The 115343-nt window shown below is 71.1% G+C and carries 94 protein-coding genes and 1 pseudogene (2 of these 95 running past the window's edge); 63 read left to right on the top strand and 32 right to left on the bottom strand.

The window, feature by feature from the left end; all coding sequences use genetic code 11:
- Both O3438_RS15545 and O3438_RS15540 read left to right on the top strand, forming a co-directional pair.
- A protein-coding gene (locus O3438_RS15545; RefSeq protein WP_269680640.1) for a ribonuclease HII crosses the window boundary here: on the top strand, positions 1–576 show its 3' portion. Its footprint begins 237 nt before the window's first position; only the last 576 of its 813 coding nucleotides appear in the window; the start codon falls outside the window, past its left edge; the stop codon is at positions 574–576.
- Positions 573–896, top strand: coding sequence for a DUF2469 domain-containing protein (locus tag O3438_RS15540; protein WP_007075222.1), 324 nt, complete (start codon positions 573–575; stop codon positions 894–896). Before O3438_RS15545 ends, O3438_RS15540 begins: the two co-directional genes overlap by 4 nt.
- Positions 897–950: 54 nt before the next feature.
- On the opposite strand, the gene O3438_RS15535 is transcribed toward O3438_RS15540, so the two are convergent.
- Positions 951–2111, bottom strand: a complete 1161-nt coding sequence (locus tag O3438_RS15535; RefSeq protein WP_269680639.1) for a sulfite oxidase — start codon at positions 2109–2111, stop codon at positions 951–953.
- A gap of 139 nt (positions 2112–2250) precedes the next feature.
- Here O3438_RS15535 and O3438_RS15530 point away from each other — a divergent pair, with 139 nt between their 5' ends.
- Both O3438_RS15530 and O3438_RS15525 read left to right on the top strand, forming a co-directional pair.
- Complete coding sequence (locus O3438_RS15530) at positions 2251–2697, top strand: DUF4240 domain-containing protein (RefSeq protein ID WP_269680638.1); 447 nt, start codon at positions 2251–2253, stop codon at positions 2695–2697.
- 130 nt (positions 2698–2827) lie between these two features.
- A pseudogene (locus tag O3438_RS15525) lies at positions 2828–3418 on the top strand (murein hydrolase activator EnvC family protein); the annotation flags it as partial.
- 78 nt (positions 3419–3496) lie between these two features.
- On the opposite strand, the gene O3438_RS15520 reads toward O3438_RS15525, so the two are convergent.
- The 5 genes from O3438_RS15520 to O3438_RS15500 all read right to left on the bottom strand — a co-directional run bounded on the left by O3438_RS15520 (position 3497) and on the right by O3438_RS15500 (position 9162).
- Entirely contained in the window at positions 3497–4678 is a 1182-nt protein-coding gene (locus tag O3438_RS15520; RefSeq protein WP_269680637.1) for an aminotransferase class V-fold PLP-dependent enzyme, read from the bottom strand.
- A gap of 44 nt (positions 4679–4722) precedes the next feature.
- Entirely contained in the window at positions 4723–5763 is a 1041-nt protein-coding gene (locus O3438_RS15515) for a tyrosine recombinase XerC (protein ID WP_269680636.1), read from the bottom strand.
- A gap of 286 nt (positions 5764–6049) precedes the next feature.
- Entirely contained in the window at positions 6050–7255 is a 1206-nt protein-coding gene (locus O3438_RS15510) for a DNA-processing protein DprA (RefSeq protein WP_269680635.1), read from the bottom strand.
- On the bottom strand, positions 7252–8772 hold the full coding sequence (locus tag O3438_RS15505) for a YifB family Mg chelatase-like AAA ATPase (RefSeq protein WP_269680634.1): 1521 nt from the start codon (positions 8770–8772) through the stop codon (positions 7252–7254). Before O3438_RS15505 ends, O3438_RS15510 begins: the two co-directional genes overlap by 4 nt.
- 30 nt (positions 8773–8802) lie before the next feature.
- Entirely contained in the window at positions 8803–9162 is a 360-nt protein-coding gene (locus O3438_RS15500) for a YraN family protein (protein WP_269680633.1), read from the bottom strand.
- A gap of 283 nt (positions 9163–9445) precedes the next feature.
- On the opposite strand from O3438_RS15500, the gene O3438_RS15495 reads away from it, so the two are divergent.
- From O3438_RS15495 to O3438_RS15460, 8 genes are all read left to right on the top strand, one after another.
- Positions 9446–10606, top strand: a complete 1161-nt coding sequence (locus O3438_RS15495; RefSeq protein WP_269680632.1) for a hypothetical protein — start codon at positions 9446–9448, stop codon at positions 10604–10606.
- A gap of 423 nt (positions 10607–11029) precedes the next feature.
- Positions 11030–11914, top strand: a complete 885-nt coding sequence (gene rpsB / locus O3438_RS15490) for a 30S ribosomal protein S2 (RefSeq protein WP_269680631.1) — start codon at positions 11030–11032, stop codon at positions 11912–11914.
- A gap of 134 nt (positions 11915–12048) precedes the next feature.
- Complete coding sequence (gene tsf, locus O3438_RS15485) at positions 12049–12876, top strand: translation elongation factor Ts (RefSeq protein WP_145785067.1); 828 nt, start codon at positions 12049–12051, stop codon at positions 12874–12876.
- A 161-nt stretch (positions 12877–13037) separates the two neighbouring features.
- Positions 13038–13805 (top strand): UMP kinase, encoded by a 768-nt coding sequence (gene pyrH, locus O3438_RS15480; protein WP_030335195.1) that lies wholly within the window; start codon positions 13038–13040, stop codon positions 13803–13805.
- A gap of 79 nt (positions 13806–13884) precedes the next feature.
- Positions 13885–14442 carry a ribosome recycling factor gene (gene frr / locus O3438_RS15475; protein WP_088991032.1) on the top strand — a complete coding sequence of 186 codons (558 nt, stop codon included), beginning with the start codon at positions 13885–13887 and terminating at the stop codon, positions 14440–14442.
- A gap of 341 nt (positions 14443–14783) precedes the next feature.
- Positions 14784–16238, top strand: a complete 1455-nt coding sequence (locus O3438_RS15470) for a phosphatidate cytidylyltransferase (RefSeq protein ID WP_269680630.1) — start codon at positions 14784–14786, stop codon at positions 16236–16238.
- 104 nt (positions 16239–16342) lie between these two features.
- Positions 16343–17500, top strand: a complete 1158-nt coding sequence (rlmN, locus tag O3438_RS15465) for a 23S rRNA (adenine(2503)-C(2))-methyltransferase RlmN (protein WP_269680629.1) — start codon at positions 16343–16345, stop codon at positions 17498–17500.
- 31 nt (positions 17501–17531) lie between these two features.
- Entirely contained in the window at positions 17532–18686 is a 1155-nt protein-coding gene (locus O3438_RS15460; protein ID WP_269680628.1) for a DivIVA domain-containing protein, read from the top strand.
- A gap of 84 nt (positions 18687–18770) precedes the next feature.
- Here the strand turns inward: O3438_RS15460 and O3438_RS15455 are convergent, their stop codons facing one another.
- Positions 18771–18992 carry a DUF2631 domain-containing protein gene (locus O3438_RS15455; protein WP_088991027.1) on the bottom strand — a complete coding sequence of 74 codons (222 nt, stop codon included), beginning with the start codon at positions 18990–18992 and terminating at the stop codon, positions 18771–18773.
- Between the two features lie 198 nt (positions 18993–19190).
- Here O3438_RS15455 and O3438_RS15450 point away from each other — a divergent pair, with 198 nt between their 5' ends.
- Both O3438_RS15450 and O3438_RS15445 read left to right on the top strand, forming a co-directional pair.
- Positions 19191–20771, top strand: coding sequence for a Rieske 2Fe-2S domain-containing protein (locus O3438_RS15450; RefSeq protein WP_269680627.1), 1581 nt, complete (start codon positions 19191–19193; stop codon positions 20769–20771).
- 188 nt (positions 20772–20959) lie between these two features.
- On the top strand, positions 20960–21604 hold the full coding sequence (locus O3438_RS15445; protein WP_269683656.1) for a TMEM175 family protein: 645 nt from the start codon (positions 20960–20962) through the stop codon (positions 21602–21604).
- A gap of 21 nt (positions 21605–21625) precedes the next feature.
- On the opposite strand, the gene O3438_RS15440 is transcribed toward O3438_RS15445, so the two are convergent.
- The 3 genes from O3438_RS15440 to O3438_RS15430 all read right to left on the bottom strand — a co-directional run bounded on the left by O3438_RS15440 (position 21626) and on the right by O3438_RS15430 (position 25880).
- Positions 21626–23227: a phytoene desaturase family protein gene (locus tag O3438_RS15440; protein WP_269680626.1), complete on the bottom strand. Its 1602-nt coding sequence runs from the start codon at positions 23225–23227 to the stop codon at positions 21626–21628.
- A 93-nt stretch (positions 23228–23320) separates the two neighbouring features.
- On the bottom strand, positions 23321–25189 hold the full coding sequence (locus O3438_RS15435; RefSeq protein WP_269680625.1) for a HAMP domain-containing sensor histidine kinase: 1869 nt from the start codon (positions 25187–25189) through the stop codon (positions 23321–23323).
- Positions 25179–25880, bottom strand: a complete 702-nt coding sequence (locus O3438_RS15430; protein WP_269680624.1) for a response regulator transcription factor — start codon at positions 25878–25880, stop codon at positions 25179–25181. Before O3438_RS15430 ends, O3438_RS15435 begins: the two co-directional genes overlap by 11 nt.
- A gap of 113 nt (positions 25881–25993) precedes the next feature.
- Here O3438_RS15430 and O3438_RS15425 point away from each other — a divergent pair, with 113 nt between their 5' ends.
- From O3438_RS15425 to O3438_RS15410, 4 genes are all read left to right on the top strand, one after another.
- The gene (locus tag O3438_RS15425) at positions 25994–26596 is read left to right on the top strand and encodes a hypothetical protein (protein ID WP_269680623.1); all 603 of its coding nucleotides are present in this window, start codon (positions 25994–25996) and stop codon (positions 26594–26596) included.
- The gene (locus O3438_RS15420; protein ID WP_269680622.1) at positions 26583–27716 is read left to right on the top strand and encodes an efflux RND transporter periplasmic adaptor subunit; all 1134 of its coding nucleotides are present in this window, start codon (positions 26583–26585) and stop codon (positions 27714–27716) included. The genes O3438_RS15425 and O3438_RS15420 overlap by 14 nt, the downstream gene beginning before the upstream one ends.
- A gap of 65 nt (positions 27717–27781) precedes the next feature.
- Positions 27782–28453 (top strand): ABC transporter ATP-binding protein, encoded by a 672-nt coding sequence (locus tag O3438_RS15415; protein WP_269683655.1) that lies wholly within the window; start codon positions 27782–27784, stop codon positions 28451–28453.
- Entirely contained in the window at positions 28450–29661 is a 1212-nt protein-coding gene (locus tag O3438_RS15410; protein ID WP_269680621.1) for an ABC transporter permease, read from the top strand. The genes O3438_RS15415 and O3438_RS15410 overlap by 4 nt, the downstream gene beginning before the upstream one ends.
- 89 nt (positions 29662–29750) lie before the next feature.
- On the opposite strand, the gene O3438_RS15405 is transcribed toward O3438_RS15410, so the two are convergent.
- Positions 29751–30599, bottom strand: coding sequence for a YhjD/YihY/BrkB family envelope integrity protein (locus tag O3438_RS15405; protein WP_269680620.1), 849 nt, complete (start codon positions 30597–30599; stop codon positions 29751–29753).
- A 51-nt stretch (positions 30600–30650) separates the two neighbouring features.
- Here O3438_RS15405 and O3438_RS15400 point away from each other — a divergent pair, with 51 nt between their 5' ends.
- Together O3438_RS15400 and O3438_RS15395 are read left to right on the top strand one after the other, a co-directional pair.
- The gene (locus O3438_RS15400; protein ID WP_269680619.1) at positions 30651–31202 is read left to right on the top strand and encodes a GNAT family N-acetyltransferase; all 552 of its coding nucleotides are present in this window, start codon (positions 30651–30653) and stop codon (positions 31200–31202) included.
- A 373-nt stretch (positions 31203–31575) separates the two neighbouring features.
- Entirely contained in the window at positions 31576–35547 is a 3972-nt protein-coding gene (locus O3438_RS15395; protein WP_269680618.1) for a CARDB domain-containing protein, read from the top strand.
- Here O3438_RS15395 and O3438_RS15390 read toward each other — a convergent pair.
- Positions 35534–35887 (bottom strand): hypothetical protein, encoded by a 354-nt coding sequence (locus O3438_RS15390; protein ID WP_269680617.1) that lies wholly within the window; start codon positions 35885–35887, stop codon positions 35534–35536. The genes O3438_RS15395 and O3438_RS15390 overlap by 14 nt on opposite strands.
- Entirely contained in the window at positions 35884–36123 is a 240-nt protein-coding gene (locus O3438_RS15385; protein WP_269680616.1) for a hypothetical protein, read from the bottom strand. Before O3438_RS15385 ends, O3438_RS15390 begins: the two co-directional genes overlap by 4 nt.
- A 215-nt stretch (positions 36124–36338) precedes the next feature.
- On the opposite strand from O3438_RS15385, the gene O3438_RS15380 reads away from it, so the two are divergent.
- From O3438_RS15380 to O3438_RS15365, 4 genes are read left to right on the top strand one after another with little or no spacing between them, the layout of a single operon-like run.
- Positions 36339–37220, top strand: coding sequence for a helix-turn-helix domain-containing protein (locus O3438_RS15380; RefSeq protein ID WP_269680615.1), 882 nt, complete (start codon positions 36339–36341; stop codon positions 37218–37220).
- A complete protein-coding gene (locus O3438_RS15375; RefSeq protein ID WP_269680614.1) occupies positions 37210–37401 on the top strand; it encodes a DUF397 domain-containing protein in 192 nt (63 codons plus the stop codon). Before O3438_RS15380 ends, O3438_RS15375 begins: the two co-directional genes overlap by 11 nt.
- A 39-nt stretch (positions 37402–37440) precedes the next feature.
- Complete coding sequence (locus O3438_RS15370) at positions 37441–37878, top strand: hypothetical protein (protein WP_269680613.1); 438 nt, start codon at positions 37441–37443, stop codon at positions 37876–37878.
- A 16-nt stretch (positions 37879–37894) separates the two neighbouring features.
- Positions 37895–38737: a hypothetical protein gene (locus O3438_RS15365; RefSeq protein WP_269680612.1), complete on the top strand. Its 843-nt coding sequence runs from the start codon at positions 37895–37897 to the stop codon at positions 38735–38737.
- A 184-nt stretch (positions 38738–38921) separates the two neighbouring features.
- Here the strand turns inward: O3438_RS15365 and O3438_RS15360 are convergent, their stop codons facing one another.
- The gene (locus tag O3438_RS15360; protein WP_269680611.1) at positions 38922–42038 is read right to left on the bottom strand and encodes a DNRLRE domain-containing protein; all 3117 of its coding nucleotides are present in this window, start codon (positions 42036–42038) and stop codon (positions 38922–38924) included.
- Between the two features lie 445 nt (positions 42039–42483).
- Between O3438_RS15360 and O3438_RS15355 the strand changes: the two genes are divergently transcribed.
- From O3438_RS15355 to ispG, 6 genes are all read left to right on the top strand, one after another.
- Entirely contained in the window at positions 42484–50241 is a 7758-nt protein-coding gene (locus O3438_RS15355; RefSeq protein WP_269680610.1) for an RHS repeat-associated core domain-containing protein, read from the top strand.
- On the top strand, positions 50238–50591 hold the full coding sequence (locus O3438_RS34325) for a DUF6086 family protein (RefSeq protein ID WP_408630524.1): 354 nt from the start codon (positions 50238–50240) through the stop codon (positions 50589–50591). The genes O3438_RS15355 and O3438_RS34325 overlap by 4 nt, the downstream gene beginning before the upstream one ends.
- Before the next feature lie 1076 nt (positions 50592–51667).
- On the top strand, positions 51668–52327 hold the full coding sequence (locus O3438_RS15350; RefSeq protein ID WP_269680609.1) for a Uma2 family endonuclease: 660 nt from the start codon (positions 51668–51670) through the stop codon (positions 52325–52327).
- A 172-nt stretch (positions 52328–52499) separates the two neighbouring features.
- A complete protein-coding gene (gene dxr / locus O3438_RS15345) occupies positions 52500–53711 on the top strand; it encodes a 1-deoxy-D-xylulose-5-phosphate reductoisomerase (protein WP_269680608.1) in 1212 nt (403 codons plus the stop codon).
- On the top strand, positions 53711–54961 hold the full coding sequence (locus O3438_RS15340) for a M50 family metallopeptidase (RefSeq protein ID WP_088991004.1): 1251 nt from the start codon (positions 53711–53713) through the stop codon (positions 54959–54961). The genes dxr and O3438_RS15340 overlap by 1 nt, the downstream gene beginning before the upstream one ends.
- 9 nt (positions 54962–54970) lie before the next feature.
- Complete coding sequence (ispG, locus tag O3438_RS15335) at positions 54971–56143, top strand: flavodoxin-dependent (E)-4-hydroxy-3-methylbut-2-enyl-diphosphate synthase (protein WP_088991003.1); 1173 nt, start codon at positions 54971–54973, stop codon at positions 56141–56143.
- 160 nt (positions 56144–56303) lie between these two features.
- On the opposite strand, the gene O3438_RS15330 is transcribed toward ispG, so the two are convergent.
- The gene (locus tag O3438_RS15330) at positions 56304–56903 is read right to left on the bottom strand and encodes a PadR family transcriptional regulator (protein ID WP_269680607.1); all 600 of its coding nucleotides are present in this window, start codon (positions 56901–56903) and stop codon (positions 56304–56306) included.
- Between the two features lie 112 nt (positions 56904–57015).
- Here O3438_RS15330 and O3438_RS15325 point away from each other — a divergent pair, with 112 nt between their 5' ends.
- Entirely contained in the window at positions 57016–58356 is a 1341-nt protein-coding gene (locus O3438_RS15325; RefSeq protein ID WP_269680606.1) for an MFS transporter, read from the top strand.
- Positions 58286–59125, top strand: a complete 840-nt coding sequence (locus O3438_RS15320) for a GNAT family N-acetyltransferase (protein WP_269680605.1) — start codon at positions 58286–58288, stop codon at positions 59123–59125. Before O3438_RS15325 ends, O3438_RS15320 begins: the two co-directional genes overlap by 71 nt.
- 393 nt (positions 59126–59518) lie before the next feature.
- On the opposite strand, the gene O3438_RS15315 is transcribed toward O3438_RS15320, so the two are convergent.
- Positions 59519–60082: a hypothetical protein gene (locus tag O3438_RS15315; protein ID WP_269680604.1), complete on the bottom strand. Its 564-nt coding sequence runs from the start codon at positions 60080–60082 to the stop codon at positions 59519–59521.
- A 956-nt stretch (positions 60083–61038) separates the two neighbouring features.
- Between O3438_RS15315 and O3438_RS15310 the strand changes: the two genes are divergently transcribed.
- Positions 61039–64770, top strand: coding sequence for an ATP-binding cassette domain-containing protein (locus O3438_RS15310; protein ID WP_269680603.1), 3732 nt, complete (start codon positions 61039–61041; stop codon positions 64768–64770).
- 82 nt (positions 64771–64852) lie between these two features.
- On the opposite strand, the gene O3438_RS15305 is transcribed toward O3438_RS15310, so the two are convergent.
- From O3438_RS15305 to O3438_RS15290, 4 genes are all read right to left on the bottom strand, one after another.
- Positions 64853–65920, bottom strand: a complete 1068-nt coding sequence (locus O3438_RS15305; protein ID WP_269680602.1) for an NADH:flavin oxidoreductase/NADH oxidase — start codon at positions 65918–65920, stop codon at positions 64853–64855.
- 76 nt (positions 65921–65996) lie between these two features.
- Positions 65997–67289, bottom strand: coding sequence for a dicarboxylate/amino acid:cation symporter (locus O3438_RS15300; protein ID WP_208745213.1), 1293 nt, complete (start codon positions 67287–67289; stop codon positions 65997–65999).
- A 150-nt stretch (positions 67290–67439) separates the two neighbouring features.
- Positions 67440–68156 carry a DUF998 domain-containing protein gene (locus O3438_RS15295; protein ID WP_269680601.1) on the bottom strand — a complete coding sequence of 239 codons (717 nt, stop codon included), beginning with the start codon at positions 68154–68156 and terminating at the stop codon, positions 67440–67442.
- Positions 68149–69114 carry a glutathione S-transferase family protein gene (locus O3438_RS15290; protein ID WP_269680600.1) on the bottom strand — a complete coding sequence of 322 codons (966 nt, stop codon included), beginning with the start codon at positions 69112–69114 and terminating at the stop codon, positions 68149–68151. Before O3438_RS15290 ends, O3438_RS15295 begins: the two co-directional genes overlap by 8 nt.
- A 107-nt stretch (positions 69115–69221) precedes the next feature.
- Between O3438_RS15290 and pcaF the strand changes: the two genes are divergently transcribed.
- From pcaF to O3438_RS15265, 5 genes are all read left to right on the top strand, one after another.
- Positions 69222–70427: a 3-oxoadipyl-CoA thiolase gene (pcaF, locus tag O3438_RS15285; protein WP_269680599.1), complete on the top strand. Its 1206-nt coding sequence runs from the start codon at positions 69222–69224 to the stop codon at positions 70425–70427.
- Positions 70428–70528: 101 nt separating this feature from the next.
- Positions 70529–71341, top strand: coding sequence for an SAM-dependent methyltransferase (locus O3438_RS15280; protein ID WP_269680598.1), 813 nt, complete (start codon positions 70529–70531; stop codon positions 71339–71341).
- Between the two features lie 4 nt (positions 71342–71345).
- A complete protein-coding gene (locus tag O3438_RS15275; RefSeq protein WP_269680597.1) occupies positions 71346–73565 on the top strand; it encodes a putative bifunctional diguanylate cyclase/phosphodiesterase in 2220 nt (739 codons plus the stop codon).
- Positions 73566–73676: 111 nt separating this feature from the next.
- The gene (locus O3438_RS15270; protein ID WP_269680596.1) at positions 73677–74177 is read left to right on the top strand and encodes a DUF456 domain-containing protein; all 501 of its coding nucleotides are present in this window, start codon (positions 73677–73679) and stop codon (positions 74175–74177) included.
- 378 nt (positions 74178–74555) lie between these two features.
- Positions 74556–76142, top strand: a complete 1587-nt coding sequence (locus O3438_RS15265; protein WP_269680595.1) for an amino acid permease — start codon at positions 74556–74558, stop codon at positions 76140–76142.
- An 18-nt stretch (positions 76143–76160) separates the two neighbouring features.
- On the opposite strand, the gene O3438_RS15260 is transcribed toward O3438_RS15265, so the two are convergent.
- The gene (locus O3438_RS15260; RefSeq protein WP_269680594.1) at positions 76161–77291 is read right to left on the bottom strand and encodes a PQQ-dependent sugar dehydrogenase; all 1131 of its coding nucleotides are present in this window, start codon (positions 77289–77291) and stop codon (positions 76161–76163) included.
- A 91-nt stretch (positions 77292–77382) separates the two neighbouring features.
- Here O3438_RS15260 and O3438_RS15255 point away from each other — a divergent pair, with 91 nt between their 5' ends.
- The 6 genes from O3438_RS15255 (at position 77383) to O3438_RS15230 (ending at position 86217) form a co-directional block, all read left to right on the top strand.
- Complete coding sequence (locus tag O3438_RS15255; protein WP_269680593.1) at positions 77383–78747, top strand: glutamine synthetase family protein; 1365 nt, start codon at positions 77383–77385, stop codon at positions 78745–78747.
- 15 nt (positions 78748–78762) lie between these two features.
- Positions 78763–80118, top strand: a complete 1356-nt coding sequence (locus tag O3438_RS15250) for an aldehyde dehydrogenase family protein (protein WP_269680592.1) — start codon at positions 78763–78765, stop codon at positions 80116–80118.
- A complete protein-coding gene (locus O3438_RS15245; RefSeq protein ID WP_269680591.1) occupies positions 80118–80891 on the top strand; it encodes a 3-oxoacyl-ACP reductase in 774 nt (257 codons plus the stop codon). The genes O3438_RS15250 and O3438_RS15245 overlap by 1 nt, the downstream gene beginning before the upstream one ends.
- Positions 80892–81064: 173 nt before the next feature.
- Complete coding sequence (locus O3438_RS15240; RefSeq protein ID WP_269680590.1) at positions 81065–81856, top strand: gamma-glutamyl-gamma-aminobutyrate hydrolase family protein; 792 nt, start codon at positions 81065–81067, stop codon at positions 81854–81856.
- Complete coding sequence (locus O3438_RS15235) at positions 81816–82367, top strand: pyridoxamine 5'-phosphate oxidase family protein (RefSeq protein ID WP_269680589.1); 552 nt, start codon at positions 81816–81818, stop codon at positions 82365–82367. The genes O3438_RS15240 and O3438_RS15235 overlap by 41 nt, the downstream gene beginning before the upstream one ends.
- Positions 82368–82560: 193 nt before the next feature.
- Complete coding sequence (locus tag O3438_RS15230; RefSeq protein WP_269680588.1) at positions 82561–86217, top strand: SpoIIE family protein phosphatase; 3657 nt, start codon at positions 82561–82563, stop codon at positions 86215–86217.
- 21 nt (positions 86218–86238) lie between these two features.
- On the opposite strand, the gene O3438_RS15225 is transcribed toward O3438_RS15230, so the two are convergent.
- The gene (locus O3438_RS15225) at positions 86239–86553 is read right to left on the bottom strand and encodes an STAS domain-containing protein (RefSeq protein WP_269680587.1); all 315 of its coding nucleotides are present in this window, start codon (positions 86551–86553) and stop codon (positions 86239–86241) included.
- 95 nt (positions 86554–86648) lie between these two features.
- Here O3438_RS15225 and map point away from each other — a divergent pair, with 95 nt between their 5' ends.
- Both map and O3438_RS15215 read left to right on the top strand, forming a co-directional pair.
- The gene (gene map, locus O3438_RS15220) at positions 86649–87506 is read left to right on the top strand and encodes a type I methionyl aminopeptidase (RefSeq protein WP_088990983.1); all 858 of its coding nucleotides are present in this window, start codon (positions 86649–86651) and stop codon (positions 87504–87506) included.
- Entirely contained in the window at positions 87503–88216 is a 714-nt protein-coding gene (locus O3438_RS15215) for a VIT1/CCC1 transporter family protein (RefSeq protein WP_269680586.1), read from the top strand. The genes map and O3438_RS15215 overlap by 4 nt, the downstream gene beginning before the upstream one ends.
- Positions 88217–88222: 6 nt before the next feature.
- Here the strand turns inward: O3438_RS15215 and O3438_RS15210 are convergent, their stop codons facing one another.
- The 7 genes from O3438_RS15210 to O3438_RS15180 all read right to left on the bottom strand — a co-directional run bounded on the left by O3438_RS15210 (position 88223) and on the right by O3438_RS15180 (position 94811).
- The gene (locus O3438_RS15210; RefSeq protein WP_269680585.1) at positions 88223–88960 is read right to left on the bottom strand and encodes a nucleotidyltransferase domain-containing protein; all 738 of its coding nucleotides are present in this window, start codon (positions 88958–88960) and stop codon (positions 88223–88225) included.
- A 152-nt stretch (positions 88961–89112) separates the two neighbouring features.
- Positions 89113–89613: a nitroreductase/quinone reductase family protein gene (locus O3438_RS15205; protein WP_269680584.1), complete on the bottom strand. Its 501-nt coding sequence runs from the start codon at positions 89611–89613 to the stop codon at positions 89113–89115.
- Positions 89614–89698: 85 nt separating this feature from the next.
- The gene (locus O3438_RS15200; RefSeq protein WP_269680583.1) at positions 89699–92467 is read right to left on the bottom strand and encodes an FtsX-like permease family protein; all 2769 of its coding nucleotides are present in this window, start codon (positions 92465–92467) and stop codon (positions 89699–89701) included.
- Complete coding sequence (locus tag O3438_RS15195) at positions 92464–93198, bottom strand: ABC transporter ATP-binding protein (RefSeq protein ID WP_442929609.1); 735 nt, start codon at positions 93196–93198, stop codon at positions 92464–92466. Before O3438_RS15195 ends, O3438_RS15200 begins: the two co-directional genes overlap by 4 nt.
- Positions 93195–93797 (bottom strand): PadR family transcriptional regulator, encoded by a 603-nt coding sequence (locus O3438_RS15190; RefSeq protein ID WP_269680582.1) that lies wholly within the window; start codon positions 93795–93797, stop codon positions 93195–93197. The genes O3438_RS15195 and O3438_RS15190 overlap by 4 nt, the downstream gene beginning before the upstream one ends.
- 52 nt (positions 93798–93849) lie before the next feature.
- Complete coding sequence (locus O3438_RS15185; protein WP_145785013.1) at positions 93850–94287, bottom strand: ferritin-like domain-containing protein; 438 nt, start codon at positions 94285–94287, stop codon at positions 93850–93852.
- Positions 94284–94811, bottom strand: a complete 528-nt coding sequence (locus O3438_RS15180) for a hypothetical protein (RefSeq protein WP_269680581.1) — start codon at positions 94809–94811, stop codon at positions 94284–94286. Before O3438_RS15180 ends, O3438_RS15185 begins: the two co-directional genes overlap by 4 nt.
- A 155-nt stretch (positions 94812–94966) precedes the next feature.
- Here O3438_RS15180 and rimP point away from each other — a divergent pair, with 155 nt between their 5' ends.
- The 10 genes from rimP (at position 94967) to O3438_RS15130 (ending at position 104929) form a co-directional block, all read left to right on the top strand.
- On the top strand, positions 94967–95656 hold the full coding sequence (gene rimP, locus O3438_RS15175) for a ribosome maturation factor RimP (protein WP_269680580.1): 690 nt from the start codon (positions 94967–94969) through the stop codon (positions 95654–95656).
- Positions 95653–96696, top strand: coding sequence for a transcription termination factor NusA (nusA, locus tag O3438_RS15170; RefSeq protein ID WP_269680579.1), 1044 nt, complete (start codon positions 95653–95655; stop codon positions 96694–96696). Before rimP ends, nusA begins: the two co-directional genes overlap by 4 nt.
- Positions 96697–96712: 16 nt before the next feature.
- Entirely contained in the window at positions 96713–97045 is a 333-nt protein-coding gene (locus tag O3438_RS15165; protein ID WP_088990972.1) for a YlxR family protein, read from the top strand.
- A 93-nt stretch (positions 97046–97138) separates the two neighbouring features.
- Positions 97139–100156 (top strand): translation initiation factor IF-2, encoded by a 3018-nt coding sequence (gene infB, locus O3438_RS15160; RefSeq protein WP_269680578.1) that lies wholly within the window; start codon positions 97139–97141, stop codon positions 100154–100156.
- A gap of 90 nt (positions 100157–100246) precedes the next feature.
- Positions 100247–100543 (top strand): DUF503 domain-containing protein, encoded by a 297-nt coding sequence (locus O3438_RS15155; RefSeq protein WP_145785009.1) that lies wholly within the window; start codon positions 100247–100249, stop codon positions 100541–100543.
- A gap of 126 nt (positions 100544–100669) precedes the next feature.
- The gene (gene rbfA / locus O3438_RS15150; protein ID WP_269680577.1) at positions 100670–101161 is read left to right on the top strand and encodes a 30S ribosome-binding factor RbfA; all 492 of its coding nucleotides are present in this window, start codon (positions 100670–100672) and stop codon (positions 101159–101161) included.
- Positions 101158–102216: a DHH family phosphoesterase gene (locus O3438_RS15145; RefSeq protein WP_269680576.1), complete on the top strand. Its 1059-nt coding sequence runs from the start codon at positions 101158–101160 to the stop codon at positions 102214–102216. The genes rbfA and O3438_RS15145 overlap by 4 nt, the downstream gene beginning before the upstream one ends.
- Before the next feature lie 100 nt (positions 102217–102316).
- Positions 102317–102724 carry a hypothetical protein gene (locus O3438_RS15140; RefSeq protein ID WP_269680575.1) on the top strand — a complete coding sequence of 136 codons (408 nt, stop codon included), beginning with the start codon at positions 102317–102319 and terminating at the stop codon, positions 102722–102724.
- Positions 102724–102933 carry a DUF6186 family protein gene (locus O3438_RS15135; protein WP_269683653.1) on the top strand — a complete coding sequence of 70 codons (210 nt, stop codon included), beginning with the start codon at positions 102724–102726 and terminating at the stop codon, positions 102931–102933. Before O3438_RS15140 ends, O3438_RS15135 begins: the two co-directional genes overlap by 1 nt.
- Positions 102934–103606: 673 nt before the next feature.
- On the top strand, positions 103607–104929 hold the full coding sequence (locus O3438_RS15130) for an MATE family efflux transporter (RefSeq protein WP_269680574.1): 1323 nt from the start codon (positions 103607–103609) through the stop codon (positions 104927–104929).
- Positions 104930–104940: 11 nt separating this feature from the next.
- Here O3438_RS15130 and O3438_RS15125 read toward each other — a convergent pair whose 3' ends face one another.
- Both O3438_RS15125 and O3438_RS15120 read right to left on the bottom strand, forming a co-directional pair.
- Positions 104941–105912, bottom strand: a complete 972-nt coding sequence (locus tag O3438_RS15125; RefSeq protein ID WP_269680573.1) for a hypothetical protein — start codon at positions 105910–105912, stop codon at positions 104941–104943.
- A 10-nt stretch (positions 105913–105922) separates the two neighbouring features.
- Positions 105923–106225 carry a hypothetical protein gene (locus tag O3438_RS15120; RefSeq protein ID WP_269680572.1) on the bottom strand — a complete coding sequence of 101 codons (303 nt, stop codon included), beginning with the start codon at positions 106223–106225 and terminating at the stop codon, positions 105923–105925.
- A 200-nt stretch (positions 106226–106425) separates the two neighbouring features.
- Between O3438_RS15120 and truB the strand changes: the two genes are divergently transcribed.
- The 7 genes from truB to O3438_RS15085 all read left to right on the top strand — a co-directional run bounded on the left by truB (position 106426) and on the right by O3438_RS15085 (position 114296).
- Positions 106426–107310: a tRNA pseudouridine(55) synthase TruB gene (truB, locus tag O3438_RS15115; protein WP_269680571.1), complete on the top strand. Its 885-nt coding sequence runs from the start codon at positions 106426–106428 to the stop codon at positions 107308–107310.
- Between the two features lie 56 nt (positions 107311–107366).
- Positions 107367–108296: a bifunctional riboflavin kinase/FAD synthetase gene (locus O3438_RS15110; RefSeq protein WP_269680570.1), complete on the top strand. Its 930-nt coding sequence runs from the start codon at positions 107367–107369 to the stop codon at positions 108294–108296.
- A 189-nt stretch (positions 108297–108485) separates the two neighbouring features.
- Positions 108486–108755, top strand: a complete 270-nt coding sequence (gene rpsO / locus O3438_RS15105) for a 30S ribosomal protein S15 (protein WP_030337594.1) — start codon at positions 108486–108488, stop codon at positions 108753–108755.
- 229 nt (positions 108756–108984) lie between these two features.
- A complete protein-coding gene (locus O3438_RS15100; protein ID WP_269680569.1) occupies positions 108985–111366 on the top strand; it encodes a polyribonucleotide nucleotidyltransferase in 2382 nt (793 codons plus the stop codon).
- Between the two features lie 47 nt (positions 111367–111413).
- The gene (locus O3438_RS15095; protein WP_269680568.1) at positions 111414–112811 is read left to right on the top strand and encodes a M16 family metallopeptidase; all 1398 of its coding nucleotides are present in this window, start codon (positions 111414–111416) and stop codon (positions 112809–112811) included.
- A 161-nt stretch (positions 112812–112972) separates the two neighbouring features.
- Positions 112973–113740, top strand: a complete 768-nt coding sequence (dapB, locus tag O3438_RS15090; protein WP_269680567.1) for a 4-hydroxy-tetrahydrodipicolinate reductase — start codon at positions 112973–112975, stop codon at positions 113738–113740.
- An 85-nt stretch (positions 113741–113825) separates the two neighbouring features.
- Positions 113826–114296, top strand: a complete 471-nt coding sequence (locus tag O3438_RS15085) for a GNAT family N-acetyltransferase (RefSeq protein ID WP_269680566.1) — start codon at positions 113826–113828, stop codon at positions 114294–114296.
- Between the two features lie 196 nt (positions 114297–114492).
- On the opposite strand, the gene O3438_RS15080 is transcribed toward O3438_RS15085, so the two are convergent.
- A protein-coding gene (locus tag O3438_RS15080) for an amylo-alpha-1,6-glucosidase (RefSeq protein WP_269680565.1) crosses the window boundary here: on the bottom strand, positions 114493–115343 show its 3' end. The gene runs 1261 nt beyond the window's last position; 851 of the gene's 2112 nt are visible here — the last part of the coding sequence; its start codon lies beyond the right edge, outside the window — the gene reads right to left on this strand; the stop codon is at positions 114493–114495.

Raw genomic sequence — 115343 nt, 5'->3', positions numbered from 1 at the left:
GAAGTCGTCGACCGCGCCCTCGCGTACGCCGTGGTGGTCATCCCCGCCGACGAGGTCGACGCCCGAGGGCTGCACGTGTGCAACCTGGCGGCGATGCGCCGGGCGCTCGCCTCGCTCACCACGCGCCCGGAGTACGTGCTGACCGACGGCTTCGGCGTGGACGGCCTGGGCGTGCCCGGCCTGGCGGTGTGGAAGGGCGACCGGGTGGCCGCGTGCGTGGCGGCGGCCAGCGTGCTCGCCAAGGTCACCCGGGACCGGATCATGGTGGAGCTGGACGGGGTGTTCCCGGCGTACGGCTTCGCCGAGCACAAGGGCTACATCACCCCGGAGCACTCGGCGGCCCTGCGGGAGCACGGGCCGTGCCGGGAGCACCGGTTCTCGTACGTCAATGTCGCCGCCGTCTCCGGCCGCGACGGTCGGCCGCCGCGCGCCCGACGGCCCGGCGGCCACGCCTCGGAAGAGCCGATGGAGCGCTCCTGGGCGTCAGGGGGTACCGTCGGCGTGGCGTTGGGCGAGCAGCCTCGGCCTCCGGCGCCGGTGGGGGAAGATGTGGCCATGGAAGGCGGAGTGCGATGAGCGCGGAAGATCTCGAGAAGTACGAGACCGAGATGGAGCTGCAGCTCTACCGGGAGTACCGCGACATCGTCCGTCAATTCTCGTATGTGGTGGAGACGGAACGCCGGTTCTACCTGGCCAACCAGGTCGACCTGCACGTGCGCAACTCCGACGGCGAGGTCTACTTCGAGGTCGAGATGCACGACGCCTGGGTGTGGGACATGTACCGTCCCGCCCGCTTCGTGAAGAACGTCCGGGTGATGACCTTCAAGGACGTCAACGTCGAGGAGCTGGAGAAGCCCGACATCTCGCTGCCCGCCGACTCCGGCTTCGGCGGCTGACCGCACCCGGCCACACCACGGGCCCCCCACCCGTGGCGTAGCACCTGCCGCCGATCACTCGGCCGGCACCACGACCTCGACCCGCTGCACCAGGTTGTTGGCGAAACCGCCACGGTTCCACGGCTGCTCGACGGGCTGGGTCCGCCCGGACGCGTCGGTCGCCCGGGCACCCAGCACGTAGTGGCCCGGGGTGGCGCTCCACTCGTACCGCCAACGCCGCCAGGCGAAGTCCCCGGAATCCGCCGGGTCCAGCTCGGCCGACGCCCAGCTCTTTCCACCGTCGGTCGTCACCTCCACGGCCACCACCGGGGCGTGCCCGGACCAGGCCCGACCGTCGACGGTGCACGGGCCGGGGCGCAGCACACGGCGACGGGACATGAAGTCCGGGAAGCCGGGCGGGCGGACCAGCGCACGCGGCTCGATCCGGGTGACCGGCACGCCCGGGTCGTCGGCGTCCTGGCGTACCCGGTAGGCCACCGCGTTCTGGTACCCCTCGAACGGTTCGGTCCGCACCTCGATCGAGTGCAGCCACTTCACGTGTGCCATGCCGTACCAGCCCGGCACGATCAGCCGCAGCGGCGCGCCGTGCTGCGGCAGCAGGGGAGCGCCGTTCATCTCGTACGCCAGCAGCACCTCCTCGCGCAGCGCCTCGGTGACCGGCAGCGCCCGCTGGTAGTCCTGCTCCACCCCGCGCTCGACGCCGTGATCGGCGCCGGTGAAGACCACGTCCACCGCGTCCGGGCCGAGCCCCGCCTCCCGCAGCAGCGGAGCGAGGGGAGTGCCGGTCCACTCGGCGTTGCCGACCGCCTCGACCAGCCACGGCTGGCTCACCGGCCGGGGATGCAACAGGGCCCGGCCGTTGCCGGCGCACTCCAGGGTCACCTGCCGGGTGACCCGTGGCCGCTCACGCAGGTCGGCGAGGCTGACCGTCAGCGGCCGGTCCACCGCGCCGCCGACGGTCAGCGCGTGCGTCGCGGCGTCGACCTCCGGGATGTCGTAGTGGATCAGTAGGTAGTGCAGCCCGGCCGGGGTGACGTCGTAGCGCAACGCCTCCAACGGGATGCCGTGGTTACGCGCGGCGAGCTGCAACTCCTCGGCGCTGATCGCCTCGTCCGGCGCCGCGAGCCGGGACGGGCCGCTCACGTCCGCCACCGTCGGGCCGGAACCTTCGGCGCCGTCCGCGGGGGACGTCGTCCGGTCGTCGAGAGTGGTCATGCGGGCCTCCCCGGTACAGACGGCGGCACCCCGCCGTACGCGGCCCAGCTTAGGGCCTGTTTCACGACGGCGGTCGAGCCGAGGCGGAGGGGGCCGCCGGTTTCGTATCCGTTCGGCCGCGCGATCATCGGGGACTGTGATGCTCACTGATGAGGACTTCTGGCGGCTCGTCGCGCTGCTCGGAGGTCGGCCCGAGATCCAGGACGACCGGCCGTACGAGCGGTTGACCCTCGTACTGTCGGAAGAGCCGGTGGAACGGATCGTCGGCTTCGCCGAGACGCTCGCGTCGAAGCTCTACCAACTGGACCGTCGGGCGCTCGCTCAGGCTGTGCCGCCCGACGCGGACCACCTGTCCGACGACGGCTTCCTGTACGCGCGCTGCGCGGTGGTGGTGGCGGGTCCGACGGCGTTCGACGCCGTGCTGGCCGATCCGGCGGCGTTCGCACGTTTCACCACCGTCGAGGCCGCCCACGCGGACTCGATCCTCGACGTTCCCTCCAACGCCTACCAGAAGGCGACCGGCAAGGAGTGGGAGCACGTCGAGGAGTACGACTACGAGACCGGATCCAATGAACAGTGGTGGTGACCTGGGCTGCTAGGCGTCGCGCATAGCAGATCATCGAGGGCGTCGGGTGGTCGTCCACAGCGCCGCCGGTTGTCCACAGGTTCGCCGACCGGGCTGGCGTCCCACCCGACAACGGCCGGAGGCTGCCGTCATGCAACAGCCATGGGTCCGCTCGATCCGCCGTACCGTGCTGCTCTGCGCCGCAGTGCCCCTCGCGCTGACCGTGCAGCTCTGCGGTCTGGCGGTGCTGGTCGCGGCGGTGCCCGGCCAAGCACCCATACCGACCGTGCCGGTCGCGTTCCAGGCTTCCGCTCCTGCGCCCGCACCCGCCGAACGCTTCCGCTGGCCGCTCGACGGGCCACCGCGACTGGTGCGCCGCTTCGACCCGCCACCCCGGCCGTGGCTGCCCGGCCACCGGGGCGTCGACCTGGCCGCCCCGCCCGGAGCGGTGGTCCGCAGTGCCGGGCCGGGCACCGTGCTCTTCGCCGGCCTGGTGGCCGGCCGACCGGTGGTCACCGTGGGGCATGCCGGTGGGCTGCGAACCACGCACGAGCCCGTGCAGCCCGGGGTACGCCCCGGTCAGGCGGTCGCCACAGGCGCGCAACTGGGCGAACTGCTGCCCGGCCATCCGGGTTGCCCGGCGGACGCGTGCCTGCACTGGGGCCTGCGCCGGGGCGAGGAGTACCTCGACCCGCTCGCCCTGCTCGGCCTCGGCCCGGTGCGACTGCTGCCGGTCAGCGGGCCCTCTGCCGGTGCCGTTCCGTCGGCAGGCCTCGGGCCGGTGTCGTTCGGTCCGCGAGCCTTGGGCCGCTGCGTTCGGTCAGCGCTGGGCGAGCAGCGGCGGCAACCGTGTGGCCAGCCGTTCGTACTCGTCGGCGGTGTTGTAGACCTGACCGGTGAGCCGCAGCCACCCACGGCCGTTCCAGCTCATCACCGCCACCTCGGCGGCGAGCCGCTCGCCGATCCGCGCCTGCAACGCCCGTGCGGCGTCGATCGTGGTGCCCGTCCCGGGCGGCAGCGGGATGAGACGCAGAGACACCCCCGGTCCGCCGGGGTCGGGCAGGTCGGCGGGCGGCACCCCTAGGGCGTCCCCCACCACCCGCTGGCCGTAAGCGGCGAGCGCCGCGTTGTGCGCCCGCACCCGGTCCACACCGAGACTGCGCATCGTGAACAGACCTGCCGGGGCGGCCAGCCAGGGCGTGTAGTCGAGGGTCGCCTGCCACTCGAGCCGGGCCGGGAAGCCCGACTCCTGCTCCCAGGAGACCACCAGCGGCTCGATCCGGTCCCGCCACCGCGGCGCCACCGCCAGCAGGGCGGTCCCTCGTGGGGCGTACGCCCATTTGTGCAGGTTGCCCACCCAGAAGTCGGCACCGATGCTGGCCACCGTGGTAGGCAGCATCCCCGGGGCGTGGGCGGCGTCCACCAGCACCGGCACGTCGTGTTCCCGGGCCACCCCGACGATCGCGGCGGTCGGGAAGAGCTTGGCGGTGGCCGAGGTGAGCTGGTCGACGACGAGCAGTCGGGTCCGGCCGGGGCGCAGTCCGTCGCGGACGATCTGCACGAGCTGCTCGTCGGTGGCCGCCAGCGGAATCGGCAGGACCCGGCTGACCGCCCCGGTACGGCGGCACTCACGGTGGATGGCCAGGCTCACCGCCCCGTACCCGTGGTCGGTGCTGAGGATCTCGTCGCCGGGTCGCAGACCCATCGACTGGAGCACAACGGCGACGCCGGTCGTGGTGTTGCCCACCAGGGCGCTGCCGTCCGGGTCGGCACCCAGGAAACCGGCGAGGTGCCGGCGGGTGTGCGCGATCCGGTCGACCAACCCCTGGGTGAAGAAGCGCAGCGGGTTGGCCTCCATCTCGTCGCGCAGCCGCTGCTGGGCTCTCTGCACGCCGATCGGGACCGCGCCGAACGAGCCGTGGTTGAGGTGACTGACCGCCGGGTCCAGGGAGAAGAGCAGGCGGGCGCCCGGGATCGGCTCAGGGGGCTGCGGGACGCTCACCCGATGATCGTAACCGCCGGGGATCCCCGCCCCCCGCCCCTTGATCAGGCGCGGGGGTGGGCCTGGCGGTAGGCAGCCCGCAGCCGCTCCACCGAGACGTGCGTGTAGATCTGCGTGCTGGCCAGCGACGAGTGGCCCAGCAACTCCTGCACGGCGCGCAGGTCCGCACCACCCTCCAGGAGGTGGGTGGCCGCCGAGTGCCGCAGGCCGTGCGGGCTCGTCCTGGGCAGGCCGGCGGCCTCGGCGTACGCACCGACGATCTGACGGGCGGTCGTCGGATTGAGCCGACCACCCCGGGCACCCAGCAGCAGCGCGTCCCCGGAGTGGGCGCCCACCATCGCCGGTCGGCCCTGACGCAACCAGTCGTCCAACGCCCGCTGCGCGGGCACCCCGTACGGCACCGAGCGCTCCCGTCCGCCCTTGCCGAACACCCGGATCACCCGTCGGCCGTGGTCGACGTCAGCGACGTCCAGCCCGCAGGCCTCACTGACCCGTACGCCGGTGGCGTAGAGCAGCTCCAGCAGCACCCGGTCGCGCAGCGGCACCGCGGCTGCGCCCGGCGACGGCCCGGCCGCCGGGCCTGTGCCTGCGGGATTCGGGGGTGCCCGGTGCGTGTCCGGTGGGTCCGTGGGTGGCGGGTCGGTGGGTGTTACCCGCCGGGTCGGGCCGTCGACCAGAGCGGCGGCCTGGTCGGCCCGGAGCACACCGGGCAACTCCCGGTGCGCACGAGGGCTGGCCAGCGCCGCACCGACGTCGGCGGGAAGTAACCCGGCCCGGTGCGCCCAGGCGCTGAACGCCCGCGCCGACGCGGCCCGCCGCGCCAACGACGTACGCGCCGCACCGGTGGTGCGTTGCCGCGCCAGCCAACTACGCAGCACCGACAGGTCCAGCTCGGCCAGGTCGACGCAGCCCATCCGTACGGCGTGGTCGAACAGCGAGACCAGATCGGTGACGTACGCGCGGACGGTGTGCGTCGACCGGTTCCGCACCCGGGACAGGTGCTCGGCGAAGTCGTCGACCGCTTCGCGCAGGGCCGGCGGCAGTGCCTGGTGCATGGCCCGGGTGCTCCGGTCACTGCGGCTCATCGCGGACGCGCGGATCCGCCGGCCGGCATGTCGACCCCGGCACCCTCACTGGCTGCTGGCACACCCGTCAGCCTACGACCGATGGGTGCGCCTCACCGGTCACCGTGCCGCCGATTCTCGGACCTCGGCTATCGGCGGTTGTTCCTCTTGGCCAGGAACACCAGCAGGCCCACGGCGACTACAGCGGTCGTGACGAGAAGGCACAGGATGGAGACGTGCCACGGCTTGATCGCACCCATGACTGCGCACCGTACCGGTAACACCGACTGTCGGGATGCCCCGGCACTCACCCTGCCGTGACGGTCGCGCTGCCCCGTCTGGGCGTGACCGGTGCCACGAGCGCGTAGCCGTCGTCGCGACGGACCACCATGGACAGTTCCTCCAACAGGGACAGCTTGCGCATCGTGGTGCGGACGTCGAGCCCGGCCCGGGTCGCGAGGGCGTCCACACCGCGGGCACCGCGACGGGGCAGCGCCTCCAGCAGTGAACGCGCATCGTCGTCGAGCGAGTCGGCGGGCCGCTGCGGGCCCCGCGCCGGCGGCGCCAGGTCCGCGCCGATCCGGCCCACCTCCTCGAGCACGTGGGCGACGCCGGTGACCAGGCGGGTCTTGGGGTTGTCGCGGAGGAACTCGTGCGCGCCGACGGACATCGCCGAGGTCACCGGCCCGGGCACCACCATCGCCATCCGGTTGGTGTAGACCGCTCGTCGCGCGGTCTGGGTCGCGCCACTGCGCGCCGACGCCTCCACCAGGACGGTGCCCACGGTGCCTGCGGCGATCACCCGGTTGCGGATCAGGAACCGGGGCCGCAGCGGCTCGGCGCCGGGCGGCCATTCACTGACCAGTAGCCCGGTGTCGGCGATCCGGTCGAAGAGCGCGGTGTTGCCCATCGGGTACGGCCGGTCCAGGCCACAGGCGAGCACCGCGACGGTCAGACCGCCCGCGTTCAGGGCACCCCGGTGAGCGGCGGCGTCGATGCCGAAGGCGCCACCCGACACGACTGTCCAGTCCCGTTCGGCCAGCCCGTACCCCAGCTCGGTGGCGACGTGCTGCCCGTAACCGGTGGCCGCCCGCGCCCCGACCACAGCCACCGAACGATCCAGGGCCTCGCCCAGCGGCCAACCTCCGCGTACCCAGAAGCAGAGCGGTGGGGCGGTTTCCAGGTCCACCCGGCGGGTCACGTCCGGCAGGCGCAGCATGGCCAGGTCGGCAACCCGCGCCGGCCACTCCTCGTCGTCCGGCGTCACCAGTCGGGCACCGAGCCGGTCCGCGCGCTCCAGCGCCTCGGCCGCCACCGCCCGGGCGTCGCCGCCCGCCAACCGGGCCGCCACCGTGCTGTGCAGCCAGCCGTCCGGACTGCCCCCGTCCAGCAGCAGATCCAGGGTCGCCACCGGGCCGAGCCGTTGCACCAGGCGGTACACCACGCGGGTGCCCGGCTCGGCCAGCCAGGTCAGCGCGACCCGGGCCAACCTGCGCTCGTCGTCGGCGCTCACATCGCTTCTCCCGTCCGGAGTTGGATCGCTTCCCGCACGTCGTCCCGGTCCGGTCGATCTCGGCCGTCCAGGTCGGTGATGGTCCAGGCCATCCGGATCACGCGGTCGAAGCCGCGCGCCGACAGCGAACCGGAGTCGAGCCGACCACGCAGTTCGGCGGTGACCCGGGCGGGTAGCCGCCAGGGCGGTCGACGCAGCTGCGGGCCGTCCACCTCGGCGTTGAGCCTTCGGCCGAGGCCGGCCCAGCGGGAGGCTGCCGCCTGCCGGGCCGCCGCCACCCGCGCGGCGACCGTCGCCGACGGCTCGACATCGCCGTCGGGTGCCATCAACTCCGCCGCCCGCACGGGCGTCAGTCGCACCTGCACGTCGATCCGGTCGAGCAGCGGCCCGGAGAGTCGGCCCAGGTAACGGCGACGGGCCAGCGCGGTGCACTCGCAGTGCGAGTCGCCGGCCGGTTTCGCGCAGGGACAAGGGTTGGCCGCCAACACCAACTGGGTCCGGGCCGGGTACACGGTGCCGCCCCCGCTGCGGCTCAGGTGGATGCGGCCGTGCTCCAGGGGTTGGCGCAGCGCCTCCAACGCGCCCTTGCTGAACTCGGGCGCTTCGTCCAGGAACAGGACCCCACGGTGGGCCAGCGACACCGCGCCGGGCCGCGCCAGCCCTGAGCCACCCCCGACCAGCGACGGCACCGTCGCCGTGTGGTGCGGTGCCTGGAACGGCGGGCGGCGCAGCAACCGGCCGCCCGGCGGCAACAGCCCTGCCACCGAGTGCAGTGCCGTCACCTCCAGCGCCGCTTCGTCGTCCAACTCGGGCAGGAGCGACGGCAACCGTTCGGCGAGCATCGTCTTGCCGGCACCAGGAGGGCCGAGCAGCGCGATGTGGTGCCCACCGGCGGCGGCCACCTCCAACGCTCGCCGGCCGACCTGCTGCCCGGCGACGTCGGCGAGATCCGGCCCACCGACGACGGGTGTCGGAGTGGCCGCCGGTGGCTCGACCAGCGGGGTGCCGTCGCGGACGAAGGCGACCAGCCGGTGCAGATGGTCGACCGCTCGCACGCGTACCCCAGGGATGACCGCGGCCTCGGCGGCGTTGCCGATCGGGACGATCACCCGCTCGACGCCGGCCTGGGCCGCGGCGGCGACCATCGGGAGCACGCCGCGCACCGGGCGGACCGTGCCGTCGAGCCCCAACTCGCCGAGGACCACCACACCCTCCAGGGGTAGCAGCGGCAGCTCACCCGAGCCACCCAACAGAGCTGCGGCGATGGCCAGGTCGAAGGCCGAGCCGAACTTCGGCAGAGCGGCGGGCAGCAGGTTGAGGGTGATGCGCCGGTTGGGCCAACGCTGACCGGAGTTGACCACGGCGGCGCGGACGCGGTCGCGGGCCTCGTGCAGGGCGGTGTCCGGTAGGCCGGAGATCACCACCGCCGGCAGCCCGGCGGCCAGGTCGGCCTCCACCTCGACCAGGTGGCCGGTCACTCCGACCAGACCCACGCAGAGCACCTTCGCGTAGCTCATGACGCCGCCCGAACCGTCGGAGTGCGCATCTCAGAACGCGCCCTTGAGGTGGTCGACCCGTGCCGGGCCGGTCTCGGGCAGCCGCACCGACAGCACGTCGAAACGCACCTCCTCGGCGGTCGTGCCGGTCTCGGTCAGCCAGCGCGCGGCCAGCCCTCGCAAGCGACGGGCCTTGGCGGGCACGACAGCCTCGGCGGGGGTGCCGAAGGCGTCGCCCCGGCGGGTCTTCACCTCGCAGAAGGCGAGCACCGGCCCGTCCCAGGCGATGATGTCGATCTCTCCGGCCGGGCAGCGCCAGTTGCGGGCGATCGGCCGCAGTCCTGCCTCGGTGAGGTGTCGGACGGCGCACCGCTCTCCGTAGGCGCCGACCGCCTGGTTCCGCTTCGTCATGGAGGCACGGTGCCCGCCGAGGTACGCGCGCCGCGACCTCGCCAACAGCGGATCTGTGGACAACCAGCGACCTGTGGACAACCGGACGATCAAGCCCGCGCCGTGCTAGGGGCGACCTCCCGAACTCACCGCCGCCGGCCGCACCATGATCAGGTGATGGTGCGCGAGGGTGGCCCCGGCGCGTCTCCACCGGCTTCCGTTCGATCGCCCGAGCGCCGTGCAGGCGGCAGCGCGGGTCGGGCCGAAATGGCGCGGGCGTGGCCGGTCGCATACGGTGCCTGACGTGGACGGACGACGGAGTTTTCCGGAAGACCAGGAGCCGCGCTGGTACGCCGATGAGCGGGGTCGCGGTTACGGCGAGTCGGAGTGGCGCGGCGCGGGCGAATCGCGGTACCGGGACACCGACGTCCCCGAGCAGCGTGGCCCCGACGAGAGCCACTCCGTCGAGGACACCGGCGTCGGCCGACGCCGCGAGCCGGACTCCGGCCGCTTCGGCGCGGTGGACGCGGGTCGGTTCGGTGGTGCGGCGGAGTCGGATTCGGGTCGGCTGAGCGCCGTGGACACGGGTCGGTTCGGCGGTTCGCCGGAGTCGAACTCGGGTCGCTTCGGCGCCGTCGATGCCCAGTCGGGTCGGTTCGGGGCGGGGGAGCCCGACTCGGGTCGGTTCGGCGCGGTCGACCCCTTGGGGGACGCTCGGCCAGAAATCGATGGATACCGGGCGACCCGGTCACGGCGTGCCGACCGGGATCCTTCGGAGATCTCCGGGGAACTGCCCGGTGGTTGGGCGGCCCCGGAGCCGACCGGGGCGGGAGTGCCGATCACCGTCCGGGATCCTTCGGAGACCTCGGGGGAGTTGCCTGGTCGTCGGGCCGCCCGGGAGTCGACCGGGACTGACGCACCGCTGACCGTCGGCCGCGAGCAGGCCGGCCGTTCGTCGACGCCGGTAGCCGAGACCCCGGCCGGCGCTGTCGCCGACCAGGCTCGTCCCGCCCCGCTCGGCGGGTACCCGATCATCGAGCCCACCCGTGGCGGTGGCGATACTCCGCATCCGCTGGAGATGCCGACCGGTCCCATGCCGGGGATCGGCCCCCGTCCCGACCTGCCCACCACCGAGCCGGCGGTGTATCCGCCGGCCGCCGACGGCGTCTACCGGACCCGTCGGCCGGTGTTGGCCGTACTCTTCGCCCTGTTGGTGTTGATCTTCGAGGTGCCCGCGCTGCGGGTGCTGCTCGCGGGCGTCACCGGCGATCCGGTGGACGCCGGGAACGTCGTGGTGGGCATCGCCCTGGTCGCCGGGCTGCCGATCTTCGCGATCGGGCTCTACGGGCTCCGAACCGGAGGTTTGGCGCTTTCCGACACGGGTCGTGGCTGGTTGCGCCCACCGACGGCCTACCTGACCGTCGGCCTGGTGCTCTTCATCGCCGCCGCGCTCGCCGCTGGCTGATCCGCCGCCCGCCCGGCCCGCCCTGTCCGCCTTGCTCTGCCTGCCTCGCCCGCCCGCATGATCGACTCGGTTTCCTGGAAAGCGCGGTGTCCGTGCCGCCGCGACGCCCCGGTTTTCAGGAACCCGAGTCGATCATGGCACCTGAGGTGCCCCCACCCAGGCCCGGCCCGGCCGGGGCTCACGCCGCCCCGGGACGCGGACGCGCGCACCCCGGGGCGGCTGAACGGGTGAGGGGCGTACACTGGCCAACTGGCGACCGCCTCGTGCGGTCGACCTCGCGTGCCCTCTTCACGAATCGTCGTGGAGCGACGGCCTCCCTGGTCCCGATCCTGATCGGGCCCACCATGGGCCGGCGACCAGGCGCCAGGACGCCCGGCCACCGGCCGGGCGTGACAACCAGGGATCTAGAGGAGTACCCCAACCATGGCCGTCGTGACCATGCGCCAACTGCTGGAGAGCGGTGTCCACTTCGGGCACCAGACCCGGCGCTGGAACCCCAAGATGAAGCGCTTCATCATGACCGAGCGCAACGGCATCTACATCATCGACCTGCGCCAGACCCTCGACTACATCGAGAAGGCGTACGAGTTCGTGCGTGGGACCGTCGCCGAGGGCGGCAGCATCCTGTTCGTCGGCACCAAGAAGCAGGCCCAGGAAGCGATCGCCGAGCAGGCGACCCGGGTCGGCCAGCCGTACGTCAACCACCGCTGGCTCGGTGGCATGCTGACCAACTTCCAGACGGTGTACAAGCGGCTCCAGCGGATGAAGGAGCTGGAGGGCCTGGGTGACCTCAGCGGCACCGCCGCCGGTTACACCAAGAAGGAGACCCTGCAGCTCTCCCGCGAGAAGATCAAGCTGACCCGCACCCTCGGTGGTCTGCGGGACATGCAGAAGCTTCCCGCCGCGGTCTGGATCGTCGACACCAAGAAGGAGCACATCGCCGTCGACGAGGCCCGCAAGCTGGGCATCCCGGTGATCGCGGTGCTGGACACCAACTGCGACCCGGACGAGGTCGACTTCCCGATCCCGGGCAACGACGACGCGATCCGCTCGGCCGAGCTGCTGACCAAGGTCGTCGCCGCCGCCGTCGCGGATGGTCTGATCGCGCGTTCCGGCCGTCGCCGGGGCAACGACGAGAAGCCCGAGGGTGTCGCGAGCGACGAGCCGCTGACCGAGTGGGAGCGCGAGCTGCTCGAGCCGAAGAAGGCTGACGAGTCGACCGCCGCCGCCGCCGCCGAGCAGCCCGCCACCCCGGAGCAGCCGGCGCAGGCCGCCACCGAGCAGCCGGCGGCCGCTACCGCGGAGTGATCGCACCGTCGCTGCCCCGCCGTCCGTTTTCGCGAACGGCGGGCAGCGGCGGTACGCCGGGCACGATCCGCCCGGATCCGGGTAACCGGCACCTCTGACCATCCACACGCCGTCTCAACACCGAAGAGAGAGCCATGTCCCAAATCACCGCCGCGGACGTCAAGAAGCTCCGCGACCTCACCGGCGCCGGCATGATGGACAGCAAGAAGGCGCTGACCGAGGCCGAGGGCGACTTCGACAAGGCCGTCGAGATCCTGCGCGTCAAGGGCGCCAAGGACGTCGGCAAGCGGGCCGGTCGTACGGCCGCCAACGGCTTGGTCGCCCACTCCGGCAAGGCCCTGTTGGAGCTCAACTGCGAGACCGACTTCGTCGCCAAGACCGAGTCGTTCATCGCGCTGGCCCAGCAGCTGGTCGAGCACGGTGAGCGCTCCGGCGTGAACACCGCCGAGGAGCTGCTCGCCAGCGAGCTCGACGGCAAGGTCGTCGCCGACCTGATCCAGGAGCAGTCGGCCAAGATCGGCGAGAAGCTGGTCCTCAACCGGTTCGCCAAGGTCGAGGGCACCACCGCCGTCTACCTGCACCGCAAGGCCCAGGACCTGCCGCCGGCTGTCGGCGTGCTGGTGTCGTACACCGGTAAGACCGACGAGGCCGGCGACGCCGACGCCCGTGGTGTGGCCATGCAGATCGCCGCGATGCGACCGAAGTACCTCACCCGGGACGAGGTTCCGGCCGAGATCGTCGAGTCCGAGCGGCGCATCGCCGAGCAGACCGCCCGCGAGGAGAACAAGCCCGAGGCGGCCCTGCCGAAGATCGTCGAGGGTCGGGTGAACTCGTTCTTCAAGGACTACGTCCTGATCGAGCAGTCGTCCGTCGCTGACAACAAGAAGTCGGTGAAGCAGGTGCTGGCCGAGGCCGGCATCGAGGTCACCCGCTTCGTGCGGTTCGAGGTCGGCCAGGCCTGAGCCGTCACCGGGCGCCCTGGGCGCCCGTGGGCAGGAGACGTCGACGAGGAGGCCGCCGGTGTACGTGACAGGCACCGCGGCCTCCGCGTCACATAGGGTCGGCAGCGGCAGGTTCGCGGTACGCGCCGCACGGGGCGTGCGCGTGGTGAAGGGCGGGGCGGATGACGCAGGTTGTGAGTGACCGGACGCTGGAGCTGGACGATCCGACGGCGCCGCCGCCGGGGCGGGCCCGCCGGGTGGTGCTGAAGCTCTCCGGTGAGGTCTTCGGTGGTGGCGCGATCGGCGTCGACCCGGACGTCGTCCAAGCCATCGCCCGGCAGATCGCCACAGTGGTCCGCCGCGGCGTGCAGGTCTCCGTGGTGGTCGGCGGCGGCAACTTCTTCCGCGGCGCGGAGCTGCAGAAGCGCGGGATGGACCGGGCCCGCGCCGACTACATGGGCATGCTCGGCACCGTGATGAACTGCCTCGCGCTCCAGGACTTCCTGGAGAAGGAGGGCATCGAGACCCGGGTGCAGAGCGCCATCACGATGGCCCAGGTCGCCGAGCCGTACATCCCGTTGCGGGCGATCCGGCACTTGGAGAAGGGCCGCGTGGTCATCTTCGGCGCCGGCGCCGGCATGCCGTACTTCTCCACCGACACGGTGGCCGCCCAGCGGGCTCTGGAGATTCGGGCCGATGTGGTGCTGATGAGCAAGAACGGCGTGGACGGCGTCTACACCGCCGACCCCCGGATCGACCCCACCGCCAGCAAGCTCGACTCGATCACCTTCTCCGAGGTGCTGCGCCGCAACCTGCGGGTGGCCGACGCGGCGGCGTTCAGCCTCTGCATGGAGAACGGCCTGCCGATGCTGGTCTTCGGCGCGCAGGGTGACGACACCATCATCCGCGCGGTGGGTGGCGACAAGATCGGCACCCTGATCACCGCCTGAGCCCCGCCGATCGCGGTGGCGGCGGTCTGACGACTTTCAGCAGAGCCCACGACGAGCACAGAAGGAGGCGAGGAGACCGGTGATCGACGACACCCTCCTCGAGGCCGAGGAAAAGATGGAGCGTGCGGTGGAGCACGCCAAGGAGGAGTTCGGCGCCATCCGCACCGGTCGCGCCAACCCCGCCATGTTCTCCAAGGTCATCATCGACTACTACGGCACTCCCACGCCGTTGACCCAGATGGCGTCCATCGCGATCCCCGAGCCGCGGATGGCGATCATCAAGCCGTACGACAACTCGCAGATCAACGCGATGGAGAAGGCGATCCGCGACTCGGACCTCGGGGTGAACCCGAACAACGAGGGCAGCCAGCTGCGCATTCTGCTTCCCCAGATGACCGAGGAACGCCGCCGCGACATGATCAAGGTGGCTCGGCACAAGGGCGAGGAGGCCAAGGTGGCGATCCGTAACGTCCGCCGCCGTGGCAAGGAGGAGCTGGACCGCATCGTCAAGGACGGTGAGGCCGGCGAGGACGAGGGCCGCCGCGCCGAGAAGGAACTCGACGACCTGACCCAGCGCTACGTCGCCAGCGTCGACGACCTGGTGAAGCACAAGGAAACCGAGCTGCTCGAGGTGTGATCCGTCGGCCGCCCCGGCGGTCGAGTTGCCGCGAGGCCCGTCCCGACGCCGGGGCGGGCCTCGCGTCGTCCGTCGAGGGGTGTGTGCGCCCCGGCGGCCGTGCGGGCTGGGTGGGCGTCGCCGTCACGCGGGCCGCCGACCAGGGCGGGGTCGGTCGGCGTGCCTCGTCCGCCGTGCCGATGCGGCGAGTGCAGTAGGCTCGGCAGGATTCCCGGCCACCGGGTGGTGAACCACGGGAGTCGACCGACCGTCGAGGCGGTCAACCGGAGAACATCGCGCGTGTAGGGGATGCTTGTGGTCGTGCGTCATGTGGTGGTTCTCGCGCCCCGTCGCGGTGCGTGATGTCCCGCCCCGACCCCTACGGCAGCGAGCCTCGCGGCTGGGACCGCCCGGAGCGCCCGGTGGCGCTGCCCTGGCCCGACCAGGAGTTGGACGCCGGCCAGTGGAGCCGCGGTCCGACCGCCGGCCCCGAGCTGTACGCCGACCCGCACACCCGGCCGTACGCCGAGCCGCACCCGACCGGCCCGTACGACGAGCGCGGCCGGGCGGTCCGCCCGGACGACCGGGACCGTTTCGACGACCGTGACCGGCGCGATCGCTTCGACGACCGGGACCGGCGCGACGACGACCGGAACCAACCCGACCGGTACGAGGACAGGGGCCGCTCCGGCTGGCCCGGTGATCGTGCGCCTGTCGGCCCGGACGGCACCCCCACCCGCCCGGAGCGGTACGACGAGCCCGCCCGGTACGACGAGCCCGCCCGGTACGACGAGCCCGCCCGGTACGACGAGCCGGAACCGTTCGACGCTCCGGTCCGCTTCGACGACGACGCGTACCCGACCGCGCAGCTCGCGCCGATCGGTGCCGAGCTGTTGCCGGACCCGGAGCCGGTGGACGAGCCGGAGCCGCCGGTCGGTCGACGGACGAAGGGTCGGCGTCGGGCCAGCGTCGATCGACCGGCCACGCAACAGGTGGGCAACGGACGGGCCGGCCGTAATCTGCCCGCGGCGATCGGGGTCGGGCTGGGGCTCGGCGCGCTGATCGTGGTGCCGCTGGTGTTCTACCCGTTGGCGTTCCTGCCGGTGATCGCCGGTGCCGTCGCCGTGGGCATCTGGGAGATGGCCCGCGCGGTCCGACGCAGCGGTGCCCACCCACCCCTGGTGCCGTTGATCGCCGGCGGGGTGCTGACCGTCGGCCTGGCCTGGTACGCCGGCCCGGACGCGCTCAGCCTGGGGCTGCTCGTCACCGTGCTGGGCACGATGATCTGGCGGCTCGGTGACGGTCCGAGCGGTTTCCAGCGGGACCTCACGGCGGCGACCCTGATCGCCGTCTACGTGCCGTTCCTCGCCGGCTTCGCGGCGTTGCTGGCGGCGGCCCCCGACGACGGTTGGATGCGGATCCTGGCCACCCTGGTCGCTGTGGTCCTCTCCGACACCGGCGGGTACGCGGCCGGCGTCTCGTTCGGCAAGCACCCGATGGCCCCGTCGATCAGCCCGAAGAAGTCCTGGGAGGGCTTCGCCGGCTCGGTCACCGCGGCGGCCCTGGGCAGCGCGTTGCTGCTGTGGCTGATGTTCGAGGTGGCTCCCTGGTGGGGTGCGCTGTTCGGGGTGGCGGTGTCCTGCGCGGCGGTCCTCGGTGACCTGGCCGAGTCGATGATCAAGCGGGATCTCGGCGTCAAGGACATGAGCAACCTGCTGCCCGGCCACGGTGGTCTGATGGACCGACTGGACTCGATCCTCTTCGCGGTGCCGACCGCCTACCTGTTGCTGGCCGTCCTGGTGCCGGTGGTGAACTGAGGCATGGATCACGGCGTTCCGGTCATCCGGCTGCGGGGGTCGCGGCCCGTTCGGCACCTCCGGATCGGCACCTGCCGCCGACGGCGTGACACACTGGACCAGCCATGACGAGCCTGCCGTTGATCCCCGCCATCTCGGATGCCCCCGCCGCCCGCCGGGCCTCCATGCCGCCGAAGCACCTCGCCGACCTGGACCTGGCCGGTCGCCAGGCGCTGGTCACCGAGTTGGGTGAGCCTGCGTTCCGCGCGAAGCAGGTGTCGAACCACTACTTCGGGCGGCTGGTCCGCGACCCGCAGGCCATGACCGACCTGCCGGCGGCGACCCGGGAGCGGCTGTCCGAGCAGTTGATGCCCACGCTGCTCACTCCGGTGCGCGAGCTCGCCTGTGACGACGGCGCGACCCGCAAGGCGCTCTGGCGGCTGCACGACGGTGCGCTGGTGGAGAGCGTGCTGATGGGTTACCCGGACCGGGTCACCGTCTGCATCTCCAGCCAGGCGGGTTGTGGCATGGCGTGCCCGTTCTGCGCCACCGGCCAGGCCGGGTTGACCCGCAACCTGTCCACGGCGGAGATCGTCGACCAGGCGGTGTACATGGCCGGGGTGGCCGCCTCCGGTGTGGTCGCCGGGTCACCGCCGCGGCTGTCGCGTGTCGTCTTCATGGGCATGGGCGAGCCGCTGGCCAACTACAACCGGGTCATCGCGGCGATCCGTCGGCTGGTCAGCCCTGCTCCGGAGGGGCTCGGCCTGTCCCAGCGGCACATCACCGTTTCCACGGTCGGCCTGGTTCCGGCCATCCGCCGACTGGCCAGCGAAGACCTCTCTGTGACCCTTGCGCTGTCGTTGCACGCGCCCGATGATGATCTGCGCGACGAACTCGTGCCGGTAAACCAGCGCTGGAAGGTAGCCGAGGTGCTGGACGCAGCGTGGGACTACGCCGCCCGGACGGGCCGTCGCGTGTCGATCGAGTACGCGATGATCAAGGACGTGAACGACCAGCCCTGGCGGGCCGACCTCCTCGGACGGCTGCTGGCCGGCAAATTGACCCACGTGAACCTCATTCCGCTCAATCCGACGCCGGGCAGTCGCTGGGACGCGAGCCCGAAGCCGGTCGAGCGGGAGTTCGTCCGGCGGTTGCGCGATGCCGGGGTGTCCACCACCGTACGGGACACCCGAGGTCGCGAGATCGACGGCGCGTGTGGCCAACTCGCCGCCGCCGAGGACAACGACACCAACACCGACCGCGCCGGAGAGGCACCGGCGTGACCGGGCGTGGCGAACGAGACCAGGAGACATAGTGGCGAGTCAGGGTCAGCGTTTCCGGCGCAAGGCGCTCCGCCGGGGATACAAGGTCGACGAGGTGGATGCCTTCCTCGACCGGGTCGAGGCGACGCTCGACGGCCGACAGGTCGGTGCGCCGGTGGCCTCCCAGGAGGTCCACGACGTCGTCTTCCGGGTCCGCTTCAACGGCTACGACGAGTGGCAGGTCGACCTTCACCTGGACCGGGTGGAGCGGCAGTTGGCCGAGTTGGAGGAGCGCAACAGCGCCGGGCGCGGTGGCGACCCCCGGATGGCTGACCGGTTGGGCCCACCGGACCGGATGGGACCGCCGATGCGCGACGAGCGGGGCATGGCCCCGCCGATGCCGCCGCGTCCGATGCCCGCCCAGGCTGGCCCGCCCGCCGACCGTTACGGCCGCTACGACGAGCCGACCGGCGCCTTCGCGGGTGGGTACGACGGCCCCCGCGGCGGTTACGACGCACAGCGTGGCCCGGCCGGCCCCGGCCCGATGGGTCCCGGTGGTCCGATGGGCCCTGGTGGTCCGATGGGGCCCGGTCCGATGGGTGGCCACGGCGCTCCGCCGCGCGGTCTCCCCGCCGGCCCTTCCGGCTACGGCCAGGACGACCAGCGCGCGCCGGGTGGCTACGGCCAGGACGAGCAGCGCGCCCCCGGCGGGTACGGCCCGCCGGACGAGCCGCGTTTCGACGGCTTCGAGGCCGGTCGGCACGGCCGCACCGACATGACCGCCGAGATCCGGATGCCCGAGCGGGACCTGCGTGACATGCGCCGGGGCCCGGCTGGTCCGCCTCAGCTGCCCCAGCAGGGCATGGGTGGCCCGCCGATGGCCGGTCCGCCCGCTGTCGCCGGCCCTCCGATGGGCGGCCCTCCGATGGTCGGTCCGCCGATGGCCGGTCCTCCCGGCAGCGACCTGTACCGGGTCGACCAGATCCGCCGCAGCTTCCAGGTCCGTCGGTTCGGCAGCGGGTACGACCCCGACCAGGTCGACCGGTTCTTCGAAACCCTGCTGGGTGGCATGCAGCGCCGCAACCCGATGCCGGTCGACCCGAAGGACCTCGACACGCTGCGGTTCGGACTGGTTCCGGGCGGCTACTTCGAGGCCGAGGTCGACGCCGCGCTCAAGGACGTGCAGGACATTCTCTTCGGGCGCTGACCCGACGCGTACGGACGAGGGCCCGTCCCCGGGTGGGGGCGGGCCCTCGGCGTACGTCGGCCGGTCGTCCGGAGGACGGTCGGGTCAGGAGCGCAGCCCGGAGCGGCGCAGCACGATGTCGCCGATCACGATGATCAGCAGCAGTGCGGCCAGGCCGATCAGCCAGAGGTCCTCGACCCTGCCCTCGTGGTTGCCGCAGATCATCGCCAGCAGCGCCAGCGCCGACAGCACCGCGCCGATCTGCCCGGCTTTGCGGTGCCCGGGCTTGTGCTGGTCTGGCGACGTTACCGGCTCGCTTCCTGCCACTGTCGGTCCTTCCCTCGCGATCGGATCTTTGGTTAGTCTGGCACGCCTCCCGCTCGGGGCGGCGAGGTGGGGGTTTCCTGGCCATCAGGCTCTGCCTACCCGGGCCGGACAGCACTACCGGCGTCGCGGGGCGGCGGTCAGACTCACTCCGGTAGCGTTTGGCGTACACCTGATTGTCTGTTTGAGGGGGACTGTGCGGTGCGAGTGACCGGAACCGGGCACGCCAGCATGCGGATCGACACGGCCGCGGGCAGCATCCTGTGCGACCCGTGGGTCAATCCGGCGTACTTCGCCTCGTGGTTCCCCTTTCCGGACAATTCCCTGCTCGACTGGGAGAGCCTGGGTCAGGTCGACTACCTGTACGTCTCCCACCTGCACCGGGACCACTTCGACGCGAAGCATCTGCGGGACTTCATCTCGAAGGACGCCACCGTCCTGCTGCCCGAGTTCCCCACCTCGGAGATGGAGGACGAGTTCCGGGCGCTGGGCTTCACCAAGTTCCTGAAGGCGCCCAACGAGCAGGTCGTGGAGCTGCCCGGCGGGCTGAAGATCATGATTCAGGCGTTGACCAGCCCGACCGACGGTCCGATCGGGGACTCGTCGCTCTGGGTGGAGTACGACGGGGTGCGGCTGCTCAACCAGAACGACGCCCGCCCGACCGACCTGAGCGTCTTCGCCGAGCTGGGGCACGTGCACGCGCACCTGCTCCAGTTCTCCGGTGCGATCTGGTACCCGATGGTCTACGAGCTGCCGCAGGCGGCGAAGACCGCGTTCGGCAAGCAGAAGCGTGACCGGCAGTTCGACCGGACGTGGCGCTACATCGACGACCTGAAGGCCGACCACGTCTTCCCGATCGCCGGCCCGCCCTGCTTCCTCGACGACGAGCTGTGGCAGTTCAACGACATCCACGGCGACGAGGGCAACATCTTCCCCGACCAGTCGGTCTTCCTCACGGAGTACGCGAAGGTCGGCGGCACCAACGGGATCGTGCTGCTGCCGGGCAGCGTCGCCGAGGTCACCACCGAGGGCGCGAGCACCACCCACCCGGTGCCGGTGGAGGAGTTCTTCGCGAACAAGGTCGCCCACCTGGAGGAGATGCGGGAGCGCAAGCGCCCGGTCATCGAGGCGGAGAAGGCGTCCTGGCGGCACCCCGAGGTGGACGTGCTCGGCGAGATGAAGCGTCGGATCGAGCCGCTGCTCGACGAGTCGATCTACCTGGCCAAGGGCGTGGGTGGTCCGGTCCGTTTCGACCTGGTCGGGTACGACGGCGAGAGCGTCGAGTCGATCGTGGTGGACTTCCCCGGCAAGGAGGTCCGGCCGTACGCCGACGAGAAGGTCCGCTACCGGTTCCGGACCGAACGGTCGTTGATCGAGCACCTGCTCTTCATCGAGGAGGTGGACTGGGTCAACTCGCTCTTCCTGTCCTGCCGGTTCTCGGCGGCGCGGATCGGTCAGTACAACGAGTTCGTCTACGCGTTCTTCAAGTGCCTGTCCGAGGAGCGTCTTCAGTACGCCGAGGGCTGGTATGACGAGCACGAGCGCACCACCGACGCCGAGGACATCACGCTGGGCGACTGGGTGGTGCAGCGGCGCTGCCCGCACCTGAAGGCCGACCTGACCCGTTTCGGCATCGTCGAGGGTGACCAGCTCACCTGCCAGCTGCACGGTTGGCGCTTCGACCTGCCGTCCGGCCGCTGCCTGACCAGCGTCGGCCACAAGGTCCGCGCCCACCGCGTCGACGCGGAGACCCCGGCCCCGGCCGGGGAGGCGCTCAGCTGACCTGGCGGCCGGGCGCCTGAGGTGGCGCCCGGCCGATCCGCGTCCGCGCGAACCCCCGATACGCCACGATGCAGTGGAGGGCGGCGAAAGTCGCAGTCCGGTAGCTACCGGACACCATTGGAAGTGGGGCGGGCGTGGCGGGCGCGGACGCGCGACAGGGTTCGTACCGGTACGGGCGCGGCCGGGAGATGGCCCGCGACGCGGCGCGGGTGGAGACGTTCAGCGACGGGGTCTTCGGGGTCGTCCTGACGGTGATGGCCGTCGAGCTGCTCCAGACCGGTCCGGCCCGGGTGGGCGGGAGGGAGCTCCCCGAGGCGCTCGCCGACGCCTGGCCGTCCTACCTGGCGTACGTGATCACCTTCGGGATCGCCGGTCAGGTCTGGATCGCCCACCACAACATCTGGCGGTACGTGGTCCGGGTCGACCAGATGCTGTTGGTCCTCAACCTGCTCGTGCTGCTCTTCATCGCCACCATCCCGTTCACCGCCGACCTGTTGTCGGACAATCTGCGGGGCAGCGCCACCGAGCAGCGGCTGACCGCCGCCCTCTACCTCGGCACCGTGCTCGGTGAGGCGATCTTCGTCAATCTGAGCTGGTGGTGGGCCCGTCGCGCCGGGCTGCTGCACGCCGACCTGGATCCCCGGCTGGCGCGGGCGATCGCCCGGCGGATACGACTGAAGCCCCTGCTCTACCTGGTCGCGTTCGCCACCGTCTTCGTCAACCCGATCCTGAGCCTCTGCGCGTACCTCCTGCTGGTCGCCTTCTACCTCATCGGTGGCCCCGGTGACCTACGGCCGTACGCGCACCGGGCCGAGGAGGCCTCGGCGACCTGAGGGCCTGACTGGCTGGCGCCCTTATGAAACAGCTCCCAGGTCCGCGAGGATCCGGCGGGCGGCGTTGTGGCCGGCGGCGCCGATGACGCTGCCGGCCGGGTGGCAGCCGGCGCTGCCCGCGTACACGCCGTCGATCCCGGTGGCGTGGGGCATCCGGTCGGTGAACGAGACAGTGTTGTCGACGTGGTGGATGTGCCCACCGGTGATGCCGAAGTGCTCCTCGATGCCGGGCGGGGGCAGGGGCACCGCGTCGGCGATCAGGTCACCGGTGCCCGGGGCGTACCGCTCGACGATCTCGACCAGCCGGTCGACGTAGCCGGGCAGTTCCGCGTCCCAGGTGGTGCCGGCCAGCTCATAGGGGACCGACTGGACGAACAGCGCCGACGAGTGGTGCCCGGCGGCGTCGGAGAGCGACGGGTCGACGGTGGTGTGCAGGTACCACTCGATGGTCGGCTCGGCCGGCAGTCGCCCGGCCTGCACGTCCGCCCACATCGCCCGCAGCGCTGTCATCGGTGAGGTGGCCTCCCCGCCGACCAGCGAGGCGGAGCCGGGCAGCAGGTGGATGGTCGAGCCGAACGGGCTCGGCGTGCCGGCCGGCAGGCAGGAGAACCGGGGCAGCCCGGTGAGTGCCAGGTTGAGCTTGAGGGTGGTGCCGGGGCGGCGGACCGCCGCCATCCGTTCGCCGAGCGGCGCCGGGAGCGCGCCGTCGGGCAACAGGTCCATCAGCCGGTACGGGTCACAAGCGCCGAGCACCACACGGGCGGCGACCTGTCGGCCGTCGGCCAGTACGACACCGCTGGCCGCACCGCCGTCCAGTGTCACCGCGCTCACCGGCGTACCGGTCAGGATGGTCGCCCCGGCGGCGCGGGCGGCCTCGGCGAACGTCCGCGAGACGGTGCCCATCCCGCCCTCGGCGATCATCCAGGTGCCGCCCGAGCCGGGGAGTCTGCACATGTTGTGCACGAGGAAGTTGTGGCCGGTGCCGGCGTCGTCCGGGCCGGCGTTGAGGCCGGACAGCCCGTCGGTGACCGCGTACATGCTGACCAGCAGTTCGGAGCGGAACTCGAACCGGGCCAGGTAGTCGGCGACCGAACCCTGGACAAGGTCGACGAAGACCTGCCGCAGGGCCGGTCGGACGTGCCGCTCGGCGGTCTCCTGGACGCTCAGTGGCTCGGCCAGCCAGGCCGGGGCGAGGTCCTCCCGCAGCGCCGCCAGCTCGGCCTGCATGGCGTCGTCGGCGGCCACGTCGGCGGGGGAGAAGAACTCGGCGAGTTGGGCCCTGGTCGCGGCGGTGTCACTGCCGAAGAGCAGGTACGGCGAGCCGAGGCCGCCCGGCGTGGGCAGGAAGTAGTGCGGGTCGCGGCGCAGCACCGGGATCCGCACGTCGAGGGTGGTGAGCAGTTCCGGGGGCATCAGCCCGAGCAGGTACGAGCCGGTGGAGTGGCGCAGCCCCGGCACCTTCGGGAACGGGTTCTCGGTGCGGGTCGCGCCGCCGAGCACGTCGGCGGCCTCCAGCACCAGGACGTCCAGTCCGGCGCGGGCCAGCAGGACTGCGGAGACCAGGCCGTTGTGCCCGGCACCGACGATCACGACGTCGGCCCGTACCGGAATCTCACTGCTCATGCCGCTGCAGCCTAGTCCGCCCCCACCCCCGGGGCTCTGTTGATCAAGAGGTTTCCGTCAGCGAACGGCGCGAGTCTGACGCAAACCTCTTGATCACCGGCGGCGGGGAGGAGGGGGCGTGGGGTCGTGGTGGGGGAGGCGCAGCGTGAAGGTGGAGCCTTGGGAGGGGGTGCTGGTGGCGGTGACGGTGCCGCCGTGGGCCTCGATCAGCTGGCGGACGATGGCGAGGCCCAGGCCGCTGCCGCCGGTCTGCCGGCTGCGGGACTTCTCCGCCCGCCAGAAGCGGTCGAAGACCCGGGGAAGGTCGTCGGCGCTGATCCCGCTGCCGGTGTCGGTCACCGAGACGACGACCTCGGTGTCGGTCGCCCTGGCGCTGATCGTCACGTGCCCGCCCGACGGGGTGTGTCGTACCGCGTTGGCGACCAGGTTGCCGACGACCTGGCGCAGTCGCACGGGGTCGGCGTCCACCTGCGGGTCGGCTTCGGTGCGTACCGCGACGGTGACACCGACCCGGTCGGCCTGGACCCGGTGCGCCTCCGCCACCTGGGCGAGCAGATCGGTGAGGTAGACCTGCTCGCGGTGCAGCCGCAGCGCGCCCGCGTCGGCCTCGGCCAGGTCCTGCAGATCGGCGATCACGTGTTGAAGCAGTGTCGCCTCCTCCAGCAGAGAGGAGTGCAGCCGGCGGTCGGGAGCCGCCAGGCCGTCCTCGACCGCCTCCAACCAGCCCCGGATGTTGCTCACCGGCGTACGCATCTCGTGCGCGATGTCACTGACCATCGCCCGGCGGAGCTGCTCCAGGCGCTCCCGCCGTTCGGCCATGTCGTTGAAGACCTCGGCCAGGCGTGCGATCTCGTCGCGGCCGGTCACCCGGACCCGGGCGGAGCCGTCGCCGTCGCGCATCCGCTGGGCCGCTCCGGTCAAGGCGTGCAGCGGGCGGGTCAGCCGGATTCCGGCGAGGACGGTGACGCCGATCGTCACCAGCAGGACGAGACCGGCGACGGCGACGATGCGGGTCTGGTTGGCGGGGGAGAGGTCGAAGGTGCTCGACGGGCGACCACCCGGGTCGCTGACGAAGAGGGTCGCGGCCGGGGCGACGTACGGCAGGAGTTGTTCGCGTCGACTGGTGCCGACGCAGGCGCTGATCGCCTGGTTGTGCTCCTGGTCGATTCCTCCGGTGGGTCGGGCGTCGGGCGCGCTGGCCGCCGGCTGCCTCGTCCAGGTCCAGTTCAGGTCCACCTGCACGGCGGACATCCGACGCCGCGCGAGGCACGTGTTGACCAGGGCGTTGAGCTGGGCGAGCGCCCTGTTCTCGGTGGCCGTGAGAGTCGCCAGTGTCGACCTCGACTGGGCGCACACGGCGGTGTCGGCGAGGTCGGTTCCGGGGGTGTCGATGTGTGGCCGTCCGGTGGGGCCGTCGACGACGACGGCGTCGATCCCTGCGCGCAGCCGTAGGCACCGGACCGCCTCGGCGGCCTTGCCGCGCAGCGTCGCCCGCTCCTCAGGTGGAAGGAGGTACGGGCCGCTGGTGCGCGGGTCGATGCGGCTCATGCCGCCCGCTCCGCCGCCCGGCGGGCTGCTCCCGGGCATCAGTGTGGTGTCGACGGCGAGCGCGTCGACGGTCGCGGACGACGTGGTCGGCAACGGACCCGACCCGGGTGCCGAGTCGGTGATCAGGGCACCGGTCTCGGTGGTCAGGGCGATCCGCCGGCCGACGTCCCGCGCGAGCGGTCGCACTGCCGCGTCGACACCGTCCCAGCTCGGGTGGGTGGCGGCGTACGCGAGCAGGGTGTCGTAGATGCGGGCGTCGTCGGCGAGCGCCTGCCCCTGCTCCTGCCGGATCGCCCCGGCGGTGGTGCGGACGGCCAGCCAGGCGGTCGTCGCGATCGAGCCGACGGCGATGAGGACGGCCAGCGCCAGCAGCCGGAGCAGCAGGCTGCGGCGCAGTGGGACCTCACGCGCCACGGGGTGCCTCGTCGACCAGCTTGTATCCAATGCCGTACACGGTCAGCAGGCGGGCCGGCTTGCGCGGGTTCGGCTCGATCTTCCGGCGGAGGTTCATGACGTGCACGTCGACGGTTCGGTTGGTGATGTACCTGTCGAAGCCGTGCAGGTAGCCCAGCAGTTGATCCCTCGTGAACGCGCGGGCGGGTTGCGTGGCCATCGCCTGGAGCAGTTGGAACTCGCCAGGGGTGCAGTCGACGAGGCGTCCGTCGGCGCGGACCTCGTGGCGTACCGGGTCGACGTGCACGGCGCCGACCCGCAGCACCGGGTCCGCCTGCCGCACCGTCCGCTGGCCCCGGCGCAGCAGGCTGCGGGCCCGGGCGACCAGCTCGCGCGGGCTGTACGGCTTCGTCATGTAGTCGTCGGCGCCCAGGTCGAGGCCGAGCAGGAGGTCGTCCTCGGTCGAGCGGGCGGTCAGCATGAGCACGGGAAGGTCGGACTCCCGGCGCAGGATGCGACAGACGTCCAGGCCGTCGACCTTGGGCATCATCACGTCGAGGACGAGTAGCGCGGGCGGTCGCCGTCGGATCTGCTCCAGGGCCGCCCGCCCGTCGGCCACCACCGTCACCTCGTGTCCCTCGCGTTCCAGGTACCGGCGTGCCAACTCCGCCTGCTTCTGGTCGTCCTCGGCTACCAGCACGTACGCGCACACGGCAGCGACTGTACGTGCCTGGGGTCAGCCCCGACGATGTCGTTGAGCTGGGACTACCGGATGACGATCACTTCCTGACAGGTCTCTGACAGATGGGCGCGAGGCTGCCTGCCATGACCACCTCAACGCACCGGGTCGCGGTCGGACTCGCCGCGGTCACCCTGCTCGCCGTCGCTCTCGCCGGCTGCGGCGGTGACGCCGACAAGGAGACCGCCGGCGGTACGGGCGACGTCGCGTCCCTGACCACCCCGTCCGCCCCGGCGAGCACCACCGGCGCTGCGGTGAACGGCCGTCCACAGCTGCGCCTCGACACCACCGACGAGGAGGAGACCCAGCTCTGGGAGACGTACAAGATCTGCCTGCACGAGCACGGGGTGAAGAAGAACGAGGGCCGGGCACCGGGACCGACGGGGAGCGGCACCGGCCTCTCTCTCGACCAGAGCGGGGAGCCGAAGGCGGCGTACGTGGCGTGTGCCGGCAAGATGCCGCTCCAGCCGCCGGAGTTGGATCGGGACAGGAACCCGAACTACGTGAGCCAGTGGAACGACTACGTCCAGTGCCTGCGCGGACACGGACTGAAGATCCACTCGCTGCCGGACGGCTCCGGCTGGACCTACGACGACGGGGTCGCCGACCCGACCAACGGCCTTGAGGGTGCTGCCATGGCCAAGTTGGAGAGGGACTGCACGATGGAGATCTTCGGTGCCAGGAAGTAACCCGACCGAGGGGCGGGGTCGGTGGACGACTCGGCGGACCGCCATCGTCGCTGCCACTGTCACTCTGGTCGTCGCAGTCGGTGCCGGGGTCGGGGCGCTGGCCCTGCGGCGTCACCCCGGCGGTGCCGATGCGAGCGCCCCACCGCAGGTCACGACGACGAAGGTGGCCCGGGCCGACCTGTCGGACACCCGGTCGCTGAACGGCACGCTCGGCTTCGGCCCGGAGCGGATGGTGAAAGGCGCGGGGGAGGGCATCGTCACCCGGCTGCCGAAGGTGGGGGACACGGTGGCCCGGGGCAAGCCGCTCTACCACGTCGACGACCGACCGGTGCCGGTGCTGTTCGGCGGCACTCCGCTCTTCCGCACCCTCGACAAGCCCGGCCTGGTGGGCAGTGACGTGCGGCTGGTGTCGGACAACCTGAGGGCACTGGGCTTCCACACCGGGTCGCAGCCGTCCCGGGGCAAGGACGGCACCAGGATCGGCGCGGGTCAGGCGCTGCTCACCGCGAGCCTCGTCGCCGCGATCAAGAAGTGGCAGCAGTCCATCGGTCTCGAACCGACCGGCACGATCGGTGTCGGGCAGGTCGCCGTGCTCACCGGACCGGCCCGGGTCAGCGCGGTGAAGGCACTGCCCGGTGACGCGGTCGCCGGTGAGCTGCTGGCCGTCACCGAAAAGGTCAAGCTGGTCACCGTCCCGGTCGCCGCCACCGAGGTCGGCACCATCACTGTCGGTGCCGCGGTCGTCGTCGCGCTGCCCGACAACTCCCAGATCCCCGGCAAGGTCGCCTCGGTCTCCCAGACGGTGAGCGGCGGCGGGTCGGACGGGGGCGGTGACCAGGGCAAGCCTCCGATGGTGGAGGTCCTCGTCGCGCCGACCCGAACGGCGGACGTCGCCAAGATCGACGCCGCTGCGGTGCAGGTCCGGTTCACCACCGCCGTGCACGAGAACGTGCTCGCGGTGCCGGTCGGCGCGCTGGTGGCGCTCAGCGAGGGCGGACACGCGCTCCAACTGCCCGGCGGCGGTCTGGTGGCGGTGGAGACCGGGATGTTCGCCCGGGGACTCGTCGAGGTCAGCGGCACCGGAGTGACCGAGGGTCTCGACGTGGTGACCGCGTCGTGAACGGGGTGACCACCCGGGCCGGCGGCGACACCCCTACCGAGGTGATTCCGGCGTACGCCGAGACGGTGCTCAGCGTCGAGGGGGTGAGCCGGACGTACCCGGGCGGGGTGACCGCGCTGGACGACGTCTCGCTGACCGTCCGCGCGGGCGAGATGCTCGCCATCGTCGGGCCGTCCGGGTCCGGCAAGTCCACGCTGCTGAACATCATGGGCACCCTCGACCTGCCGACCAGCGGCCGCGTACGCGTTGCCGGCCAGGACGTCACCGCCCTCTCCGACCGCCGACTCTCCGCGCTGCGGGGCCGCTGGCTCGGCTTCGTCTTCCAGCAGTTCCACCTCACCGACGGGCTGGACGCCGCCGAGAACGTCGCCACCGGCCTGCTCTACGCCGGGGTGCCCCGTCGCCGTCGCCGCCGTACCGCGATCGAGGCGTTGGCCCGCGTCGGGTTGGCCCACCGGGTCGACCACCTGCCGCGGCAGCTCTCCGGCGGGGAGCGGCAGCGGGTCGCGATCGCCCGGGCGCTGGTCAACGAGCCGGCGCTGGTGCTGGCCGACGAGCCGACCGGGGCGCTCGACACCACCAACGGGGCAACGGTCCTGGCCCTGCTCATGAGCCTGAACGCGGAGGGAACCACCATCGCCGTGATCACCCACGACCGCGATCTCGCCGCCCGTATGCCGCGACAGGTGGAGATGCGCGACGGCCGGATCGTCTCCGACACCGGGAGCAGGGCATGAGCGCGTCCCCCGGGGGCATCCGGCCGAACCGGCTCGCCCCGTCCGACGTACTCCGGCTGGGTCTTCTCGGGCTGACCACCCGCCGGATGCGGGCGGTCCTCTCCGCCCTGGGCATCTCCATCGGCATCGCCACGCTGGTCGTGGTGGTGGGGATCCCCGCGTCCAGCCAACGCGACCTGATGAACCAGCTCAGCGCCCTCGGCACCAACATGCTGCGGGCCGAGCCGGTGCCGGATCAGGAGCCGCCCGTCCTGCTCCCCGAGGACGCCGCCGCCATGACGACGCGGATCGGGCCGGTCCAGACGGCGAGCGCGGTGGCGAACACCCACACCACGGTGCGCCGCAACGACCTGATGGACCGGTACGACACGTCCGGGCTCACCGTCCTCGCGTCCCGGCCGGGCCTGCTGGAGACGGTCAACGGCCGGATCCACAGAGGCCGGGCTCTCGACGCCGGAACGGTAGGGCTCCCGACCGCGGTCCTCGGTCACGTCGCGGCGAGCCGGCTGGGCTTCGCGACGGTGGACCCACGGCAACCACCCCAGGTGCTCATCGGCGAACGGTGGTTCACCGTGATCGGCATCCTGGACCCGTTGCCGCTCTCCCCGGATCTCGACCGTTCGGTGCTGGTCGGGTGGGACGCCGCAAAGGCCATGCTCGGCTTCGACGGGCATCCCACTGTCGTCTACCTGCGGGCCAGGGAGGACGCGTTGGAGGATGTTCGGGCGGTGCTGCCGGCCACCCTCAACCCGCAGTTGCCCGGGTTGGTCCAGGTCAGCCGCCCCTCCGACGCGCTCGCCGCGAAACGGGCCACCGAGAGCAGTTTCTCCGGGCTGTTCCTCGGCTTGGCGGCGGTCGCCCTGCTGGTCGGCGGGATCGGCGTGGCGAACACGATGGTCATCTCGGTGTTGGAGCGCCGTCGGGAGATCGGCCTGCGCCGGGCGCTCGGCGCGAACCGGGGCCAGATCCGGGTGCAGTTCCTCACCGAGTCGGTGCTGCTCAGTGCGCTCGGCGGCGGGGCCGGTGCGATCCTCGGGGTGCTCGCCACCGTCGGCTACGCCAGCTACCAGGGGTGGCCGCCCACGATTCCGCTGATCGCGGTGGTCGGCGGAGTCGGCGGTGCCCTCGTGGTCGGCGTCATCGCCGGCGTCTACCCGTCGATCCGAGCAGCCCGCCAAACCCCCACCGAAGCCCTCTCCGCCCCCTGAACCCACCCCACCCCTCGATCCTGCCCTCTGCCCCGGTGATCAAGAGGTTCGCGTCAGCTGAGGGCGCGAAACTGACGCAAACCTCTTGATCAACCCGATTGGGGGGTGCGGGCGGTGCGGGCGGTGCGCCAGGTGGAGAGGGCCAGGGTCGCGGAGTAGCCGGCCAGGACGATCACGTGGAACAGGTACAGCCAGAGGAGCACAGCGACTCCCGCGCCGATCTCGTCGAAGCCACCGAACGGCACCCCCAGGTCCAGGGGGAGCGAGGCGAAGAGCACGAAGCCGTGCAGGAAGCCGGAGAGGTTGGCCGCCGTGAACGACCCGATCGCGAGCGTGGAGAGCCAGTCCGGTGAGGCCGGCCCGACCACCCGGAACACCCACATCAGCACCGGCGTGAGCACCAGCCAGACCGCCAGGAACGACAGCACCACGCCGAGGACACCGAGCCAACCCCCCTGGCGTACGAGGCCGGTGGTGAGCGGGAGCGCCAGCAGGATCGACAGCAGCAGCGCGGGGGCCGGCGCGAGCAGCGGCAGCAGCAGCAGCCGGCCCCGCCAGCCGACCAGGTGCTCGTCGGTACGGGGCGCGGCGACCGACACGAAGGCCCGGCGCAGACCCTCGCCGTAGAGCGACGCGGGCAGCAGTGAGGCCAACGCCAGCAGCGGGGTCAGCTCCACTCCGGCGTTGACCAGAGCGTCCACCGCCCGGGGCGCGCCGATGGCGGTGGGCAGGGCCTCCACGGCGTGCGAGGTGAGCCGGCGTACCCGGTCGGCGCCGGCCACCAGTGAGGTGAGCCAGATCGCCAGGAGGGCGACCGGCACCACAGCGATCGCCCCGTAGAAGGTGATCGCGGCGGCGTGCAGCGACAGATCCCGCCCACGCACCGGGCGGAACGCGGCGCTGGTGATCCGCTTCGCCCGCTGCCATCCGTTGCCCATCGCCGTCTCCTTCCCTGTCGTCCGGGCCCTCACTCCTTAAGATCGCCGGTCATGACTGTTGTCACGACCGAACGCCTCATCCTGCGCGACTGGACCGATGATCCGGCCGACCTGGCGCGGATCTACGACATCTACTCCCGTCCGGACATCACCCGTTGGTTAGCCGTGTCGCCCGGCCTGCCGATGACCGACAGGGCCCAGGCCGCCGAGCGGCTGCGCATCTGGCGGGACCGGCACGCGGCCGACGGCGGCCGGTACGGCACCTGGGCGATCGAGGTACGCGAGACGGGTCAGGTGGCGGGCACGGTGCTGCTCAAGCCGATCCCCGGCGTCGACGAGGCGGTGCTCACCGAGCAGATCGAGACGGGTTGGCACCTGCACCCGGACTCGTGGGGTCACGGGTACGCCACCGAGGCGGCCTCCGCGGTCCTGGCACGGGAGTTCGCCGCGGGCGGCCCGGAGGTCCACGCGTTGGTGTCGCCGGGCAACGAGGCGTCGATGGCGGTCTGCCGGCGGCTCGGGATGACGCACGTCGGCCAGCGCACCGACTGGTACGGCGGCGAGCTGTTGGAGACGTTCGTGGTGCGAGCGCCAGATGCCTGATCGTTCCGTTACGACCTGACGCAAGATCCGCGCAGGTGCAGGGAAGGTGTCGCCTCCAGTCGTCGGAGGCGGCACCTTCCTTCGCGTTGTCGGCGGTCGAGAGTGGGCAACTCCGTCAATAGTTACCGTGGTCGAAGTGTTGACGCTCCCGTAGCACGTCAGTAACCTTTGGTCAAAGTAACGCAAGATTTCGACAAAGACGTGCACGGTTCTGTGCATGCGTGCGGAATATTCAACGGGCCTCCTGGGGGGCCCGTTGATGCTCGGTACCCCTCGACGCCGGCCCGCCTCACCGGCCGGCGACGCACCGCCGCTCACCCCCACCCGTGGTCACCCCCGCCCGCGGCAACCGTCCCCCGACGACAGGACAGTCATGAGACGAACGAATCTGTTCAGAATGGTCGCGGCGACAGCCGCGGCCACGCTGATCGCCACGGCGGGAGCGACAGCTCTCGCGAACCCGGCCGGCGCAGCCCGCCCCGCCGACAAGGCGGCAGCGCCGAGCAGCGGCTTCGCCCCGGCAGCCACCAACCTCGCCCAGGGCCGACCCACCCAGGAGAGCGGCCACGCCGACGTCTACGACTCGTCGAAGGTCGTCGACGGCAACGCGGGCAGCTACTGGGAGAGCGTCAACAACGCGTTCCCGCAGTGGGTGCAGGTCGACCTCGGCGCAGCGCAGAGCGTCAACCAGGTCGTGCTGAAGCTGCCGACCAACGGCTGGGCGACCCGGACGCAGACGTTGAGCGTGCGGGGCAGCACGAACGGTTCGTCCTTCACCGATCTGGTCGGGTCGCAGACGTACACCTTCAACCCGGCGAGCGCCAGCACGGTCACGATCAACTTCAGCTCGACCTCCACCCGCTACGTGCGGATCACCGTCACCGCGAACAGCGGCTGGCCAGCGGGGCAGCTCTCCGAGCTGGAGGTGTACGGCAGCGGCGGCACCACCCCGGACACCACCGCGCCGAGCGTGCCGGGCAACCTCTCGTACACCCAGTCGGGCACCACCATCAGCCTCAACTGGGTCGCGTCGACCGACAACGCGGGCGGCAGCGGCATCGCCGGCTACGACGTCTACCGCAACGGCGCGTTCCTCCAGTCCGTCGGCAATGTGACCACCTTCAACGACACGCAGCCGGCCACGGCGACCGTGTCCTACTACGTGCGGGCGCGCGACGCCGCCGGCAACCTGTCCGGCAACAGCAACACGGTGACCCGCACGGGCAGTGGCGACACCACCGCGCCGAGCGTCCCGGGGACGCTGTCGCAGAGCACGTCGGGCAGCACGATCACGCTGAACTGGGGTGCCTCCACCGACTCCGGTGGCAGTGGCCTGGCCGGGTACAACGTCTACCGGGGTGGCAACCTGATCGCGACGCTCGGCACCGTCCTCACCTACCAGGACACCCAGCCGGCGACGGCGACCGTGTCCTACTACGTGCGGGCGCGCGACGGAGCCGGCAACCTGTCCGGCAACAGCAACACCGTCACCCGGACCGGCAGCAACCCGCCCGCCTGCACCAACGTGGCGCAGGGCAAGAGCATGACCGCGAGCGGCTCCACCTTCACCTTCACCCCGGACAAGGCGAACGACGGGCAGCTCGGCACCTACTGGGAGGGCGCGGCCAGCTACCCGCAGAACCTGACGGTGGCGCTGGGCGCGAACCACTCGATCTCCGGTGTCACCGTCAAGCTCAACCCGGATTCGTCCTGGGGCACCCGTACCCAGACCATCCAGGTCCTCGGCCGCGACCAGGCGTCGTCGTCGTACACCAGTCTGGTGTCGGCGGCGGCCTACCAGTTCGTGCAGGGCACCAACGTGGTGACCATCCCGGTCAGCGCGACCACGGCGGACGTGCAGTTGCGGTTCACCGGCAACACCGGCGCACCGTCCGGGCAGGTCGCGGAGCTTGAGGTGTGCGGCACGCCGGCACCCAATCCCGACCTGGTGGTCAGCTCGGTGACCTGGTCACCGTCGTCGCCCAGTGAGGCCAGCGCGGTCACCCTGTCGGCAGTCGTGCAGAACATCGGATCCGCCGCCGCGGGGGCCACCACCGTCAACTTCAGCCTGGCCGGCGCGGTCGTCGGCAGCGCCGCTGTGGGCGCGCTCGCCGCGGGCGCCTCGACCACTGTGTCGTTCAACGCCGGTACGCGGCCGATGGGCAGCTACGCCGTCTCGGCGGTGGTCGACCCGACGAACACGATCGTCGAGCAGAACAACGGCAACAACAGCTTCACCGCGGCGTCGCCTCTCGTGGTGACGCAGGCGCCGGGCCCGGACCTCCAGGTGCTCAGCATCGCCTCGAACCCGCCGAACCCGGCGGTCGGGGCGTCCGTCACCTTCACCGTGACGGTCCGCAACCGGGGCACCACCGCGACCGGCGCGACCACCGTCACCCGGCTGGTGGCGGGCAGCACCACGCTCAACACCAACACCGCCTCGATCGCTGCCGGCGCGACAGTCACCGTGGCCGTCAGCGGCAGTTGGACCGCCACCAGCGGCGGTGCCACCCTCACCGCCACCGCTGACGCCACCAACGTGGTCGCCGAGACCAACGAGAGCAACAACGCGTTCAGCCAGTCGATAGTGGTCGGGCGCGGGGCAGCCGTCCCGTACGTCTCCTACGAGGCGGAGGCCGGCCGCTACTCGGGCGCGCTGCTGGAGACCGACCCGCTGCGCACCTTCGGCCACACCAACTTCGCGAGCGAGTCGTCGGGCCGCAAGTCGGTACGCCTCACCAGCACCGGTCAGTTCGTGGAGTTCACCTCGGCCAACCAGGCCAACTCCATCGTGGTCCGCAACTCCATCCCGGACGCTCCCGGTGGTGGTGGCATCGAGGCGACGATCAGCCTCTACGTCAACGACGTCTTCTCCCGGAAGCTGACCCTGTCGTCGAAGCACAGCTGGCTCTACGGCAACACCGACGGGCCGGAGGCGCTGACCAACACCCCGCAGGCCGACGCCCGGCGGCTCTTCGACGAGTCGAACGCGCTGCTGGCGCAGTCGTATCCGGCGGGCACCCGCTTCAAGTTGCAGCGCGACTCGGGTGACACCGCCTCGTTCTACGTCATCGACATGATCGACCTGGAGCAGGTGGCGGGGCCGGCGAGCCAGCCGGCCGGCTGCACCTCGATCACGTCGTACGGCGCGGTGCCGAACGACGGGATCGACGACACCGCAGCCATCCAGCGGGCGGTGACCGACGACCAGAACGGTGTCATCGGCTGCGTCTGGATCCCCGCCGGGCAGTGGCGGCAGGAGCAGAAGATCCTGACCGACGACCCGCTGAACCGGGGCATGCACAACCAGGTCGGCATCAGCAACGTCACGATCCGGGGCGCCGGCATGTGGCACTCGCAGCTGTACACGCTGACCGAGCCGCAGAACGTGGTGGGCGGCATCAACCACCCGCACGAGGGCAACTTCGGCTTCGACATCGACAAGAACACCCAGATCTCCGACATCGCCATCTTCGGCTCGGGCCGGATCCGTGGCGGTGACGGCAACGCCGAGGGTGGCGTGGGTCTGAACGGTCGCTTCGGCACCGGCACCAAGATCAGCAATGTGTGGATCGAGCACGCCAACGTGGGTGTCTGGGTCGGCCGCGACTACGACAACATCCCCGACCTATGGGGGCCGGCCGACGGGCTGGACTTCAGCGGCATGCGGATCCGCAACACGTACGCCGACGGCATCAACTTCAGCAACGGCACGCGCAACTCGCGGGTGTTCAACTCGTCGTTCCGCACCACGGGCGACGACGCCCTCGCCGTCTGGGCCAACCCGTACGTGAAGGACCGCACCGTCGACATCGCCCACGACAACCACTTCGTCAACAACACCATCCAGTTGCCCTGGCGGGCGAACGGCATCGCCATCTACGGCGGCTACGACAACTCGATCGAGAACAACCTGATCTACGACACGGCGAACTACCCGGGCATCATGCTGGCGACCGACCACGACCCGTTGCCGTTCTCCGGGACGACGCTGATCGCCAACAATGGGCTCTACCGCACCGGTGGCGCATTCTGGAACGAGGACCAGGAGTTCGGTGCCATCACCCTCTTCCCGGCCACCCGGGACATCGTCGGGGTCACCATCCGCGACACCGACATCATCGACTCCACGTTCGACGGCATCCAGTTCAAGAACGGCGGCGGCAACATGCCGAACGTCGCCATCACCAATGTGCGGATCGACAAGTCCAACAACGGCGCCGGAATCCTCGCGATGAGCGGCGCGCGCGGCAACGCCAACCTGACGAACGTGACAATCACCAACTCGGCCGACGGCAACATCGTCATCCAGCCGGGCTCACAGTTCGTCATCAACGGCGGCTAGTCCGCCGCTTGATCACCACCGTTTCACCGATATCGGGGTGTCCCGTTGCCGGGGACACCCCGATATCGGCGATCTGGAGTCGACCATCGTCGGGGTTCGTGGCGCAGGGTCCGTCGTGGTCGTCGCGGCGTCGGCAACGTCCCGCGCCGTCGATCCTGGCGTCACAGAACACTCGGGTACGCAGGAACTGCGCGTCCTCCTCGCTGAGGGTGGTCTCGCCGAAGTCGACGACGGCGAGGTGACCGAGCGAGTCGCGAAGTGCCACGGCCAGGGCGGTAACCCCTTCGAGGCTGGTCAGCGTGGTCGGGAGGTGGATGATCCACCTCGGTGACTGGCTCACGGCAACGCCACCGTTCCTCCAGCGATCAACGTCTGCACCTGCTCATCGGTCAGGCCGCGCCGCTCCAGGACACGACGGCCCCAGCGGTGCACCCGGCACGGGTGTGCTGCCTCGTCCCTACGGCAGCGCGTACCGTCGGGCCGCTCGGGGGTGTGCACGGTGACCGCCCTCAGCGCCAACACGACGTCCTCCGTGGTGACGTGGGGCGGCAGCGGTAGATCGTCGACAGAGCCCATGGTTCTCCCGTCCGGGCGGCGACCTCCCGACGAGCGTTATGCCTCAGAGTCATATTTATGACTCTGAGGCATAACGCTCCCGACGGTGACCGACCCGATCTGTTGTCCTGGCTGTCCACGATGGTCTTTTCACTGCTGGCGCTAACGCAATCTTTCGCGGCAGAATCCAGACCAAGGGGCGAGGTGTCTTACACGACGACAGTCAGGGAGATGACGTGGACGACTCCGGCAGCACAGTCCCACGGAGGCAGCTCGGCAGATATCTGAGAGAGCTTCGCGAAAACGCCTATGTGACGGTCACTGCCGCGGCCAAGGAATTGGAATGGTCGGCACCGCGAATCTGGCGGTACGAAACCGGCCAGGTCCCCATGCACCCGAACGACGTGGCGGCCATGTGCCGGGTCTACAACGCGACTCCAGAGACGATCGAGACGATGCGGGCGCTGGCCAGGGAGACCAAGGCGCACGGCTGGTGGCACAGCTACGGCGAGGCGATCAAGGACTGGTTCAAGCTGTACGTCGGTCTGGAAGCCGCCGCCACCCGCATCCGCAAGTACGAGGCGGACCTCATTCCCGGGCTGTTGCAGACGGTCGAGTACATGACCGAGCTGATCGTCACCGACCAGCCGCAGATGGCCGAGGCGGAGCGGCAGGCGAAGATCGACGTGCGGCTTCGCCGTCAACGGCTGCTGGTCCGGGCGGTGCCCCGCGCCCCGCGCCTCGACGTCATCCTGAACGAGGCGGTGCTGCGCCGCCCGCTGCGCGACCGGTCGGCCATGGTCCGGCAACTGGAGTCGCTTGTGGTGTCGTCGCGGCAGCCCACCATCGGCATCCGGGTGCTGCCGTTCGACGCGGGGCTGGTGCGCTGGGCGCAGGCTGGCACCTTCACCATGCTCGACTTCCCGTCCGAGGTGCGCCAGCCGGAGCCGACCACCATCTACATGGACGGCCCGTGCGGCGCGGTCTACCTTGACAAGACCCACGAAATCGAGATCTACGACGACGCGTGGCGCTCGCTCAGTGAGCGGGCGCTCAGCGCCGACGAGTCCCGTGAGCTGATCGCGGCCATAGCGAAGGAGATGACCGATGGAGCGTGACGGAGTCTGGCGCACGTCGACCCGATCCGGCAGCGAGGGCGACTGCGTCGAGGTGGCGGGCTTCGCCGAGACGGTCGGCGTACGCGACAGCAAGGACCGGCAGGGGCCGGTGCTGACCTTCACCCCCTCGGCCTGGACCGCATTCGTCGAGTTCACGGTGGTGAGCCAGCCCGTGCGATGATCAAGATCGGCTCGCCGACGGGGAGGCTGACAACTCAGCATGGGCATTGTCACGACCGCGTTCTGCCTCGCCGTACCCACTCTGTTCGTGCTCTGGCTCTGGGGTCGGCCTCTGCTCACCGGCCGCTGGAAGACTCCGGGCTGGTTCGCCGCGACGGCCGGGCTCTCGATCGTCGCCACCGCTGTCACCTGGTTCGTCGGGGCGTTCGCGGGTTCCTCCATGAACTCGGAGGAGTCCTGCCGACAGGCCGGCGTCAGCTACGACAGCGCCTACCGCGCCGCCCACTGGCGTGAGTCGGCGCGATGGTTCCCCCTCCACGACCGATGCAACGCCACCCACGACCTGGTGCCCGCCTGGGTCAACCCAGCTCTGGTGCTGCTGTCCCTGCTGGCCGTGCTCTGCCTCGGCGCGGCGGTCTGGCTGGCCGTCGTGCGCCACCCGCGACGCTATGCGCACCTGTCCACCGATGTGGCGTAGAGGCGGCGAACCCGGGGTGACCAGCGAATCGGCACGCCACGAGACCCTGCCTGTCGCCTTGCCCGGCACGTCTCGACCGTGGCAATACAGTGTCAGCCACTCTGAACTGGAGATCAGAGGCGTTGCCGCTGGGGGTGCGGTAACGCGCAGGTGGATGGCAGGCCCAGCAAACCTCGTTGCGATGGTGGCGCGATTGTCGAAGAGCCGCGGGCAGCACGTCGACAACCTGCTGCGCGCCGCGCAGGTCGATCAGTCCGAGATCGAGGTGTCCGGTCCGTCAGCCCTGCGACGACTCGCTCCGGTGCTCGGTCTGCACCCGGCCGACCTCTTCGTCCTGGCCGGCCTCGACGTGCCGAGTGACCTGGCACCCTGCGCGGCTCCGGCCGGCTCGATCCTGGACCACCTTGTGAAGACCGCCCTTCTTCTGCCCAGCGAGCAACGCGAACACCTTCTCGGGGCGGCCCGATCGATGCGGCCTCCCGAGCCGGCCGTACCGATCGTGCGGGAGCCCGATCGGTTTCCGTACGGACCCGGGGCGGTGATCGTGCGCCTGCTCCGTAACCGCAATCTGGACAGCCTGAACTCAGCAAAGATGGTGTATCGGCTGGCCGGAATCGGGCCGCTGTCGGCGGCGACCATCAATGTGGTGGGCCTCGGCGGTAAAGAACTGGACCCTCAGCTGTTGTCCGGTTTCGCGACGGTGCTCTCCTACCGGGTCGAGGACCTGGCCGCGTTGATCGACATCGAGGTGCCGCAGGCCCTTCCGCCTGCGGACACCGCGTCTCGTCAGGTGGCAGAACTGATCTGGGAGGTGCGTCACCTGAGCGCCGATCAGCTCCGCGCCCTTCAGGAAAGCTAGTGCCGGCCGCCGTACGCCGTCCAGGAGTGGGCGACCAGGCTTGATCGACACGAGGTCGGCGAGGTAAGGGTGTTGGGGAGCGGGGATACCGCCAGGTCGGCGATGTGGTGTCGATCGAGGGCAATAGCCGTACCGCGACAACGGGCCCGAGCGAACAGCTGCTCGGGCCCGTTGTCGTGCGTTCTCAGCCGAAGGACTTGACCCCGCGCCAGTCGTCGCCCAGGACGACCTTCACCGGCCCGCCTGTGTCGGTCTTGGACGGGTGGTAGATCCGCATCATGCCGTCGGTGCCCGACCGGGTCCAGAAGTCCGGAATCCGGTCCCCGCTGACGTCCGGGATGCTGATGATCGCGCTGATGTTGGCCTCGGACCATCCCGTGCCGTACGAGACGTCGCCGTCGCGGGAGCCGGCCGCCGTCTTGAGCGAGTCCAGGTTCACGCTGCCCGGGAGTGAGCCGGGCTTGCCGTGCCGGACGTACATGTTGCCGTTGTCCATGTTTCGCCAGAGCAGGTCCGGTGTGCCGTCCAGGTCGATGTCCGCCACGTTGACGATCTCGCGGCGGGCCCAGGCGGAGCCCTCCATCAGGGTCGCCTCCTGGAAGCTGCCACCGGTGTAGCCGCTCAGTGTCCAGAACGCGGTTCCGGCTCGCAGGATCAGGTCCGGAAGCTTGTCGCCGGTGATGTCACCGACCGCCTTGATCTGGGTCCAGGTCGAGGGTGCCGGTATGGCGGTCCCACCGACGCCGGTGGGCGGCAGGAGGACCCGCAGGCGGCGGTCGACGTCGAAGGTGCCGTACCCGTCGCCCGGGTAGATCCAGAACCCACCGTCGGGGGTACGGACGAACATGTCGGTCGTACCGTCGCCGGGATAGACGTCGGAGTGCTTGGCGAGCAGGGCTGCGTTGCCGGTGGCCGGGTCGAACCAGTGACCTGTCGGGTTGAGCTTGCCGTCGGCGGTGTAGGAGCCGACGAGCCAGGCGTACAACTCGCCGCCCGTGTCGCCGGCGTAGTTGCGCAGGTTGCCCGAGGAGTCCACCAGGAGCAGGTCGGGAATGCCGTCACCGCCCGTGTCACCCGGCCCGTCGGCCGTCGAGCGGGGCGGCAGGTAGAACGTGTAGTCCGTGCGGGCGCTGCGGTTGCCGACCGTGTCGAACGCGTACACGTGCAGGGTGGTGGGCCCGGCGTGCCGGGGTGCCAGGTTGGGCACGGTGGCTGTGCCGTTGGTGGCCGGGACGGCCACGGCGCCGATGCTCTCGAACGAGTACGTGAAGCTCGTGGCGCCGGAGGCGCTGAACGTGATGGGACCGGTCTCGCCGAACTTGATCGTCGCCCACGTCGCGCCGTCCGGGGTGGCCCGCTTGAAGACGTCGCTGGTGACGTCCGGCGCCGGAGGCGCGGAGGCGTCGACGGTGAGGCGGCACGGCTCGCTGCCGGGTGGGAAGAACGAGGACGAGGCGCCGACCGCGTCCTCGGCGCTCACCTCCCAGGAGTAGACCGCCTTGTCCTCCAGGTTGCCGGCGGGGATCGTCAGGCTGGCCCTGCCGTCGCTCGTCGTGGCGACCACGGTGCCCGCCGGAACAGCCGCGCCGTTCTTCCAGAACCGGAAGCGCAGGCTCTTGAGGTTGCCGTCGCCGTCGGAGGAGTTCGCGGAGAGCACGATGTTGGTCTTCGCCACCGTCACGCCCGCGCCGGGCCCGGGAACGCAGGGGCCGCCGGGGGAGGTGGCGCCGTTGACCGGCTCGTTGGGCGGCCGGTTGTAGGTGACGCTCAACACCGCGGAGCTGACCGCGAACTTGCGCCAGGTGATCGTGTCGGACTCGCTGGTGGCGCGCATGCCGAAGGTGAGGTTCGACCAGCCGGCGTTCGCAGCGGCCTGGGCGCCCTTCTTCACGTCGAAGCTCGCGTAGTCGTCGGCGCAGCTACTGCCGTAACCGTAGGCGAAGGACCGCCGGGACTCCTCCTCCACCCACGTCGGTTGCTTGTTCCAGGTGCTGCCGCTGGAGATGGCGCCGGTGCGCCAGAGCTGCATCTCCCGGGCCGTGCACTGCCACGAGTGGTTGTTCAGCACCTTGAAGGTGGCGGAGGTTACCGTCGCGCCCTTGATCTTGGTGTCGTAACCCATGCGCCAGAAGGAGCGGGCGCGCAGCGGGGTGTCCTCGTCGTAGCCCACCCGGGCGTCCGTCGTCCCGGAGTTGAAGTTGGTGCCGTTGTAGGTGTTGGTGTTGGGGTGCTGCGAGTAGACGGTGGCCCAGGCCAGCTTGCCGCTGGTCATCGTCGGATCCAGGAAGACGGGGAAGAGCACGTCCGCGTCGGTGAGCAGCCCGGTGGCGGCGGCGTCGAGGTGCAGTCGGGCGTCACCCGTGCCGTCACCGTCGAGGCGGGTGGGCATCTGGGCCTGGCGTGCGCCGGGCTCGCCGCCGACGAGGCCGGACAGCTTCAGCACGTCGGCGGGCGTGGCGACGGACGTACGGGGGGCGCTGTCCGGTGCCTCGGGATCGCGTCCCGCGGAGTCCCAGGCGAAGGGGCTGGGGATCGAGCTGACCTCTTCCCCGCTGACCTTGTCGAGGGCCCGGACACCGCCGGTCGTCGCGTCGCGACGGAAGACCACCGTGTCGGACCGCAGGCCGTAGGTGAGGGTGCTGACCGCCTGGATGGTGTCGGCCGCACGGTTCTTGACGATCAGCAACTGTCCGAAGCCGCCGTCGTCGCGCGCGACGAGGAGCAGGTCCACCCCCGGTCGGACCTCGGGGTAGAGGGCGCGCGGCCCGTCGAGCACCGGCTTCGGCAGCCGACCGGGCCAGGTGTACGCGATGGTGTGTCCCTCGACGTCCATCTCGGTCAGGACTGTCGACGCGTCGTCTCGCTGGTCCGGGGCGCTGCCACCGGAGAACCGCACGGGCGTGACGGCATTGACGGGACGGATGGTCAGCCCGCCGGCGGCCGTCCCGGCGCGGGTCAGCGTGTTGTCGACGGCCACCCACTGTCCAGTGGTGTTCTTCGTCCGCTGCGGGGTGGCGTGGGTCGTGGTGCGCAGGTGTCCGCTCGGCAGCGCCCAGGTGAGTGAGGTGGCGCTGGTGGCGGTTTCCACGAGCACGTCCGTGCCGGTCCGCAGCGCCTCGGCCATCGCGGTCGCCTCGTCGCGCGGGGCGGGGGGCATCGGCGCGAGGGCGGTGTCGCGAGGTTGGTCGGCCCACGGCGTCGGGAGCGGGATCGCGACGAGTGCGGCCAGCAGGACGCCCAGGGTGAGGATCAGCCTGGTGCGCGTACGCACGAATGGGCTGAGCAGGCGAGGCACGGTCACGGCGCTTCTACTCCCCTGGGGGGCCGGCAACAAGGAAGGCACAACAAGTGGCCCCTTTCGGCGGACCGAGGGGCAAAATGCGAGCACACGATCGCACGACGTGAGGGCGTCTCGTCTATCCCGTGAACGTTATGAATCCGTTACAGGCCGCCTCGGTGTTGCTGGAAGTTCGGGCAGATTTCGATCTTGTGTCGGGTTTGGTGGTGCCTTTCGCAGAGCCTTGTTGACATCTGCCCGGAAGGCCCCATTCCTGCCTGCCAGAGCTAACTGATCATCAATGGCGGCGTGACCCAGATCACTTCCAGTCCCATCGGTGACGACCGGCTGGCCTTGAGTAGCGGCCGCTCCTACCGCAGAGTGCTCACGCACGTGCCGATCCGGTGCGTGCTTTTTCGCGGTCTTCCGCGCCTTCTCGTTGTTTTGCGCCTGGGTGGAGTCGACACGTATGCGTGGTATCGGGTTGCTGTCCCGGCGGTGGCATGGCCGACGGACCTCGACGGGGCCGCTTCGCCCACAAGGGCGTCGCGCCCGCACGGCGATGGTGCTGTTCCTGTCCACGACGCTCGTCGCGACATCCGTGCCCGCGCCGGCCTGGGCGGTGCCCGGTGCCGGCATGAGCCGCGAGGACACCCAGGTCCAACTGCCGGACATCCCGAAGACCAAGCAGGTCGACCAGAACGGGGAAGCCGAGACCGACCTGCTCACCGCCGACCAGGTGCCGGTCGTCCCGTACGTGCCCGGCGCCGTCGAGCCGTGGCAGCAGGACACCGGCGCCGTGGACCTGACCGGCGTCGAGCCCGGCGCGACCAAGCAGGTCGACGACCTCCCGGTCGCGCTCGGCGTACCGGAGGGTGGTGACCCGGCCGCCCTCGCCGGCACCTGGACCGTCGACCTTGCCGCCCCCGAGGCGTCCCAGGCCGCCAGCGTGTCGGGCCTGATCATGAAGATCACGCCGCCGGCAACCGCCGACCCGGCCGCCGAGGTCGCCCTCGACGTCAACTACACCGACTTCGCCGACCTGTACGGGCCGCTGGCCGCCGACCGCTTCGGCGTCATGCTGCTGCCCGACTGCGTCTTCGACGCCCCCGACTCCGGCGACTGTGCCACCGCCGGCACCAGCGGGATGACGTCGTTCGCGCCCGCCACGACGAGCGCCCGGACGGTGCCCAGCGAGGTGACGCTGGTGCCGACCAAGCAGGCGTCGGCGCGGATCGCGGCCACCGCTGACGAGCCGATGCAGCGGGTGGTCACGGGCAAGGTGCCAGTGGGCGCGTTGCTCGCGGCGCAGGATGCCGGCACCGCCCCGGGTGCCCGCGCTGCCGCCGCGGAAGGGTCGAGCGTCGTCGGCGTGCTGGACACCGGCGCGTCCTCGGCGGGCGACTTCACCGCCACTCCGCTGCTGTCCTCCGGCTCCTGGGCCGCTGGTTCGTCGTCCGGCGCCTTCACCTACTCGTACCAGGTGCAGACCCCCGAGACCGCCGCCGGCCTGATGCCGAAGGTCGCCCTGTCGTACTCCTCGCAGTCGGTGGACGGCCGCACCTCCGCCACCAACAACCAGGCCTCCTGGATCGGCGACGGCTGGGACTACAGCGCCGGGGCGATCACCCGCAGCTACGCCACGTGCCGGGAGGACTCGAAGAAGCCGGGTTCGAACAACTCCTCGCACCGCACCGCCGACCTCTGCTGGGGCTCGAAGAACGCCACCCTGTCGCTCGCCGGCATGACCACCGAGCTGGTCTGGGACGAGGGCAAGGAGGCCTGGTTCACCGCCAACGGCGACGGCTCGAAGGTCCAGCTGGTGAAGGACACCAGCCTGGCGAACGGCGACGCCGACGGCGAGTACTGGATCGTCACCACCCGGGACGGCACCCGCTACCACTTCGGCCGCAACCGCCTGCCCGGCTGGTCCGACCGGGGCAGCGCCGCCGACGACCCGGTGACCAACTCGGTCCTCACCGTGCCGGTGTACGGCAACCACTCCGACGAGGACTGCTACAAGGCGGGCAACTGGGCCGGCTCGGTCTGCACCCAGGCGTGGCGCTGGTCCCTCGACTACGTCGAGGACATCCACGGCAACGCCATGAGCCTGTGGTGGGAACGCGAGACCAACCACTACGCCCGGAACTTCAACTTCAAGGACCCGGTCAGCTACGACCGCGGCGGCTATCTGACCCGCATCGACTACGGGCAGCGCCGGGACACCCTCTTCTCGGAGGCGCCGCTGGCGCGGATCGCCTTCAGCGTCGCGGAGCGCTGCTTCGCCGAGGGCTCCCTCACCTGCACCGATGAGAACTTCGCCAGCGCCAAGCCGGACAAGTACCGGATCTGGTACGACACCCCGGCCGACCTGCGCTGTGCCGCCGGCCAGAAGTGTTGGAACGCCTCGCCGTCCTTCTTCACCCGTAAGCGCCTCGACAAAATCACCACATCGGCGCAGCGGACGTCGGCGAAGACCCTCCAGACCGTTGACGAGTACCAGCTCAAGCAGTCGTTCCCGATCCTGAAGACCGGCCCCAACACCGCACTGTGGCTGGAGTCGATCACCCGCACCGGCCACGGCAGGAACAACGACAAGATCGCGCTCAACGCGGTGCGCTTCGAATCCAACACCGAGGAGATGCCGAACCGCGTCAAGCGGGACAACCGCCCCGGCTTCGCCCGGCTGCGCATCGCCCGGGTCATCAACGAGTACGGCGGCGAGACCGTCATCAACTACAAGGCGCCCGTCGGCGACTGCAAGACCGGCACAGGGCTGCCCGGCAAGAGCGACACCGCGGCGCTGAAGGCCAACAACCGGTTCTGCTACCCGGCCTTCTGGCATCCCGACCCGGCCGTCGAGGACATCGACTGGTTCCAGAAGTACGTCGTCGACAGCGTCGAGGAACTCCCCAACCTGGACGGTGCGTTCACCACCACCACCCGGTACGCGTACGGCACGCCGGCCTGGCGGCTCGCCGAGCAGGAGTTCACCAAGAAGTCGACCCGCACGTACTCCCAGTTCGCCGGGGTCGACCAGGTCACCGTCTACACCGGCGCGGACGATCCCGACATCGGCAGCAAGCGGACCAAGTCCGTCACCCGGTACTTCCGGGGCCTGGGTGACAACGTCTCCGTCAAGGACGTCACCGAGGTCGAGATCGCCAAGGACCGGGAGGCCTTCGCCGGCCGGGTCGCCGAGGAGTTGACGTACGCCGACGCCGGCGACGCCGACACCAACTGGCTCACCCGCAGCGTCACGTACCCCGCCGCGCAGGAACTCGCGTCTCGCACCCGCGACGACGGGCTCAGCCCGCTACAGGCCTGGCGGGTCACCGAGCCTCGGCAGGCCTCGTACACCCGGTCCTCCGGCACCGGCGACGACACCCGGACCCTGCGGACCGTCGAGACGAGGACCACCTTCGAGGCGACGCACGGCCTGCCCACGCACATCGAGTCGCTCGGCGACACCGGCAAGACCGGTGACGAGTCGTGCACCCTGGTGGACTACCTGCACCGCGACGACAAGAACCTCATCGGGCTGACCAAGCAGATCCGGACCAGCCCGACGACCTGCGCCACCGCGGCCTTCGACGACCTGAAGACGCTCAGCTCGGCGGGCCGGGTCGCCTACGACGGCCAGGCGTACGACGTCGCCCTGGGCGCCTCGACCCGCGGCCTGGCCACCCAGACCTGGTCGCTGAAGGGCGACGGCACGGGCTTCCAGCCCGACGGAACCACCGGCTTCGACGCCATCGGTCGCGTGGTCAGCAACACCGACCCGGACGGCAAGACCTCGAAGATCACCTACACGCCGTCCACCGGCCAGGCCACCAGCGTCATCGAGGAGAACTCGCTCGGACACAAGCAGACCCGGGAGCTGGATCCGGGCCGTGCCGTCACGGTGAAGACCACCGACCTGAACAACCGGGTCAGTGAGGCGAAGTACGACGCGCTGGGCCGCCTCGTCGAGGCGTGGGGCCCCGGGCGTACCCCGTCGTCCACGTCCGTCCCGGACTTCCGGGCCCAGTACGTCGTGCCCGCCGGGAAGCCACCGGTCATCACCACCTTCAGCCGGGGGCACGAGAACCGGATCCAGACCTCCGTCGCGATCTACGACGGCCTGGGCCGGGAACGGCAGACCCAGGAGGAGGCCACCGGCGGCGGCCGGCTCATCACCGACACGGAGTACAACAGCTCCGGCGAGGTGTGGCGCACCAACAACGCGTACCTTGCCAACGGCTCGCCCGGTGGCCAACTGTTCACGCCGTTCGTGGACCCCGACAACCCGGGGCCCGTACCGAACGCCACCCTCTACACCTACGACGGCCTCGGCCGGGTCACCCAGGAACTGCCCGTCCTGAACGGCGTCGAACAGCCAAACCGGGCCACCCGCTACGTGTACGGCGCCGACCACTCCACAGTGGTCAACCCGGCCGGTGCGACCTCCTACCGGATGTTCACCGACGCCCTGGGCCGGACCACCCGGGTCGACACCTTCACCAACAGCGCCCGCACCGAGTTCACCAGCATGCGCTACCAGCACGACGCGCGTGGTCAGCTCGCGCAGGCCACCCACTCGGCCAGCCCGACCCGCCCGTGGACCTGGACGTACGACCAGCGCGGCCGGATGGACAGCTCCACCGACCCGGACTCCGGCACCACCCGGATCACGTACGACCACCGGGACCGGCAGCTGACCTCCACCAACGCCCGCGGCATTACCGTCTGGAACGGCTACGACCAGCTGTCCCGCCCGACGTCTCAGCGGCTCGGCAGCAGCACCGGCACGCTCCTGGGCGAGTTCACCTACGACACCGTCGCCAATGGCAAGGGCCTCCCGGCCAGCGCCACCCGCTACACCGACGGCCTGCCGTACACCCAGCGGATCAACAGCTACAGCGACGACTACCAGCCCACGTCGACGACCCTCACGCTGCCGCAGTCCATCGCCGACACCTGGGGCCTGCGGACCTCGTACACCTACGACAGCACCTACACCGACACCGGTCTGCCCGAGTCGTCGACCCTGCCCGCCGTCGGCAGCCTGCCGTCGGAGAAGCTCCTCGTCCGCTACACCAAGGACGGTCTGCCGCTCTCGGTGTCCGGTAACAACTGGTACGGCGCGGAGACCGTCTACTCGCCGTACGGGCAGGTGCTGCGCTCCACCCTCGGCGCCCAGCCGTACCGGGTGTGGACCATGGCCTCGTACGACGACGCCAGTGGTGCCCTCAACAGCCAGCAGGTCTACCGCGAGCAGACCGGCGACAAGAGCATCGTCGGCGGCAACCTCGTCTCCAACCGCTCCTACGCCTACGACGACGCCGGCAACGTCCTCGCCATCCGCGAGGAGGCGACCGGCATCGAGGAGCGGCAGTGCTTCCAGTACGCGCTCGGCCGGCTGAAGACGGCCTGGACCGCCAAGAACCAGGCGCTGTGCTCCCCGGGCCCGGTCAACACCGACGGCACCCTCAACGTGGCCGCCGGCACTGACAAGTCCGGCTACTGGCAGGAGTACGAGTACGACCTGCTCGGTAACCGCACCAAGCTGGTGGAGAAGGACCTGACCGGCGCCACCGCCAAGGACGCCACCACCACGTACACCTATGGCAAGGCCGACGGCAGCCAGCCGCGCACCCTCACCAAGGCCACCAAGAACTACCTCACCCCGGCCGGCGCCGCGATCACCGCGGCCGCCGAGCGGCTGTACGAGCTGACCGGCGAGACGAAGTCCGTCACCTCCCTCCAGAACGGTGACCAGCAGACCCTGTCGTGGACGTACGACGGCCAGGTCGAGCGGATCGCCGGCGAGGGCACCAAGGGCCGGAGCTCGTACGTCGGCCTGGCCAACAAGTGCATCGACCTCAGTCGTGGGTTGACCGTCCCGAACCAGCCTTTGCAGTTGTACGGGTGCAATGGGTCACCCGCGCAGCGGTGGAGCTTCGCTGCCACGCCCAACCAGAGCAACCCGAACCTGGGCACGCTGGCTGCGTACGACACCTGGTGTGTGCAGCCGGCCGCGAACACCGCGGGTTCGGCCTTCGCGGTGCAGAGCTGCACCGGTGCCGCGGCCCAGCAGGTGGAGCGCCTGTCGACCGGTCAGCTCAAGCACACCGCCTCCGGTCTCTGCATCGCCGTCAAGGACGCCGCGACCGTCGACGGCACTCCGATCGTGTTGGCGGCGTGCGCCACAGTGCCCGCCCAGCAGTGGGAGGCGCAGGACGAGACCCGGCACATCTACGGGCCGGGCGGCACGCGTCTGCTGACGATCCAGCAGCGTCAGGCCACCCTGAACCTGGGCGAGGCGCAGCTGACGGTGCAGAAGGGCGGGGTGCAGGTCTCCGTCCAACGCACGTACGCCGCGCCGGGTGGCACCGTGGTGCGCTACGCGAACAACAGCACTGCCAACTCGTACCTGCTGGCCCTCGCCGGTGACCATCAGGGCACCACGTACGCCGAGGTCGGCATGTACGACACGGCGATGCCGGTGCGGATCCGTAAGCAGGATCCGTTCGGCAACGAGCGGGGTGCCCCGCCGTTGAACGCCAACTTGCTGAACAACACCGGATTTCTCGGTGCTGTCCGCGATGACGCTTCGGGTTTCACTCCGCTCGGTGCGCGTCTGTACGACCCGACGGTGGGACGGTTCCTGTCCGCGGACCCGGTCCTGGACCTGGCCGACCCGGCGCAGTCCAACGGGTACGCGTACGCCCACAACAACCCGGTGACCCACTCCGACCCGTCGGGTCTGTCGGTGGCGTTGACCGCGTCGGAGACGGCGGCGGCGCTGGCCGGTGCGGGTCTGTCGGCGGCGATGGTGTCCCAGGCGCAGGCCAACATGGGGCGGTCGCTGATGTCGGTGGTGCTCGACTCGGCCTGGTACATCCTCAAGGAGTTCATCGGCATCAACGACGCCATGAACTGCTTCGGCGGTGACATGTGGGCGTGCGGCAGCTTGATCATCGGGGCGATTCCGTGGGCCAAGCTCGGCAAGATCCCGGCCGTGATGCGAGCGGTCAACCGGACGATCGACGCGATCCAGGCGTGGCGGGCAGCGAAGAGAGCCGCCGAGGCGGTGCTGGCTGCCGCCCGGGCGGCGGAGACAGCGGCGTTGAACGCCAAGAAGTTGGCGATCGAGCGGGCGAAGAAGGCCGCGCAGGCAGCCAAGAAGAAGGCCGCCGACAAGGTCAACACGACGAGCAACAAGGCGACGCAGGCGTCGAAGAAGACGGGTAACCCGGTCCAGAAACAGGCCCAGGCGAAGAGTAATCCGAAGGGATCGTCGGCCGGATCGAGCGGCGCTGGGAAGTCCGGCGGTGGCAAGAGTTCCGGCGGCGCCGGCAAGGGCGACGCCAAGCCCGGTGGTGCGTCGGGTGCTTCCGGTCGCAGTAGTGGCGGGACCAGCGGCGGCGGCGGTGCTGGCAAGCCTGACGGCGGCAAGTGCAACAGCTTCGTGCCCGGCACCAAGGTGCTCATGGCCGACGGCTCGACGAAGCCGATCGAGGACGTCAAGCCGGGCGACAAGGTCCAGGTCACTGATCCGGAGACGGGTCGCGTCGAGGTAGAGACGGTCACCGCCGCGATCAAGGGCGAGGGTGTCAAGAACCTGGTGAAGGTCACCATCGACACCGACGGCGACCAAGGGTCAGACACGGCCGAGGTCACCGCGACCGACGGTCACCCGTTCTGGGTGCCGGAGCTGAACGAATGGGTCGACGCCACCGACCTGCGATCCGGGCAGATGCTGCGCACCAGCGCCGGCACCCTCGTGCAGATCACGGCAATCGAACGCTGGACCACCTCGTGGGCGACCGTCCACAACCTCACCGTCGCCAACATCCACACGTACTATGTGCTCGTAGGCGAGACGCCGGTCCTCGTTCACAACACTAATGGATGCCTTGAGGGCGAGCGCGACTACGATGTCTATGACCCGGAGACAGGGGATCGAATCACTGACATCGATCACATTGAGGGTGGCGTACTCTGGGAAGAGAAAAGCGCAATATTCGGCGATGAGTCGTGGGTGAATAAGCACATTAACCGGAAGTTGGACGCGTACCTCCGGGCGCGTCAGCACCTCCCTGGTTACGAGAATGCTCCGATTGGCTTCAGGTTTACGAACCCGGCCATAGACCCGCGCTTCCGGGCCACCCTTGAGAATCACTTCGCCGTCCTGCGGAGAGGTAGACCAGAACTCGATCTACGATTGGAGATCGCTGAGTGAGCTACTACTTCACAGTTTCCGGGGATGACGTCTGGGATCCTGCGCTGAGGATCGGTCACCTATTCGTCTCGCTTGCGGACGGCGCTGCGGTTGTTCTCGGTATCCCAAGTGGATTGGCGCCTTCCGACGATGATACGTGCGAAGTTGACCCGCAGGTCTTTCCCCGATTTGTAGGCGCGTTATTTGAATGTTATTCGGAGAGTCGCCATCCAGTTCGTCGTGATCTAATACGGGGAATTCTCCTCACATCTCTTGTGCTCCTGGATCGGGGAGGTCTTGAAGTGCCTCCCGGTTTCCGGGGTGAGCGAGAGTTGGTGGAAGCTGTGCGTCTGCTCGCGAAGGCTATGTAGAAGAAGTTTGGACTGACTGCACCGCATGTTGACGTGGCGACGAGGGGCGCGGGCGGGTGTGGTTATCAGTCTCCGTTCCGTTCAGGTACTTACGGGACGCCTAGGGCGGAGGCTGGCGTCCTCGGTTGTCGGAATGCCTAAGGTAGATTGATCTGGTAGCGATTATGCCGGAGCAGCGGTTGTTGTGGTTATATCTCCGGGTAATGTCGGAGAACTGACGCTCGCATTCGAACCGATCTCGATTCCTTTTCGGATGAGAGTGTTGACCTGCCGCGGTTCTGGCCGACATGGGCCTGTCGGCGGCGATGGTGTCGCAGGCGCAGGCCAACATGGGCCGGTCGCTGATGTCGGTGGTGCCCCAGTGCTTTCCGGCCTGCGGGCACCCCGGCCGGATGGGCCATTCAGCTTTTCCGGTTAATCAAGGAATCGATATCTGATTTCTGTTTCCGCAAAAAAGCGTCCCTCGCCGTTTCCGGAAAGCTGTTGCGGTTTTTCGGAGCGGTCTGACTGCGGGGGTTGACGGCAACGTCCGCAGACAAAGGGGCCCACGACGGCTCACCGGGACCGTCCAGGGCGGTGCTGAGGTGTCGATGCCTCGCGTTGAAAGCGAAGTTACCCGTAGGCGGTGGCGGCGACGCCGATGTGGGCGTGGTCGAGTAGCCTCATGACGACGAGCTCAACGGCTGCCAGGCATGAGTCGTGCAGCTCCCTCCAAGGGAAAATAGGCTTGGAAGGTGGTCTCGCGCCGACGAGAACGGTCTGAAACTCCGGCAGGCTGGCGATGACCTTTCTTGCTCTGCTCGTTTGACACCGTTCTCATGTCGGTCGTAGCTAGGCACCCCAGAGTCGGATAGTGCTGATGCTTGAAGTAAGTGAGTGGCGGTTTTTGGTCCGTAGCAAGTTCGAATCGTTGCTGAACGACCAGGAGTCAGGCGAGGAAGGCAGAGCCGCCCCTTGATCGACACGAGGTCGGCGAGGTGGCTAGACCGTCGCACTGGGTGTGCGATGACGCGTCGTACGGGCTGCGGTGGTTAGGCTGACCTGAGCAGGATGGTCCGCTGAGGGGGTGAGCCCGGATGGCCCAGGCCGCGTTCGCGCCGGAGCCGGCGCCGCAGCACACCGAGCCGTCGTTCGACGTGCTGCGGTGGCACGACGAGCCCTGGACTGCGCAGCTCGCCCTCGACCTGTTGCCGGAGACCAACGGCCCCAAGGTTGAGGTCCTGAGCGGAAGCGTGATCGTGACACCACATGCCGGATACGACCATCAGGACGCGGAGTTGGACCTCGCGTATCACCTGAAGCAGGCAGCCCGCCGTGCAAAGCTGTGGCTCTATCTGGAGACGAACGTCGTCTCTGGTGAAGATCTCTTCATCCCCGACATCGTGATCCTCGACGCGCCGGGCGGTGGCCGGACGACGATGGACATCGGGCACGCCGTGCTGTTGGGCGAGATTGTCTCCCCCGGAAACCGGCGCAAGGACATCATCGACCGGCCGCGTGAGTACGCAGACGCCGGCGTGCCCTTCTTCCTCCGGGTCGACCTGCGTAATCGGGTGCCCACGATCGCGCTGTACGAGTTGATCGAGGGGGAGTACCGACCGGTGGCCGCTGCGGCTGCCGGAACTCGGTTCGTCATGCGAGAGCCGTTCGAGTTCTCCATCGATCCGGGCGACCTGCTGGGCGAGGAGGCGGCACCGACCGAGCCGGTGCCCGAGTCGACCGACGAAGAGGCTTGATCGACACGGTTTGCTGGAAATCGGGGTGTCCTGGTGCTTGGGATGCCGCGACTTCCGTGAACCCGAGTCGATCATCGCCCGGCGGCGGCGGGCGCAGTGGGGTGGGGCGGGGCGGCGGGGGAGGGCTGAGGCTCCCAGCGGGCTCGCAGCGACGGTGGGGAAGAATGGGCGCGTGACTTCACCCCGCGATCTTGTTCTGCTCGGGTCCACAGGTTCGATCGGTACGCAGGCCATCGACATCGTCCGGCGTAACCCGGACCGGTTCCGGGTGGTCGCCGTGGGTGCGGGTGGTGGCAACGTCGAGCTGCTCGCCGCGCAGGCGCTGGAACTGGGCGTCGAGGCGGTCGGGGTGGCCCGGGCATCCGCCGCGCAGGATCTCCAGCTTGCGTTCTACGCGGAGGCGAGTCGGCGTGGGTGGGCCACCGGTGACTTCAAGCTTCCCAAGATTGTGGCCGGGCCGGACGCGATGGCTGAGCTGGCCCAGTGGCCGTGCGACATCGTGCTCAACGGGGTGGTCGGCTCGCTGGGCCTCGCTCCTACGCTGGCCGCGCTGGGTGCTGGTCGTACCCTCGCGCTTGCCAACAAGGAGTCGCTCGTGGCCGGCGGCCCGCTGGTCCGGGCCGCGATGACGCGGCCGGGGCAGATCGTGCCGGTCGACTCGGAGCACACGGCGCTGGCGCAGTGCCTGCGGTCCGGGTCGCGCCCGGAGGTACGGCGGCTGATCGTCACCGCCAGCGGTGGCCCGTTCCGGGGCCGGAGCCGCGAGGAGTTGACGCAGGTCACACCCGAGCAGGCGCTGGCGCACCCCACCTGGAACATGGGGAAGGTCATCACGATCAACTCGGCCACCATGGTCAACAAGGCGCTCGAGGTGATCGAGGCGCACGAGTTGTTCGACGTGCCCTACGCCGACATCACGGTGATGGTGCACCCGACGTCGGTGATCCACTCCATGGTCGAGTTCGTCGACGGCTCGACCATCGCCCAGGCCAGCCCACCGGACATGCGGCTGCCGATCGCTGTCGCGCTGGGCTGGCCGGACCGGGTCCCCGGCGCTGCCGCAGCTGTCGACTGGACGACCTCGCACACCTGGGAGTTCGCGCCGCTCGACGACGAGGCGTTCCCGGCCGTGGCGCTGGCCAAGGCCGCCGGAGAGGCCGGGCGCAGCCGCCCGGCGATCTACAACGCGGCGAACGAGGAGTGCGTCGAGGCGTTCGCGGCGGGCCGGCTGCCGTTCCTCGGCATTGTCGACACCCTCGAACGCGTGTTGGAGGAGGCTCCGGACTTCGGCGAACCAGGTACCGTCGAGGACGTGCTCGCGGCCGAGTCGTGGGCGCGCGCGCACGCGCAGGAGATCATCGCGGGTTCGGTGGAAGGAGCTTGATGTCGTACCTGCTCGGGGTGGTCCTCTTCGCCCTGGCCATTCTCGTCTCGGTGAGCCTGCACGAGGCGGGGCATCTGCTCACCGCCAAGGCGTTCGGGATGAAGGTCACCAAGTACTTCGTCGGCTTCGGCCCCACGATCTGGTCGTTCCAGCGGGGTGAGACCGAGTACGGGCTCAAGGGCATCCCCCTCGGCGGTTTCTGCAAGATCGTCGGGATGACCCCGCAGGACGACGACGTCGAGCCGGGCGACGAGTCGCGGGTGATGTGGCGCTACCCGGTCTGGAAACGGACGATCGTGATGGCCGCCGGGTCGATCACGCACTTCGCGTTGGCCCTGGTCACGATCTGGATCCTGGCCGTCTCCGCCGGCCTGCCCAACCCGGACTTCCCGACCACCGACGCGCAGGCCCGCCAGGAGCCGGCCGTCATCCGGCTCAGTGACTGCGTGGTGGCGGAGAACTCGGTGCGCGCCTGCGCCCCCGGCGACGCCGCCAGCCCGGCCGCCCAGGCGCAGCTGAAGAACGGCGACCGGATCACCGCGATCAACGGCACCCCGGTCAACTCCTACGGCGACCTGCTCACCACACTGCGGGGGCTCAAGCCCGGCGACACCACGCAGATCGCGTACGTCCGCGACGGGCAGCCGGCCACCACCAGCACCGTGCTCGCGCAGACCCAGCGTCCGCCGCTGGACGACCCGAGCGGCACCGTCGCGCCGGTGGCCGCCCTCGGCGTCGGGCTCGTCCCCAGCACCCCCACCCGCGTGACGTACGGCCCGGTCGGCGCCTTCGGCGCCACCGCCGACTTCACCGGCCAGTTGGCCGTCGGCACCGCCCAGGCGCTGCAACGGCTCCCGCAGAAGGTTCCCGCCCTGTGGACCGCCCTCACCGGCGGCGAGCGCGACGTGGACACCCCGATCAGCGTCGTCGGCGCCAGCCGACTCGGCGGCGAAGCCGTGGAGAACAACGCCTGGTTGGTCTTCTTCATGCTCTTCGTGTCGCTGAACTTCTTCATCGGTGTGTTCAACCTGCTGCCGCTGCTGCCGGTGGACGGCGGCCACATCGCCATCGCCTGGTTCGAACGCGCCCGCTCCTGGATCTACAGCAAGGTCGGCCGCGCCGACCCCGGCCGGGTGGACTACCTCAAACTGATGCCCTTCACGTACGCGGTGATCCTGATCGGTGGCGCGTTCACGCTGCTGACCATCGCCGCGGACGTCGTCAACCCGATCACGCTCTTCTCAAGGTGAGTGCCTGAAGTGACAGCTATCAGTCTCGGTATGCCCGCCGTGCCGCCTCCGCCGCTCGCTCCCCGTCGGGCCAGCCGCCAGATCATGGTCGGTTCGGTCCCGGTCGGTGGCGGTGCGCCGGTGTCCGTGCAGTCGATGACCACGACCCTCACCTCCGACATCAACGCGACCCTCCAGCAGATCGCCGAGCTGACCGCGTCCGGCTGCCAGATCGTCCGGGTGGCCGTGCCGTCCCAGGACGACGTCGAGGCGCTGCCCGCGATCGCCAAGAAGTCGCAGATCCCGGTGATCGCCGACATCCACTTCCAGCCCAAGTACGTTTTCGCAGCGATCGACGCCGGCTGCGCCGCGGTCCGGGTGAACCCGGGCAACATCCGCCAGTTCGACGACAAGGTCAAGGAGATCGCCCGCGCCGCCGGGGACGCGGGAGTGCCGATCCGGATCGGCGTCAACGCCGGTTCGCTGGACAAGCGGCTGCTGTCCAAGTACGGCAAGGCCACCGCCGAGGCGCTCGTCGAATCGGCGCTGTGGGAGTGCTCGCTGTTCGAGGAGCACGGCTTCCGGGACATCAAGATCTCGGTCAAGCACAACGACCCGGTCGTGATGATCCGCGCGTACCGGCAGCTCGCCGAGCAGTGTGACTACCCGCTGCACCTCGGCGTCACCGAGGCCGGGCCGGCGTTCCAGGGCACCATCAAGTCGGCTGTCGCCTTCGGTGCGCTGCTGGCCGAGGGGATCGGCGACACCATCCGGGTGTCGCTGTCCGCCCCGCCGGTCGAGGAGATCAAGGTCGGCAACCAGATCCTGGAGTCCCTCGGTCTGCGCGAGCGGGGCCTGGAGATCGTCTCCTGCCCGTCCTGCGGGCGGGCCCAGGTCGACGTCTACAAGCTCGCCGAAGAGGTCACCGCCGGCCTGGAAGGGCTGCCGGTGCCGCTGCGGGTCGCCGTCATGGGCTGCGTCGTCAACGGTCCCGGCGAGGCCCGCGAGGCCGACCTCGGTGTCGCCTCCGGCAACGGCAAGGGCCAGATCTTCGTCAAGGGGCAGGTCGTCAAGACGGTGCCCGAGGCGCAGATCGTGGAGACGCTGATCGAGGAGGCGCTGCGGATCGCCGACGAGATGGGCGCCGAGCTTCCCGAGGAGCTGCGCGGGCTGGTCACCGGCCCGACGGTCACCGTGCACTGATTTTCCAGATGGAAAAGCGGCCGTTCCCCGTGCGGGGAACGGCCGCTGTCGTCGTACCCGATGCCGTCCTGCTGCCGTGCGCGGCGCAAGGGGCGCGCCGGCCCGCGTCGTGCGGGCGTCGGCGTTTGTCGCGCTGATCGTGCGGACGTCGGCGGCCGGGTCACTCGGATTCGGCGAGGATCGCGTACAGCTTGCGGCGCGTCTCGTCGAGGACCTGCGCGGCCCGCTCGCGTTGGTCGTCGGTGCCGTTCATCATGACCTGGCGCAGGGCGTTCATCGCCTGCGCGCCGGAGTCGCGGATGTCGTGCCAGCTCGTCACCGTGGTCGGGGCGACGTCCGCCCAGGCCGGGGTCTGCGCGGCCTCGGTGGCCTCCGCCTGCCCGGCCTCGGTGACCGTGAACCGCTTGCGCCCGCCGCCGGACTCCTCAGTGCTGGCGACGATCACGCCCTCGTCCTCCAGTAGCTGGAGGGTGGGGTAGATCGACCCGGGGCTCGGTCGCCACGCACCGCCGGTGCGGGAGTCGATCTCCTGGATCATCTCGTAGCCGTGCATCGGCCGCTCGGTGAGCAGGGCCAACACGGCGGCCCGGACGTTGGGGCGTCGCCCCCGACCTCGACCGCGGCCGCGACCCCGGCCACCCCAGGGGCCGCCGTGTCCGTGCTCGTGACCATGGTCGTGCGGGCCCGGCGGAACCGGCGGGAAGCCGAACCCTCGCATCCGCGCCTCGTGCATCGGGTGGTGCTGTCGATGGAACCTCATCAGGTTCTCCCTCTCTCGTACTGTAGCTGATGCATCAACGATATATCGGCAATGCATCGTCGACAACCCTCGTTCTTGCAAACCGTACGTACGTCTTGCTAACGTCCCGTCCATGCGCCTGCTCCCTCCACCCGGCCCGGCCCGGATCCTCACCCTCGGAACCCTGGTCAAGACCGTCGGGCGTGGCCTCTGGCTCGTCGCGAGCGCCCTCTTCCTCACCCGGTCGGTAGGCCTGTCGGCGACCCAGGTCGGCATCGGGTTGACCATCTCGGCGCTCGTCGGGGTCCTGGCCAGCACACCGAGCGGCTACCTGGCCGACCGCGTCGGCCCGCGCGGCGTACAGGTCGGCGCGTTGTTCGTCGCCGGCACCCTCACCGTCGGCCTGATCGCCGTCCGGTCCTTTCCCGCGTTCGTACTGCTGGGTGCCGTCACCGCACTCGCCGACGCGGTCGAGCGCGGCGCCCGGGGCGCGTTGATCGCCGGAGCGATCCCGGCCGACCAACGGGTACGCACCCGCGCCTACCTGCGCGCCACCACCAACGTCGGGATCTCCGTCGGCGCGGTCCTCGGCGGCTTCGCCATCGCCGCCGACACCCGGACCGGGTACGTCGCACTGATCCTGACCACCGCAGCGGCGTCACTCGCCGCCGCACTGGTCTTCCTCCGACTGCCCAGCATCGCCCCGGTCGCTGCCCCGACGCACGGCCCCCGACTGATCGCCCTACGAGACCGCCCGTTCCTGGCCTTCACCCTTGTCGACGGCCTGATGTCCATGCACTTCAGCCTGCTCACCATCGCCCTGCCGCTGTGGATCGCCGGGCACACCAAGGCACCCATCTGGATGATCTCCGCGTTGACGTTGGTCAACACCGGGCTCGTGGTCCTCCTCCAGGTACGCGCCGCGGGTGCCGCCGCCACAGTGCCCGCAGCCGCCCGCGCCGCCCGTCGAGCCGGCGTCGCCATCGCCCTGGCCTGCGTACTCTTCGCCGTCAGCGGCGCGCTCCCCACCGCCGGGGCGGTGGGCCTGCTCGGCGTCGGGTCGCTCGCCCACGTGATCGGGGAACTGTGGCACTCCGCCGCCGGCTGGGCGATCTCCTTCGGGCTCGCGCCGACGAACGCCCAAGGGCAGTACCAGGGGGCCTACGGCATGGGCTACGAACTGGGCAAGATGCTCGCCCCCGTCGTGGTGACCACCCTCGCCCTCGGTTGGGGCGTACCGGGCTGGCTGGTGCTCGGAGCGCTGTTCCTCCTGCTCGGAGCCCTCGTACCACCCGTCGTCCGGTGGGCCGAGCGGACCCGCCCCGCCAGCGAGCCGGCCGAGCCGGTGCCGGCCTTGTCACTCGACCGGCGGAGCAGGGGGTCGATCTGGCAGGCTGGTAGTCGTGCTGACGGTGCCGGTACGGCAACTGGGGGAATCGGAGCGCCGCGCGGTCGAGCGACTACTCGACCATGACCCGTTCGCGGGCGCGCAGGTCGCCGAGCGAATCGCCGCGCGCGGCCTCTCGTGGTGGCGGGCCGAAGGCAGAATCCTGGGGTACGGCGCACGCCGCAACCTGGAATCGCTGTGCTGGCTCGGCGGCAACCTGACGCCGGTGCTGGCGAGCGACGCCGCGGTGGCAGCATTCGCCGACCTGCTCGCGGGCGAGGAACGGCTGTGCTCCTCCATCGTCGGGCGGGCCGACGCCGTGCTCGGCCTCTGGGACCGGCTCTCCGACGCATGGGGGCCAGCGCGAGACGTCCGCCCCAACCAGCCACTGCTGGCCGCCGACACCCTGCCATCCGTACCCGCCGACCCCGAGGTACGTCAGGTCCGCCCCGGCGAGGTCGACCGACTCTTCCCGGCGGCCGTAGCCATGTACACCGAGGAAGTCGGCGTATCCCCGCTGGCCGAAGACGGCGGACGCAGCTACCGCAGGCGCGTCAACGACCTGGTCCGATCCGGTCGCGCGTACGCCCGCTTCGTCGACGGCACTGTCGTCTTCAAAGCCGAGCTGGCCGTGGTGACCAAGCGGACCGCGCAGGTCCAAGGCGTCTGGGTGGCACCCGAGTGGCGAGGCCGCGGTATCGCCACCGCCGCCATGGCAGCAGTGGTCCGCGACGCGCTGCTGCGGGTCGCCCCCACCGTCAGCCTGTACGTCAACGACTTCAACCTCCCAGCCCGCCGGGTCTACGAACGCTGCGGCTTCCAACCGATCGGCACCCTCGCGACGGTCCTGTTCTGACCCGCTGGGTGCCTGGTCGTCCCTGGTAGACGCGGTGCCTGGTCGTGCCTGGTAGACGCGCGTGGTCGCGGGTCGAGCTGACCCGTGGTGGTTGGGCGGCTCGCCGTGCCTGTGGCGGTTGCCCGGCTCGTCGTTCGGGTGGCTGGTCGTGGGTCGAGTTGCCCGCATGTTCGCTCTCCCGGTGTGCAGGTCGTGTGCACATCCACAAATCTTGGACAGTTTCCGTTACGCGGGCGGGCACTGTCCAAGATCTCGGAGTGGGTGTGCTGCCACCGTGCGTTCGCGCGGCGGTGACGGCGCTCGGCGGCCCGCGGTGGCGGTAGTGGATACGCCGCTGGCCGGCACCCCGGGTGGGGTGCCGGCCAGCGGTCGGTGTTCGGGAGTTGCGGTGGGTCAGCTGTTCCAGTGCTGGGCGACGAGGTCGGTGGCCTGCTGCTCCCACTGGGCGTACGCGTCCGGGTAGGCGGAGACCTGGACGGTCTGCGCGGCGTCGGTCAGCGCCATGTCCTGCCACCCGTCGACCTGCTTGAGGCCCTTGAGGAACGCGGTGGTGGAGTAGGCCGGGTCGGTGATCTGCTCCGGCGTGCCCCAACCACTGGACGGGCGCTGCTGGAACAGACCCAACGAGTCATGGTCGTTGGCGTCGCCGAGGTGACCCAGGTTCTCCAACTTCGACTCCTGCAGGCTCGTCGCGATCGAGATCACCGCGGCCCGCTCCGGGAGACCGGCCTTCTTCGTCGCGGCGATGATCGCCTTCACGTTCGCGGTCTGCTCACCGTTGAGGGTGATGTGCGACTGCTCGCCCTGCGGCTTCGGCGCAACCTGCACGGCGGCGGCAACGGGCTTGGCGTCCACGGTCGGGGTGGCGGCGTGGGCGGCGACCGGACCGGCGAACACACCACCGGCGAACGCCAGACCAGCAACGGACAGCACACTCTTACGCATGATCGTGTTCATGGGGGAAGCTCCTTCGGGGGTAAGGACACCCGCCCAGGGGGCGCGGGCGTGAGCACCTCGTCCGGCGCTGCAAAAAGTCTTGAGGGGATCATCGGCGGCCTGCGAACGAGGGCTCGCGGCGCCGGGTCCGTATGTAACGACCCGGGGTCGGGGGTCATTCCCGGGGGGCGACACCATGTGAAGCGGGGAACCGGTCGGGCCGGGGTCCAGGTGTAACGACCCGGGGCCGGGGGTCATTCCCAGGGGCGGACCACCGCGCCGACAGGCCGTGGTCCTGCGATCGTCAGGGTGTGTAACGACCCCGACCCGGCCACGATTCCGGCCGGCACGTGCCCCCGGCCACACGCCGATACCACTCAAAAGGGACAAGTCGCGCAGGTCAACCCCACCTCGGGCGCCAAACCACCCAGGCTGGCGGGCAGAACACCCCCGCTCACGCATGATCCACACGACTTCGCCGATGTCGCGGTATCCGTGAGGGGTTGATACCGCGACTTCGCCGAAACGGAGTCGATCATCCCCGTTTGGGAGGTTCGGGCGGCGTTGCGCCCTCGGGGGTCGAGGTTCGGGCGGGCGTGGCGGCAGCGGGGTCGGGCGGCGTTGCGCCATCAGGGTCCATGTTCTGGCGAGCGAGGCTCGGGCGGGCGTTGCGCCGGCAACGGTCGAGGATTGGGCGGGTTGCGCGATCGGGGGGTTCGGGCGGTCTTGCGGCAGCGGGGGTCGAGGGTTCGGGGGTCGTTGCGGGGATGCTCCTCGAGATGCGGCGATCGGCTCGGCGAGCGCGCCCGCCGGCTCCGGGCGGCATCGCCCGATGGCGTCATGGAGGTGCCAGGGGGCGCGGCGCGGCGGATGAGGGAGACAGCCGTTGACCTGCTCAGAGCCCGGAAAATCGGTTGAGACGACGGGTCGACGCCGGCAGGCTGAAGTCTCCGCCACCCCACGTCCGGAGGACTTTCATGCGCCTGCTCCGAGATCTGTGGGGCACCTCGACGCGTCGTATGACGATCGTGGTCATCCTGATCGTGCTCGGCGCCGCCGGTCAGGCCGGTGCCTCGGCGTTGGCCGGCGCGGTGCTGGTGCACCGATCGGCCGGTTTCTTCGCCGTGTTGGCTGCTGCGCTGGTCGCCGTGGTCCTCAGCGACCTCGCGGTGAGCCTCCTGATGGCCGGCCTGACCGCGGACTGGTCCGCCGACGTGCGTCGCCGGCTCTGCCGGGTCGCACTCGGGCAGGACCTGCCGACCTTGGAGACCACCCCGGTGGGCGAGTTGCTCGACCGGATCGACGGGGACGTCTACCAGGTGGCGTCGGCGATCCGTAACCAGGGCACGCGGCTCGCCCAGGGCCTCTGCGTCGGTCTGTTGTCGATGGTCGTGGCGCTGGTCGTGTGGTGGCCGGCCGGAGTGGCGATGCTGCTGCTCACGGTGGTGCTCGCCGTCAGCCTGCGCCGGCCCACGGCGCGGATCGGTCCGGCCCGGATGGCCGAGGAGGAGGCGTGGTCAGACCTGGCCGCGGTCATGGAGGAGGCGGTGCACGGCCAGGACGACGTCCGGACCAGTCTGGCCCGGCCGTACGTGCTGCGGCTGTACGCGCGGCGGGCCGCCGCCGTGCTGTCCCGGGGTCGCCTGGTCTGGGTGTTGTCCGCCAAGGTGGCGTCGGCCGCCACCGCGACGATCCGGGCTGGCATCGGCGTGGTGGTGCTCGGTGGGGCGTGGGCGCTGGCCACCGGCCGGGTCGACGCCGCACGCCTCACCGCCATCTGGCTGTTGGCGTTGGCCTTCGGGGCCACCGCGGAGCATGTCAGTCGGATGGTGCCGGAGATCCAGGAGGCTCTCGGCGCATGGGCCCGGGTGCAGTTGCTCCAGCGGGCTCGGCAGGAACCCGTCGGCGGCGCCAGCCCGACCGAGGGTGACCTGCGCATCGAGGACCTGACGTTCACGTACCAGGAGGGTGGTCGGGGGGCGGCGTTGCGCGGGCTCAGCCTTACCTTCGCGCGCGGTCGCTCGTACGCGCTGATCGGGCGGACCGGTTCGGGTAAGTCGACACTGGCGAAGGTGCTCACCAGAGCTGTCGACGTGCCACCGGGAACGGTCTTCCTCGGCGACACCGACCTGGGTGACCTCGACGTCGAGCAACTGCGCCGCTGGGTGGCGCTCGTGCCGCAGCGTACGGAGATCCTCGCCGGCACGCTCGCCGAGAACGTCGCGCTCTTCGACCCGGACCTGCTCGACGCCGCAGCCCGGGCGCTGGACGAGTTGGGCCTGGCGGGCTGGATCGCCGAGCTGCCGGACGGTTTGGCGACGCGGCTGGGGGAGGGAGGGCACGTGCTCTCCGCCGGTCAGGAGCAGCTGGTGGCGTTCGCCCGGATCCTGGTCCGTGACCCCCATGTGGTGATCCTCGACGAGGCCACCGCGCGCCTCGACCCGGTGACCGAGGCGCGGGTGCAGCGGGCCACCGAACGGCTGCTGCGCGACCGGATCGGGATCGTCATCGCGCACCGGCTCTCCTCGGTGCGCCGCTGCGACGAGGTGGTGGTGCTGGCCGACGGTGCGGTGGTGGAGGCCGGTCCGCTGGAGACGTCGACGCGCTTCGCCGAGCTGCTGGCCACCAGTCACGCTGCCGCCTACGCCACGGCGGCGACGGCCGGCCGCGCTGGCGGCGGCACCGACCTGCTGGTCGGTCCCGACCCGGCCCGCGACTGGCCGGCCGACCCGGCGAGCGCGTGGATCGATCCGGACAACCCGACCGGGTCGGCGACCGCGTGGGCCGACCCGAGCGGACTCGCTACCCAACCGGACGAGCGGACCGTGCGGACCGTGCCGAACACGCAGACCATGCCGGCCGAGCCGGGCAACCCGACCGTGCTGGCCGAGCCCGACAAGACCGTGCCGGGCAAGACCGTGCCGGACAGCACCGCGCCGGACAAGCGGATCGAGCCGACGACCACGCGAGCCGAGGCGTCACCCGCGACATCCGGGGTGACCCGCGCCGATCCGCCGCCGCTGCCGCCCGTGCCGCCGGCCCGGACGTTGCGGGAGATCTTCCGGCTCTGCCTCAACGACCCCCGGTACGGGATGGCCGCGATCGGGCTGTTCCTCGGGCTCAGCCTGCTGGGGCTGGACGGGCCGGTGCTGCCCTGGCTCTGGGCCGACCTGGTCGACGGGACCGGCAGCCCGTACCTGCCGGCGGTGGGGATCGTGGCCGGGTTGCTGGTCACCATGCCGCTGCCGTACTACACCCACGTCTGGTTCCCGGGCTGGTGGGTGCGGCAGATGCTGCGGATCGGTCTGCGCCTGGTGCACGGTCAGACCGGGCCGCGCCGGGTCAGCTCGCACACCCCGGCCGAGGTCGTGGCGCAGGGCGGCGACACCGAGCGGGTGGTCCAGCTCGCCGACAACGTGCTGGACCAGGCGGTCGCGCTGGTCCTGGTCGTCGCCATGACGGCGGTCACCGGCAGTGTCGTGCCGGGGCTGTTCTTCCTCGGCACGATGGTCGTCTCCGGGCTGGCGGCGACGCTGTTCGGGCCGAAGCTCGAACGTGCCGCCCGGGCCACTGTGGCGGCGCGGGCCGCCTTCGCGACGGCGCTGGTCTCCGCGCTGTCCGCGGCGCGGACGGTGAAGCTCGCCGGTGCGACCAGTGCGGTGCTACGCCATCTGGCCAGCCTGGACGTGGTGCGCAGCGACCGGCAGCGGCGGGAGATCTCGGTGCAGGTGTGGGCGCGTTCCACGCCCTCGATGGCCAGCGGACTGTTGCCGATCGGCGCGTGGGCGCTCTACCTGGGCGGTGGTCTCTCCGCCGGTGCGGTGCTGGTGGCCGTGTCCACGCTGGGCGCGGCCCGCTGGTTCGCCTGGACCACCGCGTCGTTGATCTCGCAGCTGCCGTCGGCGCGGGTCTGGACCCGCCGCACGGCGGCGATGACCGGAGTGAGCGCGTACTCCGCGGGGGTTCCGGCAGTCGACCTGGCCGCCGGGACGGCGCCGGCGCCGACGCCACCACAGCGGCATCCGCTGCGCCGCCTGGAGTTGCGCGACTTCGGGGTGGTGCACTCCGACGGTACGGTGGCCGTCCGGAACGTCGACCTGACCGTGCGGCGGGGGCAGTTGGTGCTGGTGGTCGGGCCGGTGGGGTCGGGCAAGTCCTCGTTGCTGCGGGCGCTGGCCGGGATCGTGCACCACACCGGTGAGCTGGCGTGGAACGGTGACCCGGTCACCGAGCCGGAGTTGTTCCTGCGCCCCAACCAGGTCGGCTACGTCGGCCAGTTGCCCCGGGTGCTGTCCGGCACGGTCGCCGAGAACATCGCGCTCGGACACCAGGTCGACGCGGCCGGCGCGGTCAGCACCGCCCAGCTCGACCATGACCTGGTCGCCGCCGGCGGTGGGCTCGGTCTGCTCATCGGGCACAAGGGCACCCGGCTCTCCGGCGGGCAGTTGCAGCGGTTGGCGCTGGCCCGCGCGCTGGCACCGCGTACCGAACTGTTGGTCGCCGACGACGTGTCGTCGGCGCTGGACGTCACCACGGAGCTGGCGCTGTGGCAGGCGTTGCGCGACCACGGGGTGACAGTGGTCGGCTCGACCGCGAAGCGGGCGGCGCTGGTCCGGGCCGACCATGTGGTGGTGCTGCTCGGCGGGGCGGTCGCCGCCCAGGGCACCTGGCAGGAGCTGGAGGGCGACTGGTCGCACCTGGCCGGCTGACGGTCGGGGCCGGCTGACGGTCGGGGCCGGCTGACGGTCGGGCGGTTGCCGGGGTACGGCAGCCGCCCGACCACGTCAGGTGTCAGTAGGCGCGGGCGTACTGGTCAGGCCCGGTGTACGCGACGCCGAGCTTCGCGGCGGCCCGGCGCGGCCAGTACGGGTCGCGCAGCAGCTCCCGGCCGAGCAGCACCAGGTCGGCTTCGCCGCCGGCGACGATCTGCTCGGCGTGCTCGGGCTCGACGATCAGGCCCACCGCGCCGGTCGGCACGCCGGCCTCGCGGCGGATCTGGGCGGCCAGCGGCACCTGGTAGCCGGGACCGAGGGGGATGCGCTGGTCGACGCTGACGCCGCCGGACGACGCGTCGACCAGGTCGACGCCGACGGTGGCCAACTCGCCGGCCAGCACCACGCTGTCCTCGATCGTCCAGCCGCCCTCGACCCAGTCGGTGGCGGAGATCCGGGTCAGCACCGGCACGTCCTCGCCGACCGCGGCGCGTACCGCGCGGGCCACCTCCAGGGTGAGCCGCATCCGGGCGGTCCGGTCGCCGCCGTACGAGTCGGTGCGGTGGTTGGTCAGCGGCGACAGGAACTCGTTGAGCAGGTAGCCGTGCGCGGCGTGGATCTCCACGGCGGTGAAGCCGGCGGCCAGCGACCGCTCGGCGGCGGTCGCGAACGCCTCGACCACACCGGCGATGCCGGCCTCGTCGAGGCTGGTCGGCGTCCGGTAGCCGGCGGTGAACGCCTCGGATCCGGGCGCGACGGGCGTCCATCCGCCCTCGGCGTCCGGCACACCGCCGCGTTCCGGTGCCCACGGCCGGTACGTGGAGGCCTTGAACCCGGCGTGCGCGAGTTGCACGGCCGGCACCGCGCCGTGGGCGGCGACGAACGCGGTCACCGGTCGCCAGGCGTCGACGTGGGCGCCGGACCACAGCCCGGTGTCCTGAGGGCTGATCCGGCCCTCGGGGAGCACGGCCGTCGCCTCGGTCATCACCAGACCGGCGCCGCCGACCGCGCGACTGCCGAGGTGGGTCAGGTGCCAGTCGGTGGGCAGACCGTCGGGGCCGCAAGAGTACTGGCACATCGGGGCCATGGCGATCCGGTTGGGCAGTGTGACGCCACGCAGGGCCAGGGGGGTGAACAGGGAGCTCATGGGGGACATCCTCTCGAAACGGCAACGGCGACGGGCCCCCGGGGAGAGGGGCCCGTCGCCGTACCGGGTGACGTGGTCAGGCAGGAACAGGGGTCAGGTCGGGCCGGGTCTCCGCGACCGGCTCCGGCTCGGTCAGGTCGCGTCGACCGGCGGACTCGTACGCGACCCGGTCGAGGGTTCCCTCGCGGGCAGCGACGACGGTCGGCACCAGAGCCTGCCCGGCCACGTTGGTGGCGGTGCGGATCATGTCCAGGATCGGGTCGATGGCCAGCAGCAGGCCGGCGCCGGCGAGCGGCAGGCCCAGCGTGCTGAGGGTCAGGGTCAGCATCACGATCGCGCCGGTCAGGCCGGCGGTGGCCGCCGAGCCGACCACCGAGACGAAGGCGATCAGCAGGTAGTCGGTCAGGCCGAGCTGCACACCGAACACCTGGGCCACGAAGATCGCGGCGAGCGCCGGGTAGATGGCGGCGCAACCGTCCATCTTCGTGGTGGCGCCGAACGGCACCGCGAACGAGGCGTACTCGCGGGGCACGCCGAGCCGCTCGACGGAACGCTGGGTCACCGGCATCGTGCCGACCGAGGAACGGGACACGAACGCCAGCTCGATGGCCGGCCAGGCGCCGGCGAAGAAGCGCAGCGGGTTGAGCCGGCCGGCGAGGATCAGCACCAGCGGGTAGACCACGAACAGCACGATGGCGCAGCCGACGTAGACGGCGGTGGTGAACTTCGCGAGGGGGGCCAGCAGGTCCCAGCCGTACGAGGCGACGGCGTTGCCGATCAGGCCGAGCGTGCCGATCGGGGCGAGGCGGATGACCCACCAGAGCGCCTTCTGGACGATCTCCAGCAGGGAACGGTTCAGCGCCACGAACGGCTCGGCGGCTTCGCCGACCAGCAGGGCGGCGGCACCCACGACGACGGCGAGGAAGACGATCTGGAGGACGTTGCCCTCGACGAACGCGCCGATCGGGTTGGTGGGCACGATGCCGGTGAGGAAGTCGGTCCACGAACCGGTCTTCTTCGGTGCGGCAGCGCCACCCAGGTCGAGGCTCACGCCCCGGCCGGGGTTGGTGAGCAGGCCGAGCCCGATGCCGATGCTCACCGCGATCAGGGCGGTGATGCCGAACCACATCAGCGTCTTGAGGGCGAGCCGGGCGGCGTTGGCGACACCGCGCAGGCTGACCACGCTGACCACGATGGCGGTGAAGACCAACGGCGGCACGGCCAGCTTGAGGAGCTGGACGAAGAGGCTGCCGACGGTGTGCAGGGTGCTGGTCAGCCAGCTCAGGTCGTTGGTGCGGGCCAGGAAGCCCAGCGCGACGCCGAGCACGAGGCCGAGCAGGATCTGCACGGAGAAGGGAATCTTGCGCAGGCTGAAGGGCATGTTCTATCCATTTGTCCGGTCTGATTCAGGGCAGGCGTGAAAGCGCGGCTAGCCCGGACAGATGCCACTGGCCTGCAGTCGGAGATCGACATACAGGCGGACAGTGAGGCCCCAGACATTGGTCATCGTTCGCCGACGTTACGCCGATTTCCGCTCATCGGAAGGAGCGGTCGGCGTGAGGCTCCTTACAGCGGCTGAACTTTCCGCTGCCAGGGCCAGCGCGGTGGCGGTGGCCACACCCCACAGCACAGCGAGTCCGAGGATCAGCCGTTCCAGCACACCCACGAACGTGCCCCGACCGAGGACGAGCATCGCCAGCCCCACCGCGGCGCAGAGCGGCAGGGCCAGCGCGGCGGCCGGACCGGCCAGTCGGCGTACCGCCGGGCCCGCCGGCCCGGACACGGAGAGCGTGACCATGGCGAAGACCACCGCCGCGGTCGCCGCGATACTCGCGCCGCCGTGCACCAGATCCGCCACCGTCGCACGCTCGAACGGTGGCAACGGGCAGCCGGCGGAGCAGGTCACCGCCCCGGACACGGCGGTGAAAACCGCGCCGGTGGCGAGCAGCGCCGGGGCCGCCCACACCCCGGGCGGCAGCGCCGCGCCGATCAGCAGCAGCGCGGCGGCAAGAGCGAGGATCCCGATCCGGTACGTCAGGGCGTGCGCGCTGCCGGCGATGCCCGCCTCGCTGACGTACCCGGTGAACCCGGGACCGGGACCAGCGACCACGGCGACCGTCACCGCTGCCGCACCGGCCACCGCGCACCCGGCGGCGGCGGACCCGGCGACCCGGCGGGCGACGTCAGCACGGACCGTCGGCGCGGTCGTGGTGCCGGGCCGACCCGGCTCAACCACGCCCGTGCGGCGTGCCCCAGCCGGACTCGTCCGGCCCGAGCGGCACGATCCCGGTCGGGTTGATCTCCCGATGGGTGGCGTAGTAGTGCCGCTTGATGTGGTCGAAGTCCACCGTCTCGCCGAAGCCCGGGGTCTGGAACAGGTCCCGGGCGTACGCCCACAGCACCGGCATCTCGGTCAGCTTGCTGCGGTTGCACTTGAAGTGCCCGTGGTACGCGGCGTCGAAGCGGACCAGCGTGGTGAACAGCCGCACGTCGGCCTCGGTGATCGCGTCGCCCATCAGGTAGCGCTGCCCGGCGAGGCGCTCGGACAGGACGTCCAGTCGGGCGAAGAGAGCCCGGAACGCCTCGTCGTACGCCTCCTGGGAGGTGGCGAACCCGCACCGGTAGACGCCGTTGTTGACGTCGGTGTGGATCTCGGCCATCAGCGCGTCCATCTCGGGACGCATGTCCTCCCGGTAGAGGTCCGGCGCCCCCGCACGGTGCAGCGACCGCCACTCCGTGGAGAAGTCGAGGGTGAGCTGCGGATAGTCGTTGGTGACCACCCGGCCGGTCAGAGTGTCCACCAGCGCCGGCACTGTCACCCGGCCGGTGTAGTCCGGGTCGGTGGCCAGGTACGCCTCGGACAGGAAGCTCACCCCGAGGACCGGGTCGAAGCCGTCCGGGTCCAGGGCGAACGCCCAACCCCGCTCGTCCCGGATCGGGTCGACGGTGCCCAGCGAGATCGCGTCGTCCAGCCCGAGCAGGCCACGCACGATCCTCGCCCGGTGCGCCCACGGGCAGGCCCGACACCAGATCAACCGGTACCGGCCGGCCTCCAGCGGCCAGCGGTCCTGCTCGTCCGGACCGCCGCCCGGCGGCGAGGTCGAGTCGGCGGTGACCCGCCCGGTGAACCGGTTGGGTTGACGCACGAACGCGCCGCCGCCGCTGGTCTCTGCGCTGAACTGGGCCCGGGCCATGCCGTCAACCTATCCGCTGGCGGCGCGGATATCCTGGCGGCCGGTAGCCCCCGCGACCCGGTGGGCGTGCCCCCACCCCCGCCGTCTGCACCCCCGAAGGACTCGCGATGACAGTGGCATACCTGGTGGCCGGTGTTCGTACCCCGATCGGCCGGTACGCCGGCGCGCTGGCCGGCGTCCGCCCCGACGACCTGGCCGCGCACGTGATCCGCGAACTGGTCGCCCGGCACCCCTCGGTGGACTGGGCCCGGGTGGACGACGTCGTGCTCGGCTGCGCCAACCAGGCCGGCGAGGACAACCGCAACGTCGCCCGGATGGCGGCGCTGCTGGCCGGCCTGCCCGAGGAGGTGCCGGGCAGCACCGTCAACCGGCTCTGCGGCTCCGGCCTGGACGCCCTCGCCACCGCCGCCCGGTCCATCGTCGCCGGCGACGCCGAGCTGGTGATCGCCGGAGGGGTGGAGAGCATGAGCCGTGCGCCGTTCGTCATGCCGAAGGCGACGTCGGCGTACTCCCGGTCGGCCGAGGTGTACGACACCACCCTGGGCTGGCGGTTCGTGAACCCACTGATGCGCGACGGGTGGGGCGTCGACTCGATGCCGGAGACGGCGGAGAACGTCGCCGCCGAGTACGGCGTCAGCCGGGCCGAGCAGGACGCCTTCGCGTACCGCTCGCAGCAGCGCGCAGCCAAGGCGCAGGCCGACGGCCGGTTCGCCGAGGAGATCGTGGCGGTGTCGGTGCCCGCCGGCCGTCGGGAGACTCGCCTGGTCGCCGTCGACGAGCACCCCCGCGAGACCTCGCTGGACAAGCTCGCGGCGCTGCCGACCCCGTTCCGCGACGGCGGCACGGTGACCGCCGGCAACTCGTCGGGCGTCAACGACGGAGCTGTCGCCCTGCTGGTCGCCAGCGAGGCGGCGGTGCGGCGCTACGGCCTGACGCCACTGGCCCGGGTCAGCGGCGCGGCGGCGGCCGGCGTACCGCCCCGCATCATGGGCATCGGCCCGGTGCCGGCGACCCGCAAGCTGCTCGACCGCGTCGGCGTCGAGCTGGGCGCGGTGGACGTGGTGGAGCTGAACGAGGCGTTCGCCGCGCAGTCCGTGGCGGTGCTGCGGGAGCTGGGGTTGCCCGTGGACGCCGAACACGTCAACCCGAACGGCGGCGCTATCGCGCTGGGGCACCCGCTCGGTGCCAGCGGCGCGCGCCTGGCGCTGACCGCCGCCCTGGAGTTGCGTCGGCGCGGTGGTCGCAGGGCTCTGGCCACCATGTGCATCGGCGTCGGTCAAGGCATCTCGCTGTTGCTGGAGTCAGCCGCCTAGAGTGGTCCACACCACACGACCCGCGGGTCCGCCGGTGGTCGCGCACGTCCGTCGACGCCGGTGGTGTCCCGCGCCGCGGCGACGAACTGGGGAGCACACCGATGCCCGACGGACTGCCGACCGAGATCGATCTGACCAGGCCGAGTGCGGCCCGGGTGTACGACTACTTCCTTGGCGGGGCGCACAACTTCGAGATCGACAGGCAGCTGGCCGAACAGATCGCGAGCATGACCCCCAACCTCGCCGCCACCATGCGGTCCGGCCGTGAGTTCCTGCGCCGGGCCGTCCGGGTGCTGCTCGACGCCGGCATCGACCAGTTCCTCGACATCGGCTCCGGAATTCCCACCGTCGGCAACGTGCACGAGGTGGCCCAGGGGGTCAACCCCAAGGCCCGGGTGGTGTACGTCGACATCGACCCGGTCGCTGTCGCCCACAGCCGGGAGTTGCTCGCGGGCAACGAGCTGACCGGGGTCATCCACGCCGACCTGCGCGAGCCGGAGCGCATCCTCGCCGAGACCCGGCAGCTCGGGCTGATCGACTTCAGTCGACCGATGGGCATCCTGCTGGCCGGGGTGGTGCACTTCATCCCCGACGGCGACGGGCCCGAGGAGATCCTGGCCGCCCTGCGGGCCGCCGCCGCACCGGGCAGCTTCCTGGTTCTCTCACACTCCACGTTCGAGGACCAGCCGCAGGAGATGCTGGACGCCCAGCGACTCTCCGCCCGGACGGACACCGAGATCACCCTGCGCTCCCGTGCCCAGGTGACCGGCTTCTTCGGCGACTGGACCGTCCTGGAGCCGGGCGTGGTGCACATGCCGCTCTGGCGCCCCGACTCACCGTCCGACGTGGACGAGCACCCGGAGCGGTTCGGCGCCTTCGGCGGCGTCGCCCGGTACGACCAGCCCGCCGGCTGATCCCATGGCCGCCGTCCCGGATCCCGCCGGGGTCGATGCCGGCCGGGACCCCGCCGGGGTCGATACCGGCCGGGCCGACGCCGGGGTCCATGCCGGCCGGGCTGACGCCCAGGGGTACGCCGCCGACTGGGCCCGCGCGGTACGCCGCCTCGGTTTCGTGCCGCTCAGCGCGGCCGAGACCGAGCGGCTGCTGCTGGTGCACACGATCCGGCTGGCGCAGGCGGTACGGGCGGAGCCGTTCACCGCCCGCCCCGCCGAGGAGGTCGGCGCGGCACTGGTGGAGGCGCACCTGACCGAGCCGCAGGCCCTGGACTGGACGGTGCACGCCCTCGGTGCGGACTTTCCGCACCGGGTGCTGGTGGCCGGCGACCGGCCGGCGGACCTCGCCGACCGGATGGCGGCGTTGCAGGGTGGGCTGGCCGCCGGATTCGCCCGGGCGCTCCGCGACCGCACGTTCAGCCAGCAGGAGCGGATCGCCCGTTCGGCCTGGCAGGCCCGCGACGCGGTCGAGCAGGCGTTGCGCGACAGTGAGGCGCGGTTCCGGGCCGTCTTCACCGGTGCCGCCATCGGGATCGGCATTGCCGATGTGGACGGCCGGATCGTCGATGTCAACCAGGCATTCGCCGACATGCTCGGCTACTCGATCGAGGAGCTCTGCGAGACCAACGTGGCGGCGTTGTACCACGCCGACGACACCGCCGGCATGTGGGAGTTGTACCAGGAGCTGGTCGAGGGCAAGCATGAGTCCGCCCGGGTGGAGAAGCGTTACCACCGCAAGGACGGCACCACGGTCTGGACCGACCTGGCCGTCTCGCTGATCCGCCACGACGACGGCCGCCCCCGCTACACCGTGGCGATGATCGAGGACATCACCCAGCGGTACGAACTCCAGCAGCGGCTGCGCTTCCAGGCGCTGCACGACCCACTGACCGGGTTGCCCAACCGGACGTTGTTCTTCGAGACGCTGGGTCGGGTCCTCGACGGCGCGGGCACCGGGCAGCGGGTCGGGGTGTGCTTCCTCGACCTGGACGGCTTCAAGGCGATCAACGACAGCCTCGGCCACGACCTCGGTGACCAGTTGCTGGTGATGATCGGCCGGCGGCTGAACGAGTGCGTGGCCGACCACGGCCACCTCGTCGCCCGGATGGGTGGCGACGAGTTCGTGATCCTCGTCGACGGAGGGGACGACGTCGACGACGCGGTGGCCGTCGCGGAGGCGGCGCTGGCGGCCGTCGCGGCCCCGGTGCACGTCGGCGACCACCAGTTGGCCGTCTCCGCCAGCGTGGGCATCGTGCAGTGCCCGGCGGAGGAGACCAGCCCGTCGGAGCTGATGAAGGCCGCGGACACCACGCTCTACTGGGCGAAGGCGGCGGGCCGGGGCCAGTGGGCGGTCTACGACCCGGAGCGCAGCGCCCGGGACATCGCCCGGTCGGCGCTTGTCGCCGGGCTGCCCGCCGCGCTGGACCGGGGCGAGTTCGTCCTGCACTACCAACCGATCGTGTCGCTGCTGGAGGGCAGCATGCTGGCGGTGGAGGCGCTGGTCCGCTGGGAGCACCCGGAGCTGGGCCTGATCGGACCGGACCGGTTCATCGGCCTGGCCGAGGAGACCGGCCTGATCGTCCGACTCGGGGAGTGGGTGCTCCGGCAGGCCTGTCACGACGCCGAGCGGTGGTGGCGGGAGTTCCCCGACGCCCGGCTCGTGGTCAGCGTCAACCTGGCCGCGCGTCAGGCCGACGACCCGACGATCGTGGAGACCGTGGCGGACGCCCTGCACACCAGTGGACTGCCCGCGGACCTGCTCCAACTGGAACTGACCGAGAGCGCGGTGATGGGCAGCGCCGACGAACCGTTGCGCAGCCTGTACCGGCTCGCCGCGCTGGGTGTCCGGCTGGCCGTCGACGACTTCGGCACCGGGTACTCCAACCTCGCGTACCTGCGGCGGCTACCGATCCACTGCCTGAAGCTCGCCGGGCCGTTCGTCGAGGGCATCCGTGCCGACAGTGCTGCCGACCACCGCGACGAACGGATCGTCGACGCGCTGGTCCGGTTGGCGCACGCGTTGGAGTTGTGGGTGACCGCCGAGGCGGTCGAGACCGGGGAGCAGGCGGAACGGTTGCGGGCGCTGCGCTGCGACACCGGGCAGGGCCGGTTCTTCGGCGCCCCGGCCCCGGCCGGGGCGATCACCGCCCGGCTGCGTGGCGGTGCGAGCGAGCGTCGCGAGTGAACCGGTGGTGCAGCAGCGTGGCGCGAAGCAGCGGCACGGAGCGGAGCGGAGTGCTGGTGCGAGCGAGGGGTGAACGTTGCGGGCTGACCAGCGGCAGGGCAAGGTGACTGGGTGGACCTGACCGACTCGCAGACGGCGGTGACCGTGGTGGCCGGGTTGGCCATCCTGGCCGGGTTGGCCGGCGTCGTGGTGCCCGGCCTGCCGGCGCTGCCGCTGTGCTGGGGTGGTGTGCTGCTCTGGGCGATCTTCGGTGGCGCGGGCATGGCTGGTTGGGCGGTGTTCGCCGCCGCCACGGTGGTCGCCGCGGGTGGCGTCGTGATCAAGTACGTGTGGCCCGGTCGGAACCTGAAACACGCGGGTGTGCCGACGTCCACGTTGCTCGCCGGCGGGGTGCTCGGCATCATCGGGTTCTTCGTGGTGCCGGTTGTCGGATTGGTGCTCGGCTTCGTCGGCGGGGTGTGGGCGGCGGAACGCCTCCGACTGGGCAGCAACCGCCTCGCCTGGCCGTCCACGGTGCAGGCGCTCAAGGCCGCCGGCCTCTCGATGCTCGTGGAGTTCCTGGCCGGCGTGGTTATCGCCGCCCTCTGGGTAGCCGGTCTCCTCCTGACCTAGACCCCACCCTCACCGCGTTGATCAAGAGGTTTGCGTCAGGCAGGAGCCGAAATCTGACGCAAACCTCTTGATCACGCCGGAAAGAGGGGGAGGGGGTGGGGGTGGGGGGAGGGCGCGGGGCACTTTTGGGGTACGGCGGGACGCCGTACGTGAGAGAGAGGTGTGCCCCGCGCCTTTGGGGTCCGGGCGGTCCGAGTGCCCGGGGTCGGCCCAGATCGAGCCTGGTCACGGGGTCAAGGATGCGCGTCGGGGTAGCTGGACGGCAACGCATTTAGCCCGATGGCGGTGACATTCCCGCCGACCATGTATTGACCGTCTTGATCGGCCGGGATCACACTTTGCCCACTCGCACGCGGAACCACCTCAGGGAGGTGTGCAGTGGCAACGACCCCCGTGCCAACCGCCGAGCAACCGATGGACGACGATGCCCGACGGCTCGCCGAACTCGGCTACAAACAGGAGCTGCGCCGCAAGTGGAGCGGCTTCTCCAACTTCGCCATCTCGTTCTCGATCATCTCCATCCTGGCCGGCTGCTTCACCACCTTCGGCCAGGCGTGGAACAACGGCGGGCCGGTCGCCATCTCCTGGGGCTGGCCGCTGATCTCGCTGTTCATCCTCATCATCGGCTTCTGCATGGCCGAGCTGGTGTCGGCGTACCCGACGGCGGGCGGGATCTACTGGTGGGCGGCCACCATGGGCCGCCCGGTGCACGGCTGGTTCACCGGCTGGTTGAACCTGATCGGCCTGGTGGCGGTCACCGCCTCGGTGGACTACGGCTGCGCGACGTTCCTCAACCTCACCCTGTCGGCGCTCTTCGACGGGTGGGCCGGGACGCTGCGCCAGGCGTTCATGCTGTTCGTGATCATCCTGGTGCTGCACGGTCTGATCAACATCTTCGGGCACCGGATCATCGACGTACTCCAGAACGTCTCGGTCTGGTGGCACGTGGCCGGCGCGGCCGTCGTGGTGGCCATCCTGGTCTTCGTCCCGGACAACCACCAGAGCTTCCAGTTCGTGTTCACCGAGCGCTTCAACAACTCCGGTTTCGGCGACGGGGACGTCGGCGGGTTGACGTTCTGGTTCTACGTGTTGCCGCTGGGCTTCCTGCTGACCCAGTACACGATCACCGGCTTCGACGCCTGCGCGCACGTCTCCGAGGAGACCCGTGGCGCTTCGCAGGCCGCCGCGCGCGGGCTCTGGCAGTCGATCTTCTATTCGGCGGTCGGCGGATGGATCCTGCTGCTGGCGTTCCTCTTCGCGGCCACCGACGTGGAGGCGGTCAACGCCGCGGGCGGCTTCTCCGGCGCGATCTTCGAATCCGCTCTGACCCCGGTCTTCTTCAAGATCGTCATCATCATCTCGACCATCGGCCAGTTCTTCTGCGGCATGAGTTGCGTGACCTCGATGAGCCGGATGGCCTACGCGTTCAGCCGGGACCGTGCGGTGCCCGGTTGGCGGCTCTGGTCAACTGTCGACCGCAACGGCACCCCGGTCAACGCGATCATCGGCGCCACAGTGGCCGGTCTGGTGCTGACCCTGCCGGCGCTCTACGAGAGTTCGGCCGGCATTCCCGTCGCGTTCTACGCGGTGGTCTCGGTCGCGGTGCTCGGGCTCTACCTGTCCTTCCTCATCCCGATCGCCCTGCGGCTGCGGATGGGCGACCGGTTCGTCCCCGGCCCCTGGACGCTGGGGCGCAAGTACAAGCTGCTCGGCTGGATCGCGGTGATCGAGATCGCGGTGATCGCTGTCTACTTCGTGCTGCCGATCGTGCCCGCCGGGGTGCCCGGCAACGACGGGTTCACCTGGTCGGCGGTGAACTACGCGCCGCTCGCCGTCGGCGGGGTGCTGCTGGTGGTCGCCGTCTGGTGGTACGCGTCGGCACGTACGTGGTTCACCGGTCCGGTGCGTACCGTCGAGGAACCTGCCACCAGGTCCCAGCCGGCGGTGGTCGACGGGTCGGAGTGACGCCGGCCGCGCACCCGGTCAGGATCGGGCCGCGCCGGCACGACCGGCGGGCGGCGGTTGCCGCTCGCCGGTCGTGAACCGCAGGACGCGATCGTCCAGCGGCGTCGGCGTGCCGTTGTCGTCGCGGTTGCTGGTGGTCACCCACAGCGAGCCGTCCCGTGCCGCGACGACGGTACGCAGGCGGCCGTGGACGCCCACCAGTTCGGCGACCGGGGTGCCGACCTGCCCAGCGGCACTCACCGGCACCGCCCACAACCGGGTGCCCCGCAGAGCGGCGACGAACAGCGTGTCGCCCGCGAAGGCGACGCCACTCGGCGACGCCTGCGCCGGGGGCCAGACGACTACCGGAGCGCGGAACCGGGGGTCGACGCTCGGACCCTCCACGACCGGCCAACCGTAGTTGCCACCCCGCACGATGACGTTGACCTCGTCCCAGGTGGCCTGGCCGAACTCGGAGGCGAACAGGCGGCCGCGCGGATCCCAGGTCAACCCCTGCACGTTGCGGTGGCCGTAGCTGAAGACCGGCGAGCCGGGGAACGGATTGTCCGCCGGGATGCCGCCGTTCGGCCGGATCCGCAGGATCTTGCCGTTGCGGCTGGCCAGGTCCTGCGCGTTGGCGGGCACACCGGCGTCACCGATGCCGGCGTAGAGCAGCCCGTCCGGGCCGAAGGCGATCCGGCCGCCGTAGTGGAACGACGCCCGCGTGAGACCGCTGAGGATCACCTGCTGGTGCTGCGGGGCGCTCAGGCGGAACCGCGTGATGCGGATGTCGGAGGCGGTGGTGAAGCAGACGTACACCCATCGGTCCTGCCGGTAGCGGGGCGAGACGGCGAGGCCGAGCAGCCCTCCCTCGCCGCCGGCGACCACGCCGGGGATCCGGGCGACCGGCACGGGTGGCCGACCCGGTCGTATCCGCACCACGGTGCCCAGGTCCCGCTGGCCGACGAGGGCGCTGCCGTCGGGAAGGAAGTCCAGCCCCCACGGAACGTCCAGCCCGGTCGCGACGACGTCCGGGTCGGCGAAGTCGAAACCGCCGGCCTGAGACGCGACCACGGGCGCCGGCGCCGGCTGTACGCCCGCCTCGGCGCTCACCGTGCTCGCGAGCGCGATGACGGCGGTGACGACGGACAGGACTGCTCGAAGACGCATGCCAACTCCTCGCCTGGTTTGCCGCCGACCACTGCGGGGGCATTGACGGTGATCCGGATTGCCAGTAGACCTTGGTGATGGAGGCCCGCTGATGAGCAGAACGCCGTTGACGCTGGAAGAGTTGCGGGTCGCCGTCGAGGCCGGCGAGATAGACACTGTGGTGTTGGCCCTGGTCGACATGCAGGGCCGGTTGCAGGGCAAGCGGTTCCACGCGCCGTTCTTCCTCGACCAGGTGGCCGAACACGGCAGCGAGGGCTGCAACTACCTGCTCGCCGTGGACGTCGACATGAACACCGTCGACGGGTACGCGATGTCGAGCTGGGAGCGCGGTTACGGCGACTTCGCGATGGTGCCGGACTTCGCCACGTTGCGCCGGGTTCCCTGGCAACCCGGATCCGCGATGCTGCTGGCCGACCTGACCTGGCTCGACGGCTCCGGTGACGTGGTCGCCTCGCCCCGGCAGATCCTGCGCCGCCAGCTGGACCGGCTGGCCGAGCACGGGCTGACCGCGTACGCCGGCACCGAGCTGGAGTTCGTGCTGTTCCGCGACTCGTACGAGGACGCCTGGCGGCGGGGCTACCGGGACCTCACCCCGGCGAATCAGTACAACGTCGACTACTCGCTGCTCGGCACCGCCCGGGTGGAGCCGCTGCTACGCCGGATCCGCACCGAGATGGCCGCCGCCGGGCTGACGCCGGAGAGCGCCAAGGGTGAGTGCAACCTCGGCCAGCACGAGATCGCGTTCCGCTACGACGAGGCGGTGGCCTGCGCCGACCACCACGTCATCTACAAGAACGGCGCCAAGGAGATCGCCGCCCAGGAGGGCATGGCGATCACCTTCATGGCCAAGCCGAACGAGCGGGAGGGCAACTCCTGCCACGTCCACTTCTCGCTGCGCGACTCCTCCGGCTCGTCGGCGATGCTCGGTGACGGGCCAGCGCACCTGAGCGAGACCGGGCAGCGGGTGCTCGCCGGGCTGTTGGCCACCATGCGGGAGTTCAGCCTGCTCTTCGCCCCGAACATCAACTCCTACAAGCGTTACCAGCCGGGGTCGTTCGCCCCGACGGCGCTGCGGTGGGGGGTGGACAACCGCACGTGCGCGCTGCGGGTGGTCGGCCACGGGCAGGGGATGCGCGTGGAGAACCGGGTGCCCGGGGCCGACGTCAACCCGTACCTGGCGATCGCCGGGCTGGTCGCCGGCGCGCTGCACGGCATCGACCAGGAGCTGGAGCTGAGCGACGAGTGCACCGGCAACGCCTACGACGACCCGGAGGCCGAGCGGGTGCCCGGCACGCTGCGTGACGCCCTGGCCCTCTGGGAGGGTTCGACGGTGGCCCGGGAGGCGTTCGGGGCGGAGGTGGTGGCCCACTACGCCAACCAGGCGCGGGTCGAGCTGGCCGCCTTCGACGCCGCGGTGACGGACTGGGAGCTGACCCGTGGTTTCGAGCGCCTGTGAGGCGGGGGTGATGGCGTGACCCTGGTTCGTGATCCTGCTTCTGAGGAGATCGTCCGGGAGGTTCCCGGGGCTTCGCTGGACGAGGTGGACGCTGTTGTTGCGCGGGCGGCTGCCGCCTTCGAGGCGTGGCGGAAGGTCGGGCCGGGGGACCGGGCCCGGTTGCTGCGGCGGTTCGCCTCCGTCGTTGACGCGCATCTGGACGAGTTGGCCGCGCTGGAGGTCCGCAACGCCGGGCACACCATCGGCAACGCCCGGTGGGAGGCCGGCAACGTGCGGGATGTCCTGGACTACTACGCCGGGGCGCCGGAGCGGTTGACCGGGCGGCAGATCCCGGTGCCGGGTGGGCTGGACGTCACCTTCCACGAGCCGCTGGGCGTGGTCGGCGTGATCGTGCCGTGGAACTTCCCGATGCCGATCGCCGCCTGGGGATTCGTGCCGGCCCTCGCCGCCGGCAACACGGTGGTGCTCAAACCCGCCGAGCTGACCCCGCTCACCGCGCTGCGGCTGGCCGAGCTGGCTCGCGAGGCCGGCCTGCCCGAGGATGTGTTCACCGTCGTACCGGGCGAGGGGGCCGTGGTGGGGGAGCGGTTCGTCAGCCACCCGGCGGTCCGCAAGATCTGCTTCACCGGCTCCACCGAGGTCGGCACCCGGATCATGGCCGGCTGCGCCACGCAGGTGAAGCGACTCACTCTGGAGTTGGGTGGCAAGAGCGCGAACATCGTGTTCGCCGACGCGGACCTGGAACGCGCCGCCGCGACCGCGCCGGGCGCCGTCTTCGACAACGCCGGCCAGGACTGCTGCGCACGGTCGCGGATCCTCGTCCAACAACCGGTGTACGACCGGTTCCTGGCGCTCCTCGAACCAGCGGTACGCGCGGTGCGGGTCGAGGACCCGTCCCGGGACACCGCCGAGATGGGCCCGCTGATCTCCGCGACCCAGCGGGACCGGGTGGCCGATTACCTGACCGACGCGACTGTCGCGTTCACCGGGTCCTGCCCCGACGGCCCCGGGTTCTGGCACGCGCCCACGGTGCTGTTGGCCGACTCACCTGCCGACCGGCACTGGCGGGAGGAGATCTTCGGGCCGGTGGTCTCGGTGCTGCCGTTCGATGACGAAGCCGACGCGGTCCGGCTCGCCAACGACACCGAGTACGGCCTGTCCGGCTCCATCTGGACCCGGGACGTGGGTCGGGCGCTGCGCCTAGCCCGCGCCGTCGAGGCGGGCAACCTCAGCGTCAACTCGCATTCCTCGGTGCGCTACTGGACCCCGTTCGGTGGGATGAAGCGTTCCGGACTCGGCCGTGAGCTGGGCCCGGACGCGCTGCACTCGTTCACCGACGTCAAGAACGTGTTCATCGCGACAGAGGAGTGATGCGGGTGCAGGGTCGGTTGCAGGACCGGGTGGCAGTGGTCACCGGCGCGGGCAGCGGTATCGGGTTGGCCACCGCCCGGCGGTTCGCCGCCGAGGGGGCCCGGGTGGTGTGCGTCGACATCGACACGACGGCCGGCGCGACGGCCGCCGAGGAGTGCGGCGGCGAGTTCGTCCACACCGACGTGGCCGACGAGTCGGCGGTACGCGACCTGTTCGACGGGGTGGCCGACCGGCACGGCCGGGTGGACATCGCGTTCAACAACGCCGGCATCTCCCCGCCCGACGACGACTCCATCCTGGACACCGGCCTCGACGCGTGGGAGCGGGTGCTGCGCGTCAACACGACGAGCGTCTACCTGTGCTGCAAGTACGCGATCCCGCACATGCGTCGCCAGGGCAAGGGCTCGATCATCAACACCGCCTCCTTCGTGGCGCTGATGGGAGCGGCGACGTCGCAGATCGCGTACACCGCGAGCAAGGGCGGGGTGCTGGCGATGACCCGGGAGCTGGGTGTGCAGTTCGCCCGCGAGGGCATCCGGGTCAACGCGCTCTGTCCCGGCCCGGTGGCCACCCCACTGCTGTTGGAGTTGTTCGCCGCCGACCCGGAGCGGGCCGCCCGCCGCCTCGTGCACGTGCCGATGGGGCGGTTCGGGCAACCGGAGGAGATCGCCGCCGCGGTGGCGTTCCTGGCCAGCGACGACGCCTCGTTCATGACCGCCGCGCAGTTCGTGGTCGACGGCGGCATCACCGGCGCGTACGTCACGCCTCTGTGAGCGCGAGGAGTGAGCCGGTTTTGCGAGCCCCGCAGTCGCGAACGGTGCCAGGTCTGTGAGCGCGAGGAGTGAGCCGGTTTTGCGAGCCCCGCAGTCGCGAACGGTGCCAGGTCTGTGAGCGCGAGGAGTGAGCCGGTTTTGCGAGCCCCGCAGTCGCGAACGGTGCCAGCGCTATGAGGCCGGTGATCGGGATCAGCGCGTACGTCGAGCCGGCCGGCTGGGCGGTGTGGCGGGACGTACCTGCCGTCCTGGTGCCGGAGGCGTACGCGCGGGCGGTGACGGCCGCCGGCGGCCGGGCCGTGGTCCTGCCGCCGGACGACGTGGACGGTGACGTGGTGGCGGTCCTGGACGGGCTGCTGCTGGCCGGTGGGGCCGACGTCGGTCCGGGGCGGTACGGGCAGCGGCCCGACCCGCGTACCGAGGACCGGCCGGACCGGGACGCCGGCGAGTTGACACTGTTGGCCGCCGCGCTCGCCGCCGATCTGCCGGTGCTGGGCGTGTGCCGGGGCATGCAGTTGCTCGCCGTGGCCTACGGCGGAACCCTGCACCAGCACCTGCCCGACGTGGTCGGTCATGACGCGCACCGTCCGGCGCCCGGTGTCTACGGCAGCCACCCGGTGCGGTTCGCGCCGGGAAGTCTGGCGGCGACGGTGCTGGCCGGGGTGGACCGGGTCAACTCCTACCACCACCAGGCGGTCGCCGACCCGGGCCGGCTGTCGGTCACCGGTTGGGCGGAGGACGGTGTGGTGGAGGCGGTGGAGGATCCGGCCCTGCCGTTCGTGCTCGGTGTGCAGTGGCATCCGGAGAACGAGCCGGACCCGCGGCCGATCACCGCGCTGGTGCGGGCCGCCGGGCGGCTGGTCGACAGCGGGTGTGACGCTCGTCGCCCCCGTGCGGAGGTGTCACCGGTGCGAGGATCGACGGATGGGCAAGGTCTATCCGGAGATCGACGGTCGACTGGGTGACTTCATCACGGCTCAGCCGGTCTTCTTCGTGGCCACCGCGCCGTCCGGCGCAGAGGGGCACGTCAACGTCTCGCCGAAGGGCATGCGAGGCACCTTCGTCATCCTCGGGCCGCATCGGGTGGCGTACCTCGACTATCACGGCAGCGGGGCGGAGACCATCGCCCACCTGCGGGACAACGGCCGGATCACGCTGATGTTCTGTGCCTTCGACGGGCCGCCGAAGATCGTCCGGTTGCATGGCCGGGGCACCAGCGTCGCCGTGACCGAGGAGACCTTCGCCGACCGGCTCGCCGAGTTTCCGGCGCCTCCGGACGTGCACGCCGTCCGGGCGGTGATCATCGTCGAGGTGGAGCGGGTCAGCGACTCCTGCGGGTACGCGGTGCCTCTGATGGACTTCCGCACCGAGCGTGATCTGTTGCTCACGTCACACTCCCGGCGTACGGCCGAGGATCTGGTGGTCTATCGGGCCACCAAGAACGCGGCAAGCATCGACGGGTTGCCGGTCTTCTGACTGGTCGGGGCGCTTCGACCACGGCCGTTGGACGCCGCCGCCCGCCCGTGCTGTCCGGTGTCCGACGGCTCGCGCGAACGTCAACAGCGTCCACCTGTCGTGATGCGTTACGTTGCTGGTCCGCTGGGGTACAAGTCCGAGCACGGCGGGAGAAGATCAACGGTCGCGGGGTACGGCCGGAGCGGGAGGCTGCATGAGCTCGGCCCAGGGGGGAGCGGACGAACGGCATCCTGCCGCGTCCGGCAGTGAAACCTCCCCGATGCTGGCGGCGGCGTTCGCGGCGGGCGGTGAGTTGGGCGAGCGGCTGGCGAACTTCGACTGGTCCTCCGGCCCGCTCGGCACACCCGGTCAGTGGCCTGTCGCGCTGTCCAACGCGGTCGGCATGATGCTCGCCTCCAGCGCACCCATCGTCATGTTCTGGGGCGACGACCAGCGCGCCTTCTACAACGACGCGTACCGGCCGACCATCGGTGCCAAGCACCCGCACGCCATCGGCCAACCGGCCCGCTCGTACTGGGCGGAGACCTGGCCGGTGCTCGGCCCGCTGCTCGACGGTGTCCGGACCACAGGTCGCTCCTACCGGGGCGAGGACCACCCCTTCCTGCTGGACCGGCACGGCTTCGTCGAGCAGACCTACTTCAACGTCTCGTACGACCCGATCCGCAGCGCCGACGGTTCGGTCGGTGGCGTCTACTGCATCGTCAGCGAGACCACCGGACGGGTGCTCGGCGAGCGTCGGCTGCGAGCACTGGCCGAACTGGGCGCCGAGCTGAACGACATCGGCAGCGCCGCCGAACTCGGCCGAACCGCGGCCGAGGTGCTCGGCCGGCACCGGGCGGACGTGCCGTTCGCCCTGATCTACCTGACCGACGACAGTGGTCAGCTCGCCCTGGCCGGTTCCACGGGTAGCGTCCCGCCGCCGGCCGACGCCGTCGCGCAGGTGCTGGCGCAGGTGACCGGCGACGGCACGCCCGCCACTGTCGAGGTGGCCGACCTGGTCGATTCGCCGCCGGTCGACGCCGCCGACCAGGCCCTCGTTCTGCCGCTCACGGCCACCAGCGAGACGGTGGGCGCGTTGATCGTCGGCGTGGGCCGTCAGCTGCCGCTCGGCGACGACTACCGGAACTTCCTCGACCTGGTTGCCGCGCAGATCTCCCGTGCGGTCGGCACGCAGCGTGCGTACGAGCAGGAACGGGCCCGGGCCGCCGAGTTGGCCGCACTGGACCGGGCGAAGACCAACTTCTTCGCCAACGTCAGCCACGAGTTCCGCACCCCGCTGACCCTGGTGCTCGGTCCACTGGAGGACATGCTGGCCGACCCGGCGCTACCCGCTTCCGGGACCGAGCGGCTCACCACCATGCACCGCAACGCGTTGCGCCTGCTCAAGTTGGTCAACACGGTGCTGGACTTCTCCCGACTGGAATCCGGGCGGCTCGCCGCCCGCTACCAGCCCACCGACCTCGCCGGCTACACGGCCCGGCTGGCCAGCACCTTCCGGTCGGCCACCGACCGGGCCGGATTGCGGCTGGTGGTGGACTGCCCGCCACTGCCGGCGCCGGTCTTCGTCGACCGCGACATGTGGGAGAAGATCGTCCTCAACCTGGTGTCCAACGCCGTCAAGTTCACCTTCGACGGCGAGATCCGGGTGCAGGTCCGGGCGGTGGACGGCGCGGCCCGGCTGGAGGTGACCGACACCGGCATCGGCATCGTGCCGGACGAGATTCCGCACGTCTTCGAGCGGTTCCACCGGGTGCCCGGGGCGCGCGCACGCACCCACGAGGGCACCGGGATCGGCTTGGCGCTGGTCCGGGAACTGGTCGAGATGCACGGCGGCGAGGTCGGGCTGACCAGTCGGGTCGACGAGGGCAGCACCTTCACGGTGACCATCCCGACCGGTGCGGACCACCTGCCGGTGGACCGGGTCGTCACGTTCGGCCACCTGCCCACGGCGGAGCCCGAGCAGGCCCGCCTCTACGTGGCGGAGACCGCGTTGTGGAGCGGCACCGGCCCGGCACCCGATTACGACAGCCGGCCGACCGACGGCACCCCGGCCGGCCGCATCCTGGTCGTCGACGACAACGCGGACCTGCGTGAGCACGTCACGCGGCTGCTCTCCCCGACCTGGGAGGTGGTCACCGCGAACGACGGGCTGGCCGCGCTGCCGCTGGCTCGCGACGGTGGGTTCGACCTGGTGCTCAGCGACGTGATGATGCCCCGGCTCGACGGGTTCGGGCTGGTGAGCGCGCTGCGCGCGGACCCGCGTACCCGGCATGTCCCGATCGTGCTGCTCTCCGCCCGGGCCGGCGCCGCGGAGGCCGTCGCCGGTCTCTCCGCCGGCGCGGACGACTACCTCACCAAGCCCTTCGCCAGCCAGGAGTTGATCGCCCGGGTCCGGGCCAACGTCGAGCTGGGCCAGCTCCGCGGGCAGATCATCCGGCGGCTCCGGGCGCTGGCCGACGCGGCGGTGGCGGTCAACACCGCCCGGTCCACCGGGGACGTGCTCCAGGTCGCCGCCCGGCACGCGCTCAGCCTCGCCGAGGCCGCCCGAGTGGTGGTCACCGCGGCCGGGGCCCGCGCCGAGGCGGACGGTGGTGGCACCACCGCCACCGACCCGTCCTTCGCGACCGAGCTGACCGGCACCGCCGGCGACGTGCTCGGTGAGCTGCGGGTCTGGCGGCCCGACGGCGACGCGCAGGCCGACGACGCCGCGCTGACCCAACTGGCCCGGCTGGTCGGGGTGCGGTTGGAGAACGCCCAGCTCTACGAGGCCGAACACCGCATCGCCACCACCCTGCAACACAGCCTGCTGCCGCGAGCGCTGCCGCAGCTGCCCGGGGCGGTGCTGGCCAGCCGTTACCTGCCCGGCACCGCCGACGTCGAGGTCGGCGGTGACTGGTACGACGCCATCGCCCTCGACAACGGTGACCTGGTGCTGGTCATCGGCGACGTGGTGGGCAAGGGCGTCCAGGCCGCCGCCGCGATGGGGCAACTGCGCAACGCACTGCGGGCGTACCTGCTGGAGGGCTACGGGCCGGGCGAGGCGCTGACCCGGCTCAACCGGCTGGTCGGGTCCACCGAGCGTCGTTCCTTCGCGACGGTGGTCTGTCTGGTGTTCGACCCGCGTACCAGCCGCCTGCGGTATGCCAGTGCCGGTCACCCGTCCCCACTGCTGATCAGAGGAGGCGACGTGTCGTTCCTGCACGTGCGCGCGCTCGGCCCGCCGGTCGGCGCCATCCCCGACGCCACGTACGAGGCGGTCGAGAGCGAGTTGACGCCGGGCAGTCGGCTGTTGCTCTACACCGACGGGCTGATCGAGGATCGGCAGCTCGACATCGACGGCGCGCTGGCCCAACTGTGCCTGGATGCGGCCACCCCCAGCGAGCACGTGGCCGACCTGATCGACGCGGTGGTCGAGCGGGTCGACGGGCGGCCTCGCCGTGACGACGTGGCCGTTCTCGCCCTGGAGGCGGCGGAGCTGAACCGCTTCGCGTTGCGGCTACCGGCGGACCCGACCCGGCTGAGCGTGCTGCGCAAGCGTCTGGAGGACTTCCTGGTCGCGCACGAGGTCGGCGAGACCGACGTGTTCGACCTGACCGTCGCGGTCTCCGAGGCCGCCGCGAACGCCATCGAACACCCGGTCCACCCCGCCGAGGCCACGATCAGCGTGGAGGTGGCGATCGAGAACCGGACGGTGACGGCGACCGTGCGGGACAGCGGGCAGTGGCGTGAGTCGACCGGTTCCGGGTTCCGGGGGCGTGGTCTGGCGCTGATCAAGGCGTTGGGTGACCTGTCGGTGCGGCGCACCGACGAGGGCACCGAGGTGACGCTGCGCCGGCAGCTACGGGACTGACCAGGCGCCCTTCGCGGCCGTTCAGGTCGGGTTGAGCCAGCTCTGCTCGCCCAGGCCGGAGATGTCCAGCACCCGACGGACCTGCCGGGACGGCAGGACGGTGAGCGTGCCCGGGAACTGTTGGGCGAGCCGGACCAGGGCGTGGATGGCGGCCGAGTCGAAGAAGGTGACAGTGCGCAGGTCGAGGGTGATCCGCTCGGCGGGCTCGCGCAGCGCGGTCTGGAGCATCGTGTCCGCTGTCGCCATGTCGACCTCACCGGCCACCACCACGCGGAGGTGGTCACCGTCGATCTCCGCGCTGGCGGAGAAGACGGGCGGTGCTCCCCCTTGATCCACGCAGACACCATGGCACAGCGAAACTTGCAGGGCAACAACCACCTCACGGCAGCCGTGGCGCGGGTCACCAGCGCTCCCGGCGATAGGCTTGCGGCATGACCGTCCGCCCTCCGCTGACACCCGGCACGCTCTCCCCGCTGCGACCGGTGCCGTCCCAGATCGCCCGACCGGAGTACGTGGGCAAGAAGCGTCCGCAGGAGTGGCGTGGCTCGCACGTGCAGACGGCGGAGACCATCGAGAAGATGCGGGTCGCCAGCCGGCTCGCCGCCCAGGCGACCCAACTCGCCGGCGAGCACTGCAAGCCCGGCGTGACCACCGACGAGATCGACAAGGTGGTGCACGAGTTCCTCTGCGACCACGGCGCCTACCCGTCGACGCTGGGCTACAAGGGCTTCCCGAAGTCGTGCTGCACCAGCATCAACGAGGTCATCTGCCACGGCATCCCGGACTCCACGGTCATCCAGGACGGCGACATCATCAACGTCGACGTGACCGCGTACATCGGTGGGGTGCACGGTGACACCGACGCGACCTTCTGCGTCGGAGAGGTCAGCGAGGAAGCCCGACTGCTGGTCGAGCGCACCCACGAGGCGATGATGCGCGGCATCCGCGCGGTCGCCCCGGGCCGGCAGATCAACGTGGTGGGCCGGGTCATCGAGTCGTACGCCAAGCGGTTCGGCTACGGGGTGGTCCGCGACTTCACCGGCCACGGCATCGGCGAAGCCTTCCACAGCGGGCTCTACGTGCCGCACTACGACAGCCCGCGTCCCACCGACATCATGGAACCGGGAATGACGTTCACCATCGAGCCGATGATCACTCTCGGCACCTACCAGTACGACATGTGGGACGACGGGTGGACCGTGGTCACCAAGGACCGGAAGTGGACGGCCCAGTTCGAGCACACCATCGTGGTGACCGACGACGGCCACGAGATCCTCACGCTGCCGTGACCGACGCCCCAGCAGCCCTGCGCGAGGCGCACCACGCGGACGTCTCCGGCGGCTGGCTGCGCCCGGCCGTCTTCGGCGCGATGGACGGCCTGGTCACCAACATCGCCCTGATCGCCGGCGTCGGCGGCGGCGGGGTGTCGTCGCACAGCATCGTGCTCACCGGCACCGCCGGCCTGGTCGCCGGGGCGATCTCCATGGGCCTCGGCGAATACACGAGCGTCCGGTCCGCCAACGAGCAGGTGGCCGCCGAGGTGGCCAAGGAGCGTCGGGAGCTGGAACGCCATCCCGAGGCGGAGGCCCGCGAACTCGCCGACGCCTGGGTGGCCCGCGGCCTACCCCGGGACCTCGCCACCCAGGTCGCCGAAGCGGTACGCCGCGACCCGGAGGAAGCCCTGCGGGTGCACGTCCGCGAGGAGTTGGGCGTCGACCCCGACGACCAGCCCAGCCCGTGGGCGGCGGCGACCTCGTCGTTCCTGTTCTTCTCGCTGGGTGCCCTGATCCCGCTGCTGCCCTACCTGGTCGGCGCGACCGAGCTGTGGCTGGCACTCGCCGTCGGAGGGCTCGGGCTGTTCGCCGCCGGAGCGGTGGTGGCCCGCTTCACCAACCGGCCCTGGTGGACCGGGGGCCTCCGCCAACTGCTGCTCGGTGCCGCCGCGGCCGGCGCGACCTATCTCATCGGCACGCTGATCGGGGTGAACGGCGGGCTGTGACGCCGGTCAACCCGTGAGCAGGTCGTCGATCGTCCCGTCGACCGCACGACCACGGGCGGCCAACTCCTCGGCCTGCCGGGCCAGCACCGCACCCACCTCGGTCATGTCCGCGCCGGCCAACCCGGTGCGCCGAACCGCGTCCCCCGGGTCGCGGAAGTAGGTGCGGCTCAGCAGACCCGTCACCGTGGCCGCCGCCAGCCGGGCCTCACCGAGCATCAACAGGGCCTGGTCGGTCTCGTACCACTCGGCGAGCCGGGCCGCCCGGGCGTGCGCCGCGCTGCCCCGATACCAGGCCTGCCGGGCGGCGGTGCTGAACTCCGCCGGTCGCGCCCGGGCCAACCGGCCCAGATGCTCGTCGCGCAGCGTCCGCAACCAACCCGTCGGGTCGTGCAACGCCTGCGTGGTGACGTACCGGTCGGCGGTCAGCGGCCACAACGCCGAGATCACCCGAGCCTGCGCCAGGTAGTCCTCCGCACCGGCCACGGTCAGATCGACGAGCACCCCGTCCACACGACGGGTCGCCGGCGGTGGGCCGGCACCGGACCGGTAGGTGACCACCAACATCCCCGCCTCGCGGTCCCCACCGCCGTCGTCGTCGCCGTGCGCCAAGGGGCCGTGGACGGCTACCGCGAGCACGTCGGCCGGGAAACGCCGCCGGACCGCCTCGGCGACCCGTTCCGCGACCGCCCAGCGTCCATCGTCGAGACCCCGATCGACACCGGTCTGCCCGCCGCTCGCGCTCACGGGGTCACCTTCCGCTTCTGGGTGCCAAGGTCCGCGCAACATCAGGGATGTCGGTGTCTCCCACGGGCTGGAGCCAGCACCATCCGGGACGTTGCTCGGATCGTGGGCGAGGGGCGTGGGGAGACTCTCGCCTCGCCAACTGCCGTCGCAGTTTAGCCAGCGGGCGGTGGGTCGGCGGGCGCGCCGCGCCCGGTCGGCACCAGCCGGAAGATGTGGATCTCCCGGCCGCCGGCCCGCCGCACGTACGTGTGGTACGCGGGCCACTCGGTGACCAGCAACTGCCACAGCCGGTCCCGCTCGGCCCCGGACGCCAGGTCGGCGCGCACCGGGATCCGTCGACCCTTCACGTCCACCGTGGCGGCGGGGTCGGCGAGCACGTTCATCGCCCAGCCGGGGTGGTGCGTCTGCCCCCAGTTGGAGCCGATCACCACATAAGCGTCGTCGTCCCGCACGTACAGCAGCGGGTTGCTGCGGGGTTTGCCGGAGCGGCGGCCGGTCGTGGTGATCACCAGGGACGGCATCAGGCCGAGCGCGACCACCCGGCCCCGGGTGAGCCGCCCGATCACCCGGTCGGCGGGAACGAGCAGACGGGCGGTGGCGCCGAACCACCGGTAGTGACCAACTCGGCGGGTGAGATTTCCCAGCACTGACACGCGGATCAGTCTGCCGGTTGGCCGGCCCGCGCGGCACCCCCGCACGCGCCCCGATCGCCGACCGGCGGGGCGGGATGCCCGGCGGTCAGTCCAGTCGCCGCTCGATCGGCAGCCGGGCGCGGGTGAACAGACCGGCCCCGAGCATCGCCACCACCGGCACCAGCACGAGCACCCCGAGCGTGGGCCACGGCACCAGGATCGGGTACGGGTCGGGTACCGGCCAGGCGCTGGCGTACTGCCGGTTAACCGAGAACAGCACGATCGCCGCGGTGCCCAGCCCGGCCACGATGCCGAGCGCCGAACCGAGCCCGGCGATGACCCCGGCCTGGCAGATCGCCAGCAACCGGCGCAACGCCGGTGCCGCGCCGACGGCCGCCAGGGTGGTCAGTTCGGCGCGTCCCTCGGCGGCGGCGAGCGCCGTGGCGATACCGGCCGCTCCCACCGTGATCAGGCCGGCCGCCGCCGCGATGAGCAGGAGCAGCGGTGAGACGTCGCGGGGCGCGGAACCCTGCTCCACGTTCAGCGCGAAGGTCCCGAACGACGCCAGGGCGGCGGCGAACCGTGCCTGCTGCTCCTCGTCGGGCGGGGTCGTGGTGCCGACCACCCAGCCGGCCGAGGACCAGTTCACGCCGAGTTGTCGGGCCGCGCCGGTGGACAGCAGCAGACGGGGATAGCCGACCGCCCGGGGCAGCGCGTACCCCGGCAGATCACGGAGCGCGGTCAGTTGATCCGGCCCGGTGTCCACCCGGCTGACGCGTACCGTCACCAGATTGTCGTGCAGGTAGCGCGGGTCGGTCACCACCACGCCACCGGCGCGCAGCACCGCCGAGGCCGCCGCTGTCGTCGTCGGGTCCGCGCCGGTGAGAAGTGGTAGCGCGCTGCCGTCGTCCACCTCGGGTTGCACGTAGCCCTCGGCGGGGTCCGCCGCGCAGCGTGGGTCGGACCGCGCCTGCTGGCGGTGCGACGCGGGAAGGTCGTCACCGATCTGCCAGGGGCATTCCCGGCCTGCGGGGAGCACCGGCGTGATGTCGCAGTAGACGGTGCCCGCCGCGTCGCAGTCCGGCGTGTGGACGGTGGCCACGGCCCCGACCCCCAACTGATCCTGGGCGGCGTCGACCACCTGGGCCAGCGTGGGTCGCTGGCCCGACCCGTTCTGGTAGACCAGCATGTGACCGGTCGGCAGCATCGGCTGATAGGCGCGTGCGTCGCGGACGCCGTCACTGGTCAGGTACCCGCCGAGCGCCACGCTGCTGGCGACGGCGGCCATCACGGCGCAGATGGCCGGCACCGCGGCGGCTCGGTTGCGGCTGGCGTCGCGCAACGCGATCCGGGGCGCCAACGGCAACAGCCGGCCGAGGCGGGCGAGTGTCGTGATCAACGTCGGCGTGCAGGACACCAGCCCCAGCTCGCCGAGGATCAGACCGGTGAGGATCACCGCGGGGGAGGTCTGGGTGGACCCGTACGCCGCCAGCCCCGCCCCGCCCACGACCAGGACCAGGCCGACGACCAGCCACCGGGCCGGGGACACCGGTGGGGTACGTCGCCCGGCGAGCCCGGCGCTGACGTCCTGCCGGGCGGCCGTCCACGCCGGTGCCAGCGCGGCGAGCACCCCGGTCAGCACCGCTACCGCACCGAGCAGCACCAGGGCCGCCGGCCAGCAGCGGTAGCCGCCGAAGCGCATACCGAAGACGTACTCCTCCATCAGCGGGCGACCGGCGAACGCCGCGCCGACGCCGACGACCAAGCCGACGGCGGCGCCCAGCACGCCCAGCACCACACCGTCGGCCAGCACGACCCGGCGCAGTTGGGCGGCGTCCCCACCGGCCACCGCGACCAGCGCCAGATCCCGCCGTCGACGACGGACGCCGACGGCGAAGGCCGGCCCGACCAGCAGGACGACCTCCAGCAGCCCGAGGCCGGCGATCAGGACGCCGGTGCTCAGGTCGTTGGCGTCGCTCGCCCCGATGAACCCGAACCGGGTCCGGTTCGATTCGCCCTCCGCGCCGTCCGAGTGGCGTGCGGTGACCACCACGCCCCGGTCGTTGAGCCGGGACACCAGCGCGGCGTCGACGGTCCCGGCTACGTCCGCCAACCAGACGCTGTCCGGCCCGGGACCGGTCTTCGGTACGGCTCCCGGGTGCAGCGCCACGACCGGACCGAGGTCGTCGGGGAACTCGACCACCCCCACCACTGTGTACGCCCTGCTCCCGTCCGCGACCGTGACGGCGTCTCCGAGGCGCAGGTCCAGGCGGCGCAGTGCGGCCGGGCTGATCGCGACCTCAAAGGGCTGCTGTGGTGCCCGGCCGGCCAGGAACCGCACCAGCCCCCGGGCCAGCGGGTCGCCGAGGTCCAGCACCCGACCGGACACGTTCTCGTCGCGGTCCGGGCCGCGCAGGGTCAGCGGGGCGTTCGGGCGCACCTCGGTGACCCGACTGCCCGGCCCCAGCAGCGCGGTCATCTGGGCTGCGGTGACCCTCGGAGGGGGCTTGCCGTCCTGCGTGTTCCAGCCCTCACCCCATTCGTCCTGTCCCACCGGGCCGTTGGCGACCCACTGCAACTCCGCGTCGGCGACGCCGAGTCGACGGTCGACACGTTCCTGTGGGGTCAGCTCGGCCATGTCGTAGCTCGCCGCGAGGAAGGCCAGCATCGCCACCGGCAGGGCGATCATCGCGAGGACCAGGGCGGTCCGCCCCCGGGCCCGGCGGGACTCGCGCCGCGCGATCCGCAGCGCGGTCCGCCAGGAGCCGGTCAGCTCGGCGATCCGCCGCCGGCCGACGAGCACGGGTGGCTCGACCGGCGACGCCGGCACGGGGTCGGCCCGGCCAGGGGCCCGCCGCGGACGGCGGATGGTCACCGCTCGCTACCGGACAGCAGCTGCTCGACGCTGCCCAGCGGTGCCGTCGTGTCGACGAGCACGCCGTCGCGGAGGAACACCACCCGGTCCGCCCAGCCCGCGTGTCGTGCCTCGTGGGTGACCAGCACCCCGGCGGCGCCCGCGTCGATCCGGCGGCGTAGCAGGTGCAGCACCGCCTCGCCGGTCTGCGAGTCCAGTGCGCCGGTGGGCTCGTCGGCGAGTACCAGCCGCCGCTCACCCACCAGCGCGCGGGCGATGGCCACCCGCTGCTGCTGCCCGCCGGAGAGCTGGTCGGGGAAGCGGTCGCCCAGCCCGGGCAGGCCCACCTCGGTGAGCGCGGCCCGGGCCAGTGCGCGGGCGCGGCGTCCGCTGGTGCCGTCGAGCTCCAGCGGGAGGGCCACGTTCTCCAGCGCGGTCAGACTGCCCAGCAGATTGAGCTGCTGGAAGATGTAGCCGATCCGGCGTCGACGCAGTTGGGCCAGCCCGCGACGGTCCAGGGCCCCGAGCGATTGCCCCTCGACCCGGACCTCGCCGCCGGTCGGACGGTCCAACCCTCCGGCCAGCGCCAGCAGCGTCGACTTGCCGGATCCGGACGGTCCCATCACGGCGACGAGTTCGCCGGGCCGGACGGCCAGGCTGACGCCGCGCAGCGCGTGCACCGCCGCCGGTCCGGTGCCGTGGGTGCGGTGGACGGCGCGGAGCTCCAACACCGCGTCGTCCGACCCGCTCACCGTCGGGCCTCCTCGCCGGCCCACCTCGCCGAGTCCTGCGCGTCCGGGTCCCCAACCCGAGGCACGGGAGGTGCCGGGCCGGTGGGTTGGTGCCGCACCAGACTGCTTTCGCAGTGGTCCAGCCAGCGCACCTCCGCCTCGGCCTGAAACACCATGGAGTCCAGTACGAGGCGCCAGGGGAGGTCCTCCGGCCGGTTGCTGCCGTACTTCAGCCGGGTCAGCTCCTGAAGGGCACGCATCGTCGCGCTGCGCTGGGCCTGCACCACCGAGCGAACGTCCACCCCGGGGGTGGTCAGCGCCAACGCCAGCTTGATGGCCAACTCGTCGCGGGGTCGGTCGGTGCGGCTGATCGGGGTGGCGAACCACAACGCCAGGTCCGCCCGGCCGGCATCGGTGATCTCGTACGGGCGCTGCCCGGCCTCGCTCTCCGGCAGCGGGCGCACCAGACCGTCCCGTTCCAGCCGGGACAGCGTGGTGTAGACCTGCCCGATGTTCAGCGGCCAGGTCGAGCCGGTCGACTCCTCGAACGCGGCGCGCAGCTGGTAGCCGTACATCTGGCCGCGTTCGAGCAGGGCGAGCAACCCGTGACGGATGGACATGGCAACGGAGTATGCATACCTGGTATGCGCTCCGCAACCGAAGGGGGGCCGTTCAGGCTGGTCGACCGGGAAATGGGACGGTCAGCGGGGTCAATCCGGCCGTCTTGCGCCAGCGGGTGGCGCGTACCGCGTACTCCACCAGGGCCGCCAGGGCCTGGTCCCGGTCGGCGCCGGTGGTCGACGCCAACGCCGCCCGCCAGTGCGCGGCAGTGCGTTCCTCCACCTCGGCGGCGAGTCGCAGGGCGCTCGCCCGGTCGGTGACCGGGAACGGCAGCGCGTAGCCGGCCCGGTCGGGCGGTACGACGCCACCGGCGGTGGTGAGCTGCACCACCAGTGTGTCGCGCCGACGTCGATGCGCGGCCTCCGCCTGGTGTGCCGCCTCCCGTGCCGCGCCGGTGAGCCGGACACCGATCCGCCCGTAGGCGTAGATGGCCGCGTACTCGGCGGACAGGGCGGAGGCGAGAGCCTCCCCGGCGGATGGCTGCCTCACTTCAGTGCCTCCTGGTGGGTGGCGCGGGCGGCGACGATCGACCCGAGCAGTGCGGCCCGCTCGGCGGGCGCCGCGGCGCAGGCGGTGGACGCTGACTGTTGGGCGGTCTTCTCCAGCGCGCGCAGCGCGGCGAGCGCACCGGTCGGGTCGGCCGCCGGAGCCGTGGTGGGGGTGGTGGCCGCCGCCGAGGGCAGGGCGACGCCGATCACCCGGGCCAGCTCGGTGGCGTGGGCGGTGTGCGCCTCGCCGATCGGGCCGAGGCGGCCGGCCAGGTCGGGGTGCGCGGCGGCGCTGCTCCGGTACGCCTCAGCCAGCGCGAGCGCCTCGTCCACCATCGGCCGCAGCGGGTCGGGCGGCGGCGCCGGCTTGTCGTCACGGTCGAAAAGATCACAGCCGGTCAGCGGCGCGGCGGTGCCACCGAGCACCAGCAGTGCCCCGCCACGCAGGAGCTTTCGCCGGGAATGTCCGGATGCCTGGTTGCGCTGTGTCGTTCTGCCGATCCCCACCGGGCAAGTCAACACCATGGGGGCCGGTCCAGGGGTCATCGGCGTCGGTGCGCCGCTCGGCCCGCCGCCGGGCAGGCGCGTTACGCTCTGCGCAGCCACCGGCGCGTCCGCTCCGGTGGCGTGCCGGCATGGCGGGAAGACCCACCACCGTCGACCAGGGAAAGGGTGCGGAGATGACGCAGCGTGGCCGTGCCACCAGGCCGACCGGTCGGCCCCGCGTTGCCGCGGGTCCCCGCGGTGGTGACCTCGCCGGGCGGCGTGCCCGGTTGCGAGCCGTGATCGAGCCCGTCGTCAACGACGCCGGCTACGACCTGGAGGACCTGTCGGTCTCCCGGGCCGGTCGTCGGCACGTGGTGCGGGTGATGGTGGACGCCGACGGCGGGATCGACCTGGACGCCGTCGCGGACGTCTCCCGGGCGGTCTCGGCCGCGCTGGACGCCGCGGAGGAGACCGGTGGCGACATCGTGGCCGGGGAATACCAGCTCGAGGTCAGCTCGCCGGGCGTCGACCGGCCGCTCACCCTGCCCCGGCACTGGCGGCGCAACGTGAGCCGACTCGTCAAGGTCACCGTCCGGGGCGCGACCGGGCTGCCCGGCCAGCGCGGCGAGCAGCCCGCCGGCGACCGTCAGCTGACCGGCCGGGTGGTCGCGGCCGACGACGAGGGCGTGCAGCTGGAGACCGAGGACGGCCGGACCTCCTGGGCGTACGACCAGCTGGGCCCGGGTCGCGTGCAGGTCGAGTTCACCCGCCTGGCCGAGCTCGGCGAGCCGGACGACGAGTTCGACGACGCGGACGATTCAGACGAGTTCGACGATTCAGACGACATCGACGACGAAGATGATGTGGAGGACGAGGAGAGGTGAACATCGACCTCGCGGCGCTGCGCGCACTCGAGCGCGAGCGGGAGATCCCGTTCGACACGATTCTCGCGGCGATCGAGACCGCGCTGCTGACCGCCTACCGGCACACCGACGGCGCTGAGCCGCACGCCCGGGTGGAGATCGACCGCAAGTCCGGCGCAGCCCTGGTGTACGCGCAGGAGATGGACGCAGACGGCAGCCTGGTGCGGGAGTGGGACGACACCCCGCACGACTTCGGCCGGATCGCCGCCATGACCGCCAAGCAGGTGATCCTCCAGCGTCTGCGGGAGGCCACCGACGAGGTGCACTTCGGCGAGTACGTGGGCCGCGAGGGTGACCTGGTCACCGGCGTGGTGCAGGCGCACGAGACGCGTACCGAGAAGGGCATCGTCAGCGTCGACCTGGGCAAGCTGGAGGGCGTGCTGCCGCAGTCCGAGCAGGTGCCCGGCGAGCGGTACGCCCACGGTGAGCGGGTCCGCTGCGTCGTGGTGCACGTGGCCAAGGGCATGCGCGGGCCGCAGATCACCCTGTCCCGGTCGCACCCGGCGCTGGTCAAGAAGTTGTTCGCGCTAGAGGTCCCGGAGATCGCCGACGGCACCGTCGAGATCGGCGCGATCGCCCGTGAGGCAGGTCACCGTACGAAGATCGCGGTGCGCTCCACGACCCCCGGCGTCAACGCCAAGGGTGCCTGCATCGGGCCGATGGGCCAGCGGGTGCGCGCCGTGATGAGCGAGTTGCACGGCGAGAAGATCGACATTATTGACTGGTCGGACGACCCGGCCACCTTCGTCGGTAACGCGTTGTCGCCGGCCAAGGCGCTGCGGGTCGAGGTGGTCGACCTGGCTGGTCGGGCCGCCCGGGTGACCGTTCCCGACTTCCAGCTTTCGCTCGCCATCGGTCGGGAGGGGCAGAATGCCCGACTCGCGGCCCGTCTGACCGGTTGGCGGATCGACATCCGCTCCGATGCGGAGCAGAGCGCCCCGGCCGCGCGTGAGGGTGCTGATCACGTGCGGGAGCCGGGCGGCGCGATCTCCGGCGGCTAGGGGTAGACTTCTTCCAGTGGTACGACGCGCGCAGCCGGAGCGCACCTGTGTGGGTTGCCGGCGACGTGCGCCGGCCAGCGAATTGCTGCGGATAGTCGCGGTCAGGGACGAGGCTGGTCACAGCCTCCGGCCTGATCCGCTTCGCAGGCTGCCGGGTCGGGGAGCGAACATGCACCCGGATCCGGCCTGCTTCGCGCTGGCGGTGCGGCGCCGCGCCTTCGGGCGTGCGCTGCGCATCACCGAGGTCCTCGACCACGGTGTGCTGGCGGAGCACGTCGATGCGCCAACCACTACGTCCGGTCAGCCCGACCGGGCGAGGGTCGCTAGCAGGGTAGGACGACCGACATGAGCACACGATGAAGTCCCTGAAATGACCAGGCTTCAAGTGCACGAGTGAGGTCGCTGCGGGTGCTGCCCGCACGACCTCGGAGTGAGGAGTGCAGTGGCAGGCAAGGCCCGCGTACACGAGCTTGCAAAAGAGCTCGGGGTCGAGAGTAAGACCGTTCTCGCCAAGCTGAAGGAAATGGGCGAGTTCGTGAAGTCCGCGTCGAGCACCGTCGAGGCGCCCGTCGCCCGGCGGCTGCGTAACGCATTCGTCGCGTCCGCCGGTGCTCCGGCAGCGGCCGCCCCGTCGGCGCCCGCGTCGACGCCGGCTTCCAACCCGACCCCGACGACGTCCCCGACCCCGGGCGCGCCCCGGGTCTCGGCCAAGCCGATGCCGCCTCGGCGGCCGGCCGCGCCGGTGCCCGGCCCGAAGCCGAAGGGTCCGGTGCCCGCTGCGCCGCAGCCCGCGGCTCCGGTCGCCAAGCCGGCGAGCGCCCACGACATCGAGGTGGCGGCCGCGGAGGCGCGTGCCGCCGCGCTGAAGGCTGAGCAGGAGGCCGCGGTCAGGGCCGCGCAGGCCGCCCGCCAGCAGCAGCGGGAGAACCCCGTTCGCCGGGAGCCCCCGGCAGACGGCGGTAACCGTCCCGGCCCTCGGCCGGGTCCGGCCGCGATGCCGCCCCGTCCCGGTTCGCCGGCAGCTCGCCCGAGCGCGCCTGCTCCGGGTCCGGGTGCCCGACCGGGTGGTCGCCCGCCGGCGCGCGGCGCCGGTAACAACCCGTTCGGCATCCAGGGTGGCCAGCAGCAGCGGCCCCCGGCCGCTGGTGCGGGTGGTCCCCGCCCCAACACCCCGGCGGGTATGCCGCCGCGGCCGAGCCCGAACTCGATGCCGCCGCGGCCCAGCCCGGCGTCCATGCCGAGTCAGCGTCCGGCGGCCGGTCGTCCCGGTCCCGGTGGCGCTGGTCGCCCCGGTGGCGGCGCAGGTCGTCCCGGTGGCGGTGGCGGTGGTTTCCGTGGCGGTCCCGGCGGTGGCGCCGGTGGCGGTGGCGGTTACCGCGGCGGCCCCGGTGGCGGCGCGGGTGCCGGCGGTGGCGGTGGCTACCGTGGCGGTCCCGGTGGCGGTGGCGGTGCTCCCGGTGGCGGTTTCCGTCCGGGTGGTCCGGCCGGTGGCGGCGGTCGTCCGGGTGCGGGCGGTCGTGGCCGTGGCGGCGGCGCCGCGGGTGCCTTCGGGCGTCCGGGTGGTCGGCCGACGCGGGGTCGCAAGTCCAAGAAGCAGCGCAGACAGGAGTTCGACAACCTGTCGGCTCCGACCATGAGCTCGGGTGCTCCCCGGGGTCAGGGTCAGGTCGTCCGGCTGTCCCGCGGCGCCTCGCTGTCCGACTTCGCGGACAAGATCAACGCCAACCCGGGTTCGCTGGTCCAGGAGATGTTCAACCTGGGCGAGATGGTCACCGCGACCCAGTCCTGCTCTGACGACACCCTGCAGCTGCTGGGTGAGCACCTGGGCTTCGACATCCAGATCGTCAGTCCGGAGGACGAGGACCGCGAGCTGCTCGCGCAGTTCAACATCGACCTCGACGCGGAGGTGGCCGAGGAGCGTCTGGTCAGCCGTGCGCCGGTGGTGACCGTCATGGGTCACGTCGACCACGGTAAGACCAAGCTGCTCGACGCGATCCGCAAGGCGAACGTCGTGGCCGGCGAGGCGGGTGGCATCACCCAGCACATCGGTGCGTACCAGGTGCACGTTCCGCACGAGGGTGTGGACCGCGCGGTGACCTTCATCGACACCCCGGGTCACGAGGCGTTCACCGCCATGCGTGCCCGTGGTGCCCAGGTGACGGACATCGTGATCCTGGTCGTCGCGGCCGACGACGGCGTGATGCCGCAGACCATCGAGGCGTTGAACCACGCCAAGGCGGCCGACGTGCCGATCGTGGTCGCGGTCAACAAGGTCGACAAGCCGGATGCCAACCCGGACAAGGTCCGCCAGCAGCTGACCGAGTACGGCCTGGTCGCCGAGGAGTACGGCGGCGAGACCATGTTCGTCAACGTGGCCGCCAAGCCGGGCATCGGCATCGAGGAGCTGCTCGAGGCCGTCCTGCTGACCGCCGACGCGTCGCTGGAGCTGACCGCTCCGATCGACGGGCCGGCGCAGGGTGTGGCCATCGAGGCGCACCTGGACAAGGGTCGCGGTGCGGTGGCTACGGTGCTGGTGCAGAAGGGCACCCTGCGGGCGGGCGACTCGATCGTCGCCGGTGGGGCGCACGGCCGGGTCCGGGCCATGCTCGACGAGAACGGCAACCAGCTCTCCGAGGCTGGGCCGGCGCGTCCGGTCATGGTTCTGGGTCTGACCGCGCCGCCCGGCGCGGGCGACACCTTCCTCGCGGCGGCGGACGACCGCACCGTGCGGCAGATCGCCGAGCAGCGGCAGGCGCGGCGGCGGGCGGCGGCATTCGCCAACTCCCGTGGTCGGGCCACCCTCGAGACGCTCATGGAGCAGCTCAAGGAGGGCGAGAAGACCTCGCTCAACCTCATCCTCAAGGGCGATGTCTCCGGTTCGGTGGAGGCCTTGGAGGACGCGCTGTTCAACCTCGACATCCCCGAGGAGGTCCAGCTCAAGGTCCTCGACCGGGGCGTCGGCGCGATCACCGAGAGCAACGTCATGCTCGCGAGCGCGTCGTCCGAGCCGGTCACGATCATCGGCTTCAACGTGCGGGCCTCCAACAAGGTCCGTGAGATGGCCGACCGCGAGGGCGTGGAGATCCGGTACTACACCGTCATCTACCAGGCCATCGAGGAGATCGAGGCAGCGCTCAAGGGCCTGCTCAAGCCGGAGTACGAGGAGGCCGAGCTGGGCACCGCGGAGATCCGCGACGTCTTCCGCTCGTCCAAGATCGGCAACATCTCCGGTTGCATCGTCCGGTCGGGCATCATCCGGCGCAACGCGAAGGCTCGACTGCTTCGGGACGGGACGGTCGTGGCGGACAACCTCACGATCACCTCGCTGAAGCGGTTCAAGGACGACGCCACCGAGGTCCGTGAGGGCTTCGAGTGTGGTCTGACCCTGGGTGGTTACAACAACGTCCAGGTCGGCGACGTCATCGAGACCTTCGAGATGCGGGAGAAGGTTCGCGCCTGATCCGGCAGTGACACGCTGATCGAGGGGTTTACGCCGCCAGGCGTAAACCCCTTGATCATGCGGGGCGGGTTGGCGGTATCGTCCGGGGCGATGTTCACCGGAACCGCGGTCTTCGACCTGCTGCTGCCGGGCGACTCCCGGTCGCTCAAAGCCAAGAGATCATATGTACGGCCGATCGTGGCGGCGCTGCGCCGCTTCGAGGTGTCGGCCGCCGAGGTGGGAGCGCTCGACCTGCACGGTCGGGCGCAGATTGCGGTGGCCGTGGTGGCCGCCGAGACAGTGCACGTCCGCGAGGTGCTCGACTCCTGTGAGCGCCTGGTGGCCGGCCGTCCCGAGGTCGAGCTGTTGTCGGTTCGACGCCGGCTGTACGGCGTGGACGACGACTGACCACGGTGCCGGCTGTGCCGGGCGACCGGTGCGGCCGCGAAGGTAGTGTTCGAGATGTTGGCCGGTCGGCCGGCGGCCTGCGGGTCGCCGGGTCGACCGGGAGCAGGACGCCGTGGAGGTGGCGAGATGTCTGATCCGGCCAAGGTACGCCGGCACGCCGAGCGGGTGCGTGAGCTGGTCGCGTCGGTGGTGCGGAGCCAGATCAAGGACCCGCGGCTCGGGATGATCACCATCACCGACGCCCGGATCACCGCGGACCTGCGCGATGCGACGGTCTTCTACACGGTGCTCGGCGACTCGGTGGCCCAGGCGGACACCGCCGCCGCGCTGGAGAGCGCCAAGGGGATGCTGCGCAGCACTGTCGGCAAGGCCCTCGGGCTTCGGCACTCGCCGACCCTGGCGTTCGTCCTCGACGACGTGCAGGACCAGGTCAAGCACATCGACGACCTGCTCGCCGCCGCCCGTAACGCCGACGCCGAGGTGCAGCGGCTCGCCGCCCAGGCGAAGTACGCGGGAGAGGCCCAGCCCTACCGGGTGGACGACGAGGACGACGAGGCGGACGAGGCCGACGAGGCCACCGACGTCAAGGAGACCCCGCGGGGTGGGGAAACGCGGTGACCAGCGCCACCAGCGCCCCGCTGGCCGGGGCGGCCGGGGTTGTCCCCACCGAGGCGGACTGGGCTGCGGCCGAGACGCTGCTGCGGGATCTCCCGGTGGGCGCCCGGGTGCTGTTGATCTGTCACGTCAACCCGGACGGCGATGCCCTGGGCAGCATGCTCGGCTTCGCTCTGGGCCTGCGGCAGCTCGGCGTACGCGAGGTGCAGGCGACCTTCCCCGGCCCGCCGGAGGTGCCGGAGCCGTTGCACGGGCTGCCCGGGCTGGAGCTGCTGGTTCCGGCCGACGAGGCGGACCCGGCACCCGATCTGGTGATCTGTTTCGACGCGGCGAGCGAGTCGCGCCTCGGCGAGTTGGCCGGGCGTCTGTCGTCGGCGGGTGCGGCGTTGGTGCTCGACCACCATGCCTCGAACCCGGGTTTCGGCACTGTCAACCTTGTCGATCCGGGTGCAGCGGCGACGTCGGTGGTGGCCGAGCGGTTGCTGGTCCGGCTCGGGGTCGTGGTCGATCGGGAGATCGCCGAGTGCTTCTACGTGGCCCTGACCACTGACACCGGTTCGTTCCGGTTCGCGGCGACCACCCCGGCGGTGCACGAGATGGCCGCCCGGTTGCTGGCCACCGGCATCTCGCCGGGCGACATCTCGCGGCGGGTGTTCGACACCCGGCCCTTCGGCGCGGTCCGTCTCTTCGGTGAGGTGCTGGGTCGGGCCCAGTTGGAACCGACCGCCGCAGCTGGCCGAGGGTTCGTCTGGACCTTCGCGACCCTGGACGACCTGGCCCGACACGACCAGCGGCCGTACGTGCTGGAGGCGTTGATCGACTCGGTGCGCTGTACCGCCGAGGCGGACGTGGGCTGTGTGTTGAAGCAGACCACGTCGGGCGAGTGGGCGGTGTCGATGCGCAGCAAGGGCGCTGTGGACGTCAGCCGGGTCGCGGTCGCGCTGGGCGGTGGTGGTCACACGTTCGCGGCCGGTTTCACCGGTCGGGGCACCGTGGAGCAGGTGGTCGAGTCGATCCGTGACCAACTGGACGGGGCGCTGGTCCAGCCCACGAGCTGACGCGACGATCACCGTCATCGATCCGCCACCTCGAAGATCAGGGTCAGCTCCGGGGAGTGTCGGTCTTCCCGCGCTCCGTGAGACCGGGAAGAATTGCGGGATGGAGCAGCCGCACGACCTCACCGTGGAGGCCCCCCGTGCCTGGGACCGGCCCGCCGTCTCCGTTCCCGTCCTGGTCTGCCTGTCGCTGGTCGGTGGTCGGTTCGCCTCTTTCTCCACCGAGGCGAATCTGTTCACCCTCGGCACCGGCGGGGTGCTGATCTGGCTCGGTCTGAGCAACCGCGTGCCTCGGCGACCGGCGCCGCGCCGTCTGGGTGCGGGAGCCGTCTGGTGGGCGGTGCCGGTGGTGGTCTTCGGCGTCTTCGAGGGCGCGACCTTCGTGCTGGCCGCCGGTGACGACTTCCCCACCTTCTCCCGGCTCGCCGACCCTCTCCTGGAGGATCAGCTGACCCGTTCGGCGGCCTGGTTCGCCTGGCTGGCGGCCTTCTGGGGGTTGGTGCGGCGATGATGCGGGCGCTTGCGATCGGCGGCTTCCTGGCCGCGCTGGTGCTCTTCGCCGCGGTCGAGTGGATGGCCCGGCGGGAGGGCTCCCGGATCCCCACCCTAGGCGAGGTCTGCGCGTACGTGATGCGCTACGAGGTCGGTCTGGTGCCGGTGGGCCGGATCGGTCTGTTCGGGTTCTGGTGGTGGCTGGGGTGGCACTTCCTGGCCCGTTGAGCCGGGTTGCCGACCGTCCAGATGGCGGGAACCGTGAGCAGCATGTGGACCTGAACGATAACTTGGGAGAGGGCCGGCGCCGCGTGGCGGTGCAGGTCATGGGTGGTGGTGCCACACCTCGTGCCGCCTCCCTCCAGGGTCGGACCGACCCGGGCTCACGCTGCCCAGGCGGCTGCTCCGGTAACCCCGGACCGCCGTGGGGCGCTCAGCAGGACCGCCCGCGAGGGCCGCCGTGTGTCGGTGGCTCGCTCCCTGGAAGGACCACCACCATGCCGAACAAGCCCAAGCCCGAGACCACCGACGACGCCCGTGAGCAGGCTCGCCGCGCGCTGCAGACGTCGATGGACACCCGCCAGTGACCCGACCGAGCCGGCGCTGATCCCTCTGGTCGTGCGGTCGGACCGGGTCGGACGCTCCCTGGTGCGCCTGTTCAGCTGAATCGCCTGCGACAGCACGCGGGGCCTGTTCGGGGTCTTACCGGCCGGTGTGATTCGTCTACGACATCAGCTCAAAAGCCTCTGACCAGAGAGGCCGACCCCCCGACTGCCTGCCCGCAGATTCCGCACGGGGGAGTGCCACGACACTGGGCGCCACCCGCTGCGGGAGCCTGCCGACGAAGTAAGCAGTCGGCGGGATTGCGATCCTTACCGGGGTCGTGCCAGGATCGGCGGCGATGAGCCAGACCGCCACCACCGACCGATCCGTCTCGCCGCGCCGGATCGCCAGCCTCGCCCTGCCGGCCCTCGTGGTGCTCGCCGCCGAGCCGCTCTACGTGCTTGTCGACACGGCGGTGGTCGGTCACCTCGGCCGGGTGCCGCTCGCCGCGCTCGCCGTCGGCGGCACGGTGATGACGCTCACCGCCTGGGTCGGCACCGTTGTCGCGTACGGCACCACGGGGCGCGCCGCCCGCCGCTTCGGCGCGGGAGACCGGGCCGCCGCGGTGGCCGAGGGCGTCCAGTCGTCCTGGTTGGCGTTCGGTGTCGGTCTGCTGATCGCGATCGGCATGCAGTTCGGCGGAGGCGCGCTGGCGCGTACCCTCGCCGGCGGTGGTGGCGACGTGGCCGACGCCGCCGCGCACTGGCTGCGCATCGCGGCCCTCGGCGCTCCCGGCCTGCTTCTCGCCGCGGCCGGCAACGGCTGGCTGCGCGGCGTGCAGGACACCCGCCGCCCGCTGTACTTCGTGCTCGGCCCCAACCTGCTCTCCGCGCTGCTCTGCCCGCTGCTGGTCTACCCCGGCGGGCTGGGTCTGGTCGGCTCGGCGGTGGCCAACGTCGTCGCGCAGACCCTCTGCGGTGCGCTCTTCGCCGCCGCGCTGGTCGCCGAACGGGTGTCGCTGCGGCCCCGACCTCACGTGATCCGCCAGCAGTTGGTGCTCAGCCGGGACCTGCTGATCCGAGGGCTGGCGTTCCAGGCGAGCTTCCTCTCCGCGACCGCCGTCGCCGCTCGCTTCGGCGCCGCCGCCGTCGGCGCCCACCAGATCGCCCTGCAACTCTGGTTCTTCACCGCGCTGGTGCTCGACGCCCTCGCCATCGCCGCGCAGTCGCTGGTGGGCGCCGCGCTCGGCGCCGGCGACGACGCGGGCGCGCGGGCGCTCGCCCGCCGGATCGGGCTGCTCGGCGGAATCTGCGGCGTCGGCTTCGCGCTGTTCGTCGCCGCCGGTGCCGGCGTGGTGCCGACGTGGTTCAGCTCCGACCCGGGGGTACGCGAGCAGGCCATGGTCGCGTGGCCGTGGTTCGTCGTGATGCTGCCGCTGGCCGGTGTGGTGTTCGCCCTCGACGGCGTGCTGATCGGCGCGGGAGACGTGCGTTACCTGCGCAACCTCACCATCGTGGCGGCGCTCGGTGGCTTCCTGCCCGCCATCTGGCTGGCGTACGCCCTCGACCTCGGGCTGGGCGGCATCTGGGCCGGGCTCACACTGTTCGTGGTGATCCGGCTGGTCGCCCTGCTGCTACGCCTGCGCAACGGCAACTGGGCGGTGGTCGGCGCGGTCCGCTGACCACCGCTCGGTCAGCAGCGGGTGGTGGTCGGCGGGGGCGCGTCGAGGTCGAAGATCGTCCCCGGGTCACCCGCCGGCAGTTGGTCCAGATGCCGGTCGGCGCTCCACGTCTGCTCCTGCACCCAGCCGTCACGCAACCCGTCGCATCGCAGGTTCCAGCTCACGGCGTCCGCCGAGGCGAGCCAGAGGCCCTGGCTGGCGGCCTGCACGTCGCCCGTGTACGGCACCTGCCAGATCACCTTGTCGCGGATCACCACCACACCCGCGCCGGCCGGCGCCCGCACGTCCACCTTGAACGAGTACGCCCAGACGAACTCCGTCGTCACCTCCAGCAGCCGGATGTCGTCCTCCTCGGTGGCCCGGTAACTGATCCGCCCGTTCGCCCGGGTGTCGTCCCACCTCTCAGGTGTCGAAATCCGGGTGGCGAAACTCAGGAAGTCGCCGTCGCTGAAGTATGGGCCGACCTGCTTGGCGGCGTCCGGGCCGAACAGCGCGAGGAACGGCACCCGGTTTCCCAGCAGCATCGAGGAGTCGACCCGGCCCTTGATCAGTGCCTCGCGTACCGACTCCAGCGCGGCACGTACCTCAGCCGCGCTGAACGGGCCGGTGGGGTTCGCGGTCGGCAGCACCACGGCCTCCTCGGCGGGAGGGAAGGAGGCGGCCGGGGTGCCGGCGAACAGGTCCCGCGGTTGATCTGGATCGCCGGACGGTGCGGCGGTCGTACCGCCAGCGATGTGGGTGACCAGCACCCCGCCGCCGACGACCATCAGCAGTGCCAGCACCAACCCGAGGCCGACCAACAGTGCCCCGTTGTGCCGGGCCGAGAAGAACCGGACGCGGTCCCAGCCGGTGGGCTGGTGCTCGATCTGTGCCGAGTGCATCCACTCGGGCAGCCGCACCGGGTTGACCTCGGCTACCGCAGCGGGCGGCGGTGGGTCTGCCGGGCCCGTCGGTGTGGGCTCGTTCGACGATGTGTCTGTCACGGTTTCTCCGTCAGTATTCGCCGCTGGTGGCCAGCGCGAGCAGATAGTAGGTGCCGGTCACCAACGCGGTGCCGATCGCTGCGGCCACGACGAACGACAGCACGGCGACGATGTTCGGATGCGACTCGCCCCATCGGCTCCGGTCGCGCCAGTGCCACACCGCCCGGCGGGCGGCCCGTAGCGGCGGCCAGCCCTCGATCAGGTCGTCGACGTAGCGTGCCGGGGTCCGCCGCTTCGGCGTCGGATCCCGCATCCACTGCGGCAGGTCGACCCGGGCGCGGTGCTCGTGGCCCGGAGGTCGGTCGGAGGTCATCGGCGGTCCTGATCTCGGGGCGCGGTCAGCGGGCGGATGATCTTCGCATCCGTGGAGGTCGGCCGGCTGCCCCGCCGGACAAACCGCCGGATCGACCTCGCATCCGGCCAACCCGTTCAGGTCACCCGGGCGGAGGCTCCGGTCACGCGTGGCGTGCCCACGCACCGGACGGTACGGCCCGTCTGGCAGGCTTGGCCGACGTGAGCACCGATGGTCTGATCGTGGTCGACAAGCCCGGCGGCATGACGTCGCACGACGTGGTGGCGCGGATCCGCCGGCTGGCCAAGACCCGACGCGTCGGCCACGGCGGCACCCTCGACCCGATGGCCACCGGTGTGCTGGTGATCGGTGTGGGCCGGGCCACCCGCCTGCTGACCTACGTGATCGGCGCGGGCAAGAGCTACACCGGCACCATCCGGCTCGGTCAGGCCACCGTCACCGACGACGCCGAGGGCGACGTGATCGCCAGCACGCCGGCCGGTCATCTCACCGACGACGCGATCCGCTCGGCGTTGGCCCCGCTGCGCGGTGAGGTCGACCAGGTGCCGAGCGCGGTCAGCGCCATCAAGATCAACGGTCAGCGCGCGTACAAGCGGGTTCGCGAGGGCGAGAGCGTCGAACTGCCGTCGCGGCGGGTCACCATCTCCCGCCTGGAGGTGCTGGCGATCCGCCGTACCGAACCGGACCTGGTGGACGTGGACGTGGACGTCACCTGCTCGTCGGGCACGTACATCCGGGCCATCGCCCGGGACGCGGGCCTCGCGCTCGGTGTCGGCGGGCACCTGACCGCGCTACGCCGGACCGCGGTGGGGGGCTTCACCCTCGCCGAGGCGGCCACCCTCGACGACCTGGAGCAGCGTGCCCCGGAGGTGGTGAACCTGCCGCTGGACGCGGCAGCCGACCGCTTCTTCGCGCGTCGGGAGGCCACGCCCGAGGAGGCTCGGGTGCTCGCCCACGGTGGGCCGCTGGACCCGACCGGCCGCACCGGGCCGTATGCCGTCTTCGGACCCGCCGGCGGTCTGATCGCTATCGTCAGCGAGCGGGACGGGCGGGCCCGCGCGGAGATCGTGCTCGCCCCGGCCTGACGGCGGGGCGCAGGTCCGCCGGCCCCCGGCCGGCGGGACAGCAGGGGAGGAACGGCATGCAGCGGTGGCGGGGGTACGACGCGGCGCCCGGCGGGTGGGGGCGTTCGGTCGTCACCATCGGCGTCTTCGACGGCGTGCACAAGGGGCACCAGGCGACCATCGGGCACACCGTGGCCCGAGCCCGGGAGTTGGGCGTGCAGTCGGTGGTGGTGACCTTCGACCCGCATCCGGCCGAGGTGGTCCGGCCCGGCTCGCACCCGGCGGTGCTCACCGAACCGGCCCGCAAGGCCGAGTTGATCGAGGCACTCGGCGTGGACGTGCTCTGCGTGGTGCCGTTCACACCGGAGTTCTCCCGGCTGCCGGCCGAACAGTTCGTGCACGACGTCCTGGTCGAGCACCTGCACGCGGCGTTGGTGGTGGTCGGCGCCAACTTCCGTTTCGGGCACCGGGCGGCCGGCGACGTGGCGCTGCTGGAGCAGTTGGGCCGCACCTTCGGCTTCGGCGTGGAGGGCGGCCCGCTGGTCGCCGAGGACGGCACCGTCTTCTCCTCCACGTACATCCGCTCCTGCGTCGACGCGGGTGACGTCGGCGCGGCGGCCGCCGCGCTGGGCCGCCCCCATCGCCTGGAAGGCGTGGTGGTCCGCGGCGACCAGCGGGGTCGGGAGCTGGGCTTCCCCACCGCCAACCTGCTCTGCCACAGGTACGCGGCGGTGCCCGCCGACGGGGTGTACGCGGCCCGGCTCATCCGCCGCGGGCAACGTGAGCCCCTGATGGCCGCGGTGTCCGTGGGCACCAACCCGACCTTCTCCGGCCGGGAGCGGCGGGTCGAGGCGTACGCGCTCGACTTCTCCGGTGACCTGTACGGCGAGCGCCTGGCCCTGGACTTCGTGGCGCACCTGCGCGGCCAGGTCCGGTACGACTCGATCGAGCCGTTGATCGCCCAGATGGAGCAGGACGTCACCCGTACCCGGCACGCCCTGGCCTGATCGGCGGGCCCGGCGGCGGCCCTTGGCCGGGTGTTACCGGCGAGTGCTGGTAGTCTTGCCGGGACGTCGGGTGACCGGCGTGGGGCCTCGCGTGCCTGCTCGACGCCGCGGGTGCGAGGTACCGGTCCGTTCCCGGTCCATCGGGACGACGGACGACCTACTTGATCAACCCATCGAAACAGGGAGAACATGGCGCTCGACCAGGAAGCCAAGGCCAGCATCCGCGCGGAGTACGCGACCGCCGAGGGCGACACCGGTTCGCCGGAGGTCCAGGTCGCGGTCCTCACCAAGCGGATCGCCGAGCTGACCGAGCACCTGAAGGTGCACAAGCACGACCACCACAGCCGCCGTGGGCTGCTGCTGCTGGTCGGCCGTCGCCGTCGGCTGCTCAACTACGTCCAGAAGAAGGACATTGCCCGCTACCGGTCGCTCATCGAGCGGCTCGGCCTGCGCCGGTGACGTGACGGGGGAGTGACCGACCGGTCGCTCCCCCGTACCGCGTCCCCACCAGAAGAACCATGGGCCGCGCGACCACCCGAGAGGGAGCCGGTCAGCGTACCGGTCTCCGGTAGTGGCCCCCGGGAACCCCGGCATGATGCCGGCCACCCCGGGCGCTTCGATCGAAGACCGGCCGGCTGAGCAGCTCCCCGATGTCGTGGGCCCACGACGCGAAGGAGCACGACAGCACATGACCGAGACCAAACTCGGCACCGAATCCCGCACCGCCGTGATCGACAACGGGTCCTTCGGCACCCGTGAGATCACCTTCTCCACCGGCCGGCTGGCTCGCCAGGCCGCCGGTTCCGTCATCGCCCAGCTGGGCGAGACGGTCGTTCTCTCCGCGACGACCGCCGGTAAGCACCCGAAGGAGCAGTTCGACTTCTTCCCGCTGACCGTCGACGTCGAGGAGCGGATGTACGCCGCGGGCCGCATCCCCGGCTCGTTCTTCCGCCGTGAGGGTCGGCCCAGCGAGGACGCGATCCTCACCTGCCGCCTGATCGACCGGCCGCTGCGCCCGTCCTTCGTCAAGGGCCTGCGCAACGAGGTCCAGGTCGTCGAGACCGTCCTCGCGCTCGACCCGCAGCACCCGTACGACGTCGTGGCGATCAACGCCGCCTCGATGTCGACCAAGCTCTCCGGCCTCCCGTTCTCCGGCCCGATCGGTGCGACCCGCGTCGCCCACATCGACGGCCAGTGGGTCGCCTTCCCGACCCTGGAGGAGCTGGCCCGGGCCACCTTCGACATGGTCGTGGCCGGCCGCACCCTCGTGGACGGCGACGTCGCGATCATGATGGTGGAGGCCGAGGCCACGCCGAACGCCGTCGCCCTGATCTCGGCCGGTGCCACCGCCCCGACCGAGGAGATCGTCGCCAGCGGCCTGGAGGCCGCCAAGCCGGCGATCCGTGAGCTGTGCCGCGCGCAGAGCGAGCTGGCCGAGGTCGCCGCCAAGCCGGTCACCGAGTTCCCGGTGTTCCTGGACTACCAGGACGACGTGTACGACGCCGTCGCCGAGTTCGCCCGTGGCGACGTGGCCGAGGCGATCACCATCGCCGGCAAGGCCGACCGCGAGGAGGCCCTGGACCGGGTCAAGGCCCGGGTCGCCGAGGAGCTGGGCGCTCGGTTCGAGGGTCGGGAGAAGGAGCTCAGCGCCGCCTTCCGCTCGCTGACCAAGTCCGAGGTGCGCAACCGCGTGCTGCGCGAGCAGGTCCGCATGGACGGCCGTGGCCCGCGCGACATCCGGGCGCTGACCGCCGAGGTCGGCGTGCTGCCCCGGGTGCACGGTTCGGCGCTGTTCGAGCGGGGCGAGACCCAGATCCTGGGCGTCACCACGCTGAACATGCTCCGCATGGAGCAGATGGTGGACACCCTGTCCCCCGAGAACCGCAAGCGCTACATGCACAACTACAACTTCCCGCCGTACTCGACCGGTGAGACCGGCCGGGTCGGCTCGCCGAAGCGTCGCGAGATCGGCCACGGCGCTCTCGCCGAGCGCGCGCTGATCCCGGTGCTGCCGACGCGCGAGGAGTTCCCGTACGCCATCCGTCAGGTGTCCGAGGCCCTCGGCTCCAACGGCTCCACCTCGATGGGTTCGGTCTGCGCGTCGACGCTGGGCCTGCTCTCCGCGGGTGTCCCGCTGAAGGCGCCGGTCGCCGGCATCGCGATGGGTCTCATCTCCGACGAGGTCGACGGCAAGACCCAGTACGTGACGCTGACCGACATCCTCGGTGCCGAGGACGCGTTCGGTGACATGGACTTCAAGGTCGCCGGCACCCCGGAGTTCGTCACCGCTCTCCAGCTCGACACCAAGCTCAACGGCATCCCGTCGGACGTGCTGGCCGCCGCGCTGCAGCAGGCGAACGAGGCCCGGCAGGTCATCCTCGGTGTCATGAAGGCGGCGATCGAGGCTCCGGCCGAGATGTCGGACTACGCACCGCGCGTCACCACCGTCAAGATCCCGGTGGACAAGATCGGCATGGTGATCGGCCCGAAGGGTCAGACCATCAACGCGATCCAGGACGAGACCGGCGCCGAGATCTCCATCGAGGACGACGGCACGATCTACGTCGGTGCCACCAACGGCCCGTCGGCCCAGGCGGCCGTCGACCGGATCAACGGGATCGCCAACCCGACGCTGCCGAAGCAGGGCGAGCGGTTCCTCGGCACGGTGGTCAAGACCGCCGCGTTCGGTGCGTTCATCTCGCTGCTGCCGGGCCGCGACGGCCTGCTGCACATCTCCAAGGTGGGCGACGGCAAGCGGGTCGAGCGCGTCGAGGACTTCCTCAACGTCGGCGACCGGGTCGAGGTCGAGATCGCGGACATCGACGCCCGCGGCAAGATCTACCTGGACAAGGTCCGTCCGGAGGGTGCCGAGGCGCCGGCCGCCGGTGAGGCTGCCGGTGGCGACCGCCCCGCTGGTCGTGACCGTGGCGACCGGGCTCCGCGTGACCGCGGTGACCGCGAGCGTGGCGGCGACCGGGGCGGGCGTGGCCCGGAGCGCGGCGGCGAGGGCGGCGGCGGCGAGGGTGGCGAGGGCGGCGAGCGTCCGCGCCGCCGGACCCGGCACAGCTGACCAGTAGCACCTGCGACACCCACCCCTCGTTGAACCGGGAGCAACACGTGAGTCGGGCCTTCAGCGCGCCGTTTCCGCCGGATCGACGGGGGGTGGCTCCTTCTCGGGCCGCGGGGGTGGGCCGCTCCGGCGGCACCACCCGCGCGGTGACCCGGACGCTCAGCGACGACCCGCTGGGCGGCACGGTACGACGTACCGTGCTGCCCAGCGGCCTGCGCGTGCTCACCGAGGCGATCCCCGCGATGCGCAGCGTCTCGTTCGGCATCTGGGTGGCGGTCGGCTCCCGCGACGAGACCGGCCCGCAGGCCGGCGCCGCGCACTTCCTCGAGCACCTGCTCTTCAAGGGCACCAACAAGCGCAACGCCCTGGAGATCTCCTCGCAGATCGAGGCGGTGGGCGGTGAGACCAACGCCTTCACCACGAAGGAATACACCTGCTACTACGCCCGCGTGCTGGACGAGGACCTGCCGCTGGCGATCGACGTGATGTGCGACCTGGTCGCCGACTCGCTGTTGGAACCGGCCGACGTCGAGACCGAACGTGGCGTGATCCTCGAAGAGATCGCCATGCACGACGACGAGCCCGGTGACGAGGTGCACGACCTCTTCGTCCAGGCGGTCTACGGCGACCACCCGCTGGGCCGGCTGATCTCCGGCACCGCGGAGACCGTCACTCCGATGACCCGGCGGCAGATCCAGAGCTTCTACCGGGGCCGCTACACGGCGCCGCAGATCGTCATCGCCGCCGCCGGCAACCTCGACCACGCCACGGTGGTCAAGCTGGTCCGGCAGGCGGTGCGGGGCACCCCTCTGGACAGCGACCCGGCCACTCCGGCGCCGTACCGTCCGGCGACCCCTGCGGTACGCACCAAGCCGGCGACCACCGTCGTGGAGCCGAAGGAGACCGAGCAGGCGCACGTCATCCTCGGTTGCCCCGGCATCGACCGCCTCGACGAGCGGCGCTTCGCTCTCGGGGTGCTCAACAACGTCCTCGGCGGCGGCATGTCCAGCCGCCTGTTCCAGGAGATCCGCGAACAGCGCGGCCTGGCGTACTCGGTCTACTCCTACGCGAGCCAGTACGCCGACACCGGCCTGTTCGCCGTCTACGCCGGCTGCGCGCCGGGCAAGGTGGACGAGGTGCTGGCCCTGACCCGCGCCGAGCTGGCCCGGGTCGCCGCCGAAGGGTTGACCGAGGCCGAGGTGGCCCGGGGCAAGGGGATGAGCAAGGGCTCGTTCGTGCTCGGCCTGGAGGACACCGGGTCCCGGATGAGTCGGCTGGCGAAGGGCGAGCTGCTCTACGGCGACCTGATGCCGGTCGACGAGCTGCTCCGGCGGGTCGACGAGGTGACGGTGGAGGACGTGAACGTCCTGGCCGCCGAGTTGCTCAGCCGACCGATGTCGCTTGCCGTCGTCGGCCCCTTCGGCGACGGCGACTTCGCGGTCTGACCTCGCGGTGCGACCCGGTCGTCGCGGTCGCGTTTCGGTCTGGTCGTCCGTGGCGCGGGCGTGCCGTGCGCGCGGAACCCTTCCGGCCCGGTCGTCCCGGGCGGTGGAGCCGACCGGATCCGGCCCGAGGGGCACGTCCCGATTGGGATAGGTTGTGCCCCGTGACTGACGAGCAGGAGAAGACCCCCGCCGGGCTGGTGCGGGTCGGCGTGTTTGGTGCCCGCGGGCGGATGGGCGTCGAGGTCTGCAAGGCGGTCGACACCGCCGACGACCTCGCCCTGGTGGCGTCGATCGACCAGGGCGACGACCGTTCCGCCGTCGCCACCGCCGAGGTGGTCGTCGACTTCACCACGCCGGACGTCGTCATGGACAACCTGAAGTGGTGCATCGACCAGGGCATCAGCGTGGTGGTCGGCACGACCGGCTTCACCGAGCAGCGGTTGGAGCAGGTGCGCGGCTGGCTCGCCGACAAGCCCGAGGTGGGAGTGGTGATCGCCCCGAACTTCGGCATCGGCGCGGTGCTGATGATGCAGTTCGCCGCGCGGGCCGCCCGGCACTTCGAGTCCGTCGAGATCATCGAGCAGCACCACCCGCGCAAGCTGGACGCCCCGAGTGGCACCGCCACGCACACCGCCCGGCAGATCGCCCGGGCCCGTGCCGAGGCCGGCCTCGGCCCGGTGCCGGACGCCACCAAGGACGAGGTTCCGGGTGCGCGCGGCGCCGACATCGACGGGGTACGCGTCCACGCCGTACGCGCCACCGGGCTCGTCGCCCACCAGGAGGTTCTCTTCGGTGGCACCGGGGAGACGCTGACCATTCGGCACGACTCGTACGACCGGGTGTCGTTCATGCCCGGTGTGCTGCTGGCCGTGCGCGCGGTGCGCAACCGTCCCGGCCTCACCGTCGGCCTGGACGCCCTGCTCGACTGAGCCCGCGCAGATCGTGGACAGTTACCGTCACGCGCTGACGGAAACTGTCCACGATCTCAGGTCTCCGACCGGGTAGCATCCGCCGATGATCAATGGTGGACACCTGGACCGGCACGGGCGGCGAATCACGCTCCGGTCGGTCGACGACGACAACTGGCGGGCGGTCGCCGATGTCGCTCCGCGCGACGACCAACGCCGCTTCGTGGCCGCCCTCGGCGCGCGTTACCTGCTGTTGAGCACCCGTTCCGAGGTGTGGAACTCCCTGGCCGTCTACGCCGACGAGGCCGTCGTCGGGCACGTCATGTGGGGTGTGGACGACGACGGCTCGCACTGGATCGGCGGCATGCTGATCGACGCCGCCGAACAGAACCGCGGTGTGGGCAGGGCAACGGTGCGGACCTTGGCCGACTGGCTGTCCACCCGGGAGGGCAACCCCCCGGTCCGTCTCTCGTACCACCCCGACAACACCCAGGCCGCCTCCCTCTACACCTCCCTGGGCTTCCACCCCACCGGCGAGATGGACGACGAAGAGCTGATCACCGAACTCCGCCGCTAACCCGACGCGCACCCCCACCCCACCCACCCCACCCCACCCTTTCGCGTCGATCATGGAGTTGTGGTGCCCCTCATAAGGGGCATGTGCGGAGCGAAAGCCCACCACAACTCCATGATCGACAGCGCGGGGCGGGGCCGGGCGGGACGGCGGGCGGGCGGGGCGGACGGACGGGGGTGGGGGCGGGGGCGGGGTGGGTTTAGTGCAGGGCTGGGGTGGTGGGGTGGCGTTGGGTGGGGATGGTCGGGGTCAGCGGGGTCAGCCGGGTGGGGAGGCCGGTTACCGTGGTGTCGCCCGTCTGGTCGACCGTGACGGTCACGGAGGCGTCGCCGACGCGCAGTCCGTCGACGTGCAACCCGCCCAGTTCGGGCCCGGCCAGCGGGGCCAACCGGACCGTGCCGCCCGGCACGTCCGGGTAGAGGCCGGTCGCCGCCTGGAGCAGCAGGACCGCTCCGGCCGCCGACCACGCCTGTGGGCGGCACGCGGCCGGGTACGGTACCGGGCGGTGCAGCAATGACCGGTCGTCGCCGCCGTACAGCTCCGGCAGCCGGTAGTCGAACGCCTCGGCCGCGCTGAGCAGCCCCTCGGCCAGGCCGAGCGCGGCCGTGCGGTGCCCGGCGCGCGCCAGACCGCCGAGCACGATCGCGGTGTCGTGGGTCCAGATCGAACCGCAGTGGTACGACAGCGGGCTGAAGCCGGCGTCGTCGGTGGCCATGGTCCGTAGCCCGAATCCCCCGGCGAGCGTGTCGGTGGCGAGCAGCCCGGCGATCTGGGCCTCCTCGTCGCGGTCGAGCAGACCGGTGCCGAGCAGGTGACCGATGTTGCTGGTCAACGAGTCGACGGGGCGCTTGTCCCGGTCGAGGGCGAGGGCGGGCTGGGGGCCGTACCGGCCGTCGACCCAGAAACTGTCCCGGAATCGGCGGACCAGGCCGGCGGCGTAGTCGCGCCAACGGTCCGCGCCCGGTCGGCCGAAGGCGTCCAGCAGGGCGGCGCCGTTCATCGCCGCCTCGTGCGCGTACCCCTGCACCTCGGCCAGCACGATCGGCGCGG

Origin of the sequence: Micromonospora sp. WMMC250 (assembly GCF_027460215.1) — a bacterium.
In the GTDB taxonomy this organism is placed as follows: Bacteria; Actinomycetota; Actinomycetes; order Mycobacteriales; family Micromonosporaceae; genus Micromonospora; species Micromonospora taraxaci.
The sequence above is the reverse complement of the archived record's forward strand: the minus strand, read 5'-3'. Positions and strand labels throughout refer to the sequence as shown.

What these genes read in the sequence shown, in the direction of transcription:
- O3438_RS15540 (WP_007075222.1), top strand. Translation starts at nt 573, where the DNA reads ATGAGCGCGGAAGATCTCGAGAAGTACGAGACCGAGATGGAGCTGCAG.
- O3438_RS15535 (WP_269680639.1), bottom strand. Translation starts at nt 2,111, where the DNA reads ATGACCACTCTCGACGACCGGACGACGTCCCCCGCGGACGGCGCCGAA.
- O3438_RS15530 (WP_269680638.1), top strand. Translation starts at nt 2,251, where the DNA reads ATGCTCACTGATGAGGACTTCTGGCGGCTCGTCGCGCTGCTCGGAGGT.
- O3438_RS15515 (WP_269680636.1), bottom strand. Translation starts at nt 5,763, where the DNA reads ATGAGCCGCAGTGACCGGAGCACCCGGGCCATGCACCAGGCACTGCCG.
- O3438_RS15505 (WP_269680634.1), bottom strand. Translation starts at nt 8,772, where the DNA reads ATGAGCTACGCGAAGGTGCTCTGCGTGGGTCTGGTCGGAGTGACCGGC.
- O3438_RS15500 (WP_269680633.1), bottom strand. Translation starts at nt 9,162, where the DNA reads ATGACGAAGCGGAACCAGGCGGTCGGCGCCTACGGAGAGCGGTGCGCC.
- rpsB (WP_269680631.1), top strand. Translation starts at nt 11,030, where the DNA reads ATGGCCGTCGTGACCATGCGCCAACTGCTGGAGAGCGGTGTCCACTTC.
- tsf (WP_145785067.1), top strand. Translation starts at nt 12,049, where the DNA reads ATGTCCCAAATCACCGCCGCGGACGTCAAGAAGCTCCGCGACCTCACC.
- pyrH (WP_030335195.1), top strand. Translation starts at nt 13,038, where the DNA reads ATGACGCAGGTTGTGAGTGACCGGACGCTGGAGCTGGACGATCCGACG.
- O3438_RS15470 (WP_269680630.1), top strand. Translation starts at nt 14,784, where the DNA reads ATGTCCCGCCCCGACCCCTACGGCAGCGAGCCTCGCGGCTGGGACCGC.
- rlmN (WP_269680629.1), top strand. Translation starts at nt 16,343, where the DNA reads ATGACGAGCCTGCCGTTGATCCCCGCCATCTCGGATGCCCCCGCCGCC.
- O3438_RS15445 (WP_269683656.1), top strand. Translation starts at nt 20,960, where the DNA reads ATGGCCCGCGACGCGGCGCGGGTGGAGACGTTCAGCGACGGGGTCTTC.
- O3438_RS15440 (WP_269680626.1), bottom strand. Translation starts at nt 23,227, where the DNA reads ATGAGCAGTGAGATTCCGGTACGGGCCGACGTCGTGATCGTCGGTGCC.
- O3438_RS15425 (WP_269680623.1), top strand. Translation starts at nt 25,994, where the DNA reads ATGACCACCTCAACGCACCGGGTCGCGGTCGGACTCGCCGCGGTCACC.
- O3438_RS15410 (WP_269680621.1), top strand. Translation starts at nt 28,450, where the DNA reads ATGAGCGCGTCCCCCGGGGGCATCCGGCCGAACCGGCTCGCCCCGTCC.
- O3438_RS15405 (WP_269680620.1), bottom strand. Translation starts at nt 30,599, where the DNA reads ATGGGCAACGGATGGCAGCGGGCGAAGCGGATCACCAGCGCCGCGTTC.
- O3438_RS15400 (WP_269680619.1), top strand. Translation starts at nt 30,651, where the DNA reads ATGACTGTTGTCACGACCGAACGCCTCATCCTGCGCGACTGGACCGAT.
- O3438_RS15395 (WP_269680618.1), top strand. Translation starts at nt 31,576, where the DNA reads ATGAGACGAACGAATCTGTTCAGAATGGTCGCGGCGACAGCCGCGGCC.
- O3438_RS15385 (WP_269680616.1), bottom strand. Translation starts at nt 36,123, where the DNA reads ATGGGCTCTGTCGACGATCTACCGCTGCCGCCCCACGTCACCACGGAG.
- O3438_RS15375 (WP_269680614.1), top strand. Translation starts at nt 37,210, where the DNA reads ATGGAGCGTGACGGAGTCTGGCGCACGTCGACCCGATCCGGCAGCGAG.
- O3438_RS15370 (WP_269680613.1), top strand. Translation starts at nt 37,441, where the DNA reads ATGGGCATTGTCACGACCGCGTTCTGCCTCGCCGTACCCACTCTGTTC.
- O3438_RS15355 (WP_269680610.1), top strand. Translation starts at nt 42,484, where the DNA reads ATGCGTGGTATCGGGTTGCTGTCCCGGCGGTGGCATGGCCGACGGACC.
- O3438_RS15350 (WP_269680609.1), top strand. Translation starts at nt 51,668, where the DNA reads ATGGCCCAGGCCGCGTTCGCGCCGGAGCCGGCGCCGCAGCACACCGAG.
- O3438_RS15340 (WP_088991004.1), top strand. Translation starts at nt 53,711, where the DNA reads ATGTCGTACCTGCTCGGGGTGGTCCTCTTCGCCCTGGCCATTCTCGTC.
- O3438_RS15330 (WP_269680607.1), bottom strand. Translation starts at nt 56,903, where the DNA reads ATGAGGTTCCATCGACAGCACCACCCGATGCACGAGGCGCGGATGCGA.
- O3438_RS15325 (WP_269680606.1), top strand. Translation starts at nt 57,016, where the DNA reads ATGCGCCTGCTCCCTCCACCCGGCCCGGCCCGGATCCTCACCCTCGGA.
- O3438_RS15315 (WP_269680604.1), bottom strand. Translation starts at nt 60,082, where the DNA reads ATGAACACGATCATGCGTAAGAGTGTGCTGTCCGTTGCTGGTCTGGCG.
- O3438_RS15310 (WP_269680603.1), top strand. Translation starts at nt 61,039, where the DNA reads ATGCGCCTGCTCCGAGATCTGTGGGGCACCTCGACGCGTCGTATGACG.
- O3438_RS15305 (WP_269680602.1), bottom strand. Translation starts at nt 65,920, where the DNA reads ATGAGCTCCCTGTTCACCCCCCTGGCCCTGCGTGGCGTCACACTGCCC.
- O3438_RS15290 (WP_269680600.1), bottom strand. Translation starts at nt 69,114, where the DNA reads ATGGCCCGGGCCCAGTTCAGCGCAGAGACCAGCGGCGGCGGCGCGTTC.
- pcaF (WP_269680599.1), top strand. Translation starts at nt 69,222, where the DNA reads ATGACAGTGGCATACCTGGTGGCCGGTGTTCGTACCCCGATCGGCCGG.
- O3438_RS15280 (WP_269680598.1), top strand. Translation starts at nt 70,529, where the DNA reads ATGCCCGACGGACTGCCGACCGAGATCGATCTGACCAGGCCGAGTGCG.
- O3438_RS15275 (WP_269680597.1), top strand. Translation starts at nt 71,346, where the DNA reads ATGGCCGCCGTCCCGGATCCCGCCGGGGTCGATGCCGGCCGGGACCCC.
- O3438_RS15260 (WP_269680594.1), bottom strand. Translation starts at nt 77,291, where the DNA reads ATGCGTCTTCGAGCAGTCCTGTCCGTCGTCACCGCCGTCATCGCGCTC.
- O3438_RS15255 (WP_269680593.1), top strand. Translation starts at nt 77,383, where the DNA reads ATGAGCAGAACGCCGTTGACGCTGGAAGAGTTGCGGGTCGCCGTCGAG.
- O3438_RS15245 (WP_269680591.1), top strand. Translation starts at nt 80,118, where the DNA reads ATGCGGGTGCAGGGTCGGTTGCAGGACCGGGTGGCAGTGGTCACCGGC.
- O3438_RS15240 (WP_269680590.1), top strand. Translation starts at nt 81,065, where the DNA reads ATGAGGCCGGTGATCGGGATCAGCGCGTACGTCGAGCCGGCCGGCTGG.
- O3438_RS15235 (WP_269680589.1), top strand. Translation starts at nt 81,816, where the DNA reads ATGGGCAAGGTCTATCCGGAGATCGACGGTCGACTGGGTGACTTCATC.
- O3438_RS15230 (WP_269680588.1), top strand. Translation starts at nt 82,561, where the DNA reads ATGAGCTCGGCCCAGGGGGGAGCGGACGAACGGCATCCTGCCGCGTCC.
- map (WP_088990983.1), top strand. Translation starts at nt 86,649, where the DNA reads ATGACCGTCCGCCCTCCGCTGACACCCGGCACGCTCTCCCCGCTGCGA.
- O3438_RS15190 (WP_269680582.1), bottom strand. Translation starts at nt 93,797, where the DNA reads ATGTCCATCCGTCACGGGTTGCTCGCCCTGCTCGAACGCGGCCAGATG.
- O3438_RS15180 (WP_269680581.1), bottom strand. Translation starts at nt 94,811, where the DNA reads ATGGTGTTGACTTGCCCGGTGGGGATCGGCAGAACGACACAGCGCAAC.
- rimP (WP_269680580.1), top strand. Translation starts at nt 94,967, where the DNA reads ATGACGCAGCGTGGCCGTGCCACCAGGCCGACCGGTCGGCCCCGCGTT.
- O3438_RS15155 (WP_145785009.1), top strand. Translation starts at nt 100,247, where the DNA reads ATGTTCACCGGAACCGCGGTCTTCGACCTGCTGCTGCCGGGCGACTCC.
- rbfA (WP_269680577.1), top strand. Translation starts at nt 100,670, where the DNA reads ATGTCTGATCCGGCCAAGGTACGCCGGCACGCCGAGCGGGTGCGTGAG.
- O3438_RS15140 (WP_269680575.1), top strand. Translation starts at nt 102,317, where the DNA reads ATGGAGCAGCCGCACGACCTCACCGTGGAGGCCCCCCGTGCCTGGGAC.
- O3438_RS15135 (WP_269683653.1), top strand. Translation starts at nt 102,724, where the DNA reads ATGCGGGCGCTTGCGATCGGCGGCTTCCTGGCCGCGCTGGTGCTCTTC.
- O3438_RS15130 (WP_269680574.1), top strand. Translation starts at nt 103,607, where the DNA reads ATGAGCCAGACCGCCACCACCGACCGATCCGTCTCGCCGCGCCGGATC.
- O3438_RS15120 (WP_269680572.1), bottom strand. Translation starts at nt 106,225, where the DNA reads ATGACCTCCGACCGACCTCCGGGCCACGAGCACCGCGCCCGGGTCGAC.
- O3438_RS15110 (WP_269680570.1), top strand. Translation starts at nt 107,367, where the DNA reads ATGCAGCGGTGGCGGGGGTACGACGCGGCGCCCGGCGGGTGGGGGCGT.
- rpsO (WP_030337594.1), top strand. Translation starts at nt 108,486, where the DNA reads ATGGCGCTCGACCAGGAAGCCAAGGCCAGCATCCGCGCGGAGTACGCG.
- O3438_RS15100 (WP_269680569.1), top strand. Translation starts at nt 108,985, where the DNA reads ATGACCGAGACCAAACTCGGCACCGAATCCCGCACCGCCGTGATCGAC.
- O3438_RS15085 (WP_269680566.1), top strand. Translation starts at nt 113,826, where the DNA reads ATGATCAATGGTGGACACCTGGACCGGCACGGGCGGCGAATCACGCTC.